The 85,992-nt window shown below is 72.6% G+C and carries 67 protein-coding genes (1 of these 67 cut by a window edge); 49 read left to right on the plus strand and 18 right to left on the minus strand.

The window, feature by feature from the left end; genetic code table 11:
* On the plus strand, positions 1-463 hold the end of the coding sequence (locus ACH4OW_RS18765; protein ID WP_360141157.1) for a M1 family metallopeptidase. It extends 941 nt beyond the left edge of the window; only the last 463 of its 1,404 coding nucleotides appear in the window; its start codon lies beyond the left edge, outside the window; it ends in the stop codon at positions 461-463.
* 117 nt (positions 464-580) lie between these two features.
* Positions 581-1,642 (plus strand): alpha/beta hydrolase, encoded by a 1,062-nt coding sequence (locus ACH4OW_RS18770; RefSeq protein ID WP_398028989.1) that lies wholly within the window; start codon positions 581-583, stop codon positions 1,640-1,642.
* Positions 1,643-1,715: 73 nt separating this feature from the next.
* On the opposite strand, the gene ACH4OW_RS18775 is transcribed toward ACH4OW_RS18770, so the two are convergent.
* Complete coding sequence (locus ACH4OW_RS18775; protein ID WP_398028991.1) at positions 1,716-2,030, minus strand: hypothetical protein; 315 nt, start codon at positions 2,028-2,030, stop codon at positions 1,716-1,718.
* Positions 2,031-2,194: 164 nt separating this feature from the next.
* Here ACH4OW_RS18775 and ACH4OW_RS18780 point away from each other — a divergent pair, with 164 nt between their 5' ends.
* A complete protein-coding gene (locus ACH4OW_RS18780; RefSeq protein ID WP_398028993.1) occupies positions 2,195-2,560 on the plus strand; it encodes a DUF6191 domain-containing protein in 366 nt (121 codons plus the stop codon).
* Here ACH4OW_RS18780 and ACH4OW_RS18785 read toward each other — a convergent pair.
* Positions 2,557-3,174: a trimeric intracellular cation channel family protein gene (locus ACH4OW_RS18785; RefSeq protein ID WP_398028995.1), complete on the minus strand. Its 618-nt coding sequence runs from the start codon at positions 3,172-3,174 to the stop codon at positions 2,557-2,559. The genes ACH4OW_RS18780 and ACH4OW_RS18785 overlap by 4 nt on opposite strands.
* Positions 3,175-3,293: 119 nt before the next feature.
* On the opposite strand from ACH4OW_RS18785, the gene ACH4OW_RS18790 reads away from it, so the two are divergent.
* From ACH4OW_RS18790 to ACH4OW_RS18810, 5 genes are all read left to right on the plus strand, one after another.
* Positions 3,294-4,151: a thioesterase family protein gene (locus ACH4OW_RS18790; RefSeq protein WP_398028997.1), complete on the plus strand. Its 858-nt coding sequence runs from the start codon at positions 3,294-3,296 to the stop codon at positions 4,149-4,151.
* Between the two features lie 63 nt (positions 4,152-4,214).
* Positions 4,215-4,634 carry a CU044_2847 family protein gene (locus ACH4OW_RS18795; RefSeq protein WP_360136586.1) on the plus strand — a complete coding sequence of 140 codons (420 nt, stop codon included), beginning with the start codon at positions 4,215-4,217 and terminating at the stop codon, positions 4,632-4,634.
* A gap of 7 nt (positions 4,635-4,641) precedes the next feature.
* Complete coding sequence (locus ACH4OW_RS18800) at positions 4,642-6,921, plus strand: trypsin-like peptidase domain-containing protein (RefSeq protein WP_398028999.1); 2,280 nt, start codon at positions 4,642-4,644, stop codon at positions 6,919-6,921.
* A gap of 35 nt (positions 6,922-6,956) precedes the next feature.
* Entirely contained in the window at positions 6,957-7,976 is a 1,020-nt protein-coding gene (locus tag ACH4OW_RS18805) for a MoxR family ATPase (protein ID WP_360136584.1), read from the plus strand.
* Complete coding sequence (locus tag ACH4OW_RS18810) at positions 7,973-13,141, plus strand: SAV_2336 N-terminal domain-related protein (protein ID WP_398029001.1); 5,169 nt, start codon at positions 7,973-7,975, stop codon at positions 13,139-13,141. Before ACH4OW_RS18805 ends, ACH4OW_RS18810 begins: the two co-directional genes overlap by 4 nt.
* 6 nt (positions 13,142-13,147) lie before the next feature.
* Here the strand turns inward: ACH4OW_RS18810 and ACH4OW_RS18815 are convergent, their stop codons facing one another.
* Positions 13,148-13,978 carry an alpha/beta fold hydrolase gene (locus tag ACH4OW_RS18815; RefSeq protein ID WP_398029003.1) on the minus strand — a complete coding sequence of 277 codons (831 nt, stop codon included), beginning with the start codon at positions 13,976-13,978 and terminating at the stop codon, positions 13,148-13,150.
* 157 nt (positions 13,979-14,135) lie between these two features.
* Here ACH4OW_RS18815 and ACH4OW_RS18820 point away from each other — a divergent pair, with 157 nt between their 5' ends.
* Positions 14,136-15,305 (plus strand): cysteine desulfurase family protein, encoded by a 1,170-nt coding sequence (locus ACH4OW_RS18820; RefSeq protein ID WP_360136581.1) that lies wholly within the window; start codon positions 14,136-14,138, stop codon positions 15,303-15,305.
* 18 nt (positions 15,306-15,323) lie between these two features.
* Here the strand turns inward: ACH4OW_RS18820 and ACH4OW_RS18825 are convergent, their stop codons facing one another.
* Complete coding sequence (locus tag ACH4OW_RS18825; protein WP_360136580.1) at positions 15,324-15,890, minus strand: hypothetical protein; 567 nt, start codon at positions 15,888-15,890, stop codon at positions 15,324-15,326.
* Between the two features lie 57 nt (positions 15,891-15,947).
* Positions 15,948-16,637, minus strand: a complete 690-nt coding sequence (locus ACH4OW_RS18830) for an N-acetylmuramoyl-L-alanine amidase (protein ID WP_360136579.1) — start codon at positions 16,635-16,637, stop codon at positions 15,948-15,950.
* Between the two features lie 54 nt (positions 16,638-16,691).
* Between ACH4OW_RS18830 and mnmA the strand changes: the two genes are divergently transcribed.
* A complete protein-coding gene (mnmA, locus tag ACH4OW_RS18835) occupies positions 16,692-17,813 on the plus strand; it encodes a tRNA 2-thiouridine(34) synthase MnmA (RefSeq protein WP_360136578.1) in 1,122 nt (373 codons plus the stop codon).
* 9 nt (positions 17,814-17,822) lie between these two features.
* Here the strand turns inward: mnmA and ACH4OW_RS18840 are convergent, their stop codons facing one another.
* Complete coding sequence (locus tag ACH4OW_RS18840; RefSeq protein WP_360136577.1) at positions 17,823-18,881, minus strand: aldo/keto reductase; 1,059 nt, start codon at positions 18,879-18,881, stop codon at positions 17,823-17,825.
* A gap of 210 nt (positions 18,882-19,091) precedes the next feature.
* On the opposite strand from ACH4OW_RS18840, the gene ACH4OW_RS18845 reads away from it, so the two are divergent.
* From ACH4OW_RS18845 to gatB, 11 genes are all read left to right on the plus strand, one after another.
* The gene (locus ACH4OW_RS18845; RefSeq protein WP_398029007.1) at positions 19,092-19,880 is read left to right on the plus strand and encodes a VC0807 family protein; all 789 of its coding nucleotides are present in this window, start codon (positions 19,092-19,094) and stop codon (positions 19,878-19,880) included.
* 141 nt (positions 19,881-20,021) lie between these two features.
* Positions 20,022-21,404 carry an NADP-specific glutamate dehydrogenase gene (gene gdhA, locus ACH4OW_RS18850; RefSeq protein WP_360136575.1) on the plus strand — a complete coding sequence of 461 codons (1,383 nt, stop codon included), beginning with the start codon at positions 20,022-20,024 and terminating at the stop codon, positions 21,402-21,404.
* 112 nt (positions 21,405-21,516) lie between these two features.
* A complete protein-coding gene (locus ACH4OW_RS18855; protein ID WP_360136574.1) occupies positions 21,517-22,059 on the plus strand; it encodes a TIGR00730 family Rossman fold protein in 543 nt (180 codons plus the stop codon).
* 111 nt (positions 22,060-22,170) lie between these two features.
* On the plus strand, positions 22,171-22,860 hold the full coding sequence (locus tag ACH4OW_RS18860; RefSeq protein WP_360136573.1) for an SDR family oxidoreductase: 690 nt from the start codon (positions 22,171-22,173) through the stop codon (positions 22,858-22,860).
* A gap of 176 nt (positions 22,861-23,036) precedes the next feature.
* Positions 23,037-24,059 (plus strand): methionine synthase, encoded by a 1,023-nt coding sequence (locus ACH4OW_RS18865; RefSeq protein ID WP_398029010.1) that lies wholly within the window; start codon positions 23,037-23,039, stop codon positions 24,057-24,059.
* Positions 24,060-24,090: 31 nt separating this feature from the next.
* Positions 24,091-26,307 carry an NAD-dependent DNA ligase LigA gene (gene ligA, locus ACH4OW_RS18870; RefSeq protein ID WP_360136572.1) on the plus strand — a complete coding sequence of 739 codons (2,217 nt, stop codon included), beginning with the start codon at positions 24,091-24,093 and terminating at the stop codon, positions 26,305-26,307.
* A 156-nt stretch (positions 26,308-26,463) separates the two neighbouring features.
* The gene (locus ACH4OW_RS18875; RefSeq protein ID WP_398029012.1) at positions 26,464-28,581 is read left to right on the plus strand and encodes a putative bifunctional diguanylate cyclase/phosphodiesterase; all 2,118 of its coding nucleotides are present in this window, start codon (positions 26,464-26,466) and stop codon (positions 28,579-28,581) included.
* 226 nt (positions 28,582-28,807) lie between these two features.
* Positions 28,808-29,104: an Asp-tRNA(Asn)/Glu-tRNA(Gln) amidotransferase subunit GatC gene (gene gatC / locus ACH4OW_RS18880; protein ID WP_360136571.1), complete on the plus strand. Its 297-nt coding sequence runs from the start codon at positions 28,808-28,810 to the stop codon at positions 29,102-29,104.
* Between the two features lie 5 nt (positions 29,105-29,109).
* Positions 29,110-30,603 (plus strand): Asp-tRNA(Asn)/Glu-tRNA(Gln) amidotransferase subunit GatA, encoded by a 1,494-nt coding sequence (gene gatA, locus ACH4OW_RS18885; protein ID WP_398029014.1) that lies wholly within the window; start codon positions 29,110-29,112, stop codon positions 30,601-30,603.
* Entirely contained in the window at positions 30,600-30,842 is a 243-nt protein-coding gene (locus ACH4OW_RS18890) for a hypothetical protein (RefSeq protein ID WP_360136569.1), read from the plus strand. Before gatA ends, ACH4OW_RS18890 begins: the two co-directional genes overlap by 4 nt.
* 24 nt (positions 30,843-30,866) lie before the next feature.
* Positions 30,867-32,375: an Asp-tRNA(Asn)/Glu-tRNA(Gln) amidotransferase subunit GatB gene (gene gatB / locus ACH4OW_RS18895; protein WP_360136568.1), complete on the plus strand. Its 1,509-nt coding sequence runs from the start codon at positions 30,867-30,869 to the stop codon at positions 32,373-32,375.
* Positions 32,376-32,431: 56 nt separating this feature from the next.
* Here the strand turns inward: gatB and ACH4OW_RS18900 are convergent, their stop codons facing one another.
* On the minus strand, positions 32,432-34,177 hold the full coding sequence (locus ACH4OW_RS18900) for a chitinase (RefSeq protein WP_398029017.1): 1,746 nt from the start codon (positions 34,175-34,177) through the stop codon (positions 32,432-32,434).
* A gap of 340 nt (positions 34,178-34,517) precedes the next feature.
* Here ACH4OW_RS18900 and ACH4OW_RS18905 point away from each other — a divergent pair, with 340 nt between their 5' ends.
* The gene (locus tag ACH4OW_RS18905; protein ID WP_398029019.1) at positions 34,518-36,143 is read left to right on the plus strand and encodes an FAD-binding oxidoreductase; all 1,626 of its coding nucleotides are present in this window, start codon (positions 34,518-34,520) and stop codon (positions 36,141-36,143) included.
* A 41-nt stretch (positions 36,144-36,184) separates the two neighbouring features.
* On the opposite strand, the gene ACH4OW_RS18910 is transcribed toward ACH4OW_RS18905, so the two are convergent.
* The 3 genes from ACH4OW_RS18910 to ACH4OW_RS18920 form a co-directional block, all read right to left on the minus strand.
* Positions 36,185-36,445: a hypothetical protein gene (locus ACH4OW_RS18910; RefSeq protein WP_360136565.1), complete on the minus strand. Its 261-nt coding sequence runs from the start codon at positions 36,443-36,445 to the stop codon at positions 36,185-36,187.
* Between the two features lie 30 nt (positions 36,446-36,475).
* Positions 36,476-36,883, minus strand: coding sequence for a glycine-rich domain-containing protein (locus ACH4OW_RS18915; protein ID WP_398029021.1), 408 nt, complete (start codon positions 36,881-36,883; stop codon positions 36,476-36,478).
* A gap of 110 nt (positions 36,884-36,993) precedes the next feature.
* Complete coding sequence (locus ACH4OW_RS18920) at positions 36,994-37,269, minus strand: hypothetical protein (protein ID WP_398029023.1); 276 nt, start codon at positions 37,267-37,269, stop codon at positions 36,994-36,996.
* A 578-nt stretch (positions 37,270-37,847) separates the two neighbouring features.
* On the opposite strand from ACH4OW_RS18920, the gene ACH4OW_RS18925 reads away from it, so the two are divergent.
* The 6 genes from ACH4OW_RS18925 (at position 37,848) to ACH4OW_RS18950 (ending at position 48,254) form a co-directional block, all read left to right on the plus strand.
* Positions 37,848-39,050 (plus strand): helix-turn-helix transcriptional regulator, encoded by a 1,203-nt coding sequence (locus ACH4OW_RS18925; RefSeq protein ID WP_398029025.1) that lies wholly within the window; start codon positions 37,848-37,850, stop codon positions 39,048-39,050.
* Positions 39,051-39,242: 192 nt separating this feature from the next.
* Positions 39,243-41,366, plus strand: a complete 2,124-nt coding sequence (locus ACH4OW_RS18930) for a phosphocholine-specific phospholipase C (protein WP_398029027.1) — start codon at positions 39,243-39,245, stop codon at positions 41,364-41,366.
* A gap of 247 nt (positions 41,367-41,613) precedes the next feature.
* Positions 41,614-43,854, plus strand: coding sequence for an MMPL family transporter (locus tag ACH4OW_RS18935; protein ID WP_398029029.1), 2,241 nt, complete (start codon positions 41,614-41,616; stop codon positions 43,852-43,854).
* Positions 43,855-44,016: 162 nt separating this feature from the next.
* A complete protein-coding gene (locus ACH4OW_RS18940; protein ID WP_398029031.1) occupies positions 44,017-44,634 on the plus strand; it encodes a hypothetical protein in 618 nt (205 codons plus the stop codon).
* 245 nt (positions 44,635-44,879) lie between these two features.
* The gene (locus ACH4OW_RS18945; RefSeq protein ID WP_360136557.1) at positions 44,880-45,059 is read left to right on the plus strand and encodes a hypothetical protein; all 180 of its coding nucleotides are present in this window, start codon (positions 44,880-44,882) and stop codon (positions 45,057-45,059) included.
* Between the two features lie 114 nt (positions 45,060-45,173).
* Complete coding sequence (locus ACH4OW_RS18950) at positions 45,174-48,254, plus strand: AAA family ATPase (RefSeq protein WP_398029033.1); 3,081 nt, start codon at positions 45,174-45,176, stop codon at positions 48,252-48,254.
* 23 nt (positions 48,255-48,277) lie between these two features.
* Here ACH4OW_RS18950 and ACH4OW_RS18955 read toward each other — a convergent pair whose 3' ends face one another.
* From ACH4OW_RS18955 to ACH4OW_RS18965, 3 genes are all read right to left on the minus strand, one after another.
* Positions 48,278-48,460 carry a DUF6191 domain-containing protein gene (locus ACH4OW_RS18955; protein WP_360136555.1) on the minus strand — a complete coding sequence of 61 codons (183 nt, stop codon included), beginning with the start codon at positions 48,458-48,460 and terminating at the stop codon, positions 48,278-48,280.
* Between the two features lie 102 nt (positions 48,461-48,562).
* On the minus strand, positions 48,563-49,711 hold the full coding sequence (locus ACH4OW_RS18960) for a PQQ-dependent sugar dehydrogenase (RefSeq protein WP_398029036.1): 1,149 nt from the start codon (positions 49,709-49,711) through the stop codon (positions 48,563-48,565).
* A 198-nt stretch (positions 49,712-49,909) separates the two neighbouring features.
* The gene (locus ACH4OW_RS18965; RefSeq protein WP_360136553.1) at positions 49,910-50,902 is read right to left on the minus strand and encodes an aldo/keto reductase; all 993 of its coding nucleotides are present in this window, start codon (positions 50,900-50,902) and stop codon (positions 49,910-49,912) included.
* A gap of 87 nt (positions 50,903-50,989) precedes the next feature.
* Here ACH4OW_RS18965 and ACH4OW_RS18970 point away from each other — a divergent pair, with 87 nt between their 5' ends.
* The 8 genes from ACH4OW_RS18970 to ACH4OW_RS19005 all read left to right on the plus strand — a co-directional run bounded on the left by ACH4OW_RS18970 (position 50,990) and on the right by ACH4OW_RS19005 (position 62,798).
* Positions 50,990-51,952 (plus strand): 2-hydroxyacid dehydrogenase, encoded by a 963-nt coding sequence (locus tag ACH4OW_RS18970; RefSeq protein ID WP_360136552.1) that lies wholly within the window; start codon positions 50,990-50,992, stop codon positions 51,950-51,952.
* Between the two features lie 332 nt (positions 51,953-52,284).
* Entirely contained in the window at positions 52,285-55,281 is a 2,997-nt protein-coding gene (locus tag ACH4OW_RS18975; RefSeq protein WP_398029038.1) for a putative bifunctional diguanylate cyclase/phosphodiesterase, read from the plus strand.
* A 208-nt stretch (positions 55,282-55,489) separates the two neighbouring features.
* Complete coding sequence (locus ACH4OW_RS18980; protein ID WP_398029040.1) at positions 55,490-57,358, plus strand: acetolactate synthase large subunit; 1,869 nt, start codon at positions 55,490-55,492, stop codon at positions 57,356-57,358.
* Positions 57,359-57,406: 48 nt separating this feature from the next.
* Positions 57,407-57,931 (plus strand): acetolactate synthase small subunit, encoded by a 525-nt coding sequence (ilvN, locus tag ACH4OW_RS18985; RefSeq protein ID WP_030018315.1) that lies wholly within the window; start codon positions 57,407-57,409, stop codon positions 57,929-57,931.
* Between the two features lie 104 nt (positions 57,932-58,035).
* Positions 58,036-59,034: a ketol-acid reductoisomerase gene (ilvC, locus tag ACH4OW_RS18990; RefSeq protein WP_360136549.1), complete on the plus strand. Its 999-nt coding sequence runs from the start codon at positions 58,036-58,038 to the stop codon at positions 59,032-59,034.
* Between the two features lie 290 nt (positions 59,035-59,324).
* The gene (gene serA / locus ACH4OW_RS18995) at positions 59,325-60,917 is read left to right on the plus strand and encodes a phosphoglycerate dehydrogenase (protein ID WP_398029043.1); all 1,593 of its coding nucleotides are present in this window, start codon (positions 59,325-59,327) and stop codon (positions 60,915-60,917) included.
* A gap of 241 nt (positions 60,918-61,158) precedes the next feature.
* Entirely contained in the window at positions 61,159-62,091 is a 933-nt protein-coding gene (locus tag ACH4OW_RS19000) for a PRC and DUF2382 domain-containing protein (RefSeq protein WP_398029045.1), read from the plus strand.
* Between the two features lie 83 nt (positions 62,092-62,174).
* Entirely contained in the window at positions 62,175-62,798 is a 624-nt protein-coding gene (locus tag ACH4OW_RS19005) for a TetR/AcrR family transcriptional regulator (protein WP_360136546.1), read from the plus strand.
* 513 nt (positions 62,799-63,311) lie between these two features.
* On the opposite strand, the gene ACH4OW_RS19010 is transcribed toward ACH4OW_RS19005, so the two are convergent.
* Positions 63,312-64,595, minus strand: coding sequence for a PucR family transcriptional regulator (locus ACH4OW_RS19010; protein ID WP_398029048.1), 1,284 nt, complete (start codon positions 64,593-64,595; stop codon positions 63,312-63,314).
* Between the two features lie 265 nt (positions 64,596-64,860).
* Here ACH4OW_RS19010 and ACH4OW_RS19015 point away from each other — a divergent pair, with 265 nt between their 5' ends.
* A complete protein-coding gene (locus ACH4OW_RS19015; RefSeq protein WP_398029050.1) occupies positions 64,861-65,787 on the plus strand; it encodes a proline dehydrogenase family protein in 927 nt (308 codons plus the stop codon).
* 107 nt (positions 65,788-65,894) lie between these two features.
* Positions 65,895-67,526, plus strand: coding sequence for an L-glutamate gamma-semialdehyde dehydrogenase (gene pruA, locus ACH4OW_RS19020; RefSeq protein WP_398029052.1), 1,632 nt, complete (start codon positions 65,895-65,897; stop codon positions 67,524-67,526).
* Between the two features lie 69 nt (positions 67,527-67,595).
* On the opposite strand, the gene ACH4OW_RS19025 is transcribed toward pruA, so the two are convergent.
* Positions 67,596-68,237: a Uma2 family endonuclease gene (locus tag ACH4OW_RS19025; RefSeq protein WP_398029054.1), complete on the minus strand. Its 642-nt coding sequence runs from the start codon at positions 68,235-68,237 to the stop codon at positions 67,596-67,598.
* 356 nt (positions 68,238-68,593) lie between these two features.
* Between ACH4OW_RS19025 and ACH4OW_RS19030 the strand changes: the two genes are divergently transcribed.
* A complete protein-coding gene (locus ACH4OW_RS19030) occupies positions 68,594-68,725 on the plus strand; it encodes a hypothetical protein (protein WP_360136541.1) in 132 nt (43 codons plus the stop codon).
* Positions 68,726-68,771: 46 nt separating this feature from the next.
* Here ACH4OW_RS19030 and ACH4OW_RS19035 read toward each other — a convergent pair whose 3' ends face one another.
* Positions 68,772-70,343, minus strand: a complete 1,572-nt coding sequence (locus ACH4OW_RS19035; protein ID WP_398029056.1) for a purple acid phosphatase family protein — start codon at positions 70,341-70,343, stop codon at positions 68,772-68,774.
* A gap of 129 nt (positions 70,344-70,472) precedes the next feature.
* Here ACH4OW_RS19035 and ACH4OW_RS19040 point away from each other — a divergent pair, with 129 nt between their 5' ends.
* The 3 genes from ACH4OW_RS19040 (at position 70,473) to ACH4OW_RS19050 (ending at position 73,603) form a co-directional block, all read left to right on the plus strand.
* The gene (locus tag ACH4OW_RS19040; protein WP_398029058.1) at positions 70,473-71,513 is read left to right on the plus strand and encodes a 3-isopropylmalate dehydrogenase; all 1,041 of its coding nucleotides are present in this window, start codon (positions 70,473-70,475) and stop codon (positions 71,511-71,513) included.
* 312 nt (positions 71,514-71,825) lie between these two features.
* The gene (locus ACH4OW_RS19045; protein ID WP_398029060.1) at positions 71,826-72,911 is read left to right on the plus strand and encodes a branched-chain amino acid aminotransferase; all 1,086 of its coding nucleotides are present in this window, start codon (positions 71,826-71,828) and stop codon (positions 72,909-72,911) included.
* A 149-nt stretch (positions 72,912-73,060) separates the two neighbouring features.
* Positions 73,061-73,603, plus strand: a complete 543-nt coding sequence (locus tag ACH4OW_RS19050) for an NUDIX hydrolase (protein WP_360136537.1) — start codon at positions 73,061-73,063, stop codon at positions 73,601-73,603.
* Here the strand turns inward: ACH4OW_RS19050 and ACH4OW_RS19055 are convergent.
* Entirely contained in the window at positions 73,600-74,925 is a 1,326-nt protein-coding gene (locus tag ACH4OW_RS19055) for a hypothetical protein (protein WP_398029063.1), read from the minus strand. The genes ACH4OW_RS19050 and ACH4OW_RS19055 overlap by 4 nt on opposite strands.
* Positions 74,926-75,126: 201 nt before the next feature.
* On the opposite strand from ACH4OW_RS19055, the gene ACH4OW_RS19060 reads away from it, so the two are divergent.
* From ACH4OW_RS19060 to cimA, 6 genes are all read left to right on the plus strand, one after another.
* The gene (locus ACH4OW_RS19060) at positions 75,127-75,633 is read left to right on the plus strand and encodes an ATP-binding protein (protein ID WP_398029092.1); all 507 of its coding nucleotides are present in this window, start codon (positions 75,127-75,129) and stop codon (positions 75,631-75,633) included.
* 165 nt (positions 75,634-75,798) lie between these two features.
* Positions 75,799-76,848: an agmatine/peptidylarginine deiminase gene (locus tag ACH4OW_RS19065; protein WP_398029065.1), complete on the plus strand. Its 1,050-nt coding sequence runs from the start codon at positions 75,799-75,801 to the stop codon at positions 76,846-76,848.
* A gap of 16 nt (positions 76,849-76,864) precedes the next feature.
* Complete coding sequence (locus ACH4OW_RS19070) at positions 76,865-77,485, plus strand: TetR/AcrR family transcriptional regulator (RefSeq protein WP_360136533.1); 621 nt, start codon at positions 76,865-76,867, stop codon at positions 77,483-77,485.
* Between the two features lie 139 nt (positions 77,486-77,624).
* Positions 77,625-78,884 (plus strand): TolB family protein, encoded by a 1,260-nt coding sequence (locus ACH4OW_RS19075; RefSeq protein ID WP_398029067.1) that lies wholly within the window; start codon positions 77,625-77,627, stop codon positions 78,882-78,884.
* A 95-nt stretch (positions 78,885-78,979) separates the two neighbouring features.
* On the plus strand, positions 78,980-80,293 hold the full coding sequence (locus ACH4OW_RS19080; RefSeq protein ID WP_398029069.1) for an MFS transporter: 1,314 nt from the start codon (positions 78,980-78,982) through the stop codon (positions 80,291-80,293).
* Positions 80,294-80,610: 317 nt separating this feature from the next.
* On the plus strand, positions 80,611-82,221 hold the full coding sequence (cimA, locus tag ACH4OW_RS19085; RefSeq protein ID WP_398029071.1) for a citramalate synthase: 1,611 nt from the start codon (positions 80,611-80,613) through the stop codon (positions 82,219-82,221).
* Between the two features lie 92 nt (positions 82,222-82,313).
* Here the strand turns inward: cimA and ACH4OW_RS19090 are convergent, their stop codons facing one another.
* Entirely contained in the window at positions 82,314-82,946 is a 633-nt protein-coding gene (locus ACH4OW_RS19090; RefSeq protein WP_360136529.1) for a YceI family protein, read from the minus strand.
* 233 nt (positions 82,947-83,179) lie between these two features.
* On the opposite strand from ACH4OW_RS19090, the gene ACH4OW_RS19095 reads away from it, so the two are divergent.
* Entirely contained in the window at positions 83,180-85,615 is a 2,436-nt protein-coding gene (locus tag ACH4OW_RS19095; protein WP_398029074.1) for a polysaccharide lyase 8 family protein, read from the plus strand.
* Positions 85,616-85,992: the final 377 nt, after the last annotated feature.

The following is an 85,992-nucleotide window of genomic DNA, read 5'->3' on the forward strand; positions in this document are numbered from 1 at the left end:
CGAGACGACCATCGCCCACGAGGTGTCCCACCAGTGGTTCGGCGACTCCGTCACGCCCCGCGACTGGCAGCACATCTGGCTGAACGAAGGTTTCGCCTCGTACGCGCAGTGGCTGTGGGACGAGCACAAGGGCACCAGGACGGCGGCCGCCGCCTTCCGCGCCGCGTACGCGGCCCGGCCCGCCGAGTCCGACTTCTGGAAGGTGAAGGTCGGCGACCCGCAGCGGGACACCATGTTCGCCCCGGCGGTCTACACCCGCGGCGCGATGACGCTCCAGGTGCTGCGCGAGCGGATCGGCGACCGCGCGTTCTTCAAGCTGCTGCCCGCGTGGACGAAACAGCACCGCCACGGCAACGCGGACACCCGGCAGTTCGTCGCGCTGGCGGAGAAGATATCCGGACAGCGGCTCGGCGACCTCTTCCACACCTGGCTCGACACGACCGGCAAACCGGCGCTGCCCTGACGGGCGGGCGGGTCCGCGCGCGGCCCGGGCGGCGCGCGGACCCGCCCCCGTCCCCGGGAACGGCAGTTCGCATCACGTACCGTCGAGGGTGGTACGAGCCGTGAAAGGGGACACGGAATGAGCCTGACCGGAACCCCGCTCTTCGTGGTGCTGGTGATCGCGACGGTCCTCGCGGTCCTCGCCACCCTGCTGCTGTGGGGGAGAGTGCGCGGGCCGCGCCCCCTGCGCTGGCTGTCCCGGATCGTGCTGATCGCGCTGTGCCAGCTCACCGCCATCTGCGTGGTCGCGGCCGCCATCAACAACAGCTACGGCCTCTACGCCTCCTGGGACGACCTGCTCGGCACCGAACAGGACGCGGTCGCGATGCCGGGGCCGCCGGTCGGGCGCGCCAAGTTCAACAACGGCCCGAACGGCGTCAAGGACACCTACTTCCGAGGGGCGAAGTCACAGCTCTCCGGGCAGGTGATGGTCTGGACGCCGCCGCAGTACGACGACCCCGCGTACCGCAAGACCCGGTTCCCGGTGGTGATGCTGCTGCACGGCGTCCCCGGCTCGCCGCAGTCCTGGCTCGAACAGGGCGGCATGCCCGGCAAGCTCCAGCAGCTCGTCCAGGCGAACGCGGCGCACCCCTTCATCCTCGCCATGCCCGTGGTCAACCCGGGCAGCGTCGACACGGACTGCACCGACATCCCGCACCACAAGGCCGCCACCTGGCTCGCCACCGACGTCACGGACCTGGTCAGCCACCACTTCCGCACCGCGCCGGGGCCCAAGAACTGGGGCCTGCTGGGCTTCTCCACGGGCGGCTACTGCGCGGCCAAGCTGCCGTTGCAGTACCCGAAGACGTTCGGCGCCGGCGTGGCCTTCGACCCCGACCCGCTGACCGGCGACCCGGAGGTCCTCGCCGATCCGGTGCTGCGGCAGCGCAACAGCCCGCAGTGGCTGGTCCGGCACGCCAAGGCGGACGTCGGGCTGTTCCTGGCGACCTCGGCACAGGACCGGATCAGCCCGCCCGCCAACATCGAGCGCTTCAAGAAGGCGGCCGAGGGCACCAAGACCCGGGTCAGGACGCTGGTGCTGCCGACCGGCGGCCACAACTACGGCACGTGGACGCGGATGTACCCGGCGGCCTTCGGATGGCTGAGCGAGGAACTGGAGGCGCCGCAGCCGGTGGCGTAGCGCGGGGCCTGGTGTGCCGTCCGGTGAGTCGGCGCGAGCCCCGGGCCGAACCGCCCGCGCGGCCGCGTCGCCGTCACAGCGGAGGTACCTGTTCCGGTCCGCCGTGACCGGTGCGGCGTATGCGCACCGTGCCGGCGTCCAGGTCCACCCGCACGGGCGGGTCCTGCGCCGGCCTGACGTTCTTGCGCACGCGTTCCTGCTCCATGGCGCGCTTGACGGCCTGCGCCCCGGGGGAGCCCTCCTGGACCAGGTCGGCACCGATGGACGACAGACGCTTGGTCCTGCGCCAGTAGATCCAGCCCCGTGCCTCCATCGCCAGCAGAACACGGTCCGCCAGGAACACCGCGGGGATCACCAGCAGGACCAGGAACGGTAAGAACGCACCCATGGGCAGGAGACTACTTCGCCGATCCCGCACGCGGCGCCTCCGCCGCATGGGGGAGGCGGCTCGTCCTCCGGGCTGATCCCCGCGCGCCGCGGACCCGGAACAGTGGTCCCCATGGCGATCAACGGGACGCGTGCGGCTGCGGTACGGACGGCGGGGGGCCGCCCATGACGGCCTGGCTCATGTCGTTCCCGGCCTTCGCGTGTCTGCTGGCCTTGTTCGCCCTGCTGGAGAGCGTATGGCGGTGGGTCACGGGATGGGGTCTGGTCCCGTGGCTGCGCAGGCGCACCGGACCTTCGTTGTCGAGCATCGCCTTCGACGAGTTCACGGCGGTGGTGAACGGGAACAAGGCGGCGGAGCTGGAGCAGCGGCGGGTGGAGCTGCTGCGGCGGGACGACGAGAACGACGGTGCGCCGCCCCGTTCCCGTATCGACCTGAGCGGTGGCACGGCGTTCATCGTGGTGCCGGAGGAGGCGGCCGGCCCGTGCGTTCGGCGGGGCGGTGCCCTCGCCGGCCCGGCGGACCCCCGCTAATCCCGCGGTTTGAACTGCTGGGGGCGCGGGAGGTGGAAGTCGTAGTAGACCGCTGCCATGCGCAGGGCGAAGACCAGGCCGGCGGAGACCACGGCGGCGACGTCCGCTCGTGCGTGGAGGTGGTGCAGTCCCAGGTACAGGGCGGCGCCGGCCAGCGCGGCGATGGCGTACACGTCCTCCCGCAGCAGCAGCGGCGGGAACTCGCCGCACAGTACGTCGCGGATGACCTCGCCCACGACGCCGCTCATCACCGCGAGGATGATCACCGCCAGCGGCGTGGCGCCCGCTGCGATGGCGGCGCGGGCGGCGATGACGGTGACGACGGCCAGCCCGACCGCGTCGACGACCAGCAGCGACTTGCGGGGCAGCTCCCAGTACCGCAGGTAGACGATGGTGCCCACGCTGACGCAGATGATCAGCGTGAGCAGGACCCAGTCGTGGGTCCAGTAGAGCGGGTGGTCGTCGAGGATCAGGCTGCGCAGGGTGCCGCCGGCGGTGGCCGCGGCGAACGCGAGCACCAGGCCGCCGAACGGGTCCATGTTGGCGCGGTACGCGGCCAGCACACCGCTCGCGGCGAAGGCGGAGACGCCGACCAGGTAGAGCACGTGAAGCATGGGCCTATGATCTCAGGCCACCGGCCCGCACCAGGCCCTTCGCGGCTCCGGCCGGGCGCTGGCGGTGGAAGGAAAAAAGGGTCTACCAGTCAGTAACAAATGCGTGTAGCGTGCCGCGCATGGCACAGGTGACCATAGGTAACAGCGAATTCGACCGCGATACGGCGGTCGTCCGCCGCGCCGCGGGGCACTACGAGGCGGACCTCTCCGCCGGGTGGACGATCATCAACGCGGTCAACGGCGGCTACCTGCTCGCCCTGGTGGGCCGGGCCCTGGGCGACGCCCTCCCGCACCCGCACCCCTTCTCGGTCACCGCGCACTACCTGACCGCCTCCGTCCCGGGCCCCGCCGTCATCCGCACCGAGGTCGTGCGGACCGGCCGCACCATGTCCACCGGCTCCGCCACCCTCGTGCAGTTCGCCGAGGACGGCAGCGAGATCGAGCGGCTGCGGGTGCTCGCCGCGTACGGCGACCTCGACGCGCTCGGTGACGACGTCCGCACCACCGCCAAGCCGCCGGCCATCCCGCCGTACGAACACTGCCTGGGCACGGACGACGCGCCCGAGGGGCAGCCCACCATCCCCGGCAGCACCGCCATCGCCGGCCGCCTCGCCATCCGGCTGGACCCGGCGACGAGCGGCTGGGCCGTCGGCGCGCCCTCCGGCAACGGCGAGATGCGCGGCTGGTTCGGCCTCGCCGACGGCCGCGACGCCGACCCGCTCTCGCTGCTGCTGACGGTCGACGCCATGCCGCCCACCGCCTTCGAGCTCGGCCTCAGGGGCTGGGTCCCCACCGTCGAGCTGACTACCCACGTCCGCTGCCGCCCGGCCCCCGGGCCGCTGCGCGTCGCCGTGACCACTCGCAACCTGGCGGGCGGCTTCCTGGAGGAGGACGCGGAGGTCTGGGACAGCGAGGACCGGCTCGTCGCCCAGTCGCGGCAGCTGGCCCGCGCGCCGCGGGCGGCCGGCGCGGCGTGAATTCCCCGGGGCAAAAGGGGGGCGGCGGCCCCCGTGACGTGCGAGACTGATCACATGGGGGACATGCCACTGAGCACTGACGAAGGCGCCGTCGTCTGGCTGCACTTGGCTCCGGTCGACGCGGACGGGCGGGGCAACGGTGCACTGCCCGCGGGCGAGCCCGCCGACAAGGACGCCGGCGACGTGGGGCTGGAGCTGCCCGACGGCTACGGCCACGCGCGTCCGGTCAGCGTGGACGGCCGGGTCGCGCGGGCGCTGACCCGCGGCGGGGAGACTCTGGAGGGCGCGCTGCGGCCGCTGGGTACCGTGCTGGGCGGCATCCACCGCTCGCTCGCCAGCGGCGACCACCGGCCCGACGAGGTCACGGTGGAGTTCGGGGTCACCCTCGGCTCGGACCTGAGCCTGGGGGTCTTCTCCGGCAACGGCGAGGCCAGCTTCAAGGTCTCCGCCACCTGGAACCTCGGCAGCGGCAGCACGACCTGAGGACGGCATGGTGGTGTCCGCAGTGGATCAGCCGCTGTACCGCTCCTTCGTCTCCGTGCGGGACGCCGGACGGGCCGTCGGCGCGGGCGTCCTGATCGCCGACGACGCCGTCCTGACCTGCGCGCACGTCGTCAACAGCGCGTTAGGAAGGGACCGTTACGACCAGACGCCGCCGGGTCCGGCGCGCACGGTCCGCGTCCGGCTGCCGCACGTCGCGCCCGACCACGACCTGACCGCGCGGGTGGACCCCGCGCTGTGGAGCCCGCCGCGCGCGACGGCGGCCGAAGGCAGCGGCCCCGTGACGCCCGGCGCGCTGCCCTACCACGGCGACCTGGCCGTGCTCCGGCTGCCGGCGCCGGCCCCGCCCGGCGCCGAACCGGCCCCCTTCCTCCAGCACGCCTACGGCAACGAGGTCATCGCCCTGTGGGCCAGCGGCCATCCGCTGCCGACCGTGCGCGCGGTGCCCCGGATCTCGGCGCCGCCCTGGATCGCGCTGGACGTGGTGGGCGGCACCGAGGTCAGGGAGGGGTTCAGCGGCGGGCCGCTGTGGGACCGCGAACGGCAGGCCGTCGTCGGCCTCGTCGTCGCCGACCTGCAGGCCGCAGCCGGCGCCCGGCCCGCGGGCGCGACCCCCGCCACCACGATGTACGCGATCAGCGTCCCGGCGGTCGAGGCCGGGCTGCCCGGGCTGCCGCCGCCCGTGGTGCCCACCGCCCGGCGCGGCGTCCAGCAGCTGCTGGCCGCCCTGGAGGCCGTCCTGACCGGCCCGGAGGCGGTGCGGTCCTGCGAGGAACTGCTCGCCTCCCGGCTGCGGCGGCGGCCCCTGGGCCCGGGCGCCGACCTCGACCGGCTGGTCGGTCTGGCTGTCGGCGTCCGGCGCGGCGTGCCCGAACTGCTCCAGGCCGTACGCGAACACGCCCCCGCGGCCGGCGGTCCGCAGTGGGAACGGCTGCGCAGGGTGGCCCGCGCCGTCAGCCCCGGCGAGTGCCTGACCCTCGGCCAGCGGCGCGGCCTGGCCGGACTGCTGGCGCACTGCGGCCGCACGGACCCGCAGGAACTGCTCACCGCGGTCCTGCCGCACGCCATCGAGCTGCCCGCGGTCACCGGGCTGGCCGACGCCGTGGACATCCTGGAGGGCTTCGAGGCGCACGGCCCCCAGCCCATGCCGCCGCTGCTGCAAGGCGTGGTGCGCATCGGCGTCGACGAGGCCGAGGCGGGCACGGACCAGGCCGAGGACCTGGCGGCCTGGTCCGAGCGGGCCGCCGGGTGGCTGGGCGTGGACGTGGCCGCCGTACGCCAGTACGCGGCGGACGTGTGGGGCTACCGCGCGGAACGGGCGCGGGCCGCCGTGGCGGAGCAGCGGGTGGCCGCCGGCGGCCACCGCGCGGCGCACATGGACGGCGCGCACACCGGCGGCGCGCACGCGGGCGGCTGGGCCGGGGTCAGGGGCGCCGCGGCGGGCCTGCCCGCCCCCTCGCCGAACGGCGCCCGGCCGGCAGGCGGCGCGGGCCTGTCCCGGGTGCCGCGTGTCCAGGTGGAGCTGCTGCCCACCGCCACCGGCCAGCACTACACGTACCAGGTCTGGGCCTGGAGCGGCGGCGAAGCGCCGCACCAGCTCGTGCTGGCCCAGGACACCGAGGTCACCAGCGAACAGGTCGTGGACGACATCCACCGCGTCCTGGTCAACGAGATCCGGGAGGACCCCGAGCCCGCGCTCGTGGAGTTCTTCCTGCCCGCCGCCTGGCTCGGCCTGCCGGTGGACCGCTGGGAGTCCTTCGACAGCGACGAGGACGGGCCCTTCGAACTGGGCTTCACCCGCCGGGTGGTGATCCGCACCGCCCGGCGCTCCCGCGAGAGCTACGCCGGGTGGAAGCGGCGCACCGCGGCGCTGGACGGCGCCCGCAGCCTCGTCCTGGACCACGGCTGCACCGACCGCAAGGTCGCCCGCGCCCGGCTGGAGATGCAGCCCGAGGTGGGCACGGTGATCGTGTGCTGCGAACCGCGCCACCACGGGGTCCTGCTGCGCCAGTGCGTGCAGGCGGGCGTCCACACGGTCCTGTGGCACCGCGAGGACCACGGCGAGGGCATCGCCGCCGGACTGCTCGAACTGGTCGAGGGCGGGCACCACACGCAGCTCCCCGAGACGGTACGGCTGGAGCGGGCCAAGGCCGTGGCCGAGGTGGCCTGCACCGGCCACCGGGGGCGGCAGCTCTCCTTGATGTACGACGCGCCCGACCACCGGCCTCCGCAACTGGCCCCCGACGCCTGGGTACTGACCCAGCCATGACGCGGCAAGCGAGCACGCACGAAGGAGAACGACCCGTGGCCCGACAGAGCACACCCGACCACGGCCCGGAAGGCGGGCCGGAGCCCGAGGGCTGGTGGGTGTTCCGCGGTCCCGCGCCCCTGCCGGCGGCACCACCGTGGCGTTACTTCGCCGCCGCCCGCAGGAGGGCCGAGGCGCCCGCGCCGTACCTGATGGACCGCAACGAGGTGTCGGTGGTCAACGCCGCCCTGCACCTGCACCGCCCGCTGCTGGTCACCGGCCGCCCGGGCACCGGCAAGAGTTCGCTGGCCCGCGCCATCGCCGGGGAGCTGGGGCTCGGCGACGTGCTGCGCTGGTCCGTCAACAGCCGCTCCACCCTGGGTGACGCGCTGTACCGGTACGACGCGGTGGGCCGGCTGCGCGAGGCGTCGCTGCGCCGCGAGCGTGAGGGCGCCCGTACGGCGCCGCGCCGCCTCAAGGACCACCGCGGCACCTCGGCCACCGACATCGGCCAGTACCTGCGCCTGGGCCCGCTGGGCACGGCGCTGGCCGCCACCGAGCGCCCCCGGGTGCTGCTCGTCGACGAGTTGGACAAGTCCGACATCGACCTGCCCAACGACCTGCTGGTGGTCCTGGAGGAGGGCGAGTTCGAGATCCCGGAGCTGGCCCGGCTCTCCGAGCACCACCAGGACGTGCACGTGCTGACCGACGGGAGCCGGGAGCGGGTGCGGGTGCACCGCGGCGTCGTCTCCTGCGAGCACTTCCCGGTCGTGGTGATGACCAGCAACGGCGAGCGGGAGTTCCCGCCCGCCTTCCTGCGCCGCTGCGTCCGCCTCGACCTGCCCGACCCGACGCCCGAACGGCTGCGCGAGATCGTCGCCCACAACCTGGGGCCGCAGGCGCTCGCCGAGGCCGAGGACCTGATCGACGGCTTCCTGCAGCGCTCCAAGACCGAGACGCTCGCCACCGACCAGCTGCTGGCCGCCGTCCACCTGCGTATCACCGGCGCCGACCTGACCAAGGACGAGCTGCTGTCCGCCGTCATGCACCGCCTCGACGAGCCCATGTCGCCATGATCGACCGGCTGCGGCAGATCCTGGCCGGCCAGGGCTACGACCTCGGCGCGGGTGAACTGCTGGACGTGCTGTGGCTCGCGCGCGCGGTGCGCGAGGGCGAACGGCGCCGGGCGGCGGGCACCGACGGCGCGCCGGGGGAGGAGGGCGGGGCGTCCTCCGGCGGGCCGGACGGCGGCCCGGACGCGGACGCGCGCCCCGCGGCCGGGAGCGCGGACGGCAGCGGCGGGGATGCCGGCGAGGCGGGCGGTGCGGACGAGCCCGACGGCCCTCGGGAGGCCGGTGGCGCGGCGGGCGCGCCCGGCCCCGCGAGCGTCCTGCCGTCGCAGCGGTCCCTGTACGCGATGGGCAGCGAGGGCGGCAGCGTACGCAGCCGGCGCGCCCGGCCCGCGCGGGCACCCGGCCGCCGCGCGCTCGCCAGGCCCCAGCACCTGTCCCGCGCGCTGCGCCCGCTGCGCCGGTCCCAGCCGCACCCCCACCGCCAGGTGACCGACGTGGAGGCCACCGTGCGGCTCGCGGCGGAGACCGCGCTGTTCGACGTGGTCTCCCGGCCGGACCTGGAGCGCCGCTGGTCCGCCGTCCTGCTGGTCGACGACGCGCCTTCGATGCAGGTGTGGAGCCAACTGGCTGCGGAGACACGCGCGTTGCTCGATCGCAGCGGCATCTTCCGCAGCGTGCGGGTGCGCACCCTCGACCCGCGGGAGATGGCCGTACCTGGCCGGCTGCCGTGGGCCGCCGGGCCCACCCTGACCTTCGTGCTGACCGACGGCACCAGCGCGGGCTGGCGGACCCCCGACGCGGCGCGTGCCGTGCGCGGCTGGGGCCGGTACGGGCCGGTGGCGGTGCTGCACCCGCTGCCGCGGCGGCTGTGGCGGGGCACGGCGCTGGACGCGCAGCCCCGGCTGCTGACCACTCCAGCCGAGTTCGCGTGCCCGGACCGGATCACCGTGCTGGACCCGCTGACCGGCGAGCCTGACCCGGAGGCCGAGGAGCCGGGGACGGTCGCGCTGCCCGTCGTCCCGCTGACGGCCGGCGGGCTCGGCCAGTGGACCGCGCTGCTCACCCGGCCCGGTGTGCCGCACCTGGTCGACACGGTGCTGCTGGGCGAGGACCCGGAGCAGGACCCGCCGCGGCCCGCCGGTTCGGCCGAGGAGCTGGTCGCGCACTTCCGGGGCGCGTTCTCGCCCGAGTCCTACCGCCTGGCGGTACGCCTCTCCGCCATCAACCCGCTCACGGTGCCCCTGATGCAGCTGGTGCGGGCCGCCACGATGAGCGACGCCGGGCCGACCCAGGTCGCGGAGATCCTCCTCGGCGGGCTGCTGGAACGCGTGAGCGACGTGCGCGGGCCGCGGTCCCTCGGTGTGTTCGGCCGGCCGTTGGGCGCCGGCCCGGGGCAGCCCGTCTACGACTTCCGGCCCGGCGTGCGCGAACTGCTGTTCAGCGGCCTCGGCACCCAGCAGTCCCTCGCGGTGGTCGAGGCGGTCGGCCGGGCCCTGGAGCCGTTCATGGGGCGGCTGCCCGACTTCCCGGCCCTGGTCGCCGACGAGACGGGCGAACTGCGGCTCCAGGAGTCGGCGCAGGCGTTCGCGGTGCTGGCCAGCCCGGTGCTGGAACGGCTGGGCGGCAGTGTGGCGGTCGCGACGGCCGAGGCGGAGGCCGGCGCGGGCACGGAACACGCGGACGGCCCCGAGGCCACCGTACGGACCCCCGTGGAGACCCCGGCCCCCACCCCGCCCCCGCCGGTACTGCCCGGCGACCACTGGCGCGAACCGCTGCGCTGCACCCTGCTCGGGCCGGTGCGGCTGTGGCGGGGAGACCAGCGCATAGAGATCCCGGACCGCCTGGACCGGGCGCTGCTCGCCGCCCTGCTGCTGCGCCACGAGGGCGTCGCCTCCGAGGCCGAACTGCTCGGCGCCCTGTGGGGCGGCAGCCCGCCGCGCGGCGCCCGCTCGTCGCTGGACCACAGCGTCGCACGGCTGCGCAAGGCGCTCGGCGAGGACGAACACGTCCTGATCCGCGAGCGCGTCGGCTACGCCCTGCGCGGCGACGCCGGAACCGAGATCGACGTGGACCTGGAGCGCGCCGAGGGCCACGAACGCGCGGCGCGCGCTGCCCGGGACGCGGGGGACTGGGCCCGCGCGCGCACCCTGCTGGGCGCGGCCCTCGACCTGTGGCGCGGGGAGCCCCTGGCCGGGCTCCCCGGCCCGTACGCGCAGTCGGAACGGCTCCGGCTGACCGAGTGGCGGCGCACCCTGGTCGAGGACCGCATCGAGGCGGACCTGCGGCTGGGCCGCCACGCCGAGGCACAGGCCGAGCTGGCCGAGCTGCTCGCCCACGACCCGTCCGGCGCCCGCCTGCGCGAACTCCAGGCGCTCGCCGGGCACCTGGCCACCACCGAGGGGACCGTCGCGGCCGCGCGGGCACCGCGCGAGCCCCTGCGCGTCACCGTGCTCGGCCCGGTGCGGGTGCTGCGCGGCAGCGAGGACCTGGCGGCCGGCACGTCGCAGCAGCGCGCTCTGCTCGCCGTGCTCGCGCTGCGCGGCGGACGCCTCGTCCCCGAGGCCGACCTCGTCGGAGCCCTGTGGGGCGACGACCCGCCGCCCACCGCGCACGCCGCCCTGCGCACGTACGCGTCCCGGCTGCGCAAGGCCCTCGGCGCCGACGAGCACGTCCTGATCGGCGAGGACGGCGGGTACGCGCTGCGCCAACAGGCCGGGACCAGGGTCGACGTGGACGTGCGCGAGGCCGAGGACCTGGTCGCGGCGGCCCGCGAGGCGCGCGCCGCCCGCGACTGGTCGAGCGTCAGGGAACTGCTGGACTCGGCCGTCGCCCTGTGGCGCGGCGGCGAGCCCCTGGCGGGCCTGCCGGGGCCGTACCTGCGCGCGGAGTCCCGGCGGCTGGCCGACCGGCGGCGCACGCTGGTCGAGGACCGCACCGAGGCGGAACTGCACCTGGGCCGCCACGCCGCGGCCGAGGAGGCGCTGACCTGGCTGCTGTACCTGGACCCCGCCCGCGAGCGCACCCGCGAACTGCTCGCCCGCGCCCTGGCTCGCGACGAACCGGTCTCCCCGGGGCTGCGCAGCCTGCTGCGGGCCGGCCGCTACGGGCCCCGGCAGGACCGCGCGGGCGGCGGCCGGGCGGCCGAGGCGGCGCAACTGGCGGAGCACCTCACCCGGGAGCGGCCCGGGGTACGCAACGCCTGTGTCATCTCGGGGGGCGCGGGCGTCGGCAAGACGAGCCTGGCGGCGCAGGTGGCCGACGCGGTGCAGGAGCGGTTCCCCGACGGGCGGCTGTACGCGATCATGCCGGCGGACGGCGACCCGGAAGCAGTGGTTCCGCACCTGGCCGGCGTGCTCCTGCGCCAACTCGGCTACCGCGAGGAGGAGATGCCCGCCTCCGGCGAGGAGCGGGTGGAGTTCTACCGGACCGCGGTCCGCGACCTGCGCCTGGTCGTCGTCCTGGACGACGTGCGCGACGTCGGCCCCGTACTGCCCCTGCTCCCGGACGCCACGGGCGCCGCACTGGTCGTCGCCCGCGACAGGGCGCCGGCCGGCCTGACCGGCGTCCTGTCCCTGCACCTGGAGTCCCTGAGCCCCGCCGACGCGATGGAGCTCCTCGTGCTGCGGGTGGGGGAGGAGCGGGTGGCGGCCCGCCGCGCGGTGGCGCGTGCCGCGCTCGAAGCGTGCGGCTGTTCGGCCGCCGCGATCGACGCGGTGGCGGCGGAACTGATGCTGGAGGGCGCGACGGACCGCACGGCGGCCGAGTCCATGATCAACAGTGTCGTGCTGCGCCTCACCCACGACCTCGCCCCGCCGGCCCTCGCCACCTTCCGGCTGCTGGCGCTGCCGCACTGTACCGACCTGCCGGCCGGCGCCGTCGCCGCCCTGACCGGCACCCAACCCGCTGCCGCCCAGGGGCACCTGGAGACCCTGGTGCGGGCCGGCCTGCTCAAGACCCCCGCCCCCGGCCGCTACCGGCACCGGGAAGCGCTCGCCTCCGCCGCGTACGAGAGTCTGACCGCCCACACCTCGCCGGAGGAGCGCGGCGCCGCGCTGTCCCGGCTGCTCGACTGGTACCTCGTCACCGCCCGCCGGGCGTACGGGCTCGACGCGCCGGGCGCCCCGCTGCTCGACCGGACGGCCTCTCCCGCCGCACCCGTCACCGCTCTCCCGCTCGCGGACCGCAGAGCGGCGTCCGACTGGTGGGCGAGGGAGGCGTCCGGGGCGCTCTCCACCGTCCGGCAGACGGTGGAACTGCCGTCCGGGGCCCACGCCGCCCGGTGCGCCGACACGCTGCTCCTCCTCGAACCGCTGCTGGGAACGGGGCGCTGGACCAAGCGGTACGAGCAGACCGCGCTGACCGTGATCGCCCGCGCCGCCGCCGGCCGCGACAAGCGCGCCGAGGCGCGGGCCCGGCTGGCCCGCGCCGCCGCCTGCCTGGCGGACGACCGGTTCGCCGAGGCGGAGGACGAGGCCCGCCGCGCGTACCGGCTGGGCCTGGACGTGAGCGACGCCGTGACCAGCGGCCGCGCCCCGCAGATGCGCGGCGTGACGTCGGTCGCGCTGCGCCGGCGCGACGCCGAGCAGTACTTCACGCTCGCCATGAGCCACTGCCAGGTGCAGGGCGACCGGCTGGGCGAGGCCGCGGTGCTGGTCGGGCGGTCCCGGCTGCACGTCCGCGACCGCGCCCCGGAGCGGGGTGCCGAGCTCGCCGAGCGGGGCGTGCGGATCTACCGTGACGCCGGGCAGGGACACCGCCTCGGGCTGGGCCTGTACTTCCTCGCCGTCGCGCAGGCCGAAGCGGGCCGCCACGAGGATGCGCTGCGCGCGCTCCGGGAGGCGTTGCCCGCCTTCGAGCAAGCCGGACAGCGGCTCTGGGCGGGCCTGACCCACCTCAGGGCCGCCGAGGCCCACCTCGCCACCGGCTGGCCGGAGGCCGCCGTGCGGGCCGCGGAGGACGCGGTACGGCTGCTGGCGGAGGCCGGCGGCGACCGGCGGATGGCCGACGGGCTGAGCCTGCTGGCGCACGCGCTGGAGGCCCAGGGGCAGGAGACGCAGGCCCAGGAGCGCTGGCGCGAGGCACTCGACCTGTACGAGACGCTGGACGAGAGCGGCGCGCCGGCCCCGCGTGCGCGGCTGCGCCCGCCCCTGGAGCCCGGCGGGGCGTAAGGGCGCCTACGCGGCGAACGCCCCGAGCACCGCCGCCAGCTCCGCCGGCGCGTCCTCCTGTACGAGGTGCCCGGCGCCTTTGAAGAGGTGCAGCCGGGCGCCGGGGATCGCCGCCGCGAGATCGTGCCCCCACTTGACGGGCAGCCACACGTCGTCCGTTCCCCAGCACACCAGCGTCGGCACCGTCACCTCGCCGTACCGGTCGTCGAGAGCCGTGGTGAGATGCAGCTCGTTCTGCGCGATCTGCCGGTAGAAGGCGGCCTGTCCCTCCTCCGTGCACCACGGTTCGACGAGCCGTTCCAGGACGGCCGGGTGCAGCCCCGGGTGGCTCGACGAAGAGAGGTATTCCGTCACCAGCGCGCGGTGCAGGCCGGCCGGCAGCTGGGTGAAGACGTCGGTGTGGCTGCCGAGCAGGCGGTACGTGGGGGAGCCCCAGCCGGTGAGGGCGACCGCGTCGAGGAGGGCCAGGCGCCGGTAGCGCACGCCGTGCACGAGGTGGGCGTGCAGTGCGATGTAGCCGCCGAAGTCGTGGGCGGCGACGGCGGGTTCCCGGTCGGCGAGCCCCCAGTGGCCGAGCAGTTCGGTGAAGACCCCGGCCTGCCGGGCGAGGGAGACGTCCTGCCCCGCGGACATCTCGGAGGCGCCGTAGCCCGGCAGGTCCCAGACGTACACCCGGAACCGGTCGGCCAGCGCGCGGGCGACGCCCCGCCAGACGTACGAGGAGAACGGCGTCCCGTGCACCAGGACCAGGGGCGGTGCCTCTTCCTCCCCGAACGCGGCCCAGCGCACCGTGCCGGAGGTGCTGCGATACGTGCGGTCCAAACGCCACTGTGTCATGACCGTAAGCGTAGACACTCCTTACAGCGGCGTCGAGGGTTCTGCGGGAAGTCCCCGCGGTGGCGGCCCCTGGCGCGCGGTGCGGGCGAGGGCGTGGAAGCGAGCCTCCACGCGCCCGGCATGCGCCCCCGCGCCTGCTCGTAGAATCGTGCGCACCATGGTTTACCTCGACCACGCCGCCACCACCCCGATGCTCCCGGAGGCGGTGCAGGCGATGACCGCCCAGCTGACCGTCACCGGCAACGCGTCCTCGTTGCACGCCGCGGGCCGGCGAGCCCGCCGCGCCGTCGAGGAGGCGCGGGAATCCCTCGCCTCCGCGCTCGGCGCGCGCCCCAGTGAAGTGGTCTTCACCGCGGGCGGCACCGAAGCCGACAACCTCGCGGTCAAGGGCCTGTACTGGGCCCGCCGGGACGCCGACCCGGCCCGTACCCGCGTCCTCGCCAGCCCCGTCGAGCACCACGCCGTCCTGGACGCCGTGGAATGGCTCGCCGAGCACGAGGGCGCGCGCGTCGAATGGCTGCCCGTCGACGCGTACGGGCGGGTGCACGCCGACGCGCTCCGCGAGGCGGTCGCCCGCAACCCCGACGACGTCGCCCTGGCCACCGTGATGTGGGCCAACAACGAGATCGGCACGATCATGCCGGTCCGCGAACTGGCCGCGGTGGCCGCGGAGTTCGGCATTCCGCTGCACTCCGACGCGGTCCAGGCGTTCGGGCAGGTGGAGGTGGACTTCGCCGCGTCCGGGCTGGCCGCGATGACCGTCTCCGCGCACAAGATCGGCGGACCGTACGGGGTCGGCGCGCTGCTCCTGCGGCGCGAGTACGCGCCCGTCCCGGTGCTGCACGGCGGCGGCCAGGAGCGGCAGGTGCGCTCCGGCACGCTGGACACCCCCGGTATCGCCGCCTTCGCCGCCGCCGCCCGGCACGCCGTCGCGCACCGCGAGGAGTTCGCCCGGGACATCGGCGCCCTGCGGGACGACCTGGTCAAGGCGGTACGCGCCGCGGCCCCCGACGCGGTACTCGGCGGCGATCCGGACCCGGCGGGGCGGCTCCCCGCCAACGCGCACTTCTCCTTCCCCGGCTGCGAGGGCGACTCCCTGCTGCTCCTCCTGGACGCCCAGGGCATCGCCTGCTCCACCGGCTCCGCCTGCACCGCGGGCGTCGCCCAGCCCAGCCACGTCCTGCTCGCCACCGGGACGGACGCCGACCTGGCCCGCGGCACGCTCAGGTTCTCGCTCGGGCACACGTCCACCGAGGCGGACGTGGCGGCGCTGGCCGAGGCGATCGGACCGGTCGTGGAGCGGGCGCGCAGCGCGGGACTCAGCTGACGGGGCCCCGGTCCCGGCTCACCGCGCCGTGTCGAGCAGCGCGTGGAGGAGCAGCCGCCACGTCGGCTCGGCGCCCGTGCCGAAGCCCGCGGCGAGCGCGTAGCCGACCGCCGCGTCCTCGGGCAGCGGCGGCGCCACGTCCGGGTGCCAGTCGGCCCAGACGTGCCCGGCGCCGTCCGAGGAGAAGTCCGCGATCCGGCGGCCGTCCTTGACCAGCCGGCTCCCGTTGGGCGAGTCCGGCAGCAGCCGGTACACGGCGCCGCCGTAGATCACGCACACCCGGTGCGAGCGCCGGGCCGGCCGTCCCTTGGCGGGCGTGATGTGCGCGGGCCGGCCGTCGACGGTCAGGTGCAGGTACGCGCCGTCGCGGGTGCCCACCGGTACGCGCTCGGCCGGCGGCGCGCCCGGCGCGCGGCGCAGCTCGGCCGTCGCCACCCGCTCGCCCCGCACCGTGAGCAGGCCGGCGGCGGCGTCCAGGTCCAGCAGGACCCGGCCGAAGGTGCGGTCCTCGGCGAGGCCGGGTCCTGTGCCGTCACCGGCGGGGCCGGAGCGGGATCCGGCGGGCGGGGCCTTGTCGTACGCCATGCGGGTCCGTTCCACGAGGGGTGCCGCGCGGCGTCCGGCCGTCCCGGCGGCCCCGCGTCAGGTCCGCGGCTCCGGGGAAGGGCCGCGCAGCTCGGCACGTACCAGGTCCATGTACAGCCGCCAGTTCCAGTGTGGCCCCGGATCCGTGTGATCGGTGCCCGGTACCTCCACATGGCCCACGATGTGCTGCCGGTCGGCGGGGAAGCCGTAGCGCCGGCAGATCCCGGCGGTCAGCCGCGCCGATGACGCGTACATGGCGGGGGTGAAGGACGCCGGGCGGTCCACGAAGCCCTCGTGCTCGATGCCGACGCTCCGCTCGTTGTACGCGCGGTTGCCCGCGTGGTAGGCCACGTCCAGCTCCCGGACCGTCTGCGCCACCACCCCGTCCTTGCGCACCACGTAATGCGCCGCGGCGCCGTGCGTCGCGCTTTGGAAGACGCGCAGCGCGTCCGAGTAGCCGCCCTGGACGACATGGATGACGACCCGGTCGATCACGTAGTCGTCCGGGCGGTCGGCCTGCCGCCAGTTCGCCGGGGCGGCCGGGACCCAGCGCGCCGCGGCGTAGTCCACCGCGCCGTCCGTCCGCGGCTTCTTCCGGCCGGGCAGCCGCCACCACCAGCGCGCCACCTCGTCGTACATTGCGTACGCGGCGCCGCCTGCCAGGACCGTGCCCGCGCCGCCCAGCAGCAGGGCCCGTCTGCTGAAACCACCGCCGGCCGCCTGCCCGGCCTCCCCCGCGTCTCTCATGCGCTGCACAACGCTTGAGGGGCTGCCGGTGGTTCCGTCTACCCTGGAAGGGTTATGACGACTGACGCTCCCCGCCGCCTCCGCGTGCTCGCCGCCATGTCCGGCGGTGTCGACTCCGCCGTCGCCGCCGCCCGCGCCGCCGAGGCGGGCCACGACGTGACCGGCGTGCACCTCGCGCTCTCCGAGAACCCGAAGTCCTTCCGCACCGGCGCCCGCGGCTGCTGCACGATCGAGGACTCGCACGACGCGCGCCGCGCCGCCGACGTCATCGGCATCCCGTTCTACGTGTGGGACCTGGCCGAACGTTTCCGCGAGGACGTCGTCGAGGACTTCTTCGCCGAGTACGAGGCCGGCCGGACCCCCAACCCCTGCCTGCGCTGCAACGAGAAGATCAAGTTCGCCGCGCTGCTTGACAAGGCGCTCGCCCTCGGCTTCGACGCGGTCTGCACCGGCCACTACGCCACGGTCGTGGAACACCCGGACGGCAGCCGCGAGCTGCACCGCGCCTCCGACATGGCCAAGGACCAGTCGTACGTCCTCGGGGTGCTCGACGAGAAGCAGCTCGCACACGCCATGTTCCCGCTCGGCGACACGCTCACCACCAAGGCGGAGATCCGCGAGGAAGCCGCCCGGCGCGGCCTGTTCGTCGCCAAGAAGCCCGACAGCCACGACATCTGCTTCATCGCCGACGGCGACACCCAGGCATTCTTGGCCAAGCGGCTGGGCACGGCCGAGGGCGACATCGTCGACGAGTCCGGCACCAAGCTCGGCACCCACGAGGGCGCGTACGGCTACACCATCGGCCAGCGCAAGGGCCTGCGCATCGGCACCCCGGCCCCGGACGGCAAGCCCCGCTACGTCCTGGACATCTCCCCGGTCGACAACACGGTGACCGTGGGCCCCGCCGAGTCCCTGGACGTCACCGCGCTGACCGCCGTCCGCCCCCGCTGGTGCGGCGCCGCGCCGTCCGGCCCCGGCACGTACACCGCGCAGCTGCGCGCCCACGGCGGCGAGACGGAGGTCACCGCCGAGCCGGTCGACGGCGGGCTGCGCGTCGCCTTCGCCGAACCGGTCCGCGGCGTCGCCCCCGGCCAGGCCATCGTCCTGTACGACGGCACCCGGGTGGTGGGCTCGGCGACGATCGCCACGACGGACCGGGCGCGCGCCGCCGTGTAGCGGGCCGGGTCAGAGCACCCCGCGGACCGACCTGCGGTAGGTGGAGCGCCGCTCCTCCACGGCGGTCCAGCGGTCGCCGTAGACGTTCTCGGTGATCGCGGGCTCGGCCAGGAAGTCGTGCGGGAAGCCCAGCGGCACGGCGCTCACCTCGTCGAGCCGCCGGAGCGCGGCCGCGTCCAGCTCGACGTCCACGCTCGCGAGGTTGTCGGCGAGCTGGCTCTCCTTGGTGGCGGCGATGAGCGGAATGACGTTCCCCGGCTGCTGCCGCAGCCAGGCCAGCGCCACCTGCGCGGGGCTCCAGCCGCCCTCCTCGGCGATCTCCAGCACCGCCGTGATCGTCGCCTCCTCGTTGTCCGCGGCGCGGCCGCCGTCGCCGACGACGTCCAGCCGGCCCGTCTCGCCGCGCCGGTACTTCCCGGTGAGCTTGCCGGCCGCGAGCGGGGCCCACGCCAGGACGGCCAGGTCGAAGGCGCGGGCCTGGGGGAGCAGTTCGCGCTCCGGGGTGCGCTCCAGCAGGCTGTAGCGCAGCTGCGACCCGGCGAACGCGGTCCAGCCGCGCAGCTCGGCGAGGGTGTTCGCCTGCGCGATCTCCCAGGCCGGCCAGTCGGACACGCCGACGTACAGGACCTTCCCCGACCGTACGACGTCGTCCAGCGCCCGCATGACCTCCTCGACGGGCGTGAAGTTGTCCCGGGCGTGCACCCAGAGGACGTCGAGGTGGTCGGTGCGCAGCCGGCCGAGGCTCTGTTCCACCGACCGCACCAGGTTCTTGCGGTGGTTGCCCGCCGCGTTCGGGTCGCCCTTGCGGGTCGCGCAGGTGTACTTGCTGGCGAGCACGAACCGGTCCCTGCGCCCTTCGAGGAGCTCGCCGAGGATCTTCTCCGAGCTGCCGTCGGTGTAGTTGTTGGCCGTGTCGACGAAGTTGCCGCCCGCGTCCTCGTAAGCGTCGAGGATCCGCGCACTGGTGTCCGCCGGGGCGCCCCAGCCCCAGTCCGAGCCGATGGTCATGGCGCCGAGGCTCAGCTCGCTCACCCGCAGACCGGTCCTGCCGAACAGTGTGTAACGCACGGAGAGTTCCCCTTCGGTGGTCGGGTCGTGTGCCTGACGCGTCAGACGCTAGGAGTTGGAGGGCGCTCCAACGCAAGCGCCGTGCCGGGCGGCAGGACGCTGACAAATGTCACCGGGAAGCGGTTACAGGCGATCCTGCCGCGGCGCGGGGTCCGGACGCGAAGCTGAAGGCGTCACGAAGGACGGCGCGACAGCGACACGGAGGACCCCATGAGCAGCCAGACCCCGCACGGCACCCCCACCGCGACCGGCTCCGGCGAAGCGGCCGGGGCCGGCGGGCAGCTGGAGGGCCCCAGGGCGCTGCTCCTGGACGCGGGCGTCCCGATCGCCTCGTACTACGTCCTCACCGGCGTCTTCGGCATGAGCACCCTCGCCGCGCTGGCCTGGAGCGGTGCGCTGCCGGCCGCCCGCTCGGTGTGGAGCCTGGCCAGGGAGCGCCGCTTCAACGCCGTGGCCACGCTGATGACGGCGACCAACGTCATCGGCCTGCTGCTGAGCCTGGTGGCCGGCGACGAGCGGCTGATGATGGCCAAGGACAGCGCCGTGAGCAGCACCTTCGGCCTGGCGGTGCTGGTGTCCGCGCTGATCGGCCGGCCGCTGATGGCGCCGATGCTCAAGCCGTGGATCACCAAGGGCGACGCGGCCAAGAGCGCCGCGTGGGACCGGCTGACGGCGGAGTCGGCGTGGTTCCGGCGGGTGCAGCGCCGTCACTCGGCGGTGTGGGGCGCCGCCCTGCTGAGCGAGTGCGTGGCCCGGGTGATCGGCGCTTTCACGCTGCCCGTGGACACGATGGTGTGGCTGGGCACGGTGATGATGATCGCGGCCATCGTCGTCGCCATCGTGGCCAGCGCGGCGGTCGGCATCGAGAAGATGGAGAAGATGGTCACGGCCGAGGCGGCGGCACACACCGAGGCCGAGGCGCACGCCGGGGCCGAGGCGGCGGTCGCCGTCCCGGCACCGAACGCCGGCGCGGCCCCGGCGGGCACCGCGGCTCGCTGAGCCACAGCGCGCGGCCCGGCAGCCCGCGCGACTTCCGCCCCGATGGCCCCGGACGGCGCGCGGCCCCCTAGGCTCGGCGGCAGCGACGGGACGCCCAGGGCCGCCCGCGGCCCTTCGTCGGCCACGAAGGGAAACACAGACATGTCGACAGCTCACGCCGGGGCCGGTACGGCCGGACGGAACCCGGCGTTCTCACCGGAGTCGCTGCACCGGGAACTGGTGCGGCGCAACCCCGGCGAACCCGAGTTCCACCAAGCCGCCCTCGAAGTGCTCCAGACCCTCGCCCCGGTGCTGGCGGCCCGTCCCGAGTACGCCGAAGCCAAGATCGTGGAACGGATCTGCGAGCCGGAGCGCCAGATCGTCTTCCGCGTGCCGTGGCAGGACGACAGGGGCACCGTCCACATCAACCGGGGCTTCCGGGTGGAGTTCAACAGCGCGCTCGGCCCCTACAAGGGCGGACTGCGCTTCCACCCGTCCGTCAACCTCGGCATCGTCAAGTTCCTCGGCTTCGAGCAGATCTTCAAGAACGCGCTCACCGGCCTGAACATCGGCGGCGGCAAGGGCGGCAGCGACTTCGACCCGCGCGGCCGCTCCGACGCCGAGGTGATGCGGTTCTGCCAGTCCTTCATGACCGAGCTGCACCGGCACCTCGGCGAGCACACCGACGTGCCGGCGGGCGACATCGGCGTCGGCGGCCGCGAGATCGGCTACCTCTTCGGGCAGTACCGGCGGATCACCAACCGCTGGGAGGCCGGGGTGCTGACCGGCAAGGGCATCGGCTGGGGCGGCTCGGCGGCCCGCACGGAGGCCACCGGCTACGGCAACGTGCTGTTCACCGCCGAGATGCTGCGGCGGCGCTCCGAGGACCTGGACGGCCAGCAAGTCGTGGTGTCCGGCTCGGGCAACGTCGCGATCTACACCGTCGAGAAGGCCCAGGCACTCGGCGCCAACGTGCTGACCTGCTCCGACTCCGGCGGCTACGTCATCGACGAGAAGGGCATCGACCTCGGCCTGCTCAAGCAGGTCAAGGAGGTGGAGCGGGGCCGGATCGAGGAGTACGCCGACCGGCGCGGCGCGTCGGCCGTGTACGTGCCCGGCGGCCGGGTGTGGGATGTGGCCTGCGACGTCGCGCTGCCGTCCGCCACCCAGAACGAGCTGGACGCCGACGCCGCGCGCACCCTGGTGCGCAACGGCGTCAAGGCCGTCTCCGAAGGCGCCAACATGCCGACGACGCCCGAGGCGGTGGAGGTCTTCCGGGAGGCCGGGGTCGCCTTCGGCCCCGGCAAGGCGGCCAACGCGGGCGGCGTGGCCACCAGCGCGCTGGAGATGCGGCAGAACTCCGGCCGCGAGTCCTGGACCTTCGAGCGCACCGAGGGCGAGCTGGCGGAGATCATGCGCGGCATCCACGACACGTGCCACGAGACCGCGGAACGCTTCGGCGTACCGGGCGACTACGTCACGGGCGCGAACATCGCCGGCTTCGAGCGCGTCGCGGACGCGATGCTGGCCCAGGGGCTGATCTGAGCAAGCCCGGCGGCCGGGCCCGCTTCCTGGGGGCGCCCGGCGGCCGGGCCCGCTTCCTGGAGGCGCCCGGCGGCCGGGCCCGGTGCCGGTGGCGGCTCGTAGAGTGACCGGTATGAACATCTGTGTCTTCTGCTCCGCCGCCGACCTCGACGCCCGCTACACCACCCCCGCCCGGGAGTTCGCCGAGCTGATCGGCAAGGGCGGCCACGCGCTGGTGTGGGGCGGCTCGGACACCGGGCTCATGAAGGTCATGGCCGACGGCGTGGAGGAGGCGGGCGGGCGGCTCGTCGGCGTCTCCGTGGACTTCCTCGCGCACAAGGTGCGCCCCGGGGTCGACGACATGGTGGTCACCAAGGACCTCGCCGAGCGCAAGGCCGAGCTGCTGGCGCGCGCCGACGCCGTCGTCGTCATGGTCGGCGGCACCGGCACGCTCGACGAGGCCACCGAGATCCTGGAACTGAAGAAGCACGGACTGCACACCAAGCCGGTGGTGCTCCTGAACACCGCCGGTTTCTACGACGGCCTCAAGGAGCAGTTCCAGCGGATGGAGACCGAGGGCTTCTTGCCGCTGCCGCTCACGGAGCTGGTCTTCTTCGCCGACGACGGTGTCGGCGCCCTGGCCTACCTGGAGGAGCAGGCGGGCATCCGGGGCTGAGACGGGGCACGCGCGGGGCGGGCGTCGGCGGGGCGCCCGGTCGGAATCGGTGATTCCGCTTCGCGCGTACGCTCCCGCCCCGCCGCGCAGCCCCTCGTTAGGATCGGACCCATGGGTACGCACTTGATCACGGGCGCAGGATCGGGCATCGGGGCGGCGGTCGCGCGGCGGCTGGCCGACCGGGGCGAGGAGCTCTGGCTGCTGGCGCGGGACGCCGGCCGCGCCAAGGAGCTGGCCGGGCAGTTCCCCGGCGCCCGCACGGTGGTCGGCGACCTCGCCGTACCCGAGAAGCTGGACTGGGCCTTCGGCAAGCAGTCGCTCCCCGACCGGCTGGACTCCCTGATGCACATCGCGGGCGTCGTCGAACTGGGCGCCATCGGCGACCTCGGCCCCAAGGCGTGGCAGCGCACCATCGCCGCCAACCTCCTCGCGCCCGCCGAGCTGACCCGCCAGTTCCTCCCGCAGCTGCGCGTCGCCAAGGGCCACGTGATCTTCGTCAACTCGGGCGCCGGCCTGAACGCGGGCCCCCAGTGGGGCGCGTACGCCGCCAGCAAGCACGGCCTCAAGGCGCTGGCCGACTCGCTGCGGGCCGAGGAACACGGCAACGGCGTACGGGTGACCTCCGTCTACCCGGGCCGCACCGCCACCCCGATGCAGGAGAGCGTCTTCCGCCAGGAGGGCCGCGAGTACGACGCGAGCCAGTGGATCGACCCGGAGTCGGTGGCCACGACCATGCTGACCGCACTCGACCTGCCGCGCGACGCGGAGATCAACGACGTGACGGTACGGCCGGGGCGGTGACCGGCGCCGGCGGGTTCTGTTCCGTCCGCGACCTGGGGCTCAGGGCAGCAGAATCAAGCCCGTCCGGCGATTGAGGACATCGGTGACGGGCGCCGGTATGCCCGCGGCCGGGCGCCCGGTCCCAGGCGTCCCCCCGGCCCCCCGTGGCCGAAGGCCACACCGCTTACCCTCGGAGCGTGACCGAGAACAACGCCACCGCCCGCCTCGCCCGCACCGCCGCCACCGGCATCGGTTCGATGCCCGGTGGGGACGCCCGCGAGGCCGCCAGGACCGTGACCGGCTCGCTGGAGACCTTCCCGTACCTGCCGGAGCTGCCCGCCAGGGGCCCGGGGGCCGACATGATCGGCCGCACCGCCGGCCTCCTCGTCGAGGTGTACGCGCACGTGGAGCCGAGCGGCTGGCGGATCAGCGACCGGCCGGGCCGCGACACCCGGCGCGCCCGCTCCTGGATGGGCGAGGACCTCGACGCGCTGGAGGAGTTCACCCAGGATTACGAGGGCGAGCTGAAGGTCTCGGCGGTCGGCCCGTGGACCCTGGCCGCCGCGCTGGAGCTGCGCAACGGCGAGGCCGCCCTCAGCGACCCCGGCGCCTGCCGGGACCTGACGGCGTCGCTCGCCGAGGGCCTGCGCGCGCACCTGGCCGACGTACGGCGGCGGGTGCCGGGCGCGCGTCCGGTGCTCCAGCTGGACGAGCCGTCGCTGACCGCCGTGCTCCAGGGACGGATCAGGTCGGCGAGCGGCTACCGCACGCACCGCGCGGTGGACCGGGCCGTGGTGGAGGGCGCCCTGCGCGACCTGGTCGCCGTCGCCGCCGAGGCGGGCGCGCCGGTGGTCGTCCACTCCTGCGCCCCCGACGTCCCCTTCGCCCTGCTGCGGCGCGCCGGTGCCGCGGGGATTTCGTTCGATTTCGGACTGCTCACCGAGCGTGAGGAGGAGGCGATCGGGGAGGCGGTCGAGGGCGGTACGACACTCCTCGCGGGCGTGGTGCCGGGCGTGGACGGCCCATTGTCAGACCCTGCCGGTAGCGTCATGGGTGTCAGGACGCTGTGGCGCAGGCTGGGGCTGGCGCCGGGGACTCTCGCGGAGTCCGTGGTGCTCACCCCGTCGTGCGGGCTGGCGGGCGCTTCGCCCGCATATGCCCGTGCGGCGCTCGCGCACTGCGTCCGGGCGGCGAGATCGCTCGCAGACAACCCTGAGTGACGGCACTCAAGGACAACGGGAGGACGAGACGGTGGCCGGCGAACAGCACACGGCAGGGCACGCGGTGCCCGCGAAGGCGCGGGACGAGCACGCCCATCTGGCCGAGCAGATCGAGGAGCACCGCTTCCGCTACTACGTGAGGGACGCCCCCGTCGTCAGCGACGCGGAGTTCGACAAGCTGCTGCGGTCCCTGGAGGCGCTGGAGGAGAAGTACCCGGAGCTGCGCACCCCGGACTCCCCGACGCAGAAGGTCGCGGGGCAGTACGAAACGGAGTTCACGGAGGTCGCGCACCGCGAGCGCATGCTCTCGCTGGACAACGCCTTCGACGACGAGGAGCTGGCGGCCTGGGCCGAGCGGCTGGCGACGGAGCTGGGCGGCGACCCGAAGAGCGCCGGCTACCACTTCCTGTGCGAGCTCAAGGTCGACGGCCTCGCGGTCAACCTGACGTACGAGAACGGCCGGCTGACCCGCGCCGCCACCCGCGGCGACGGCCGTACGGGCGAGGACATCACGCCCAACGTCCGCACCATCACCGAGATCCCGGACCGCCTCAAGGGCGACCGGGTCCCGGAGCTGGTGGAGGTCCGCGGCGAGGTCTACTTCCCCATGGAGAAGTTCCTGGAGCTGAACGAGCGGCTGGTGGCCGACGGCAAGCCGCCGTTCGCCAATCCGCGCAACGCCGCCGCCGGTTCGCTGCGCCAGAAGGACCCCAAGGTCACGGCCACCCGCCCGCTGCACATGGTCGTGCACGGCATCGGCGCCCGCGAGGGCTTCGACATCGACTGCCAGTCGCACGCCTACGACCTGCTGCGCGAGTGGGGCCTGCCCACCTCCGACCACAACGAGGTCGTCGACTCCCTGGAGGCCGTGCGCGACTTCATCAAGCGCTACGGCGACCCGGAGACCCGTCGCACGGCCGTCGCCCACGAGATCGACGGCACGGTCGTCAAGCTCGACGAGATCGCTCTACAGGGCCGCCTCGGCGCGACCTCGCGCGCGCCGCGCTGGGCGATCGCGTGGAAGTACCCGCCGGAGGAGGTCAACACCAAGCTGGTGGACATCCGCGTCGGCGTCGGCCGCACCGGCCGCGTCACGCCGTACGCCGTGGTCGAACCGGTGACGGTGGCCGGCTCCGAGGTGGAGTTCGCCACGCTCCACAACCAGGACGTGGTCAAGGCCAAGGGCGTCTACATCGGCGACACGGTCGTGCTGCGCAAGGCGGGCGACGTCATCCCGGAGATCCTGGGGCCGGTGGTGGACCTGCGGGACGGCAGCGAACGGGAGTTCGTGATGCCCGCCGAGTGCCCCGAGTGCGGTACGGCGCTGCAGCCCGCCAAGGAGGGCGACGTCGACCTCCGGTGCCCCAACGCCCGCTCCTGCCCCGCCCAGATCCGCGAGCGGCTGTTCTACCTGGCCGGCCGCAAGTCTCTGGACATCGAGAACTTCGGCTATGTGGCCGCCACGGCGCTGAGCCAGCCCCTGGAGCCCGCCGAGCCGCCGTTGAAGGACGAGGGCGACCTCTTCGACCTGTCCATCGAGCAGCTGCTGCCCATCAAGTCGTATGTGCTCGACCCGGACAGCGGCCTGCCCAAGCGCGACCCCAAGACGGGCGAGGAGAAGGTCGTCACCTTCTTCGCCAACCAGAAGGGCGAGCCGAAGAAGAACGCCCTGGCGATGCTGGAGAACATCCAGGCGGCCAAGGAGCGCCCGCTGGCCCGGGTCCTCACCGGCCTGTCGATCCGTCATGTCGGCCCGGTGGCGGCCCAGGCGCTCGCCCGGGAGTTCCGTTCGCTGGACCGGATCATGGAAGCGAGCGAGGAGGAGCTGGCCGCCGTCGAGGGCGTCGGCGCGACCATCGCGGCCTCGCTCAAGCAGTGGTTCGCCGAGGACTGGCACCGCGAGATCGTGGACAAGTGGCGGGCGGCCGGCGTCCGGATGGAGGAGGAATCCTCAGGAGACGAAGGCCCGCGCCCACTTGAAGGCGTCACCGTCGTTGTAACGGGCACACTTCAGTCACACACCAGAGATGGCGCGAAAGAAGCCCTGCAGCGTCTCGGAGCGAAGGTGACCGGTTCCGTTTCGAAGAAGACCGGTTTCGTGGTGGTGGGAGACAATCCTGGTTCGAAGTACGACAAGGCCATGCAGTTGAAGGTGCCTGTGCTAGACGATGACGGCTTCGCGGTGCTGCTGGAGCAGGGTCCCGATGAAGCACGAGCGGTAGCTGTCACTCCGCCTGAGGGCGAGTGAGAAGTCACCTCATCGGCGCATAGCAGATGGTTCCGGATGGCCGGGTCGCATTCGGGCAACCGCTGCCGATCGCTGCCCGCGGCGGCCTTCTGCGGCCTACTGTTGAGGTGTGCGCCTGCCGTGGCGCGGGCACAGCCGGCTGTGAGAGGTATCGGAATGAAACCGACCGACAGCGCCGCTCGGGCGTCGCGGCTCCGCCGGCTCGCCGTGCCCGCGCTGCCCGCGGCCGTCGTCCTGGTGGCGGGCTGCGCGCTCGGCGCAGGCGTGATCCGGACGCTCGGCGCCGGCCGGGCCCTGTTCCCCGAGGGAGCCGTCGGCTGGGCCCTGGCCATCCTCACCGGCGTCATCGTCGGCCACCTCGTCGCGCTCGGCCGCGACCGCTGGTGGGGCGGCACGGGCTCGGGCGCGGCCCTGGCCCTCGCCGTCCTCCTGCTGTACGGCTGGGTGCCCGCCGTCCTGGTGAGCGTGGCCGTCGTGGTGCTGGTCGGCGCCGCCCGCCGGCACCGCTGGCGACAGGCCCTGCTGCACGGCGCCGTGGACATCCTCGGGATAGGGGCCGCGGCGCTGGGCCTGGCCGCCTTCGACGTCGTACCGACCGTCGAGCACCCGTGGCAGCCCGTGGCCTGGGACCTGTCCGTGCTGCCCGACATACTGGTCGCGGCCCTCGCCTACCTGGTCGTGACCCGCGCGCTGCTGTGGTTCACGATGGCGCCGCGCACCGGCGGCCTGCCCACCATCGCCCGGACGGCCCTGGCCCGGCAGGCCCTGGTCGGCGTGGCGCTGCTCGGCATCTCGCCGCTGATCGTGGTGGCCGCCGTGCACGCGCCGTTCCTGCTGCCGATGTTCGCCGTGCCCCTGATAGCCCTGGACTCCACCCTGTGGATCGCCAGGGCGCGCGCCGAGGAGCAGCTGCGGGACCCGCTGACCGGCCTGCCCAACCGCCAGTGGCTGCTGGAGCGCACCTGGACCGCGCTGGACGACGCCGAGCGCATCGGCGCCCGCTCCGCCCTGGTCCTCATAGACCTCGACCGCTTCCGCTCGGTCAACGACACCCTCGGGCACCTGGCCGGCGACCGGCTGCTGCTCCAGATCGCCGACCGGCTCCGGCACGCGCTGCCGCGCGGCGCCGAGGTCGCCCGGCTCGGCGGCGACGAGTTCGCGGTCCTGCTGCCCACCGCCGACTCCCTGACCAGCGCCCAGCGGGTGGCCCGCAACCTGGTCGCGGCCCTCGGCTCGCCACTGGACCTGGACGGTCTCACCCTCGTGCTCGAAGCCAGCGCGGGGGTCGCGGTCTTTCCCGATCACGCGCTGGACGCCGAGGGGCTGCTGCGGCGCGCCGACGTCGCCATGTACCAGGCCAAGCGGGACCGCAGCGGCGTCGAGGTGTACGAGGCCAAGCGCGACGGCAACACCCCGGACCGGCTGGGCCTGTTGGGTGACCTGCGCCGCGCGCTGGACGCCGGCGACGTGGAGCTGCACTACCAGCCCAAGGTCGGCTTCGACGGCCATGTGGCCGGGCTGGAGGCGCTGGTCCTGTGGGTCCATCCGGAGCGCGGCAGAGTCCCGCCGGACGAGTTCATCGCCATCGCCGAGTCCTCCGGTCTGATGCCGCGCCTGACGGAGTACGTCCTGGAGACCGCGCTCGCCCAGGTGGCCCGGTGGCGCGCCTCCGGCCTGGAGGTGCCGGTCGCCGTCAACGTCTCGCCGCGCGACGTGCACACCCCCGGCTTCGCGGGCGCGGTGGCGGCCAGGCTGGCCCGCCATCAGGTGCCACCGGGGTCCCTCCAGTTGGAGATAACCGAACACGTCCTGCTGGAGGACCCGCAGCGGGCCGCCGACACGCTGGCGGGGCTGACCGGGCACGGCGTCAAGATGTCCCTCGACGACTTCGGCACCGGCTACTCCTCCCTCGTCCACCTGCGCCGCCTGCCGGTCAGCGAGCTCAAGATCGACCGCTCCTTCGTCGCCCGGCTGGCGGTGGACAACGAGGACGCCGAGATCGTCCGCTGCACGCTGGACCTGGCCCACTCGCTGGGCCTGCTCGTCGTCGCCGAGGGCGTCGAGGACGACGAGACCTGGGAGCGGCTGCGGGACCTGGGGTGCGACGCCGTACAGGGCTGGCTGGTCGCCGCCGCGATGCCGCCGGACGAGACCACGGCCTGGCTGCGGGCCCGCGGCGAGCGCGGCTGGCAGCGCGAGGCGGAGCGGGCGGCGGCCGAGCCGCGGCACGAGCGGGCCGCCGCGGTGGAGGAAGCCGACCAGCGCGTCACCTGACCGCGTCACCTGTCCGCGTCACCTGTCCGGGCCCGCCGCCGCTCCCGGCCGCGCGGCCCCCGCGGGGCAGGCGCGGCCCGGCGTCCCGCCCCGTGATCCGGGGCCCACCACGCCGTACCGCCCGGCCCGCGCCCGCGACCGCGGGAATGCGTTTCGAACCCCCGTTGCCTACGCCATAGGATTGGCCCGGACAACAAGCCAAGACACTCACCCTGAGGATCGCTGCATGCCTGGCATCACGCGCGAGGAGGTCGCCCACCTCGCCCGGCTGGCGCGCTTGGAGCTGAAGGGCGAAGAGCTCGATCACTTCGCCGGACAGCTCGACGACATCATCGGCGCGGTCGCCCGCGTCTCCGAGGTCGCCGACCAAGACGTACCGCCGACCTCCCACCCGCTGCCCCTGACCAATGTCATGCGCCCGGACGTGGTCCGTCCGTCGCTGACGCCCGAGCAGGCGCTGTCCGGCGCCCCGGCCCAGGAGCAGCAGCGTTTCAAGGTGCCGCAGATCCTGGGGGAAGAGTGACCGACATGGCAGATCTGATCAAGCTCACCGCCGCCGAGATCGCGGCGAAGATCGCCTCCGGCGAGGTCACGGCCGTCGAGGTCACCGAGGCGCACCTGGCCCGCATCGAGGCCGTCGACGAGAAGGTGCACGCGTTCCTGCACGTGGACCGAGAGGGCGCGCTCGCCCAGGCCCGCGCGGTGGACGCCAAGCGCGAGTGCGGCGAGAAGCTGGGCCCGCTGGCCGGCGTGCCGCTCGCCTTGAAGGACATCTTCACCACGGAGGGCATTCCCACCACCGTCGGCTCGAAGATCCTCGAAGGCTGGATCCCGCCGTACGACGCGACGCTGACCAAGCGGCTCAAGGCCGCCGACGTCGTCATCCTCGGCAAGACCAACATGGACGAGTTCGCCATGGGGTCCTCCACCGAGAACAGCGCCTACGGCCCGACCGGCAACCCCTGGGACCTCACCCGCATCCCCGGCGGCTCCGGCGGCGGCTCCTCCGCCGCCCTGGCCGCCTACGAGGCCCCGCTCGCCATCGGCACGGATACCGGCGGCTCCATCCGCCAGCCCGCCGCCGTCACCGGCACCGTCGGCGTCAAGCCCACCTACGGCGCGGTCTCCCGCTACGGCATGGTGGCGTTCTCCTCGTCCCTCGACCAGGGCGGCCCCTGCGCCCGTACGGTCCTGGACGCGGCCCTGCTGCACGAGGCCATCGCCGGCCACGACGAGCTGGACTCGACCTCCATCGACGCGCCGGTCCCACCGGTCGTCGAGGCGGCCCGCAACGGCGACGTCAAGGGCATGCGCATCGGCGTCGTCAAGGAGTTCTCCGGCGAGCACTACCAGGCCGGCGTCATGCAGCGCTTCAACGAGTCCGTGGAGCTGCTGCGCGAGCTGGGCGCGGAGATCGTCGAGATCTCCTGCCCCTCCTTCGACCTCGGCCTGTCGGCGTACTACCTCATCGCGCCGTCCGAGTGCTCCTCGAACCTGGCCCGCTTCGACGCCATGCGCTACGGCCTGCGGGTCGGCGACGACGGCACGAGGTCGGCCGAGGAGGTCACGGCCCTGACCCGCGAGGCCGGCTTCGGCCCCGAGGTCAAGCGCCGCGTGATGCTCGGCACGTACGCGCTCAGCTCCGGCTACTACGACGCGTACTACGGCTCCGCCCAGAAGGTGCGCACGCTCATCACCCGGGACTTCGAGAAGGCGTTCGAGCAGGTCGACGTGCTCGTCTCCCCGACGACGCCGACCACCGCCTTCCCGATCGGCGAGCGCGCCGACGACCCGATGGCGATGTACCTGGCCGACCTGTGCACGATCCCGACGAACCTGGCAGGCAACGCGGCCATGTCGCTGCCCTGCGGCCTGGCCCCCGAGGACGGGCTGCCGGTGGGTCTGCAGATCATCGCTCCTGCCATGGCCGACGACCGGCTCTACAAGGTCGGTGCCGCGGTCGAGGCCGCGTTCACCGCCCGTTGGGGGCACCCGCTGCTTGAGGAGGCACCGTCCCTGTGAGTGGAAAGCTCGCGAAGGCCAAGGGCTTCAAGAAGTCCAAGGCCGGTACGTATCTGTCCATCGGCACCACGCTGTTCGGTGCGGTGAGCGTCGTCAAGCAGGCGAAGAAGGCGAAGGGCGAGCAGGACAAGCTCCAGCTCCTCGACGCCGTCGTCTCCGCCGCCGCCATCGCCACCGGAGTCGCGCTGCTGATCCGCGATCTGCGTCGTCTCGCCGACGACGACGTGCTCGCGGGCTGAGCGGGACTGAGAGGTTAGTTTTCCGTGACCGTCACTGAACTGGTGTCGTACGAGGACGCGCTGGCCACCTACGACCCCGTGATGGGTCTTGAGGTGCACGTCGAACTCGGCACCAAGACCAAGATGTTCTGCGGGTGTTCGACCACCCTGGGTGCCGACCCCAACTCGCAGACCTGCCCCACCTGCCTCGGCATGCCCGGCTCGCTGCCGGTCGTCAACGCGGTCGGCGTCGAGTCCGCCGTCAAGATCGGCCTGGCGCTGAACTGCTCCATCGCCGAATGGTGCCGTTTCGCCCGGAAGAACTACTTCTATCCGGACATGCCGAAGAACTTCCAGACGTCGCAGTACGACGAGCCCATCGCCTTCGACGGGTACCTGGACGTCCAGCTGGAGGACGGCGAGATCTTCCGCGTGGAGATCGAGCGCGCCCACATGGAGGAGGACACCGGCAAGTCCACCCACGTGGGCGGCGCGACGGGCCGTATCCACGGCGCCTCGCACTCCCTCCTGGACTACAACCGCGCCGGCATCCCGCTCATCGAGATCGTCACCAAGCCCATCCAGGGCGCGGGCGAGCGGGCCCCCGAGGTCGCCAAGGCGTACGTCGCCGAGCTGCGCGAGCTGATCAAGGCGCTGGGCGTCTCCGAGGCCCGCATGGAGATGGGCCAGATGCGCTGCGACGTGAACCTGTCGCTGCGCCCGAAGGGCACCGAGAAGTTCGGCACCCGCTCGGAGACGAAGAACGTCAACTCGCTGCGGTCGGTCGAGCGGGCCGCGCGCTTCGAGATCCAGCGGCACGCGGCCGTGCTGTCCTCGGGCGGCACGATCATCCAGGAGACCCGCCACTTCCACGAGGAGGACGGCTCCACCACCCCCGGCCGGGTCAAGGAGGAGGCCGAGGACTACCGGTACTTCCCGGAGCCCGACCTCGTCCCGGTGGCCCCGTCCCGCGAGTGGGTCGAGGAGCTGCGCAAGGGCCTGCCCGAGCTGCCGCGCGTACGCCGTAACCGGCTGCGCGAGGAGTGGGGCGTCTCCGAGCACGACATGCAGTCGATCCTGAACGCGGGCGCCGTGGACCTGATCGTCGCCACCATCGAGGCCGGCGCGGACTCCGCCGCCGCCCGCAAGTGGTGGATGGGCGAGCTGGCCCGCCGCGCCAACGAGGACGGCGTCGATCTCGCCGCCCTGCCGATCACCCCGCAGCAGGTCGCGCGGGTGGCGGCGCTGGTCGCCGAGGGCTCCCTCAACGACAAGCTGGCCCGCCAGACCATCGAGGGCGTCCTCGCGGGCGAGGGCGACCCGGACACCGTCGTCGACAAGCGCGGCCTGAAGGTCGTCTCCGACGAGGGCGCGCTGGGCAAGGCCGTCGACGAGGCCATCGAGTCCAACGCGGCCATCGCCGACAAGATCCGCGGCGGCAAGGTCGCGGCGGCCGGCGCGCTGGTCGGCGCGGTCATGAAGGCCACCCGCGGCCAGGCCGACGCGGCCCGCGTCCGTGAGCTGATCCTGGAGAAGCTGGGCGTCGAGGGCTGACACCCGGTACGCGAGGGGCGGCACACCACCGGTGTGCCGCCCTTCTGCATGCCGCCTTACGGCAGGTTGTGCACGTGCGGGCCCACGCCGTTCGACCAGGCGTTGCCGGTCGCCGCGTCCCAGTTCGTGGACCAGGTCATGGCGCCGCGCAGGGACGGGTAGGTCTTGGCGGGCTTGAAGGAGCCGCAGCCGGTGCCCTTGGTGAGGCAGTCCAGCGCGTTGTTGACGATGCCGGGGGAGACGTAGCCGCCGCCCGCGGCGCGGGTCGAGGCGGGCACGCCGATGCCGACCTGCGACGGGTCGAGGCCCCCTTCGAGCTGGATGCAGGCCAGCGCGGTCAGGAAGTCCACCGTGCCCTGCGAGTAGACCTTGCCGTCACAGCCGAGCATCGAACCGCTGTTGTAGTACTGCATGTTGACGACGGTGAGGATGTCCTTGATGTTCAGCGCGGTCTTGAAGTAGCCGCCCTGGGTGGACTGCATGTCGATGGTCTGCGGGGCCATGGTGATGACCAGCTTGCTGCCCGCCTTCTGGGACAGCGAGCGCAGGGCCTGCGACATGTAGGTCGGGTTGATGCCGTTTTCGAGGTCGATGTCGACGCCGTTGAAGCCGTACTCCTGCATCAGCGCGTAAGCACTGTTGGCGAAGTTGTTCGCGGAGGCGGAGTCGTTGACGGAGATGGTGCCCTTCTCGCCGCCGACGGACAGGATGACGTTCTTGCCGGCCGCCTGCTTCGCCTTGATGTCGGCCTTGAACTGGGCGACCGTGTAGCCGCCCAGGCCCGCCGAGTCGAGGTTGAAGGTGATCGCGCCGGGCGTCGTGGTGGCGTCGGCGAAGGAGACCGCGATGATGTCGTACTGGTCGGACACATCGCTGATCTTCTGTACGGTCGCGCCGTTGTTGAAGTTCTGCCAGTAGCCGGTGACCGCGTGCTTCGGCACGGAGGGGCCGGGGCCGCCGCCACCCGGGGACGTGGTGGCGGTGACGGCCGCCGACTTGGCGGACTCGCCGGCCGCGTTGGTCGCGGTGACCTCGAAGCGGTACGCGGTGGCGGGGCTCAGCCCGGTCACGGTGGCCGAGGTGCCGGTGACGGCCTGGACCTTGGTGCCGTCGCGGTAGACCTGGTAGCCGGTGGCGAACTTGGCTGGGCTCCAGGACAGGGCGACGGAGGACGCGGTGACCGCGCCGGCGGTCAGGCCGGCGGGGGCGTTCGGCACCGGGTCGCCGGGGTTGCCGCCTCCGCCGTCCGGCCCGAAGACGCTGATGTCGTCGGCGAAGAAGGCGGGCTGCCCGTACCAGCCGTGGGTGTAGACGGTGACCGAGGTGGTGGAGGGGCCAGTGGTGAAGGTGGTGTTCAGCTGCTGCCAGGTGGCGGCGTTCGCCGTCCAGGTGGACACGTCGGTGGTGCCGGTGCCGCTCGCGCCGAGGTAGACGTACGAGCCCTGGACGTAAGCGCTCAGCTTGTACGTGGAGTTGGGCTGGACGGCCACGGTCTGCGAGCACTTAGCCTGGTCGGCGCCGGACGGGGTGGCTTTCAGGGCCGAGGTGCCGCCGTGCACGGGGGAGGACACGGTGGCGCCGGAGGCCGCCGAGCAGGTCCAGTCGGCGAGGCCGGCCTCGAAGCCGGGGTTCTTGGCGTTGTTGACGTCGGCGGCGGCCCGGGTGGCGGTGTGGGGAGCCGCCGAGGCGCCGGCCTGGGTGCCGGTGACGGCCAGGGCGGCGGCCGCCAGGCCGGTGAAGGCGGTGGTGAGCCACCGTCTGTGCCGGGAGCGTGGGGTGCGGGACGTGAGGGGGTGCGGCATGGCTGTCTCCAAGTCCTGGGCCCGGAAGGGCCGTCCGCCCGGTCCGGAGGCAGGGCGGTCGTTGCGCACAAAATGGTCCAGACCAATGCGGTTGTCAAGACTTCGTGAAGTCTTTCGTCTCTGTTACCGCTGCCGTACGGGCGGCGAAAACCGTCCTCGGGGGCGATGCGCGCCCACTGCGCGCCCTCCTGGAGGAGGGGAAGCGACGCGTGGCGTACCTCTTCCTCCCTACGGCGGAGGTGGTCACCGGGAACGATGATCGGGCGCCCGGCGGGCCCGAAAGTGGAGGGGTGCACCGACACAGATTCCGTCACCACCCACACAGTTACAGGAGCGGACCATGGTTGAAGTAGCGCGCCGGACCTTGCTCGCGGGAGCGGCCGCGCTGGGAGGCGCGGCCGCGGGACTGGCCGCGCCGGGCACCGCCGCCGCGGCCCCGGCCGCCCCCGCTGCCGCCGCGTCCGGCCGGCCGCCGGGGCAGGGCCCGGTCACGCTCGGCCCCGGTGACCCGCGGTATTCCTCCCTCACCCGCCGCGGCAGCAACGGGCGCTTCGTCGGCACACCCGAGCGCGTCCACGTCGTGAGCACCACCGAGCAGGTCGTCACCGCCGTACAGCAGGCCGTACGGGACGGCAAGCGCATCGCCGTGCGCAGCGGCGGCCACTGCTTCGAGAACTTCGTGGACGACCCGTCCGTCCGCGTACTGATCGACACCTCACCCATGCGCGAGGTTCGCTACGACGCCGCCCGGCGCGCGTTCGCCGTCGAGCCCGGCGCCCTGCTCGGCGAGGTCTACCGAGCCCTCTTCCTCGGCTGGGGCGTCTCCATCCCGGCCGGCGCCACCGCGGAGGTCGGGGTCGGCGGGCACGTCCTCGGCGGCGGGTACGGCACGCTCTCACGGCGGTACGGGCTGTCCGTCGACCACCTGCACGCCGTCGAGGTCGTGGTGGTGGACCGCTCCGGCACGGCCCGCAGCGTCGTGGCCACCCGCGACCCCAAGGACCCGCACCACGACCTGTGGTGGGCGCACACCGGCGGCGGTGGCGGCAACTTCGGCATCGTCACCCGCTACTGGTTCCGCGACCCGGCGGCCGAGGGCGACGACCCCGCTCGGCTGCTGCCCAAGGCCCCGGGGGCCCTGCTGAGCTTCTCCGCGACCTGGGACTGGAAGAACCTCGACGAGCGCGCCTTCACCCGGCTGGCGCGCAACCACGGCACCTGGCACGAGCACGACAGCGCCCCGGACTCCCGGTACGCCGACCTGTTCAGCGTGCTGATGCTCACCACCCGCAACACCGGCGAGATCATGCTGGTGGGCCAGCTGGACGCCACCGCGCCCGGCGCCGAGCGGCGGATGCGCGCCTACGTGGACGCCGTCGGGCGCGGCGTGGGCGCCGAGCCCGCCGTCCGGCACCAGGTCCGGCCGTGGCTGGAGGCGGTGGCCGCCGTGCAGGAGAGCGCGCCGACCCCGTACAAGGTCAAGTCCGGCTACCTGCGCAAGCGGTACACGGACCGGCAGATCGCCGAGGCGTACCGGCACCTGACGGACGCGGTGCCGGAAGGCGTCACCGGGGCGCTGTGGCTGGTCTCGTACGGCGGGAAGGTCAACGCCGTCGCGCCGGACGCGACCGCCGTCGCCCAGCGGGACTCGATCCTCAAGGCGATCTGCATGACCGGCTGGGAGGGAACGGACGAGGCCGGGGCGAAGCACCTGGCCTGGGTGCGCGGCTTCTACCGCGACGTCTACGCGGACACCGGCGGCGTACCCGTGCCCGGCGAGGTCAGCGACGGCTCCTTCATCAACTACCCGGACCGCGACCTGGCCGACCCGAATCTGAACACCTCCGGCGTCCCCTGGCACACGCTCTACTACAAGGACAACTATCCGCGGCTGCAAAAGATCAAGGCCCGCTGGGACCCACGCGACGAGTTCCGGCACGACCTGTCCATCCGCCCGCCGCGCTGACCGAAGCCGCGCCCGGCCTTCGGGCAGGCCGGGGCGGGCGGTCAGTTGCCGCCGGGCGGGACGACGAAGCCTCGCGTGGGCCCTCCGTCGGCCCGTCGCAGGGGTTTCGGGTCGGCTTCCCCGAACTGGGCGACGACGGCCGCCAGCACGTCAGGGGTGGTGTCCTTCCGCACCGTGGGATCGGGGCTGTCGTACACGCGCCATGCCCCCGCCGTATCGTCCGGGTTCTCCGGCGCCACGATCCCAGGGATACCCAGTTGCCTCAGCGTGGCGTCCACGTGCCGGGCCTCTTCCGCGTCCATGCCGTCACCTTCTCTGCCGGGGGCGGCAGCCTAGCTGTCCTGACCGCCGCCATGTGAGCCGCAGCCACCGGGGTTGATGGGGCCGCAACCGCCCGGCTTCGGGGTGTGCGAGCAGTTCGCCGCAACCGGTACGAGGGCCTTGGCCGGCCCCGTCCACAGCTCGCCGTCCACGCTGTGCCCGGCCTGTTCGATCAAGGCCGCAGTACGGGTCAGCGCGTGCGGGTCGTGCCGCCCGGGGTCCGGCCGTTCCGGGTAGTGGTGCACGAATCGTCCGAGCCGTTCGCACACCGTGGCGTACGGGGCCGTGTGCAGGATCAGCGCATGCCACCCCTCGTCCACCACGCGTGATGGGGTGATCTTCACCGTGGGGAATTTGGTGGCGGCGTCCACGAACTTGAGCGCTTCCGCGACGATCCGAGTGGCCGTAGCCTCATCCATGCCGGGATTGTTGTCGATGACCGTTGCGACGACGCCCCCGAATGCAGCAGGGGTGAGTAGTGCGCGTACATCGTGCATGTGCTGTGCCTGTCCGTTGAGGTCGGTGGCGCTCAATGAGGCGCCGGAAGCGGCGGAATGTCCGCCTGCCCCTCGTTCAGTTCCAGGCGGCGTACGAGTGCCACGTCCTGGAAGGTCCGGGCGAACGTCGGGTGCCCCGTACGGCCCGTGTGTGCCATCGCCGCCAGGTCGGCTGCCTTCAGGTCGGCGGTCGGTGTCAGCGTCCACGGGCATCCGCCGGTCAGGCAGCACGCCGATACGGTGATCTCGCTCTGCGGGTGCGTGCCGATGGCGTGCTGCACGGCGCGGATCACGCTGCGGGGACTCATGGGCGTAGCGCCGGTGCGGCGGTCGGCAGTCCCATCACGCGCGGCTCGTGAGGGTGGTTACGGATCTCCAGCGAACAGTCCAGGGCCGCCGAGTGGTCGGTGTAGCCGTCCATGGTGCCCTTTCCCGTCCGGTACGCCCGTCGCCATGCCGCAGTGTGCGCACATACCCCGCAGTCCTGGACCGGCGCCGGTTCGAGTGACGGGGCCCGTACGGGGAGAACCACCGGCGGTTCCGGGTAGCCGCGGTGGCGCGTGGCGCGGGCCCGGCTGACGACCGGACGTGTCCAGGTGAGCGCCCGCGCGCGCTCCTCGCCGGTGGGCTTGCGCAGCTGGTCGGGACGCGCCGCCCATTCACGTCCTCCACCGGGCGGGACGAGGTACAGGCCCCTTCGAGCTGCCTGCGTACCTCGCCGATCCTGTCGTTCGTAGCGTCCACCGCGTACGTTCCCGTGGTGGGGGCCCAGTCGTAGGCCATGGTGCATCGCCGTCCCCTCGGTGCTTCGTGGGACGATCTTTGCGCCGGACCGGTGCGGCCACCAGCGGCCCCGTGTAGGCCAGGTGTCGGCCAGACTGGCCCCATGGGAAGCAGCATCGGGGCCAACATCCGGCGTGAGCGGGACCGTTGTGGGTGGAGTCAGGAGCGCTTGGCGCACGAGATCTGCCGGGGCGCCGGGGTCATGGGTGGGCCGGTCGGCCGCCAGGAGGTCAGCCGTTGGGAGAAGGGGAAGCGCACGCCCCGCCAGTGGCTGCCGTTCATCGCTGCCGCCCTGGGGGTGCCCGAGGACGTGCTCAAGGAGCTGCGGGAGGTCGATGAGCCGGCCTTGCCGACGCTGGCGGACTACCTGCCCGACAGTGATCCGCTGGCCCCGCTCAGCGCTCGCGAGGGCCGTCGTGTCGGTCTGCGGCAGGTGGGTGACCTGCAAGAGCGTGTGCACGGGCTCAGGCTCGCCGACGACGTGCTGGCCGGGGGCGACTTGATCCGTCCCGCTCTGCGGGAACTCCGCGCCGCCGTGCGGGTCTACAAGGAGGGCAGCCACTCCGAAGAGGTGGGGCGTGCTCTCCTCGGGCAGATCGGGGAGTTGGCGCAGATCGCGGGATGGATCGCCGGCGACGCCGGGCAGCATGCGGACGCGGAGCGCGTCTACCGGCTCGGGATGAGCGCGGCGATGCAGGCGGACGACCGGACGCTGGCCGGGAACCTCGCCGGCTCGCTGGCCTATCAGCTGAGCAACACCGGCAGGGAGGCCGAAGGGGTCCGGCTCGCGCGGGCGGCCCTCGAAGGAGCAGGGCCGGAGGCGCCTCCGAAAGCCCGCGCGCTGTACCTCGATCGGGTGGCATGGGCCCACACCAAGGCAGGGGAAACCCAGTCCGCCATGCGAGCACTGGGAGAGGCCGGTGAGGCGCTGGCCGAGGACAGCGCGGAGATTGAGTCACCCGCCTACCTGTACTGGGTGGACGCCGGGGAACTGAAAGTCATGGAGAGCAGGGTCTACACGGAGATACACCGCCCCCTACGGGCTGTCCCCCTGCTGCGGGACGTGCTCAGCCGGTACGACGCGACGCACACTCGGGAACTGGCCCTGTACCTGTCGTGGCTGGCCGTCGCTCTGGCCGACGCCAATGAACCGGAGGAGGCGGCAGCGACAGCGGAACGGGTCATCGCGCTGAGTGCGGCCGTGACCAGTGACCGTACGGCTGCTCGGGTGCGGGTCGTGCTGGAACGGCTGGAGGGCCACCGGGACGTGCCGGAAGTCCAGGCGGTGCTCGACGGCGCTGCGTGAGTGCCGGAGGGGGAGGGGTGCGACCCGCCCGCCGCATGACTCCACAACCGGAACCGGACCCATCTGTTCGCGAAAACGTCACCCCGGCACCTGTCGCCCGCCATCGCGCTCCACTACCGTCCCGCTCGCACCAGCCAATGGGCTGCGTGTGAACCATTGCCCGACCGTGGGCAGTCGACTGGGAGGTCGAGCGTGGCATCCGAGGTATCTCGAAGGCGGATCGTGGGACTTGGCGCGGCGGCGGCAGGAGCGGCCGCCGTCGGTTCGTTCCTGCCGCCGTCGTTGCAGCAGGCGCTGGCGGCGGAGCGGCCCGCGGCCGGGCGCGGGCACGGCGGGGGCGGTCTCGGCGACATCAGGCACGTCGTCGTGCTGATGCAGGAGAATCGTTCCTTCGACCACTACTTCGGGATGCTGCGCGGCGTACGCGGCTACGCCGACCGCAACGCCGTCCGGCTCCCCGGCGGCCGAAGCGTCTACGAGCAGCCGGGCGCGCTCGGTATCGGCACCGTCCTGCCCTTCTCGGTCCGGGAGGCCGCGGCGGCCCAGAAGAAGGACCTCCAGTACATCGGGGCGCTCAACCACGAGTGGTCCGGCGGCGCCAGGGCCTGGCACAACGGCTGGATGGACAACTGGGTCACCGCGAAGACCGCCGCCACCATGGCCCACTACGACCGCCAGGACGTGCCGCTGCACTACGAACTCGCCGACACCTTCACCGTCTGCGACGCCTACCACTCCTCGATCCACTCCTCCACCAGCCCCAACCGCAACCACCTGGTCAGCGGCTGGACCGGATTCGAGCCGGGCTCCGGCAAGCGCGCGGTGGGCAACGACGCCTACGCGGAGGACACCCACCCCGGCTACACCTGGACCACGTACGCCGAGCGCCTGGAGAAGGCCGGGCACAGCTGGCGCGTCTACCAGGAGTGGGACAACTTCACCGACAACAACCTGGAGTTCTTCGCCACCTTCAAGGCCGTCATGAAGAAGGCCCTCGCCAAGGTGGGCGGCGGCGTGCAGAACATGACCGCCTTCTACGGGAAGGTCGCCGCGGCGGGGGAAGCGGAGCGCAAGCGCTTGCAGGGACTGCTGGAGGAAGGCGTACGGGCGCTTAGCGCGGCCGACCGCAGCCTTTTCGAGCGCGCGCTGCGACGCGGTGAGCCGGGTTCCACGGCGACCGCCTTCGCCGCCGACGTCGCCTCGGGCAAGCTGCCCGAGGTGTCCTACATCGTCCCGTCCGCCGCGGACTCCGAGCACCCGGGTTCCTCCTCGCCCGTCGCCAGCGCCACCATCGTCTACAAGGTGCTCGACGCGCTCGGCAAGAACCCGGACGTGTGGCGGCACACCGCGCTGTTCCTCACCTACGACGAGAACGACGGGTTCTTCGACCACGTGCCGCCGCCGGTGCCGCCGGCCGGCACGGACGGCGAGTTCCACGACGGCAAGCCGACCGGGCTGGGCATCCGCGTACCGATGATCGTGATCTCGCCCTGGACGGTGGGCGGCTACGCCTGCTCGCAGGTCTTCGACCACACCTCGATCGTCCGCTTCATGGAGCGCTGGACGGGCGTGCGCGAACCCAACATCAGCGCCTGGCGGCGCACCGTCTGCGGCGACCTGACCAGCGCCTTCGACTTCTCGCGCGGCCGTAGGAAGCCCGCCGTCGACCAGCCGGGCGCCATCCCGCCGTTCAGCGGGCGCTGGTCGCCGCGCCCGCCCCGCGAGCAGCAGCTGCCCCGCCAGGAGCCGGGCACCCGGCCCGCGCGCCCGCTGCCGTACCAGCCCGACGCGGACGGCGCGTACGACGCGGGCGCGGGGCGCTTCCGGCTGGCGGTGCGCAACGGCGGCCGGGCGAGCGCGCACTTCGCGCTGTACCCGTACGCGGGCGAGTACCAGGAGCCGCAGCACCGTGACGTACGAGGGAAGGACATCTGGGACATCCCCGTCAAGGACGGCGCGTACCGTTTCACCCTCACGGGGCCGAACGGCTTCCGGCGCGAGCACGCCGGCACGGCGGCGGGCGCCGCCGCGGCGGTCCGCGTCTCCACCCGCCTGGACGCGGACCGGCGGGAGATCCACCTCACGGTCGTCAACGGGGGGCGCACCGAGCTGACCCTCACGCTGAAGCCGCTGGCGTACGGCGACGCCGCGCCGCGCACACTCCGGGTGAAGGCGGGCGGCACCCGCACCGTCGCACACCGCGCGGCCGCCGCGCACGGCTGGTACGACCTGGAGCTGACCGCGGCGCAGGACGCGTCCTTCCACCGCCGCTTCATGGGCCACATCGAGAACGGAAAGGAATCGATCACGGGCTGACCGGAGGCGGGCGCAGCCGGTCGGTTCACGGTCGCGGGCCGGGTTCCGCTTCCGGGTCCCTTTGTGGGGAAGTCCACAAAGAGGACAAAGGATCTTTTCGTGCTGCCACTCTGCAAGAGGTACGGGGCCGCCGCCCCTTCGTCGGCAGGCTGCGGTCCCGTTCCCTCCCCCTCCATTACGCGTTCGGCCCCGCGGGTATACCCCGTCAGACATCGGCGCCTGACCCGGGAAGCAGACGAAGAGTTCGATGACCGGACTGACCCGGTGGTGCCTGCGGCGCCGCATCGTCGTGATCGTGCTGTGGCTCGCCGCCCTCGCGGGGACCGCGGCGGCGGCCGGAGCCGCCGGCTCCGCCTACTCCGACCACTACGACGTCCCCGGCACGGAGTCCGGACGGGCCGGGGCCCTGCTGGAGCGGGCGTTCCCTGACCGGTCCGGCGACCGCGACACGATCGTGTGGCACACGGAGTCCGGCACCGTACGCGCCGGCGCCGTGCAGAAGAGCCTCCAGCAGACCCTCGACAAGATCGCCCGGATGCCCGGCGTCGCGTCCGTACAGAGCCCGTACACGCCGCAGGGCGCCGGGCAGGTCAGCCGCGACGGGCACACCGCCTACGCCGGCCTGGACTTCGACGCCCCGGCGGAGGACCTGGACGCGGCCCGGGTGCAGCGCGTCGTGGACGCCGCCAAGGCCGCGGCGGGCGACGGGCTCCAGGTGGAACTGGGCGGCGCGGGCATCGCGGTCACCGAGTCCTCGGGGACGCAGCTCGCCGAGCTGATCGGCCTGGGCGCCGCCGCCGTCGTCCTCTTCCTCGCCTTCGGGTCGCTCGCCGCGACCCTCCTGCCGATCGTCACGGCCGTGGTGGGCGTGGGCACCGCGTCGGCGGGCATCACCCTGCTCGGCCACGCCATGACGGTGGCCGACTTCGCCCCGATGCTGGGCATGCTCATCGGCCTCGGTGTCGGCATCGACTACGCGCTATTCATCGTCACCCGGCACCGCAGAGGGCTGAAATCCGGCCTCACCGTCCAGGAGGCCGCCGAGCGCGCCGTCAGCGTGTCGGGGCGCGCGGTGGTCTTCGCGGGGGCCACCGTCTGCATCGCCCTGCTCGGCATGCTCGTCCTGCGGCTGGGCTTCCTCAACGGCGTCGCCATCGCCGCCTCCCTCACCGTGGTCCTCACCGTCGCCGCGTCCGTCACCCTGCTCCCGGCCCTGCTCGGCGTCATCGGGCAGCGGGCGCTGAGCCGGCGCGAGCGGCGGCAGCTGGCGGCCGACGGGCCCCTGCCCGAGCCGCCCGCCGGCTTCGCGGCGCGCTGGTCGCACTTCGTGGAGCGGCACCCCAAGCTGCTGGGGGCGGCCGCGGCCGTCGTCATGCTGGTCCTCGCGCTGCCCACCCTCTCCCTGCACCTGGGCACCTCCGACCAGGGCAACAACCCCGGCACCAGTACCACCCGGCAGGCGTACGACCTGCTCGGCAAGGGCTTCGGGCCGGGCTCCAACGGGCCGCTGACCCTGGTCGGCGAACTGGACGGGGCCAAGGACCGGCTGGCCTTCGACCGGCTGCCCGCCGAGCTGCGGACCACGCCGGGCGTGGCCGAGGTGCGGGGCCCGGAGTTCGACGGCAGCGGCAGCACGGGCGCCATCACGGTCGTACCGGACGGTTCCCCGCAGTCGCGGCAGACCTCCGACCTGGTGGAACGGCTGCGCGACGAGGTGCTGCCGAAGGCCGCTGAGGGCACCGGCATGCGGGTGCACGTGGGCGGGGTGACCGCTGGTTACGACGACTTCGCCGCCGTCATCGTCGGCAAGCTGCCCCTCTTCGTGGGCGTCGTGATCGGCCTGGGCTCCCTTCTGCTGCTGCTCGCCTTCCGCAGCATCGGGATACCGCTCAAGGCCGCCGCGATGAACATCGCGGCCGTCGCTTCCTCCTTCGGGATCGTGGTGGCGGTCTTCCAGTGGGGGTGGGGGAGCGAGCTGCTCGGGCTCGGCAGCGCGGGCCCGATCGAGCCCTTCCTGCCGGTGATCATGGTGTCGGTGCTCTTCGGGCTCTCCATGGACTATCAGGTCTTCCTGGTCAGCCGGATGTACGAGGAGTGGCAGCGCACCGGCGACAACCGGCGGGCGGTCCGGGTCGGCCTCGCCGAGACCAGCCGGGTCATCAACTCGGCCGCCGTCATCATGATCGCGGTGTTCGGGGCCTTCGTCCTCAGCGGCGACCGCATCATCGCGATGTTCGGCATCGGCCTGGCCGCCGCCGTCGCGCTGGACGCGTTCGTCCTGCGCACGCTGCTCGTGCCGGCCCTGATGCACCTGCTGGGCGGCGCCAACTGGTGGCTGCCGGTGTGGCTGGAGCGGCGGCTGCCGCGCCTGAGCATCGAGCCGCCGGCGGCCCCGGACCCCTCGGAAGGCAACCCTCCGGTTCCGGTCGTGGTTCCGCTTGCCGTTCCGGAGCAGCGCCGGGACGACGAAGGGCTGGTACGGCGCTGACGAGCGGGACTCAGGGCCGGTGCCGGGCGGGGCTCAGGGCCGGCGCAGGCGGAAGTGCCACGCCCGTCGCCGGCGGCACCCGCGTACCCCGCGGAGGCTGATTTCCCACGGGTTACCGGCATTCTCATACGTCTCTCAGACGCGGCACCTACGGTCGCGCCCATGGACACGACCAAGACCGAAGAGCGCACCGACGACACGAAGGCCGACGAGGCCAAGGGGGCCACCGGGACGCCCGAGGCCGCAAAGACGGGCGAGAAGCCGGCGTCCGGGGCCGCGGCGGTCGAGGAGGACGCCCCGGCCGGTACGGACACCGCGGAAGCGGACCCGGAGGAGCCCGGCGAGGGCGCCGAGGACGCGCCGCCCGCCGCGGCGGCCACGAGCGGCTCGGTGGCGGCCGGTGCCGGTGCCGTCGCCGCCGCCGGCCTCGGCCTCGCCTCGCTCTCCGGCACCTGGATGGGCACCGTCCTGGCCGAACGGCAGACGGTGCTCGGCCAGATCAAGCTCCAGACGGGCAAGGCCGCCGACCAGATCGGCGCCGTCTACGGCACCCCCTGGCACACCCACGCCCTCGTCAACGGCGCCTTCGCGCTGCTCGCCGTCGTGGTCGCCGCGCTGGTCCTCACCCGGACCCGCCCGGCCTGGGTGCGGGCCGTGGCCTGGGGCGGTCTCGCCCTCGGCGTCGTCGGGCTCGTCGTCGCCGCCGGCATGTACTTCGACCTGTTCGCGAGCCTGCCCACGCTGCCCAAGACCGGCGGCACCGGAACCCCCGGTTCCTGAAAGGCCCCGGGCTCCCGAGGGCCCGGACCGTCCGCGGGGCCCCGGAATCCGGCGTTCCCTAAGGCCGTACGCGGCCGTCTAAGGGTCCGCCGGTCCGGGGCCCCGCGCGGCTAAGGACCCCGCCCTCCCCAAGATCGGGAACCTGCCCGATGCGGGGCGCCCCCCTGGGCGAGCAGGCTGGAGCACGTCAACAGGACACCGCCACCAGGTGTCACCGTGCCAACGCCGAAACCAGGGAGCACACCATGTTCTACGGGGAACTCGAACTCCGCGTCCGCTACGAGGAACTGCGGCGCCAGGCCGACCGGGAACGGCTGGTCAACGAGGCCCGCAAGGCGCGCCGTGCCCGCCGGGGCCGCTCCGGGACCCACGGCCAGGAAGGGCGGGTGAGCGGCGCGCCCGACCGGTTCACCAAGGCCGCCTGACCGGCGGGCCGGCCGATGCGCCGCCCGACCGCCACGGCTCCCGCGGCCCGGCCGGGGCCACGGGAGCCGTCGCGCGTGACCATGACCACTGCCGCTTTGTCAGACCCTTGTGCGATGCTCAGCGGCGTGGAAACCACGTCCGTCAGTCCGGTGTTCGTCGGCCGCGGCAGTGAGCTGGGCGCACTGCGCGGCGCTCTCGCCCGCATCAAGGAGTCGGGCGAGCCCCAGGCGCTGCTCATCGGCGGTGAGGCGGGGGTCGGCAAGACCCGGCTCATCGAGGAGTTCGCGTGCGCCGCGCGGGCCGACGGCGTCCTGGTCGCGATCGGCGGCTGCATCGAGATCGGCTCCGAGGGCCTGCCGTTCGCCCCGTTCTCCGCGGTCCTGCATCTGCTCAACGCGCAGCTGCCCGAGGAGCTGGCCGCCGCCGTCTCCGGCCAGGAGGGCGAACTGGCCCGCATTCTGCCCGAGCTGGGCGAGCCCGCCCGCGAGGCGCACGACGACGAGCAGGGCCGGGCCCGCCTTTTCGAGCTGACCGCCCGGCTCCTGGAGCGCCTGGCCGCCCGCCGCCCGCTCGCCGTCGTCATCGAGGACCTGCACTGGGCCGACCGCTCCACCCGTGAGCTGTTCTCCTACCTGCTGCGCGCCCTGAACGACGCCGGCATCCTCCTCGTTGCCACCTACCGCTCCGACGACATCCACCGCCGCCACCCGCTGCGCCCCTTCCTGGCCGAGATCGACCGTATGCGTACGATCCGCCGCGTCGAACTGGCCCGTTTCAACCGCTCCGAGGTGCGCACCCAGATCGCCGGCATCACCGGCCGCGACCCCGACGAGGCGCTGGTCGACCGGGTCTTCAAGCGCTCCGAGGGGAATGCCTTCTTCGTGGAGGAGCTGGCCCGCAGCATCGAGGAGGGCTGCCTGACCGGGCTCAGCGACCCGCTGCGCGACCTGCTGCTCGTCCGGGTCGAGGCGCTGCCCGAGGACGCCCAGCGCGTGGTCCGGGTGGCCGCCGAGGGCGGCTCCACGGTCGAACACGAGCTGCTCGCCGCCGTCTGCGGCCTGTCCGAGGACGACCTCATCGAGGCGCTGCGCGCCGCCGTCGGCTCCAACACCCTGGTGCCCGACCGGGACGGCACGGGCTACCGCTTCCGGCACGCCCTGGTCCGCGAGGCCGTCGTCGACGACCTGCTGCCCGGCGAGCGCACCCGCCTCAACCGCCGGTACGGCGAAGCCCTGGAGGCAAACCCCTCGCTCGTCCGCGCCGACACCTGCGCCGCCCGCCTGGCCAGCTACTGGTATCACGCCCACGACCCGGCCAAGGCGCTGCCCGCCGTCCTCGCCGCCTCCGTACAGGCCCGCCACCGCCACGCCCACACGGAGCAACTGCGGCTGCTGGACCGCGCCCTGGAGCTGTGGGACGACGCGCCCAAGGAGGTCCGCCGCGCCGTGCGTCCGGCGGACTACGCCGAGGCGTACCCGGCCTGCGGCTGCGACGACGACGCGCTGCACTTCATGGACCTGCTCGCCGAGATCGCGGTGGCCGCGCGCCTGTCCGGGGACACCGAGCGAGCCCTGACGATCACCAAGCGCGCCCTGCGCGCCCTCGACGCGGACAAGGACCCGCTGCGCACGGCGTGGTTCCTGCTCCAGCGCTCCCGCCTCGTGCAAGGCACCGGCCGCGGAGACGGCTGGGCCGAACTGGACCGCGCCCAGGAGCTGGTGCGCGGCCTGCCGCCGTCCTCGGTGCACGCCGCCGTGCTCGCCCATGCCGCGACCTGGGCGATGCTGCACACCCCCGGCTCCGAGAGCTTTGCCACGGCCGAGCGCGCCGTGGAGCTGGCCCGGCTCGTCGGCGACACGGAGCAGGAGCTGAATTCGCTGGTCACCCTGGCCGGCCTGCGGGTCGATTCGGGGGACGTGGAGGGCGGGCTGGAGCAGCTGCGTGCGGTCCTGGAGCGGGCGGTGGCCCGCGGCTGCTCCTCGGTGGTCGCCCGCGGGCACGTCAACCTCTCCTCGGCACTGGAAGGCGTGGGCCGCTCCACGGAAGCCGTCGAGGTGGCGGACCGGGGTCTCGCGCTCACCGAGCACTACGGCCTCAAAGAGAGCACGAGCTGGGTCAGCGGGAACCGCGCCGAGTCGCTCCAGTCGCTGGGCCGCTGGGAGCAGGCGCGGGAAGCGGCCCTGGACGCCCGCCGCCGCTCGATGAGTGCCCGTTCCCGGGCCCTGGCCACCAACCGTCTCGCGGACCTCGCCTTGAAGGAGGGCGACGTGGACCGCGCGGAACGGAATCTGGCCGTCGCCCGCGAGCACTACGGCGACCACCACCTCCAGCCGCAGCACTCCATCCCCCTCATCCGGTACGCCCTGGAGATCGCCGCCGCCCGGGGCCGCGTCAAGGACGTACGCGACATCCTCCGGCAGGGCCTGGAGACCGGTTTCCCGCCCGGCACCCAGCGGTATGTCTGGCCGCTGCTGTGGGCGGCGGCCACCGCCGAGTCGGAGTTGCGCGGCCTGCCCGCCGCCGAGCCGGAGCGGCCTGCCGCCCTCGCGCGCATCCGGCAGGCCGCGAAGGGCACGCCTGCCGTGTCACCTGTCTGGGCGGCGTACGGCCGCGCCGTCGAGGCCGAGCTGCTGCGCGCCGCCGGCCGTCCGGCGCCGGACGCCTGGGCCGCAGCGGTGGCCGCCTTCGAGCAGGTGGAGCGCCCGTACGAACGTGCCGTGGCCGCCTACCGCTGGGCCGAGGCGCTGCTGCACGACGCCGCCCGGGCGACGGCCGGGCTGAACGGCCGTACGCCGCGCGAGGCCGCCGCGCTGCTGCTCGTCAAGGCCCGCGAGGCGGCCGGCGGGATGGGCGCCCGGTCGCTCGCCGACGGGATCGAACGGCTCGCCCGGCGCGCCCGAATACCGCTGGCGGGGCGGCCGGAGCCGGATGCCGCGCGGTCCACGGAGGAGCGGGCCACCGCGTCACCCGCCGAGGCGTTCGGCCTGACCCCGCGCGAGCGGGACGTCCTGCGGCTGGTCGCGGCGGGGCGCAGCAACCGCCAGATAGCCGACGAGCTGTTCATCTCGCCCAAGACGGCCAGCGTCCACGTCTCCAACATCCTGGCCAAGCTGGGCGTCTCCGGCCGGGGCGAGGCGGGCGCGCTGGCCCACCGGCTGCGCCTGTTCGCCCCGGTGGAGCAGCAGGCAGGGTAGCGCCGGGGCGGCGGCGGCCGTCGTCAGGTGTGCCGCGGCGGCTCCTGGTCCGGCAGGCGGATGGTGACCTTGCCCGAGGACAGGTCTATCGGCCCTTTGCCCGGATCGCTGTCGCCGGTGTCGGTGACCACCAGGGTCAGCCGCCGTCGCTCCTCGTCGGTGTGTTTGCGCCCCGGCGCGAACAACTCCTCCACCAGGTTGAACATCCCGCCCCCTGACGACGTGGCCGGTCCCGTAAGACGAGTGTAGGCACCATCGGACCGGAACGGGCCGCCGGCGACCGGCCCGGTCACCGTACCCCCGCGCCGTCAGCTCACCGCCAGACGCAGAATCCGGTCGTCGCCCTTCTTCGGTTCGCCGCGCCCGTCGGTGTTGCTGGTGACCAGCCACAGCCCGCCGTCCCCTGCCGCCACGACGGTACGCAGCCGCCCGTACTCACCTTGCAGGAACGCCTGCGGCTCGGCCGCCGCCTGCCGCCCGGCGAGCGGGATCCGCCACAGCCGTTCGCCGCGCAGCCCCGCCATCCACACCGAGCCCCGGGCGTACGCGATGCCGCTCGGCGAGGCATCCGCGGTGCCCCACTGCGCGACCGGGTCCGTGAACCGGCCGCCGCCGTTGCCCTTGCCCTCCGCCTCGGGCCAGCCGTAGTTCCTGCCGGGCTCGATCAGGTTCAGCTCGTCCCAGGTGTTCTGGCCGAACTCCGCGGCCCACAGCCGGTTCTCGGCGTCCCAGGCCAGGCCCTGCACGTTGCGGTGCCCGTACGTGTACACCACCGAGCCGGCGTCCGGGTTGCCGTGCACCGGCTCGCCGTCCGGCGTCATCCGCAGGATCTTGCCGCCCAGCGATTTCCTGTCCTGCGCGAGGCCGGTGTCGCCGGTCTCGCCGGTGCCCGCGTAGAGCATCTTGTCCGGGCCGAAGGCGATCCGCCCGCCGTTGTGGATCAGCCCCCTCGGGATGCCCTTCAACACCGTGTCGGGCGCGCCCAGTTGCTTGCCCGGCGGCCTTCTCTCGTCGTAGTTCATCCGGGCGATGCGGTTGTCGGACTCGGTGGTGAAGTACGCGTACACCCAGTGGTCCCGGCCGAACGACGGCGCCACCGCGAGCCCCAGCAGGCCGCCCTCGCCGCCCGGCGCCACCCCCGGCACCGTACCCAGCTCGGTCTTCCTGCCGTCCTTCGCCGCCACCCGGAAGACCTTGCCGGTGTCGCGCGAGGAGACCAGCAGGTCGCCGCCCGGCAGCGGGGCCAGGCCCCACGGGGTCTCCAGGTCGGTGGCGAGGGTGCTCACCACCTTCACCGAGCCCTTGGCGGGCGGTGCCGGGGCGGAGGCGGAGACCTGCGCCTCGCCGGGGGAGGAGAGGACGGGGGACGCGGGGGAGGAGCCGGACGTACCCGGCGGGCCGCCGGTCGAGCATCCCACGGCCAGCAGCAGCGAGGCGGCGGCCAACACAGGGGTCACGAAGCGACGTTGCACGGCGGAGTCCTCTCGTCGACGGGTCCCGCCCACCCCACCACACACCGCCCCGCACGTCAGGACCCCACTCCGGCATCACACGGCCCGGCCGGCCGCGTCACCCCCGCGCACGCGCGTAGAGCCGGGCCGCCACGTCCTGCTCGCCCGTGCCCTTCCGGTCACACCCGCGCCCGCGCGTAAGGTTCAGTCCCAGGAACCCAGCGCCGACGGCAGCGCGGCGATCTCCGCCAGGTCGCGGCGGTCGAGCGTCAGCCTGACCGCCTCGGCGTTCTCCGCGGCCCAACGTTCCTTCTTCGTGCCCGGCACCGGCACCACGTGCGGCCCCTGCGCCAGCACCCACGCCAGCGCCACCTGCCCCGGCGTCGCCCCGTGCCGCGCGCCGACCCGTCGCAGACCGGCCACCACCGGCTGGTTGGCGGCCATCATCTCGGCCGTGAAGCGCGGGTGCCGCGCCCGTATGTCCGCCGGCTCGAAGCCCTGCCCCGGCGTCAGCGTGCCGGTGAGGAAGCCGTTGCCCAGGGGCATCGCGGCGAGGAAACCCACCCCACGGGTGACGCACCACGGCAGCAGTTCCTCCAGGGCCTCCTTCGACCACACGGACAGCTCGGCCTGCACGCTGCTGACGGGGAACACCTGCTGGATGCGTTCCAGTTGCCGCAGGGTCCCGTCGTACAGCCGGGCGCCCCTGCGGCGCCCGGCGCGCGCACCCACCGCGCACAGCCCCAGCGACCGCACCTTCCCGGCCGCCACCAGCTCCGCCATCGCGCCCCAGGTCTCCTCGATCGGCACCTCCGGGTCGGTCCTGTGCAGCTGGTACAGGTCGATGCAGTCGGTCTGCAAGCGGCGCAGGGAGGCGTCACAGGCACGTTTCACGTATCCGGGGCGCCCGTTGGCGACGATGTGCTGCTCGCCCACCAGCAGCCCGACCTTGGTCGACACGAAGGCTTCCGCGCGGCGCTCCTTCAGAGCCCGTCCGACCAGCAGCTCGTTGGTGAACGGCCCGTACATGTCGGCGGTGTCCAGCAGGGTGCAGCCCCGGTCGAGCGCGGTGTGCACGGTGCGCAGCGAGCTCTCGCCGTTGCGCTGCGACTCGGTGTACCCCCAGTTCATCGGCATGCAGCCGAGTCCGATTGCACCCACTTCGAGCGCTGTAGCCCCGATTGTCCTGCGCTCCACGCGGTCGTGCCTCCATCCCCTCGCCCCCGATCAAGGGCCTGACCAAACTAACGTCTGAGCACAGGGGGCATCGCATAGCCTCTGGCCATGGCACCTGCAGACCCGCGTACCGCCGCGAACGACGTATGGCTCCCGCTCCCGCCCGACGACATCGGCGGACTGCCGGACGGCTTCCGCTACGTCCATTGGGACGCCGGGCCCGAGTTCCCCGCCGACCCCGCCCGCTGCGCCTTCTATGTGGTCCCGTACATGAAGAGCCCGGAGGCGTGCATACGACCGCTGCCGGAGATGACGGGGCTGCGCGCCGTACAGACGTTGACCGCGGGCATCGAACACATGCTGCCCGCCTTGCACCGGCTGCCTCCGGGTACCCACCTGTGCAACGCCCGCGGCCTCCACGACGCCAGCACGGCCGAGCTGGCGCTCACCCTGACGCTCGCCTCGCTGCGCGGCATCCCGGACTTCGTCCGGGGGCAGGACGCCGAGCGGTGGCTGCCGGGGTTCCAGCCGGCGCTGGCCGACAAGTCGGTGCTCATCGTGGGTTACGGCTCGATCGGCAGTGCGATCGAGGACCGGCTCACGCCTTTCGAGTGTGCGCGGGTGGCGCGCATTGCGCGCACCGCCCGTGAGACCGTGCGCGGGCCCGTGCTTCCGCTCGCCGAACTTCCCGCCGAACTGCCCCGCGCGGACGTCGTGATCATCGCCACGCCGCTCACCGACGCCACCCGTGGCCTGGTCGGAGCGGACTTCCTGGCGCGCATGAAGGACGGAGCGCTGCTGGTGAACGTCGCGCGCGGCGCCGTCGTCGACACCAAGGCGCTGCTCGCGGAGCTGGAATCCGGGCGGCTGCGGGCGGCCCTGGACGTCACCGATCCGGAACCGCTGCCCGCCGGGCACCCGTTGTGGCACGCTCCCGGCGTGCTCGTCACTCCACACGTCGGCGGCCCCAGCTCTGCGTTCTGGCCCCGTGCGAGGCGCCTCGTAAGGGATCAGCTGGCGCGGTTCGCCACCGGGGAGCCCTTGTGCAACGTCGTGGCTACGGCCGGGTGAAACCTTCCCCGACCCCTTGCGGGTAGCTCTACGGGGCCGTACGACTGCACTGGGTATCCGCATCCCACTGACAGTCACGCTGCGTACAGACGCTATGTCCCTGAGTGACGAACCTGGTGTATCGTCCGAGCGGGGGCCGCGCCGGCAGTGATGCGGCGCAGCGCGAAAGACCGGAACCGAGGGGGGCGACGGGCGATGTACGGCCAATGGACCAATCGCGAGACAGGCTTTCCGCGATCTCCCGGGGGGACACCTCCGGGGCCCTGGGCGCTTCGGGCGCCTCGCGCGCAGCGGCCACCACGATGTCGCACGGCAGACGGGAGGAGAGGGCGGTGAGCGCCACCGGCGCGGTCCTCACCCGGCCGCCGGTGCAGACCGGCGGGGCCCCGGGCGTGCTGCCGCAGGTCGTGCTCGCGGTCGTCTGCGGCGGCTACGCCATCGGTGCCGCGCTCGGCTGGGGTTCACCCGAACTGGCGCTTTTCATGGGCGATTTCGGCCTGAGCCTGGCCGCCTTCGCCGCCGCCGTCTCCTGCTTCCTGTACGCCCGCAGGCACCACGGCCGCTTTCGACCCGCCTGGCTGCTGTTCGCCGCGTCCTCCGCGATGGCGGGGATCGGCAACGGCGTCTGGGGCTGGTACGAGGTCGTGCTGCGCGCGCCGGTGCCGAGCCCGTCGCTCGCCGACTTCTGCTTCCTGCTGTTCGCGCCACCGGCCATCGTCGGCCTGCTCGTGCTCGCCAAGAGGCCCGTGACCAAGGCCGGCTGGGTGTGCCTCGGGCTCGACGCCTGGCTGATCGGCGGCTCGCTGCTCACGCTCTCCTGGAGCCTGGCGCTCGCGCACACCGCGCACTTCCAGGGCCAGAGCGTGCCGCAGGGCGCGCTCGCGCTGGCCTATCCGCTGCTGGACATCGTGCTGGTGAGCATGGTGCTCGCGCTGCACTTCAAGCGCTCCTCCGCGCACCGCTCGGCCATCAACACCGCCATCGCGGCGCTGGCCCTGACCGTGCTGTGCGACGCGCTGTTCAGCTCGCCGCTGCTGCGCGAGCACTACCGCTCGGGGCAGATCCTGGACGCCGGCTGGTTCGCCGGCTCGATGCTGCTCACGTACGCGCCCTGGGTCGCCCGGCGGCTGAACGGCGGCGACGTCGCGGACGACGAGGGCAAGCGCGCCGCGCACCGTCCGCCGCAGGTCCCGGGCACCCGGCCCATCGCGGGCTCGCTCGCCGCGCTCACGCCGTACCTGGCCGCCGCCGTCTGCACCCTCGGCATCCTGTACAACGTCCTGGACGGGCGCCGCATCGACCGCGTGGTGCTCTTCACCGGCTGCACCGTCGTCCTCGCCCTGGTCGTGCGCCAAGGCATCATGCTGCTCGACAACATCACCCTTACGCAGGAACTGGCGCAGAAGGAGAACCACTTCCGGTCACTGGTACAGGGCTCCAGCGACGTCATCATGATCGCCGCGCCGACCGGGATACTGCGCTACGTCAGCCCCGCCGCGGCGGGCGTATACGGCCGGAACGCGGAGGAACTGGTCGGCTCCGAGCTGGCCTCCCTCATCCATCCGGAGGACTTGGGGCGCGTGGTGCACGAGGTGCGCAGATTCCTCGCCGCCCGGCCCGAGGACGAGCCGACCACGCGCATCGAGTGCCGGTTCCGCGCGGGCGGCCGCCGCTCGGGCGTCGAGAAGTGGCTCAACGTCGAGTCCACGGTCAACCGCCACCACGGCGGCCTCATCTTCAACTCCCGCGACGTCACCGAACGCGTCCGCCTCCAGGCCCAGCTCCAGCACAACGCCTCGCACGACGCGCTCACCGACCTGCCCAACCGGGCGCTGTTCACCGAACGGGTCAGCCAGGCCCTGACCGGCCGCCGCGCCAGCGATCCGGGCACCGCCGTGCTCTACATCGACCTGGACGGCTTCAAGCAGGTCAACGACACCATCGGGCACCAGGCCGGCGACGAGCTGCTGGTGCAGGCCGCCCGCAGACTGGCCGAATCCGTACGGGCGGGGGACACCGCCGCGCGGCTCGGCGGCGACGAGTTCGCCGCGCTCATCATGGGCGACGGCACCCGCGACCACGCCGCACGCGAACACCGCATCCACGAGATCGCCGACCGGCTGCGCATCCGCCTCTCCGACCCGTACAAGATCGACGGCAGAGACGTGCGCGTCGCCGCCAGCATCGGCGTGGCCTTCGCCGAGCCCGGCATCACCCCCGGCCCCCTGATGCGCAACGCGGACCTGGCGATGTACCGCGCCAAGCAGGCCGGAAAGGGGTGCGTCAAGCTGTACGCCCCCCAGATGCAGGACGACGTGGTGCGCCGGGCCGAGCTGGCCACCAAGCTGCGCACCGCCCTGCACGACGGCGAGTTCGCGCTGCTGCACCAGCCCGTGGTCGAGCTGGCCGGCGGCCGGATCACGGCGGTCGCCGCGCTGGCCCGCTGGCGCTCCGCACAGGGCATACTCTTCACCCCCGCCGAGTTCCTGCGGGTCGGCGACCGCGGCCGCCTCAAGGAGGACGGCGACCGCACCGCGGAGCTGGGCCGCTGGCAGCTGGAGGAGGCGGTGCAGCAGGCCGCCGGCCGGCACCGGGCGGGCCACCCGGTCCCGGTGGCCGTCCGGATCTCCGCCCACCGGCTGCTGGACCGCGCGCTGCCGCCGAAGAGCATCGAGGCGCTGCTGTCCCGGCACGGCCTGCCGTCCGGCTCGCTGGTCCTGGAGCTGTCGGACACCGATCCGCGTATACCGCTGGAGGAGCTGGAGCGGCGGTTGGTCGCCCTGCGCCGGCTGGGGGTGCGGATCGCCCTGGACGGCTTCGGGAGCGGCGCGGCCGCCATAGGCGCCCTGCGCCGGCTGCCCGTCGACGTCCTGCGGCTCGACCGTGACCTGGTCGACGGGGTGGTGGAGTCCGCCCGCCTCCACAAGATCACTTCGGGGCTGCTGCGGATCGCCTCCGACCTGGGCATGCAGTCCGTGGCGGACGGCGTCGACCTGCCCGAGCAGATCGTCGCGCTGCGCTCCATGGGCTGTACGCACGGCCAGGGCATGGCCTTCTCCGGGCCGCTGGACGAGCACCGGCTGCGCCGCGCGCTGGCGCAGGGGGTCTATCCGGTACCGGGCCCGGGGAGCGAGGGCCGCGCCGTGGTGCTGAGTGGTACCGGCCTGCCCGTACGCCACGTCAAGAAGGGGCGGGAGCCGGTGTCACCCGGACGGACGCTGGGCGAGCTGCCCAGGCGGTTCGGTCCCGGCGAGGTCAGGGACGGGGCCGAACCGGTCACGCATCCGCCCCTGCGCCCAAATAGTGAGACCTCCGTCCCACCCACTTGACACTCGGCTGGCCCCGGGGGGAGGGTCAGTTCCATGCGCACCCGAATTCTCGTACTTGGAAAGCGCGTCGGCTGAAGCTGGGTCACCCACGAAACCCAGCGCTCCGCACCGGCGCGCTCCCCTCGCTTGCCTCACGGCACGAGGGGTTTTTTGTTGCATAACCACTCCCATACCCCGCCAAAACCCTCAGCTTCGAGAAGAGACGCAGATGACCGAGCAGGCCACCGGGGCCCACCATCCGCAGCCGCGGGCCCGCAACTCCGGCGGAGCGCACGCGACCACCGCCGTCGAGCACGTCACGGGCGCGCAGTCCCTCATCCGTTCGCTCGAAGAAGTCGGGGCCGACACCGTGTTCGGCATCCCGGGTGGCGCCATCCTCCCCGCGTACGACCCGATGATGGACTCCTCGAAGGTCCGCCACGTCCTGGTCCGCCACGAGCAGGGCGCCGGCCACGCCGCCACCGGCTACGCCCAGGCCACCGGCAAGGTCGGCGTCTGCATGGCCACCTCGGGCCCCGGCGCCACCAACCTCGTCACCCCGATCGCCGACGCCCACATGGACTCCGTCCCGATGGTCGCGATCACCGGCCAGGTCGCCTCCAAGGCGATCGGCACGGACGCCTTCCAGGAGGCGGACATCTGCGGCATCACCATGCCGATCACCAAGCACAACTTCCTGGTCACCGACCCCGCCGAGATCCCCCGCACCATCGCCGAGGCGTTCCACATCGCCTCCACGGGCCGCCCGGGGCCGGTCCTGGTGGACATCGCCAAGGACGCCCTCCAGGCGCAGACCACCTTCGTCTGGCCGCCGCACACCGACCTGCCCGGCTACCGCCCGGTGACCAAGCCGCACGCCAAGCAGATCCGCGAGGCCGCCCGCCTGATCACCGAGGCCCGGCGCCCGGTCCTCTACGTCGGCGGCGGCGTCATGAAGGCCGGCGCCACCGCCGAACTCAAGGTGCTGGCCGAGCTGACCGGCGCGCCCGTCACCACCACTCTGATGGCCCTGGGGTCCTTCCCCGACACCCATCCGCAGCACGTGGGCATGCCGGGCATGCACGGCGCGGTCGCCGCCGTCACGGCGCTGCAGAAGTCCGACCTGATCGTCGCGCTCGGCGCCCGCTTCGACGACCGCGTCACCGGCAAGCTGGACTCCTTCGCCCCGTACGCGAAGATCGTGCACGCCGACATCGACCCGGCCGAGATCGGCAAGAACCGCACCGCCGACGTGCCGATCGTGGGCGACGCGCGCGAGGTCATCGCCGACCTGGTCGTCGCCCTCCAGGCCGAGCACGCGGCCGGCCACACCGGCGACTACACCGCCTGGTGGAAGGACCTCAACCGCTGGCGCGAGACCTATCCGCTCGGCTACGACCACCCCGACGACGGCAGCCTGGCCCCGCAGCAGGTCATCCAGCGCCTGGGCGAGCTGGCCCCGGAAGGCACGATCTACGCGGCCGGCGTCGGCCAGCACCAGATGTGGGCCGCCCACTTCATCGACTACGACCGGCCCGCCACCTGGCTGAACTCCGGCGGCGCCGGGACGATGGGGTACGCCGTCCCGGCCGCCATGGGCGCCAAGGCCGGGCAGCCGGACCGTACGGTCTGGGCGATCGACGGCGACGGCTGCTTCCAGATGACCAACCAGGAACTGGTCACCTGCGCGCTGAACAACATCCCGATCAAGGTCGCGATCATCAACAACGGCGCGCTGGGCATGGTCCGCCAGTGGCAGGCGCTCTTCTACAACCAGCGGTACTCGAACACGGTCCTGCACCGCGGCCCCGAGGACTGTCTGGCGACCGCGGACGTCTCCGGCGGCGGCACCCGCGTCCCGGACTTCGTCAAGCTGGCCGAGGCGATGGGGTGCGTGGCGATGCGCTGCGAGGACCCGGCCGAGCTGGACGCGGTGATCGCCAAGGCGAACGCGATCAACGACCGCCCGGTCGTGGTGGACTTCATCGTCCACGAGGACGCCCAGGTCTGGCCGATGGTCGCGGCCGGCACCTCCAACGACGAGGTCATGGCGGCCCGCGGGGTGCGCCCCGACTTCGGCGACAGCACGGACGACTGAGACCCCGGGACGCGCGAGACACGCGGATAGAAGAGAGAAGACCGACCCATGTCCAAGCACACGCTCTCCGTCCTGGTGGAGAACACCCCCGGCATCCTGGCCCGGATCGCCGCGCTGTTCTCGCGCCGCGGATTCAACATCGACTCGCTCGCCGTCGGCGTCACCGAGCACCCCGACATCTCCCGCATCACCATCGTCGTGAGCGTCGAATCGCTCCCGCTGGAGCAGGTCACCAAGCAGCTCAACAAGCTCGTCAACGTCCTGAAGATCGTGGAGCTGGAACCCGGCGCCGCGGTCCAGCGGGAACTGGTGCTGGCCAAGGTGCGCGCCGACAACGAGACCCGCTCGCAGATCGTCGAGATCGTGCAGCTCTTCCGCGCCAAGACCGTCGACGTCTCCCCGGACGCGGTCACCATCGAGGCGACCGGCAGCAGCGACAAGCTCGAAGCCATGCTCAAGATGCTGGAGCCGTTCGGCATCAAGGAGTTGGTGCAGTCCGGCACCATCGCCATAGGGCGCGGCGCCCGCTCCATCACGGACCGCTCGCTGCGGGCCCTGGACCGCTCCGCCTGAGCGGGCCCGGCGCGCCCGGACCGTATCGCGAGACCCCCGAACCCTTCCTTCCCCGCCCGACGTAATGTGTCGGGCAACCAGCTAGATCCAAGGAGATACCCGAAGTGGCCGAGCTGTTCTACGACGACAACGCCGACCTGTCCATCATCCAGGGCCGCAAGGTCGCGGTTCTCGGCTACGGCAGCCAGGGCCACGCCCACGCCCTCTCCCTGCGCGACTCCGGCGTCGACGTGCGCGTGGGTCTGCACGAGGGCTCGAAGTCGAAGTCCAAGGCCGAGGAGCAGGGGCTGCGCGTGGTCAGCCCCGCCGAGGCGGCCGCCGAGGCCGACGTCATCATGATCCTGGTGCCGGACCCGATCCAGGCCAAGGTCTACGAGGAGTCCGTCAAGGACAACCTCAAGGACGGCGACGCGCTCTTCTTCGGCCACGGCCTGAACATCCGCTACGGCTTCATCAAGCCCCCGCAGGGTGTCGACGTCTGCATGGTCGCCCCCAAGGGCCCCGGCCACCTGGTGCGCCGCCAGTACGAGGAAGGCCGCGGCGTGCCGTGCATCGCGGCCGTCGAGCAGGACGCCTCCGGCAACGCCTTCGCGCTGGCCCTGTCGTACGCCAAGGCCATCGGCGGCACCCGCGCCGGCGTCATCAAGACCACCTTCACCGAGGAGACCGAGACCGACCTGTTCGGTGAGCAGGCGGTGCTCTGCGGCGGCGCCTCGGCGCTGGTCAAGGCGGGCTTCGAGACGCTGGTCGAGGCCGGCTACCAGCCGGAGATCGCGTACTTCGAGTGCCTCCACGAGCTGAAGCTGATCGTGGACCTCATGTACGAGGGCGGCCTGGAGAAGATGCGCTGGTCGGTCTCCGAGACCGCCGAGTGGGGCGACTACGTCACCGGCCCGCGGATCGTCAACGACGCCACCAAGGCCGAGATGAAGAAGGTCCTCGCCGAGATCCAGGACGGCACCTTCGCGAACAACTGGATGGCGGAGTACAACGCCGGCCTGCCGAAGTACAACGAGTACAAGAAGGCCGACGAGGACCACCTGCTGGAGACCACGGGCAAGAAGCTCCGCAAGCTGATGAGCTGGGTGGACGACGAGCAGTAAGCCGTACGGCGCGGGGCCGTGGCACACGCCGCGGCCCCGTTCGCCGCGACCGGGCCCGCAGGCGGCCGGCCGCCGGACCGCCGGCACCGCACGGCGTTGTCCATCCCGTCACACCACTACCGGGTGATCCTTCCGAAACGGCGGAGGAACCCTCCCGGAGCGCCACTACACTGCACACCACAAGCGCGTCAGGCTCACAGCGTCGTGCGTCTTCCACGCGGCTGCCCCCTTCACCGCCTTCGGCCGTCGGGACGGTCGTCCGCGAAGGACAAGTGAGGACTGAAGACCACGTGAGCTCGAAACCTGTCGTTCTGATCGCCGAGGAACTGTCGCCCGCCACCGTCGACGCTCTCGGTCCGGACTTCGAGATCCGGCACTGCAACGGCGCTGACCGCGCCGAGCTGCTGCCCGCCATCGCCGACGTCGACGCCATCCTCGTGCGCAGCGCGACCAAGGTCGACGCGGAGGCCATCGCCGCCGCCGGGAAGCTGAAGGTCGTCGCCCGCGCGGGCGTCGGCCTGGACAACGTCGACGTCTCCGCCGCCACCAAGGCGGGCGTGATGGTCGTCAACGCGCCGACCTCGAACATCGTCACCGCCGCCGAGCTGGCCTGCGGCCTGCTGGTCGCCACCGCCCGCAACATCCCGCAGGCGAACACCGCGCTCAAGAACGGCGAGTGGAAGCGCAGCAAGTACACCGGCGTCGAGCTGTCGGAGAAGGTCCTCGGCGTCGTCGGCCTCGGCCGCATCGGCGTGCTGGTCGCGCAGCGCATGTCGGCGTTCGGCATGAAGATCGTCGCGTACGACCCCTACGTACAGCCGGCCCGCGCCGCGCAGATGGGCGTCAAGTTGGTCTCGCTGGACGAGCTGCTGGAGGTCGCGGACTTCATCACCGTCCACCTCCCCAAGACGCCCGAGACCCTCGGCCTGATCGGCGACGACGCGCTGCACAAGGTCAAGCCGACGGTGCGCATCGTCAACGCGGCGCGCGGCGGCATCGTGGACGAGGCCGCGCTCGCGAGCGCCCTCAAGGAGGGCCGGGTGGCCGGCGCCGGCCTGGACGTCTACGCCACCGAGCCCTGCACGGACTCCCCGCTGTTCGAGTTCGACCAGGTCGTCGCCACCCCGCACCTCGGCGCCTCGACGGGCGAGGCGCAGGAGAAGGCGGGCATCGCGGTCGCCAGGTCGGTGCGCCTGGCGCTCGCGGGCGAGCTGGTGCCGGACGCGGTCAACGTCCAGGGCGGCGTGATCGCCGAGGACGTCAAGCCGGGCCTGCCGCTGGCCGAGCGCCTCGGCCGGATCTTCACCGCGCTGGCCGGCGAGGTCGCGGTCCGCCTCGACGTCGAGGTGTACGGCGAGATTACCCAGCACGACGTCAAGGTGCTGGAACTGTCCGCGCTCAAGGGCGTGTTCGAGGACGTGGTGGCCGAGACGGTCTCGTACGTCAACGCCCCCCTGTTCGCGCAGGAGCGCGGCGTCGAGGTGCGGCTGACCACCAGCAGCGAGTCGGCCGAGCACCGCAACGTGGTCACCGTGCGCGGCACCCTCGCGGACGGCGACGAGGTCTCCATCTCCGGCACGCTGGCGGGCAACAAGAACCAGCAGAAGATCGTCGCGGTCGGCGAGCACTCGATCGACCTCGCGCTCGCCGACCACATGGCCTTCCTGCGCTACGGCGACCGCCCCGGCGTCGTCGGCACACTCGGCCGCATCCTCGGCGAGGCGGGCATCAACATCGCGGGCATGCAGGTCTCGCGGGCCGACGAGGGCGGCGAGGCGCTGGTCGCGCTGACCGTGGACGACACGATCCCGGCCGCGGTCCTCAGCGAGATCGCCGACGAGATCGGCGCCGCCTCGGCGCGCGCGGTCAACCTCACGGACTGACCCACGGCCGTCCCGCCGACGGGCCCGGGCTCCGCCACGGCGGACCCGGGCCCGTCGGCGTGCCGGGTGACCCTTCAACCAATCACCCGTTCGGCGTAACGCGGGCCGTTCGCGGGCGCCCAGCAAACTCGCCGCCGGGCCGGTGTTCCGGGGGTTTTCCGACTCGCTGCGCGTGGCGGTGCGACGCGCAATGGGAACTGCGCGTGCCCCCTGCCGGCGCGTGCGGAAGGAGAACGACGCCATGAACGCACCCCTGGGTGAGAACCCTCAGGATCTGACCGGCATGAACGTGGTCGACGCGGAGGGCACCAAGGTGGGCTCGGTCCAGCAGGTCTACCGGGACGACGCCACCAACGCCCCTGAGTGGATCACCGTGCGCACCGGTCTGTTCGGGATGAAGGAGACCTTCGTGCCGCTCGCCGGAGGCCGGCGCGTGGGTGACGAACTACAGGTTCCGTACGCCAAGGACCAGATCAAGGACGCCCCGCGGATCGACGCGGACGGCCACCTGGAACCGGCAGAGGAAGAACGCCTGTACCGCCACTACGGCATGTCGCGGCCGGGCACCGCGCCCACCGGCACCGTTCCGGGCCGCACGACCGGCGCGGGAATGGGCACCGCCGGCGCGGCCGGGATGAGCCGGCCCGAGGAGCGCAGGCGGACCGAGTCCGCGCCGCTGGCCGGCGCGGGGGCCGGCGCGATGGCCATGTCCCGCGGCCGGGGCGACGACGCCGCGCGCGCCAAGGAGCAGAACCAGGAGATGCTGATCTCCGAGGAGCACGTGGAGCTGGGCACCGAGGCGCGCGAGAGCGGCCACGCCCGGCTGCGCAAGCACGTGGAGACCGAAGAGGTGCACCGCACCGTGCCCGTCAGCCACGACGAGGCGCGCATCAGGCGCGAGAAGATCACCGAAGAGGACCGCCGGAAGGGGCGGACCCAGCAGCCGAAGCTCGGCGACGGCGAGGTCGACGTCACGCTCTACGAGGAGCAGGTCGTCGTCCGCAAGGAGAACGTGCCGGTGGAGCGGATCCGGCTGGAGACCGAGCGGGTCACCGAGCAGCAGGAGGTCAGCACCGAAGTCCACCGCGAAGAGGTGGAGTTCGACGACGGCAAGGGCACCGGACGGCGCGGCCGGCGCGACCGGCGCGGCCCCGGTCCCGAGCAGGGCCGGTAGCCCCGGCGCCGGCGGGCGCTCGCGAACGGCCGTACCGGACAGCCGCCCGGTACGGCCGTTCCGCACGGGCATAGGCTGGCCGCATGGGACACCGTGAAGACCTGCTGGAAGGCGCCAAGCGCTGCCTGCTCGAAAAGGGGTACGCGCGCACCACCGCCCGCGACATCGTGGCCGCGTCCGGCGCCAACCTGGCCTCCATCGGCTACCACTACGGCTCCAAGGACGTCCTGATGCGCCAGGCGCTGGTGGAGACCGTCGCGGAGTGGGGCGAGGGGTTCACGGAGACAAGCGGCGACGACGGGGACGCGGACGGCGACCCCGTGGAGCGCTTCGCGGCCATGTGGGACCGGATCCTGCGGCGGTTCGCCGAACAGCGGGAGTTCGTGACCTCCCAGGTCGAGGTGCTCGGCCTGCTGCCCCGCGACCCCGAGCTGCGCACGGCGGTGGCCGCGGTCCTGCCGGAGGGCGGCGAGGGCCTGGTCGCGGTCTTCGAAGGCGTACCGGACACCGAGGTCGACGCGGAGGCGGCACGGGTCGTCGGCTCCTTCTACCAGGCGCTGCTGACGGGCCTGATGGTGCAGTCGCTGATCACCCCCGAGTCGCTGCCCTCGGGCCGGGACCTGGTGGAGGCGATGCGCCGGGTGCTGTCCGGTTCGGTGCTCGGGCCGGGGCAGGGCCGTACGGACGGCGGCCCCGCGGATTCCTGAGGCGCCCCCGGGCCCGCGCGGCCCGACTGGCCGAGAGACTTCGGTAATTGGCCGCTCCCCACGCTTGTCCGGTCATGCCGCACGGTTCTACGCTCCCCGTACGGACCTGGCAGCGGCCCAGCGGCCTGCCGTCCGGCCCGGATCTCCCAGACCTCGAGGTCGCCGAGCAGCCCGCCACCCACGATCGGCCGGAGATCCGCGCCACGCAGCGAACAGCGACTCCGGCCCCGCCCTTCCCGGCCCGACCTGCCGGGGGCCCTCCCGCGCGCCCCCGGCTCGCCAGGAAGGGCGGCCAGTACCGGGCGCAGGGGAAGAGGAGCCCCGTCGTCCGGTAGCCGGTCGCCGCCGGTCCCGGTTCTTCTCCCGGCGGCGGCCGCACCCTCCGCGGGCGCCCTGTCGTCCGTCCCGGTGCCGGTGCTCCCGCGGACTTTCATCGTGCGTCCGGACCCGCTGTCTGTCCAGTACTCAACAAACGGCTTTCGCGCGACCGCAGGCTGTGGCAGCGGCGCCGCCTCACAGGCGTGCCGTTTTCAGAGCCATGTGCAGCAGCAGCCGGTCGCCCCCCTCGTCCAGATCGAGCCCGGTGAGCTTCTCGACGCGGCCGAGCCGGTAGTAAAGCGTCTGGCGGTGGATGCCGAGCGCCTGGGCGGCGCGGCCCGCCTGGCCCGCGCAGTCGAGGAACACCTCGGCGGTGCGGGCGAGTTCGCTGTGCGCGGGGGCCAGCAGGGGGCGCACGGTCGCGTCCGGTTCGGCCGGCGGCAGACCTGTCAGCAGGCGGTAGGACCCGATCGTGCTCCATTCGGCGACCGGGCCCAGCCGGGGTTCCGCGCGCGCCGCACGGGCCGCGGCCAGCGCCTCCTGCCAGGCGGCGGGCAGCGCGGACAACTCCCGCACCGGCGTGCCGAGACCGGCGGCGCCCGGCAGCGTACGGGCCTCCGTGCCGGACGGCGCCAGGCCGCCGCCCGCGCGCGGCGAGCGCAGCAGGTGCTCGGCCACCGTGTGTGCCGCGGCCCAGGAAGACGGCGAGCGCAGCCGCACGAGGGCGGCCAAGGACGGGGTGTCGGCGGTCGCGCGGTGCGGCGGGGCGGCGGCGGACGGGGCGGGGCCCGCGGTGTCGGCACCGTCGCCCGGCCCGTTCGCGGCGGGCAGCGCGCAGGCCGCGAGCAGCCCCGGCAGGTTGGGCAGCGGCGCGTGATCCGTTTCCGGGACACCCCACGGCGTCACCGCCACCACCATCAGGGGCGCGTCCGCCGCGGACCGCAGCCCTTCGCGCAGCGCGGCCGAGGCGGCGGCGCGCTCCGCCGGCCGCGACACGAGCAACGCGCGCAGCAGGTCGCCCACTTCGGCCCCGGCGCGGGCCTCCGCCGCCAGCAGGGCGCCGATCCCCGCCGCCGACTCCATCGCCTGCTCGATACGGGGGTCCGGCGGCGTCCCGCCACCGCCCAGCTCCAGGTCGGTCAGGTGCCCGTCGTCCAGCAGCCACACGTATCCGTGCACGATGCCGCGGTGGCGCACGGGCAGGCAGATGCGGCCCTTGAAGACGCCGGCGGCCGGGTCGGGCGGGATGCGCAGCGCCGTCTTCGCGCGGGCGATGCCGAACGCCTCGAACCAGGCCCGTACCGCCGCCGTCGAGCGGCGCTGGAGGATCGACCGGGTCCGTACCGGGTCCATGACCAGGTCGTCGTCGCCCTCGTGCGCGCCGAAGGCGATCAGCCCGAAATCGCGGTCCTCCAGGGTCGCCGGCGCGGCGAGGGCGGCCGAGATCTCGTCCACGAGCTGTTGGTAATCGCCCCGCATGCGCCGCGTGGCTCCTTTCCGGTCGCATCCGGCGGCCCGACGGCCCCGGTGTCCGCGCGGTCACCGGTGCGGGTGGGCCCGCCGGTGCCGTTGTGGTCTTCCTCCATTCTCATACATCTGTCTGAGATGCCGGCCACGAAGGCCAGACAGCTGTCGATGGCCGCCGAGTAGCGAGATCCTTAAGTTTCAGGTGGCTCATCTCGCCGTCGCGCCCGCCTGCCAGGCGCCCGCCCGGCATTGTCATCTTGAATCGTGGAGGTGCCCCGTGCTGGGTCCCGTGCTTCTCGCAGCAGCCCGCAGCGACAGCATCCGCCGTATCGTCTCGGCCGCCCCGGTCACCCGCCCGGTCGTCGACCGGTTCGTGGCCGGCGAGCGGCTGGACGCGTCCATGGCCGCCGTGCGGTCCCTGGCGGACCGCGGTATGGAGGTCACCCTCGACCACTTGGGCGAGGACATCACCGACCCCGCCGAGGCGCTGCGCAACCGCGACGCCTACCTCCAGCTGACCGCCGCCCTCCAGGACCTGGGCCTGGGCGAGCGCGCCGAGATGTCGGTCAAGCTCTCCGCCTTCGGGCAGGCACTGCCCGGCGGCCACGAGCTGGCGCTGAAGAACGTCACACCGGTCGTCGAGGCCGCCGCCGAGGCCGGCACGACGGTCACCCTGGACATGGAGGACCACACCACGGTCGACTCCACCCTGGCGATCCTCGGCGAGCTGCGCGCCCGCTTCCCGCAGACCGGCGCCGTGCTCCAGTCCTACCTGTTCCGCACCGAGGACGACTGCCACGCGCTCGCCGGGGAAGGCTCCCGCGTGCGCCTGGTCAAGGGCGCCTACAAGGAGCCCGCGACCGTCGCGTTCCAGGACAAGCGGGAGGTCGACAAGGCGTACGTACGCTGCTTGAAGATCCTCATGGCGGGCAAGGGCTACCCGATGATCGGGTCGCACGACCCGCGCATGGTGGCGATAGGCCAGGAACTGGGCCGCCGCTTCGGCCGCAAGCCCGCCGAGTACGAGTTCCAGATGCTGTACGGCATCCGCGAGAGCGAGCAGCAGCGCCTGGTCGCGGAGGGCCACCGGATGCGTGTCTACATCCCGTACGGCACGGACTGGTACGGCTACTTCATGCGGCGCCTCGCCGAGCGCCCCGCCAACCTCGCGTTCTTCCTGCGCTCGCTCGTCACCAAGGGCTGAGCCGGGGCCCGGCCACGGCCGGGCCGCACGCGCCGGGCCGCCGCCCGCGGCCCGGCGCCCCACAACTTGACGCACCCGCACACCCCCGATCGAAGGAGACGGCCGACATGGACGCCGTGACCCACGTCCCCGCCCCGTACAACGAGCCGGTGCACGGCTACGCCCCCGGCTCCCCGGAGCGCGCCCGCCTGGAGGCCAAGCTCAAGGAGCTGGCCGAGAACCCCGTCGACCTGCCGATGACCATCAACGGCGAGAAGCGGATGGGCGGCGGCGAGCGCTTCGACGTCGTGCAGCCGCACAACCACAAGGCGGTCATCGGCACGTACGCCAACGCCACCCGCCAGGACGCCCAGGACGCGATCGACGCCGCCCTGGCCGCCGCCCCGGCCTGGCGCGCCATGTCCTTCGACGACCGCGCCGCGATCCTGCTCAAGGCCGCCGACCTGCTGTCCGGCCCGTGGCGCGAGACCATCGCCGCCTCCACGATGCTCGGCCAGTCCAAGACCGCCCAGCAGGCCGAGATCGACGCGCCCTGCGAGCTGGTGGACTTCTGGCGCTTCAACGTCCACTTCGCGCGCGAGCTGCTCCAGGAGCAGCCGCCCGTCCAGCCGAACGGCGTCTGGAACCGCCTGGACCACCGCCCGCTGGAGGGCTTCGTCTACGCGATCACGCCCTTCAACTTCACCGCCATCGCCGGCAACCTGCCGACCGCGCCCGCCCTCATGGGCAACGTCGTCGTCTGGAAGCCGTCCCCCACGCAGACCCACTCCGCGATCCTGCTCATGCAGCTCCTGGAGGAGGCCGGCCTGCCCAAGGGCGTCATCAACCTCGTCACCGGCGACGGCAAGGAGGTCTCCGAGGTCGCGCTGCCGCACCCGGACCTGGCCGGCGTCCACTTCACCGGCTCCACCGCCACCTTCCAGTACCTGTGGAAGTCGGTCGGCGAGAACATCACCAACTACCGGTCCTACCCGCGCCTGGTCGGCGAGACCGGCGGCAAGGACTTCATCGTCGCCCACCCGACCGCCGACCCGGCGATCCTGAAGACCGCCATCACCCGCGGCGCCTTCGAGTACCAGGGCCAGAAGTGCTCCGCGGCCTCCCGCGCCTACATCGCCCGCTCCACCTGGGACAACGGCTTCAAGGACGACCTGGTCGCCGAGGTCGAGGGCCTGACCATGGGCGACGTCACCGACCTGTCGAACTTCATCGGCGCCGTCATCGACGACCGCTCCTTCGCCAAGAACAAGGCCGCGATCGACCGCGCCAAGCAGGACCCGACCTGCGAGATCGTCGCCGGCGGCACCTACGACGACTCGGTCGGCTACTTCGTGCGCCCGACCGTGATCGCCTGCTCCGACCCGGAGAACGAGGTCTTCAAGACCGAGTACTTCGGCCCGATCATCGCCGTCCACGTCTACGAGGACGCCGACTTCGACGCGATGCTGGAGCAGATGGAGTCCGCCTCGGCGTACGCCCTGACCGGCGCCGTCCTCGCCCAGGACCGCCAGGTCCTCGTCGCGGCGTCCGAGAAGCTCCGCTTCGCGGCCGGCAACTTCTACCTCAACGACCGCCCCACCGGCTCCATCGTCGGCCAGCAGCCCTTCGGCGGCGGCCGCGCCTCGGGCACCAACGACAAGGCGGGCTCCAAGTTCAACCTGCTCCGCTGGATGTCCCCGCGCGCCATCAAGGAAACGATGGTCGCCCCCACGGACTACCGCTACCCCCACATGGGCTGACCCGGTAGCCCCGCAGCCCCGTCGGCCCGGCCCCTTCCCCCACGAAGGCGCCGGGCCGCCGGCATTGCGTCAGCCGCCGGTGATCGCCTCCCCGATGACGAAGCCTTTGGCGGGGCCTTCGGGGAGGGCGATGTCGGTGCCGTACGGGACATGGTGCTCGGCGGCGTAGTCCGCCTTGCCGGGCGCCGGGGAGGTGAACACGGTGACGGTGCCGCGGAGGTCGTGGTCGTCGACGAGAACGTAGACGGGGATGCCGGCCCGGGCGTAGGCGCGGCGCTTGCGGACCCGGTCGCGGGTGATGCTGTTGTGGCCGGGGGAGACCACTTCGACGACGACCTTCACGGCAGATGCGTTGATGCCGACGCCGTGTTCGACGACATCCTGCTCCTCGGCGTCCTCAAGGGCGATGAGTACGTCGGGAATCCAGACCTTGCGGCCGTGGATCACATTGGTGTCCTGGTGGCCCGCGTACGGGCTGTCGGCCAGGTATCTGTCGGCGGCGCGTCGCAGTTTGTTGGCGATCTGACTGTGCGCGTAACAGCCTGTCGGCGACACCTCGATGAACCCCTCGACGATCTCGGCGTGAAAGCCCTCGGGGAGTTCCATGGATTCCCACGCCTGCCACAGGACCTCGTCCAGTTCCGGCCTGGGCGTGTCCTGGTCAGCCGGTCCGGTGTCGGCCCAGGGGGCTTCGTGCGCGAGAGCGGTCATGGCGTAGCACCTCCTCCTCAAGTGTGGGCGCGCCCGGCCCCGTGGCACAAGCGACGGCGTCACGCTACGGAGTCGCGTCCTTGCGATGGTGCCGCTCGTCGGCCGATCACCCGAACGTGCACCTCAGGCCATAACCCGTCTCAGATAGTAGGAAGCCCAAGTAATTGTGCAGACAGCACGGCTTCGCTGGCTTAGCTTTGTAGAAGCTGAACGTCTCGCTCCATCGAGCGATGGCGGGTGCGGCCCGGTATGTGCGCAGGTGACCCCTGTTGTGCCATGGCCCCCGCCCATTTCGGCCGTTTCTGGAAGGACGCTTCCCGTCATCTCTCGGGGCTTTCGCATTGGAGACGTGCATCATGACCAAGACCGCTGTCCGCAGGATCCGTCACTCTGCCCGTAAGGCCAACGAAGCCGACCGCAGGAACGCCGCGGCGGCGCTCCAGCGGGCGCTGGACCGCCGGGACAACGGCGGCTCGACCGGGCACTGAGCCCCGGAGCCGCGTGGCGGGCGCGGGTGCGCCCGCCCTGCCCGCGTCAGCCGCGCCGGGTGACCTCGAAGCGGTCGATGCTCTCGCCCGACTCGGCGAGGGCCGTCACCTTCATCCGGGGCCGGTGGCCCGGCAGCACCTCGACCGCGATGAAGGAGTAGCCGGTGTAGCGGACCCGCGACCACTGCACGGCTTCCTTGACCTTCCCCTTGCCCTCGGCCCAGTGGTACGTGTCCACGTGGTCGAGGTCCCGGACGTGGCCTTCGTAGCTGTCGGGCACCGGGAAGTCGTACAGCGACTTGCCCGCGCCGCCGGCCGTCACGTACACGATGCCCTCGCGCGAGGAGTCCACCGTCTCGCCAATGGGCACCTTCTTTGAGACCCGGCCGCCCTTGATGGCGTCGGTCCGCTCGTAGACGTGGTTGTGGCCGTTGACCACCAGGTCCACCTGGTGCTTCTCGAAGAGCGGCAGCCAGGTGTCGCGCACTCCGCCTTCGGAGGCGTGCGCGTTGGTGGTGGAGAAGGCGCAGTGGTGGAAGAAGACGACGATGAAGTCGATGCCCCGGGCTGCGCGCAGTTCGCCCAGCTTGCGGTCCAGCCACTTGGTCTGCTTGCCGTCGGTCACGCCGAGGTTGGCGGGGATCTCGTACGAGACGTCGTTGGCGTCGAGCGCGACGACGGCGACGTTGCCGTAGGTGAAGGAGTAGACGCCGGGTGCCCGCTCGGCGTCGGGGCCGTTCTCCGGCAGGCTCCAGCGGGCGCGCTGGCCGCCGTACCCGTTGGGGGAGTACCAGGCTTCCATGTCGTGGTTGCCGGTGGTCACCATCCACGGCACGGTCTTGGCCACCGACTCGGTCTGCGCGAGGAACTGGTCCCACTGGCGCGCGTCGTAGGTCTCCTGGTCGGTTCCGGTGCCGTTCGGGTCGGCGTAGCAGATGTCGCCGGCGTGCAGGTGGAAGGACGGGTTCTGGCCCAGGATGAGCTGGTCGTTGGCGAGCGCGTGGTAGCTGACGCCCTGGTCGCCGAAGGCGGTGAAGACGAAGCGTTCGGCGCGGGCCGGTGCGGTGCGGAAGGTGCCGAGGGTGCCGAAGTGGCGGGAGTCGGCGGGGTCGAAGCCGTCGTGGCCGACACCGTAGTAGTACGTGGTGCCGGGCCGCAGGCCGTCGAGCGCCGCGTGCAGGTAGTACTGGTCCACCGCGGGCAGCTTCTTGCTCAGCGCGGGCGTGTGCAGGTCCCGCACCTCGGCGTGGATCTTCCGGCTCAGGTCCCAGGGGCGCAGCCCCACCCGCAGGAACGGCCGCTTGACCGCGAACGGCACCTGCCACGAGACGCGCATCTGGTGCCGGGGGTCGGCACCGAAGGCCAGGTGCCGGCCGAACGGCGCGACCAGCGAGCCGTGCACGGCGCCGGTGGCGGGGGAGGAGAGCAGGGTGGGGGAGGGGGCGGCGGCCTGCGCCTGCCCCGCCAGCAGGCCGCCGCCCGCGACGGCGCCGGCGGTCGCGGCGGAGGTGCGCAGCAGACCCCGGCGGGTCAGCTTCGTACGGAGGTACTCGTGCTGCTCGGGCATGCTCAGCCGGCTCGCGAGCGGTTCGGGAATGCCCACGCGTGGTGTGTCCATGGAGCGCAACGTCGCATCCCTGTTCGACGGGCTGGGGCCCTGCGGGTGAACGGCAGGTGTCCGCCTGCTCATGTGTCCGTATGCCGGACGGCACGTGTCAGGAAATGGGACGGAGAGTAGGGTCCAGACATGTCTCGCAGCATTCGCCTCGCAGTGATCCCCGGTGACGGTATCGGCCAGGAGGTCGTGGCCCAAGGACTGAAGGTCCTCGGCGCGGTCCTCCCGCAGGACGTCAAGCTGGAAACCACGGAGTACGACCTCGGCGCCAGGCGATGGCACGCCACCGGCGAAACCCTGCCGGACGCGGAGCTGGAGTCCCTCAAGGACCACGACGCGATCCTGCTAGGGGCGATCGGCGACCCGTCGGTGCCGTCCGGAGTCCTGGAGCGCGGGCTGCTGCTCAAGCTGCGTTTCGCCTTCGACCACTACGTCAACCTGCGCCCCTCCAAGCTCTTCCCGAACACCGCGACGCCGCTCGCCGGCCGCCCCGACATCGACTTCGTCGTCGTCCGCGAGGGCACCGAGGGCCCGTACACGGGCAACGGCGGCAGCCTGCGCACCGGCACCCCGCACGAGGTCGCCACCGAGGTCAGCCTGAACACCGCGTACGGCGTGGAGCGGGTGGTCAGGGACGCGTACGAGCGGGCCGACGCGCGGCCGCGCAAGAAGCTGACGCTGGTCCACAAGAACAACGTCCTGGTGCACGCCGGCCACATGTGGAAGAAGATCTTCGACAAGGTCGGCGAGGAGTACCCCGAGGTCACCACCGACTACCTGCACGTCGACGCCGCGACGATCTTCTTCGTCACGCAGCCCGAGCGCTTCGACGTGATCGTCACCGACAACCTCTTCGGCGACATCCTCACCGACCTCGCCGCGGCCGTGACCGGCGGCATCGGCCTGGCCGCTTCCGGGAACATCAACCCCACCGGCGCCTTCCCGTCCATGTTCGAGCCGGTGCACGGCTCCGCGCCGGACATCGCGGGCACCGGCAAGGCCGACCCCACGGCCACCGTCCTGTCCGTCGCCCTCCTGCTGCGCCACCTCGGGTACGACGCCGAGGCGGCCCGTATCGAGGAGGCCGTCGCCGCCGACCTCGCGGTGCGGGACGAGGCCCCCCGCACCACCGGCGAGATCGGCGACGCGCTCGCCACGCGAGTAGCCCGCTGAGGCCCGCCGCTCGACGGACGAACACGCGCTGACCGACGGCGCCGGGCCGTTCCCGCCCCGGCGCCGTACGGCATTCCTGCGACTGTGCTACCGCTGGGTTGGGTGCGACCATCTACCCCTGGCAGGCGCACACGGGTCCGCCTTCGGAACCAAGGCGTCCGCTCTCCTGGCACCACGGCATTTCCGTCCCCGCGCGTACGGGGGCGATAATCGAACGTGGAGCCGCTGTACGAGGGGAATCCCGGACGTCCTGTACCGACAAGGACTTCGTGAGCGCGGCCCCACAACCTCACCGGTGAAGGACACGCACTCATGACGACGCCCACGATCGAGCTCAAGCCCTCCTCGCACCCGCTCTCCGACGCGGAGCGGGAGCGGATCCTGGCCAGCCCCGGCTTCGGCCGTTACTTCACCGACCACATGGTGACGATCAAGTGGACGGAGGGCCGCGGCTGGCACGACGCCCAGCTGGTCCCGTACGCCCCGCTGTCCATGGACCCGGCCAACATGACGCTGCACTACGCGCAGACGATCTTCGAGGGCCTCAAGGCGTACCGCCAGCCCGACGGCACCGTCGCCACCTTCCGCCCGGACGCCAACGCCCGGCGCTTCCAGGCGTCGGCCCGCCGCCTCGGCATGCCCGAGCTGCCCGTCGAGACCTTCGTCGAGGCCTGCGACGCCCTGGTCAAGCAGGACAAGAACTGGGTGCCGGCCTCCGGTGAAGAATCGCTTTACCTGCGTCCCTTCATGATTGCCTCCGAGGTCGGCCTGGGCGTCAGGCCCGCCAACGAGTACCTCTTCATCGTGATCGCCTCGCCCGCCGGCGCCTACTTCTCCGGCGGCGTCCAGCCGGTCTCGGTCTGGCTCTCCCAGGAGTACGTGCGCGCCGTGCGCGGGGGCACCGGCGCCGCCAAGACCGGCGGCAACTACGCCGCTTCCCTCGTCGCCCAGGCCCAGGCCGCCCAGCACGGCTGCGACCAGGTCGTGTGGCTGGACGCGATCGAGCGCCGCTGGATCGAGGAGATGGGCGGCATGAACCTGTACTTCGTGTACGGGAACAAGATCGTCACCCCGGAGCTGTCCGGCTCCCTGCTCCCCGGCATCACCCGCGACTCCCTCCTGAAGATCGCCGCCGACCTGGGCTACGAGTCCGCCGAGGGCCGCATCTCCGTCGAGGACTGGCGGGCCGCCACCGAGGACGGCTCCCTGACCGAGGTCTTCGCCTGCGGCACCGCCGCCGTCATCACCCCCGTCGGCTCCGTCAAGTCCGAGGCCGCCAACTGGACCGTCGGCGACGGCAAGCCCGGCGAGGTCACCATGAAGCTCCGCAAGGCCCTCCTGGACCTCCAGACCGGCGTCACCCCGGACACCCACGGCTGGATGCATCCCCTGGGCTGATCCACGACCCACCTCCGAAACGGCCGTCCGGCTCCCTGCCGGGCGGCCGTTTGGTGTTTAGGGGTGGTCGCGCGGTATCCGGAGACGTCCCTCTTGGGGGCATGGTCGGTGACATGCTGGACGGACGCCGGCGAGGAGGAGTGGGGATCATGCAGTGGACCGTCCATGGCGAACGGCAGATCTACAGCAACCCTTGGGTCAACCTGTGGCTCGTCGACGTCCAGCAGCCCGATGGCCGGCGATGGGAACATCACGTCGTGCGGATGCGGCACCTGGCTGTCGCCGTGGTGGTCGACGAGGAGCAGCGGGTGCTGATGATGTGGCGTCACCGCTTCGTGACGGATGTCTGGGGGTGGGAACTCCCGATGGGTCTGATCGAGGACGGAGAGACTCCGGAGCGGGCGGCGGCGCGTGAGGTGGAAGAAGAGACCGGCTGGCGCGTCGAGTCGATGAAACCACTGGTGTACGCGCAGCCAGCGAACGGCATCACCGATTCCGAGCATCACGTGTTCAGGGCCGACGGAGCGACGCGCGTTGGTGACCCGACGGAACTCAATGAATCCGACCGGGTCGAATGGATCCCCCTGGCCGAGATTCGCGGCATGATCGACCGGCGGGAGATCGTCAGCAGCGGTTCGCTCGTCGGTCTGCTGTATCTGTTGTTGGACGAAGCCACCCAGGTCGCTGGTTAGCAGAACACTTCGCGCATTCGCTGTTCGAAAGCAATGACCGGGGTAGCCCGTGCGTACGGTGTCAGGCGCTGGTGGAAATCTCGGATGTGCGCCTTTACTCGCGGCGAGTCGACGACGGCCAGGAGATCGAGGGCGACTCCGGCGCTGTCGCACGCCCGGTCGAGTGCGCCTTGTTGCAGTTGGGTGCTCGCCAGCCAAAAGGCGTGGAAGGCGCGGCCGCGCTGCCGGGACCCGTTTTCCCGGCGGAGCCCCTCGGCGATCAGCGGCTCGGCGCGAGGTGCTTCCCCGAGCCGTGCCAAGGCGATACCCGTGTCGACGATCAGTTTTGCCTCGTCGAAATAGCGCGCCCAGAAAGGCGCCTCCTGCTCCCGCCCGCGGGCGCGGTCGTACTGGCGGTGGGCTTCGTCGATGGCGGCATGGCAGGCGGGGCTGTCGCTCAGCATCGCTTGGGCGAAAGCCTCACGCAGGTACAGCATGGACATCACCAAGGGCTGATCGACTGCTGCTCTGGCCGTGTCCTGGGCTTGACAGGCGAGAGCGAGAGCGTTCATCGGATTGCTGTCGTACATGGCCTGCAGACTCATGGTCTGCAGGACGTTCGCCACGAAAAGGCGGTCGGCCTGGTCGAGGGAGAGCTTCAAAGCCTGAGCGAGGTAGGCGCGTGCCGTGCTGTACCTGCACGCGTCGAAGTAGGCCCAGCCTGCCATTCGGGCGAGTTCGGCCGCCAGGGACCGCAGCTCGCCACGGAACTCCTGCGTACATCCGTGCCCGAGCTGGGTGACGTAGCGCAGGTGGCCTACGACGGCCGGCCGCAGAGCCGCCGCTCCGTGCTGGTCGTCGCGGTGCCAGTAGTCCTCCGCCGACGATCGCAGGGCCACGAGGGACGAGGCGGTGATGTGGCCGTCGGCCAGGGCGAAGAGGTCGTCGACATACTCCGCACCTTCCGGGGTCGCCTCCCATGTCACCCAGGTGTCAGGTGCTGCGGTGGATGTGCAGGACGATGGCGGGGCATCGGACGAAGGTACCGACGGAATCTCCCAGGGGCGGTGAGCCAAGCCGAGCATGGCTCCCGGAATGCGCAACCCATCGGAAACCCGTTCGATCACGTCGATATGCGCCAGTCCTCGTCGCCCGGCGGCAACCTCTCCCACCCGACTGGGGGTCATATCGCAGAGAGTGGCGATCTGCGCGGGGTAGATGCCGGCCTTCACCTTGACCAGCCGGAAAATATGCGGGAAATCGCGCCGTCGGCACGCGTCCCGCCACTCGGCGCTCGCCAGGAGATCGGCTGGCAAGGTGCGATGGGGCTGCCTTACGGACATCGTCGCCCCTCCCTCTGAACGGTGCCGGAGTGGTGGTTGTCCAACCGGGCGGCATGTTACCCACGTTGGGTAACCAGCATGGCCTGGTTCCGTGACGTTTGTCTGCGGTGGGCTGTCCCCGCAAACGCCCGCCGACGAGGGGATGCCGAGTTCCCGATGAATGCGAAAGACCTGCAGCGCTCCGGTCATCAGCGATGGAAGATGCAGTTCACGGCGAAGGCCAAGTGTGTATCACTCGCTCGCCGCCTGATCGGCAAGGTCCTTGACGAATGGGGATACGCACAGGATGACGCTGCGCGGGTCCTCTTGGTGTGCAGCGAACTGGCCACCAACGCCGTTCAGCATGCCGGTGCCCCCGGTCACCTGTTTGAGGTACGTGTGGAGGACGAGGGCGTGGCCTGCCTCATCGAAGTCTCCGACGCCGGTCGCCGACCGCCTCGGATGAGGAAGGCCGGAGAAGAGGCCGAGTGCGGTCGCGGGCTGTGGCTCGTGTCCGTACTCGCCGAAGAGGTCGGTGATCGTCCGCGCAGTCCTCTGGGCAAGACCGTCTGGGCTCGTGTGTCTCTTCGAGCATGCAGGGGACTCGATGCTGTAGGCGGGCAGATCCCGCCTGGGCCCAGTATCGACTCCGCTGCCCAGTACGTGATCGATGGCGAGGCTTCCGAGGACCCGTCACCTCGAAAGCCCAGCTCACAGTTTGAGTGCTGACCAAGAGGTATCTACCGACTGCTTCAAGTATGGGTTGACGTAGGGAGATCAATGGTTAGAGTGGCGCTCTAAGTAGCGGCGGCCGACGTCGTGCGCAGGCCGCGGGGCGGTCCGGACGGGGGCTGCCCCGCCTTGCCTGCTCTCGCACCGACCCCGGAGGACCCCATGACGACCCCCGCCGCCGACGGTTTTCGGATGCCTGCCGAGTGGGAGCCGCACGAGCGGACCTGGATGGCCTGGCCGGGGCCCAACGCCACCTTCGGCGAGGAGGGCGGCGCGGGGCTGGCGCGGGCCCGGGAGGCATGGGCCGCCGTCGCCCGGGCCGTGCGCCGTTTCGAGCCCGTCACGGTCGTGGCGGGGACCGGGCAGGGGGACGGGGCGCGGCGGTTGCTCGGGCCGGACGCCGAGGTCGTCGAACGGCCGCTTGACGACGCGTGGATGCGGGACATCGGGCCGACCTTTCTGACGGACGGGGAAGGGCGGCTGGCCGCGGCCGACTGGGTGTTCAACGGCTGGGGCGGGCAGGACTGGGCGCGTTGGGAGCGGGACGCGGAGATCGGCGGGTACGTGGGCGGGCTGGCCGGGGCCCGTACGTACCGCTCGCCGCTGGTGAACGAGGGCGGCGGGCTGCATGTGGACGGTGCGGGGACGGTGCTGCTGACGGAGACCGTGCAGCTCGATCCCGGGCGCAATCCGGGGCGTACGAAGGAGGAGGTCGAGGCGGAGGTGCACGCCTGCCTCGGTACCACGAAGGCGCTCTGGCTGCCGCGTGGACTGACCGCCGACTACGGGCGGTTCGGGACCCGCGGGCACGTGGACATCGTCGCGGCGTTCGCCCGGCCCGGCGTCGTCGTCGCGCACACCCAGCCCGACCCGGCCCACCCCGACCACGAGGTGTGCGAGGAGATCGTCGGGCTGCTGCGCTCCGCGACGGACGCGCGCGGCCGGCGGCTGGAGGTGGTCGAGGTGCCCGCGCCGACCGTGGTGGAGGCGGACGGTGAGCCGGTGGACTATTCGTACATCAACCACTATCTGTGCAATGGCGGTGTGGTGCTGTGCGGGTTCGGCGACCCGCGCGACGAGCAGGCCGCGGAGATCTTCCGGCGGCTGTTCCCCGCGCGGACGGTCACGCTCGTCGACGCCCGTACGATCTTCGCAGCGGGTGGCGGGATCCACTGCATCACCCAGCAGCAGCCCAAGGTGGGCACCGTGTGACGTTCTGGAGGTTCCCGTGCCCGGACCGGCCCGCCGACCCCGGCAACGGCTCACCCGGCCCCGCGAGCAGGTGCTCGCCGCGGCCATGGCCACCATCGCCGAAGCGGGCCTGGACCGGCTGACCATGGCCGGGCTGGGCCGCGAGGTCGGCATGAGCAGCGGGCACATCCTCTACTACTTCGGTACGAAGGACGAGTTGCTGCTCCAGACCCTCCAGTGGAGCGAGGAGCAGTTGGGAGCCCGGCGGCGGGCCGCGCTCGCGCGCCGTGTTCCGGCGCGCGAGCGGCTCGACGCGCTGGTGGAGCTGTACCTGCCCGAAGGGCGCCGCGACCCGCGCTGGACGCTGTGGCTGGAGGTGTGGAACCGCTCGCAGTACGCGGACGACGCGGCCCGCGAGCGCCAGCTCGACCTGGAGCTGGCCTGGCACCGCGACCTGGTGGCGCTGCTGGCCGAGGGCGCTTCGAAGGGCGAGCTGCGGGCGGTGGACGCGGAGCGGTTCGCCACCCGTACGCGGGCGCTGCTGGACGGGTTCGGCACGCATCTCGTCGTCGGCCTCCCGGGGCTGGACCGGGAGCAGGCGCTGCGGCACGTGCGGGAGTTCCTGGACGAGGCGCTGCTGCCCGCGGCGGGGGAGTGACGGCCGGCCTCGGACGCCCGGGGCGCGGCCCAGGTTGTACGGAAAAGAGCGCATTGACCCTGTCGCCGTTGATGCGGTTGTATCCCCTGGCGCTCCGGCGCAGGGCCGGAGGCGGATGTTTCCGGGGGGAAGCATGGGCGTGCGGACAGGCAGCGGCAGACGGGCGTTACCGGGGGCCGTCGTGGCCGCCGCGCTCGTCGGGGCGGTGGCCCTGAGCGGAACGGGCACACCCGCGGCGGCGGTGGGCGGGCACGGGCCCCGCACCGAGCGGGTGAACACCGCCCCCGACGGCTCGGAGGCGGTGGGCGGCGGTTCGTTCAACGCTGCGATCAGCGCGGACGGCCGCTATGTCGCCTTCGACTCGGAGGCCGGCAATCTGGTGCCGGGCGACGACAACGACGGCCCCTTCGTGCGGGACGTCTTCCTGCGCGACCGCCGCACCGGCGCCACCCGCCGCCTCAACGCCCCGCTCGGCCGCGGCAACGCCGACTTCGCCACGATCAGCGCCGACGGCCGCTACGTGGCCTTCAACGCCGAGACGAACGGCACGTACCACGTCTACGTGTACGAGATCCGCACCGGCCGCCTGGAGCGCGCCGACCTGGACATGGACGCGGGCTTCACCGGCGGCGAGACGCCCTCGCTCAGCGCCGACGGCCGCCATGTCGCCTACGTGGGCAGGCAGGGCGCCGTCCCGCCGGAGAAGGAGGAGCTCGGCCGGATCTACGTACGCGACCGCAGGACCGGGACGACGCGGCGCGCCAGCAGGGTCCCCGCCAAAGAAGGGCGCGGCTACGACTCGCCGCGCATCAGCGCCGACGGCGGCAAGGTGGCCTACCGGGAGCGCAGCCGCCGCGGCGGCGGCCCCGGCGGCGAGCGCGACTGGGCCGACATCTACCTCGCCGACCTGCGCACCGGCGAGCAGCGGCAGATCGACACCACCGCCGACGGGCTGCCCGCCACGTCCGGTTCCACCGATCCGCTGCTCAGTGCCGACGGCGGTACGGTCGCGTTCAACTCGTCCGCCAAGAACATCGTCCCGGTGCCGGACGAGGCGCGCTCCTACGCGTTCGTACGAGACGTCCGCACCGGCGCGATCCGGCGGGTGGACGGCGTCCACGGCAACCAGTACGCCGACGCGGACGCGATCAGCCCGGACGGCCGGCGTCTGCTGCTGCACTCCTACGGCGTCGAGTACGGGCTGTACGCCAAGGATCTGAGGACCGGGAAGGAGGCCCTGGTCAGCCCCGGCACCGACGGCAGGCCCAGGGCGGCCACCGCCGGGCCGGACGCGATGACACCGGACGGCCGCGCGGTCGTCTTCGAGTCGCACCTCGGCGACCTGGTCGCGGGCGACACCAACCACGAGACCGACGTGTTCCTGCGGCACGTCCGCTGAGGGGCGGGCGCGCGCATACGCCGCAGGTAACGAAGCGTGATCTTTGCTCGCCGGGCCCTTGCCGCGGCGGGCCGCGTCGGCGACCGTGATCCGTCATGGGACGAGAGCAGTGGAAGAAAATCTGGGTCGGCTCGGCCGGCAACATGGTCGAGTGGTTCGACTGGTTCGTGTACGCCAGTTTCGCGGTGTACTTCGCCGACTCCTTCTTCCCGAAGGGCAACGACACCGCGAACCTCATGAACACCATGGGCATCTTCGCGGTCGGCTTCTTCATGCGGCCCGTGGGCGGCTGGCTGCTCGGCCGGGTCGGTGACCGCCAGGGCCGCAAGGCCGCGCTGACCCTCACCGTCACGCTCATGTCCGCCTCGGCCATCCTGATCGCCGTCGCGCCGACCTACGCGGTGGCCGGGTACGGCGGCGTCGCGGTGCTGCTCGTCGCCCGCATGCTGCAAGGGCTCTCGGTCGGCGGCGAGTACGCGGCCAGTGCGACCTACCTCACCGAGGCGGCCGCGCCCGGCCGGCGCGGCTTCGCCTCCAGCTTCCAGTACGTGTCCATGACGGCGGGCCAGCTCCTCGGGCTCGGCCTCCAGATCGTCCTCCAGCGCACCATGTCCGAGGAGGCGCTGCACAGCTGGGCCTGGCGCATCCCGTTCATCATCGGCGCGCTCGGCGCGGCCATCGTCTTCTACCTGCGGCGCAACATGCTGGAGACGGAGGTGTACGCGCAGGACGACAGCGCGCACAGCGACCCGGCGCGCGGCACGGTCAAGGCGCTGTGGGCCCACAAGCGCGAGGCGTTCCTCGTCATCGCCCTCACCATGGGCGGCACCGTCGCGTACTACACGTACACGACCTACCTCACCAAGTACCTCTCCGGCAGCGCCGGGATGGCCAAGCCGACGGCCTCGCTGGTCAGCTTCTGCGCGCTGTTCGTCTTCATGTGCATCCAGCCGCTGGCGGGCAAGCTCTCCGACCGCATCGGCCGCCGCCCGCTGCTGATCACCTTCGCGGTGGGCTCGACCTTCCTGACCGTGCCGATCATGACGCTCCTCCAGCACGCGGGCAGCTTCTGGCCCGCGCTCGGCCTCTCGCTGCTGGCGCTGCTCGTCGTCACCGGCTACACCTCGATCAACGCGTGCGTGAAGGCGGAACTCTTCCCCACCGGCATCCGCGCCCTGGGCGTCGCCCTCCCGTACGCCATCGCCAACGCCCTCTTCGGCGGCACGGCCGAGTACGTGGCCCTGTGGTTCAAGAAGGGCGGCATGGAATCGGGCTACTACTGGTACGTGGCCGGTTGTGCGGCGGTCTCCCTGATTGTCTACATCACGATGCGTGAGACGAAGACGATCGACCTCAACCGGGTGAAGCAGGCCGAGGAGACGCACGTTTCCAGCCCGTCCGGAGTCTGAGGACACCGTGCGGGCCACCCCCGGTGGCCCGCACTGTGAGACGTCCGCACGCCTCTCGGAGGCTTATGGCAAACTGCCACCCATGCTCTCGTTCGCCATGATTATTGGCAGCAGGCGCGCCGGTCCGCAGTGACCACCCGTACCTACCGAGTACGGCGTGGTCGCCGTCGTCCCAGACCCGCGCGCAGACCTCTCGCATCCGCGAGGGGTTTTTTCGTTTCCGGCCCACCCGGCACCGGCGGCGAAGCGCGAGGGCCACGAGGGGGCGGTGGAACCGGTATTCCGGTAAACCGAGACCCGACAGGAGCCAGACCAGCATGACGGACGCACCCGAACCCTCCTTGCCCGACGACTTCCACGTCTTCGACACGACGCTGCGCGACGGCGCCCAGCGCGAGGGCATCAACCTGACCGTCGCCGACAAGCTGACGATCGCCCGGCACCTGGACGACTTCGGCGTGGGCTTCATCGAGGGCGGCTGGCCCGGCGCCAACCCCCGGGACACCGAGTTCTTCGAGCGGGCCCGTACGGAGATCGACTTCCGGCACGCCCGGCTGGTCGCGTTCGGCGCCACCCGCAAGGCGGGCGTGCGGGTCGAGGACGACCCGCAGGTCGCGGCCCTGCTGGAGTCGCAGGCCCCGGTCGTCACGCTGGTCGCCAAGTCGCACGTGCGGCACGTGGAGCTGGCGCTGCGCACCACGCCGGAGGAGAACCTCGCGATGGTGCGGGACACCGTCGCGTACCTGCGCGAGCAGGGCCGCCGGGTCTTCCTGGACTGCGAGCACTTCTTCGACGGCTACGCCCTCGACGCGGACTACGCCAAGCAGGTCGTACGGACCGCGAGCGAGGCCGGCGCCGACGTCGTGGTGCTCTGCGACACCAACGGCGGCATGCTGCCCGCGCAGATCACGGCCGTCGTGCGGACGGTGCTCGCGGACACCGGCGCCCGCCTGGGCATCCACGCCCAGGACGACACCGGCTGCGCCGTGGCCAACACCCTCGCCGCGGTGGACGCGGGCGCCACCCACGTGCAGTGCACCGCCAACGGCTACGGCGAGCGGGTCGGCAACTCCAACCTCTTCCCGGTCGTGGCCGCCCTGGAGCTGAAGTACGGGCGCCGGGTGCTGCCAGCGGGCAAGCTGGCCGAGACCACCCGCGTCTCGCACGCCATCGCCGAGGTCGTCAACCTCACGCCGTCCACGCACCAGCCGTACGTCGGCGTCTCGGCCTTCGCGCACAAGGCCGGGCTGCACGCCTCCGCGATCAAGGTCGATCCCGACCTGTACCAGCACATCGACCCGGCCCTGGTCGGCAACACCATGCGGATGCTGGTCTCCGACATGGCCGGCCGCGCCTCCATCGAGCTCAAGGGCAAGGAGCTGGGCTTCGACCTGAGCGGCGACCGGGAGCTGGTCGGCCGGGTGGTGGAGCGGGTCAAGGAGCGCGAGCTCGCGGGCTACACGTACGAGGCCGCCGACGCCTCCTTCGAGCTGCTGCTGCGCGAGGAGGTGGAGGGCAAGCCGCGCCGATATTTCCAGGTGGAGTCCTGGCGGGCGATCGTCGAGGACCGGCCGGACGGTACGCACGCCAACGAGGCGACGGTGAAGCTGTGGGCCAAGGGCGAGCGGCTGGTGGCCACCGCCGAGGGCAACGGCCCGGTCAACGCGCTGGACCGGGCGCTGCGCGTCGGCCTGGAGCGGATCTACCCGGAGCTGGCCGGGCTGGAGCTGGTGGACTACAAGGTCCGCATCCTGGAGGGCCGGATGGGCACCGGTTCGATCACCCGCGTGCTGGTCTCCACGAGCGACGGGCAGGGCGAGTGGTCCACGGTGGGCGTCGCCGAGAACGTCATCGCGGCCTCCTGGCAGGCCCTGGACGACGCGTACGCGTACGGCCTGATGCGGGCCGGGGTCGAGCCGCAGGAGTAGCCGCCCGGGCGCGGAAGAGGACCGCGGCCCCGCACCGGTCTCCTTGGGGGAGGAGCCGGTGCGGGGCCGCGGGGCTTACAGGAGCCTTCGGCTCAGGCGGCGGCCTTGACCGCGGAGATGTCGAAGGTGAGCTTGACCTTGTCGCTGACCATCACGCCGCCGGCCTCCAGCGCCGCGTTCCAGGTCAGGCCCCAGTCGGAGCGCAGGATCTCGGCGCTGCCCTCGAAGCCGACGCGCTCGGCGCCGTACACGTCGGTGGCCGCGCCCTGGAACTCCAGGTCGACGGTGAGCGGACGGGTGACGTCCTTGATCGTCAGGTCGCCGGTGACGCGGAAGGTGCCGGCGTCCACCTGCTCGGCGGAGGTGGAGCGGAACGTCATCAGCGGGAAGGCGTCGGTGTCGAAGAAGTCGGTGCCGCGCAGGTGGGCGTCGCGGTCGGCGATGCCGGTGTCCACGGAGGCGGTCTCGACGTCCAGGGCGGCCGTGGAGCGGGCCGGGTCGGTGCCGTCCAGGTGCAGCCTGCCCTCGTGGCTGCCGAAGGAGCCGCGGACGTTGGTGACCATGGCGTGCCGGACGGTGAAGCCGATCCGGCTGTGGGCCGGGTCGACCGTGTAGTCGCCGGTCAGCGCGGCGAGTGCCGGGTCCGCTTCGAGAACGGCGGTGGCACGGGCGGTGGCGCGGCCGGCGTCGGCGGTGGTGCTGCGCTTGCGGTGGAACAGAGCCATGGCTCCTCCTCGAAGACGGGGTGGGCGAGAGGTTTATTTAACCTTCAACGAGATCGAGCGTAGCGCTATCTAGTTCAAGTTTCAACATTCGGCTCTCGGGGGAGTGATGCGGAGGTCCCGCGGGCGGATGTGTCATGGGCATTGTCGGGGTGCCGCGGCCCGTGCTAGACCGTCGGACACCGTTCAACCAGGCCGTATCCGTACGCAGTTGACGTTCACGGAGAGGAGGGACCGTGCCGCCTCCCCCCGTCTGGTCCCGACGCGGATTCCTCGGCTTCTCCGGCGCGGGAGCGCTCGGACTGGCGCTGGCGCCCGCGCTCGCCGGGCCCGCGCACGCCGCCGACGACCCGTACGAGACCCTGCGCCGCCGCTGGCTGGGCATCCAGCTCGGCACCGGCTTCGACCCCGGCGCCGCGCCGTACGCCGCCCGCCTCAAGGAGACCGGCGAGCTGGCCCGCGGCTTCCGCGCCGCCATGCGCCCGGACGCCGGCTCCCTCTGGCCCGACAGCCCCTTCGACCCGCCCGCCGGCATCACCCGCAGCTACGGCCGGCTCGCCACCATGGCCCAGGCGTACGCCCAGCCCGGCACCGGCCTGACCGGGGACGCCGGCCTCGCCGCCGATGCCGTCAAGGGCCTGGACCACGTCCACGACGCGGTCTACCACTCCGGAACCACCCGGTACGGCAACTGGTGGGAGTGGCAGATCGGCAGCCCCCGGCTCCTCCTGGACACCGTCGCGGTCCTGTACGAACAGCTCGGCGCCGACCGGCGGGCCCGGTACCTGGCCGCCGTCGACCACTTCGTACCGGACGCCATGCTCGGCGACTACACCGGCACCAGCACCGGCGCCAACCGCGTCGACCTGTGCCGCGTCGTCGCGCTGCGCGGCATCCTGGGCCGCGCCCCGGCGAAGATCGCGCTGGCCCGCGACGCCCTCTCGCCGGTCTTCCCGTACGTCACCAAGGGCGACGGCCTCTATGCCGACGGCTCCTTCGTCCAGCACACCTGGGTCGCCTACTCGGGGACCTACGGCTTCGTCCTCCTCGACGGACTCGGCCGCCTCTTCGCCCTGCTCGGCGGGTCCGAGTGGGCCGTCACCGACCCCGCGCGCCAGATCATCTTCGACAGCGTGGAACACGCCTACGCGCCCCTGCTGTACAACGGCCTGATGATGGACAGCGTCAACGGGCGCGCCATCAGCCGGGGCCGCCTGCGCGCCGACGAGCGCCGGGTGCTGCGCGGTGACCACTTCCACGGTCACGCGCTGGTCGCCGCCGTGGCCCTGCTGGGGGAGGGGGCCGGGGCCGAGGCGCGGGAGCGCTGGCAGGCACTGGTCAGGGGCTGGATCCGGCGCGACACGAGCTACCCGGTGCTCGCCGACCGGCAGTTCGACGTCGCCGACCTCGCGCGCCTGAAGACGATCGCCGACGACGGCGGTCCGGCCGCGCCCGAGCCCGTCGGCCACCGGCTCTTCCCGGCCATGGACCGGGCCGTGCACCGCCGCCCCGGCTGGGCCGCGGGACTGGCCATGGCCTCGCGCCGCATCACGTACTACGAGAACGGCAACGGCGAGAACCCGCGCGGCTGGCACACCGGCGCCGGAATGCTCTACTGGTGGGGCCGCGACTCCGGCGGCGACCAGTACACCGACGCGTTCTGGCCCACCGTCGACCCGTACCGCCTGCCCGGCACGACCGTGTCCGCCAAGCGGCTGGCCGACAACGAGGGCGGCGGCTGGGGCGCGCCCAAGCCCGCGGCGACGTGGGTCGGCGGGACCACGGACGGCGAGTTCGCCGCGATCGGGCAGGACGTACGCGGCCTGTCCGCCACCCTGCGCGCCAAGAAGTCGTGGTTCTGCGTCGCGGACTGCGTCATCTGCCTCGGCGCCGGCATCACCTCCCGGGACGGCGTGCCCGCCGAGACGATCGTGGACAACCGCAACCTCGGCGCGTCGGGAACGCACGTGCTGACCGTCGACGGCGTACGGCAGCCCGCGGCACCCGGCAGGCCGCTGTCGTTCCCGCGCGCCCGCTGGGCGCACCTGGCGGGGCACGGCGGGTACGTCTTCCCCCGCCTGCCCGGCGCGGGCGAGGGGCCGGTCCCGCGCGCGCTGCGCGACAGCCGTACCGGCTCGTGGAGCGACATCAACACCGGCGGCTCACCCGACCCGTACACCCGCCGCTACCTGACCCTCTGGTTCGACCACGGCACCGACCCGGAGGACGCCGCGTACGCGTACCTGCTGATGCCCGGCGCGGGCCCGCGCGCCCTCGCCGCCCGTGCCGCCGACCGCCACTGGCTGGCCGTTTTGGCCAATTCCGGTGCCCGGCAGGCCGTCGCCGTCCCCTCGCTCGGCCTGGTCGCCGCCAACTTCTGGGAGGCCGGTTCGGCGGGCGGCCTGACCGTCACGGCGCCCGCGAGCGTCCTGGTGCGCGAACGGCGGCAGCAGGCCGCGTACGGGCACCGGGGTGGCCCGATCGCGTCACTGTGCGTGGCCGAGCCGCCGCGTACGGGGGTACCGTTCGAGGTCGTCTGGGACCGCCCGGTGCGGGCCGTGCTCACCGCCGACCCCGCCATCGAGGTCCTGGAGACCGCGCCGTCCCTGCGGCTGCGGGTCACCCCCGGCACCGCCTGCGCCACGCACACCTGCACGGTCGCCCCGCGCTGACGCTCCCGCCCGGTCGGCCGCGCCCGTGCCGGAGCCCGGCCGACCGGTGGACTGCCACAACGTCGCACCGGCGCGTTTTGTCGGGCTCATACATACCGCCGGGGGTGCCGCGCATGCCCCGGAGCCCGGTCGTGGGCCGCGTACAGGCCGCTTCTGTCTTGCCTGCCCACCAAATCGCTTCCGACGTTGTACGAAACCGACATCGGTTCTGGGGGGTCCGGCCACGTACCGTCGATACATGACCACTGTCGAAGATGCGCCCGCCGAGGCGAACGACGCCCGCGGGCGGGTCGCCGAGCTGCACGCCATCCGTGAGCAGGCCCGGCGAGGCCCCAGTGAGCGGGCGACCGAGGCGCAGCGTGCCAAGGGCAAGCTGA

The sequence above is a fragment of the Streptomyces sp. NPDC017056 genome (assembly GCF_044332485.1).
Taxonomy (GTDB): domain Bacteria; phylum Actinomycetota; class Actinomycetes; order Streptomycetales; family Streptomycetaceae; genus Streptomyces.

Excerpts from the sequence above, each read along its gene's own strand:
- ACH4OW_RS18770 (WP_398028989.1), top strand. The coding sequence starts at position 581 with ATGAGCCTGACCGGAACCCCGCTCTTCGTGGTGCTGGTGATCGCGACG.
- ACH4OW_RS18775 (WP_398028991.1), bottom strand. The coding sequence starts at position 2,030 with ATGGGTGCGTTCTTACCGTTCCTGGTCCTGCTGGTGATCCCCGCGGTG.
- ACH4OW_RS18780 (WP_398028993.1), top strand. The coding sequence starts at position 2,195 with ATGACGGCCTGGCTCATGTCGTTCCCGGCCTTCGCGTGTCTGCTGGCC.
- ACH4OW_RS18785 (WP_398028995.1), bottom strand. The coding sequence starts at position 3,174 with ATGCTTCACGTGCTCTACCTGGTCGGCGTCTCCGCCTTCGCCGCGAGC.
- ACH4OW_RS18790 (WP_398028997.1), top strand. The coding sequence starts at position 3,294 with ATGGCACAGGTGACCATAGGTAACAGCGAATTCGACCGCGATACGGCG.
- ACH4OW_RS18795 (WP_360136586.1), top strand. The coding sequence starts at position 4,215 with ATGCCACTGAGCACTGACGAAGGCGCCGTCGTCTGGCTGCACTTGGCT.
- ACH4OW_RS18800 (WP_398028999.1), top strand. The coding sequence starts at position 4,642 with ATGGTGGTGTCCGCAGTGGATCAGCCGCTGTACCGCTCCTTCGTCTCC.
- ACH4OW_RS18810 (WP_398029001.1), top strand. The coding sequence starts at position 7,973 with ATGATCGACCGGCTGCGGCAGATCCTGGCCGGCCAGGGCTACGACCTC.
- ACH4OW_RS18815 (WP_398029003.1), bottom strand. The coding sequence starts at position 13,978 with ATGACACAGTGGCGTTTGGACCGCACGTATCGCAGCACCTCCGGCACG.
- ACH4OW_RS18820 (WP_360136581.1), top strand. The coding sequence starts at position 14,136 with ATGGTTTACCTCGACCACGCCGCCACCACCCCGATGCTCCCGGAGGCG.
- ACH4OW_RS18825 (WP_360136580.1), bottom strand. The coding sequence starts at position 15,890 with ATGGCGTACGACAAGGCCCCGCCCGCCGGATCCCGCTCCGGCCCCGCC.
- ACH4OW_RS18830 (WP_360136579.1), bottom strand. The coding sequence starts at position 16,637 with ATGAGAGACGCGGGGGAGGCCGGGCAGGCGGCCGGCGGTGGTTTCAGC.
- mnmA (WP_360136578.1), top strand. The coding sequence starts at position 16,692 with ATGACGACTGACGCTCCCCGCCGCCTCCGCGTGCTCGCCGCCATGTCC.
- ACH4OW_RS18845 (WP_398029007.1), top strand. The coding sequence starts at position 19,092 with ATGAGCAGCCAGACCCCGCACGGCACCCCCACCGCGACCGGCTCCGGC.
- gdhA (WP_360136575.1), top strand. The coding sequence starts at position 20,022 with ATGTCGACAGCTCACGCCGGGGCCGGTACGGCCGGACGGAACCCGGCG.
- ACH4OW_RS18855 (WP_360136574.1), top strand. The coding sequence starts at position 21,517 with ATGAACATCTGTGTCTTCTGCTCCGCCGCCGACCTCGACGCCCGCTAC.
- ACH4OW_RS18860 (WP_360136573.1), top strand. The coding sequence starts at position 22,171 with ATGGGTACGCACTTGATCACGGGCGCAGGATCGGGCATCGGGGCGGCG.
- ACH4OW_RS18875 (WP_398029012.1), top strand. The coding sequence starts at position 26,464 with ATGAAACCGACCGACAGCGCCGCTCGGGCGTCGCGGCTCCGCCGGCTC.
- gatC (WP_360136571.1), top strand. The coding sequence starts at position 28,808 with ATGCCTGGCATCACGCGCGAGGAGGTCGCCCACCTCGCCCGGCTGGCG.
- gatA (WP_398029014.1), top strand. The coding sequence starts at position 29,110 with ATGGCAGATCTGATCAAGCTCACCGCCGCCGAGATCGCGGCGAAGATC.
- ACH4OW_RS18900 (WP_398029017.1), bottom strand. The coding sequence starts at position 34,177 with ATGCCGCACCCCCTCACGTCCCGCACCCCACGCTCCCGGCACAGACGG.
- ACH4OW_RS18905 (WP_398029019.1), top strand. The coding sequence starts at position 34,518 with ATGGTTGAAGTAGCGCGCCGGACCTTGCTCGCGGGAGCGGCCGCGCTG.
- ACH4OW_RS18910 (WP_360136565.1), bottom strand. The coding sequence starts at position 36,445 with ATGGACGCGGAAGAGGCCCGGCACGTGGACGCCACGCTGAGGCAACTG.
- ACH4OW_RS18915 (WP_398029021.1), bottom strand. The coding sequence starts at position 36,883 with ATGGATGAGGCTACGGCCACTCGGATCGTCGCGGAAGCGCTCAAGTTC.
- ACH4OW_RS18920 (WP_398029023.1), bottom strand. The coding sequence starts at position 37,269 with ATGAGTCCCCGCAGCGTGATCCGCGCCGTGCAGCACGCCATCGGCACG.
- ACH4OW_RS18925 (WP_398029025.1), top strand. The coding sequence starts at position 37,848 with ATGGGAAGCAGCATCGGGGCCAACATCCGGCGTGAGCGGGACCGTTGT.
- ACH4OW_RS18935 (WP_398029029.1), top strand. The coding sequence starts at position 41,614 with ATGACCGGACTGACCCGGTGGTGCCTGCGGCGCCGCATCGTCGTGATC.
- ACH4OW_RS18940 (WP_398029031.1), top strand. The coding sequence starts at position 44,017 with ATGGACACGACCAAGACCGAAGAGCGCACCGACGACACGAAGGCCGAC.
- ACH4OW_RS18945 (WP_360136557.1), top strand. The coding sequence starts at position 44,880 with ATGTTCTACGGGGAACTCGAACTCCGCGTCCGCTACGAGGAACTGCGG.
- ACH4OW_RS18950 (WP_398029033.1), top strand. The coding sequence starts at position 45,174 with ATGCTCAGCGGCGTGGAAACCACGTCCGTCAGTCCGGTGTTCGTCGGC.
- ACH4OW_RS18955 (WP_360136555.1), bottom strand. The coding sequence starts at position 48,460 with ATGTTCAACCTGGTGGAGGAGTTGTTCGCGCCGGGGCGCAAACACACC.
- ACH4OW_RS18970 (WP_360136552.1), top strand. The coding sequence starts at position 50,990 with ATGGCACCTGCAGACCCGCGTACCGCCGCGAACGACGTATGGCTCCCG.
- ACH4OW_RS18980 (WP_398029040.1), top strand. The coding sequence starts at position 55,490 with ATGACCGAGCAGGCCACCGGGGCCCACCATCCGCAGCCGCGGGCCCGC.
- ilvN (WP_030018315.1), top strand. The coding sequence starts at position 57,407 with ATGTCCAAGCACACGCTCTCCGTCCTGGTGGAGAACACCCCCGGCATC.
- ACH4OW_RS19000 (WP_398029045.1), top strand. The coding sequence starts at position 61,159 with ATGAACGCACCCCTGGGTGAGAACCCTCAGGATCTGACCGGCATGAAC.
- ACH4OW_RS19005 (WP_360136546.1), top strand. The coding sequence starts at position 62,175 with ATGGGACACCGTGAAGACCTGCTGGAAGGCGCCAAGCGCTGCCTGCTC.
- ACH4OW_RS19010 (WP_398029048.1), bottom strand. The coding sequence starts at position 64,595 with ATGCGGGGCGATTACCAACAGCTCGTGGACGAGATCTCGGCCGCCCTC.
- pruA (WP_398029052.1), top strand. The coding sequence starts at position 65,895 with ATGGACGCCGTGACCCACGTCCCCGCCCCGTACAACGAGCCGGTGCAC.
- ACH4OW_RS19025 (WP_398029054.1), bottom strand. The coding sequence starts at position 68,237 with ATGACCGCTCTCGCGCACGAAGCCCCCTGGGCCGACACCGGACCGGCT.
- ACH4OW_RS19030 (WP_360136541.1), top strand. The coding sequence starts at position 68,594 with ATGACCAAGACCGCTGTCCGCAGGATCCGTCACTCTGCCCGTAAGGCC.
- ACH4OW_RS19035 (WP_398029056.1), bottom strand. The coding sequence starts at position 70,343 with ATGGACACACCACGCGTGGGCATTCCCGAACCGCTCGCGAGCCGGCTG.
- ACH4OW_RS19040 (WP_398029058.1), top strand. The coding sequence starts at position 70,473 with ATGTCTCGCAGCATTCGCCTCGCAGTGATCCCCGGTGACGGTATCGGC.
- ACH4OW_RS19045 (WP_398029060.1), top strand. The coding sequence starts at position 71,826 with ATGACGACGCCCACGATCGAGCTCAAGCCCTCCTCGCACCCGCTCTCC.
- ACH4OW_RS19050 (WP_360136537.1), top strand. The coding sequence starts at position 73,061 with ATGCAGTGGACCGTCCATGGCGAACGGCAGATCTACAGCAACCCTTGG.
- ACH4OW_RS19055 (WP_398029063.1), bottom strand. The coding sequence starts at position 74,925 with ATGTCCGTAAGGCAGCCCCATCGCACCTTGCCAGCCGATCTCCTGGCG.
- ACH4OW_RS19060 (WP_398029092.1), top strand. The coding sequence starts at position 75,127 with ATGCAGTTCACGGCGAAGGCCAAGTGTGTATCACTCGCTCGCCGCCTG.
- ACH4OW_RS19065 (WP_398029065.1), top strand. The coding sequence starts at position 75,799 with ATGACGACCCCCGCCGCCGACGGTTTTCGGATGCCTGCCGAGTGGGAG.
- ACH4OW_RS19080 (WP_398029069.1), top strand. The coding sequence starts at position 78,980 with ATGGGACGAGAGCAGTGGAAGAAAATCTGGGTCGGCTCGGCCGGCAAC.
- cimA (WP_398029071.1), top strand. The coding sequence starts at position 80,611 with ATGACGGACGCACCCGAACCCTCCTTGCCCGACGACTTCCACGTCTTC.
- ACH4OW_RS19090 (WP_360136529.1), bottom strand. The coding sequence starts at position 82,946 with ATGGCTCTGTTCCACCGCAAGCGCAGCACCACCGCCGACGCCGGCCGC.